The sequence below is a fragment of the Prosthecomicrobium pneumaticum genome (assembly GCF_014199915.1).
Classification (GTDB): domain Bacteria; phylum Pseudomonadota; class Alphaproteobacteria; order Rhizobiales; family Kaistiaceae; genus Prosthecomicrobium; species Prosthecomicrobium pneumaticum.
This window is the reverse complement of sequence record NZ_JACHOO010000003.1, coordinates 325,690-436,082: the sequence shown is the minus strand read 5'-3', so window position 1 is coordinate 436,082 and position 110,393 is coordinate 325,690. Positions and strand designations below refer to the sequence as shown.

The following is a 110,393-nucleotide window of genomic DNA, read 5'->3' as shown; positions in this document are numbered from 1 at the left end:
CCGCTCGGCTCGCTCTGCCTCTCCGCCGGCTCGTTCTGGGCGATCAACAAGCAGGCCTGGCCGGCCGACGGCCACACCCGCCTGCCGCCGCCGCTCGCCCTGCTCGAGCGCGGCCGCACCTACCGCTTCGAACTGCAGAACGTCACGCCGCGCATGCACCCGATCCACATTCACGGCCATTCCTTCACCGTGCTCGGCTCCAACAAGCGCAGCCTGCCGCCGCACATCGCCGACACCGTGCTCCTCCTGCCCAAGGAGCGGCTCGACGTCGCCTTCGTCGCCGACAATCCCGGCGCCTGGATGTTCCACTGCCACATCATCGAGCATCAGGAGACCGGCATGATGGGCTATGTCCGGGTCGCCTGAGGCCGGCCGCCGGCGCAATTCCGCGGGCCGGCTCGCCGCCCTCCTCCTCGCCCTCGCCGCCGTCCCCGCCGCCGCGGACGGGCTCGAGCATGCGCTCGGCAAGGCGCTGTTCGAGCGCAACTGGGTCGCCGCCCCCGCCTCGACGGATGCCGCCGACGGGCTCGGCCCGCTCTTCGCCGAACGGAGCTGCGCCGCCTGCCATTCGGGGCCGGCCGAGGCGGCGCGTCTCGTCGCCGGGCCGAACGGCGCGACGCATATGCGCGGCTTCATCCTGCGGCTCGGCGACGGCAATGGCGCGACCGATCCGGTCTATGGCCGGCAGATCCAGCCGCGCGCCGTGCAGGGTGTCCGCTCGGAAGGCCGCGTGACGCTGACGGCCGATGGCGCCGGCCCGATCGCGGTCGATTTCGAGCCGGCGCGCGGGCCTCTCGCGCCGGCGATCCATGTCGGGCTGCGGCAGGCGCCCTCGCTGCGCACCGCAGCGGCGATCGCCGCGGTCGACGAGGCGGCGATCCGCGCCCATGCCGACCCGCACGACCGCGACGGCGACGGCATCGCCGGCCGGGTACGCGAGACCGCCGACGGCCGCGCCGGCCGGTTCGGCTGGAAGGCGGCCTTCGCCGATCTCGACGGACAGATCGCCGACGCCTTCGCCTTCGACATGGGCCTGTCGAGCCCCCGCGCGCCGCTGCCGCACGGCGACTGCACGGCGGCCGAGCCCGATTGCCTCGCCGCCCCGACCGGGGAGAGCGCCGCCTTCGACGGGCGGGAGATCTCGGCCGAGATGCTGCGCCTCGTCTCGGCCTATGTCGCCGGGCTGAAGCCACCCGCGCCGAGGCCGGACGCGGCCGGCGCGGCGCTCTTCGCGTCGACCGGCTGCAGCGCCTGTCACGTGCCGGCGATGCCGTCGAAGGACGGTCCGGTTCTCATCTACTCCGACCTCCTGCTCCACCACCTCGGCGCTGGTCTCAATGACGGCGTAGGCGAACCGGGCGCCGCCGCCGCGGAATGGCGCACGGCCCCGCTCATCGCCCTCTCGGCGCGTCTCGCCGGCGGTGGCCGTCTGCTGCACGACGGTCGGGCGGCCGACGCCGATGCGGCAATCCGCGCCCATGGCGGCGAAGCCGAAGCGGCCCGTTCGCGCTATCTAGACCTCTCCGCGGCCGACCGCGCCGCGCTCGCCCGCTTCGTGGAGGGCCTGTGATGCGCCGTCTCGCCCTTGCCGCCGTCCTCGTCCTCGCCGCCCTGCCGGCGCGCGCGCAGGAGGGCGGACCGCCGCCCCCGCCGCCCGACGCGGCGGCGCTGCGCGCGGTCGCGGCGCGGGCCGTCGACGGCTACATCCTGCCCGGCTATGCGGCGCTCGACGCGGCGGCGAAGGAGGCGGCGCGGACGATCGGCGCGGAATGCACCGCACCCTCGGCCGACCAGCCCGCGGTCTTCGCGGCGACCTTCCGCGACCTTCTCGCCGCCTGGGCGGCCGTCGACTTCCTGCGCTTCGGACCGATGGCGGAGAACGGCCGGCTGGAGCGCTTCGCCTTCTGGCCCGACCCGCACGGCACCGGCACGCGGCAGCTCCGCCGCATGCTCGCCGATCCCGATCCGGCGCTGCTCGCGCCCGGCGCGCTCGCCCGCCAGAGCGCGGCCGTGCAGGGCCTGCCGGCGCTCGAAGGCCTGCTCTTCGCGGGCGACGGACCGATCGGCGGGACGGAGCCGAAGGCGCGTTTCCGCTGCGATCTCGCGGTCGCCGTCGCCGGCAATCTCGAGACGATCGCCGCCGAGGCCGTCGCCGGCTGGCAGGGACCGGACGGCTTCGCCGCCGTGATGACCGCGCCGGGGCCGGACAACCGGGTCTATCGCGATCCGCTCGAGCCGGTGACCGAGATCCTGAAGGCGGTCCTGCTCGGCCTCGAACAGGTGCGCGACCAGCGGCTCACCCCGGCGCTCGGCGCCGACGCCGCATCCGCCAAGCCGTCCCGTGCGCCCTATGGCCGCTCGGGCGCGACGCTCGCCTATCTCGCCGCCTCGACCGCGGCGATCGACCGGCTGGCGCAGCAATCCGGCCTGCTCGGCCTCGCCCCGCCGGCCTGGAAGACGCTGCCGAACGCAGCGCATTTCGAAACCGGCAATGTCGTCGAGGTGTTCGAGACGGCGCCGGCGCTCGATACGGCGCTGACCGAGCCGAAGGCACGCGGCAAGCTCGAATACGCCCGCGTGGTGCTCAAGGGGCTCGAGGAACTCTATCAGGTGCAGTTCGCAGGGGCGGCGGGTCTCTCGCCGGGGTTCAATGCGCTCGATGGCGATTGACCGCCGCCGCCTGCTCGGCCTCGGCGCCGGTGCGCTCGCCGGCCTCGTCGCGCCGGCCCGTTTCGCGCAGGCCGCGGTGAAGGCCGAGGGCGGCGCGGTGTTCGTCACCGCCGCGGCGGTCGGCCCCGACGCCTACGCCGCCCTTCTGGTCTCCGAGGACGGGACGATCCTCGCCACCATCCCGCTCGAGGCACGGGCGCACGACGTGGCGATCGACCCCGAACGCCGCCGCGTCGTCGTGTTCGCCCGCCGTCCCGGCCGTTTCGCGGTCGTCATCGACCTCGCGGCGCACGCGCCGGTCTCCGTGATCGTGCCGCCCGCCGAACGGCACTTCTTCGGCCACGGCGTCTTCTCGCCGGACGGAAGGCTGCTCTACGCGACGGAGAACGATTTTTCCGGCGGCGGGGCGCGCGGCGTCGTCGCCGTCTACGACGCCTCGGGCGGCTTCGCCCGGCTCGGCGAGTTCGCCACGCACGGCGTCGACGCGCACGAGGTCATCCTCGCCCCCGATGGCCGCACGCTCGTCGTGGCGAATGGCGGCATCGTCACCCACCCGGACTACGGCCGCGAAAAGATCGATCTCGAGGCGATGAACTCGTCGCTGGTGCGGATCGACCGGGAAACCGGCGATCTCGTCCATCAGACCCGGCTCGACCGGTCGCTGCAGCGGCTCTCGATCCGTCATGCGGTGCACGATGCCGAGGGTGCGCTGTGGTTCGGCTGCCAGTGGGAGGGCGACCCCTACGAGCCGCCGCTGCTCGTCGGCCGGCTCGACCCATCCGGCGCCGCGACGCTGCTGCCGATGGCGGACGAGGATCTCGTCGGCGCCCGCAACTATATCGGTGGGCTCGCCGCGAGCCGCGACGGACGGCTGATCGCGGCCTCGGCGCCGCGCGGCGGGGCGATCCTCCTCTTCGACGCGGCGACCGGCACCTATCTCCGCGCGGCGCCGCTCGCCGATGGCTGCGGCGTCGCCGGGGCGACGGCAAGCGCCTTCCTCGCCTCGTCGGGCGGCGGCGCATTGCTGCGGATCGACGCGGCCGAGGATGTCGACGCCGGGCGCGCTCCGGTGAAATTCGACAATCACATGCAGCGCGTCTGACGCCGGCCCGGCTTGTCAGGCTCGCCGGGCTGGCGATAGGGTCTGCGCCGTCGCCCGTCCGGGCGACGTTCCATGACAGACAGAACAACCCGCCCGGCGGGAGGGAGGCGACGATGCCCGAAGCGACGTCCATTGAAATGCGCCAGGTCGGCCGTACCGGCTTCATGCTGCCGTCCTTCGGCCTCGGCACCGCGACCCTCGGCGGCGCCCCGGAAGCGATTCCCGAGGCCGAGGCGCGCGGCATCGTCGAGGCGGCCTGGTCGGCCGGCATCCGCTATGTCGACACCGCGCCCTTCTACGGCCACGGCAAGGCGGAGCGCGTCGTCGGCGACGTGCTGCGCGGCAAGGAGGGCTGGCTGCTCTCGACCAAGGCCGGCCGCGTGCTCGTTCCGCGCCACACGCCCTGGGACCCGAACGGCCAGTGGAAGGAGCCGCTGCCCTTCGACCCGGTCTACGACTATTCCTATGACGGCATCATGCGGTCCTTCGAGGCGAGCCTGCACCGTCTCGGGCTCGACCACATCGACGTGCTGCTGATGCACGACATCGGCCCGGTCACCCATGGCGAGGAAGGGAACGCCCGCCATTTCAAGATCGCCATGGACGGCGGCTACAAGGCGATGGCCGAGCTGCGTTCGTCGGGCGCCGTCAAGGCGATCGGCCTCGGCGTCAACGAATGGGAAGTGATCGCGGAGGCGCTCAAGCACGGAGAGTGGGACATCTCGCTGCTCGCCGGGCGCTACACGCTCCTCGAGCAGGATCCGCTCCACACGCTCTTCCCCGCGGCCGAGAAGATGGGCATGACGATCATCGTCGGCGGCCCGTTCAACTCCGGCGTGCTGGTCGGCCGCGACAGCTGGAACTATTCCCGCGCGCCGCAGGCGGTGCTCGACCGGGCGAAGGCGCTCGGCCGCGTCTGCGACGCGCACAACGTGCCGCTGCCGGCGGCGGCGCTCGCCTTCCCGCTCGCCCACCCGCTCGTCACGAGCATCATCCCGGGGCCGCGCACCGTCGCCGAGTTCGAGCAGGTGCTCGGCTGGTGGAACACGCCGGTGCCCGTCGGCCTGTGGTCGGATCTCAAGGCCGAAGGCCTCGTCGACGCGGCGGCCCCCGTTCCCGCCGCCTGAGCCCCCGAGCGGGCGCTGTGATCGCCTTCACAGCGCCCTCTTTCCGCCCCGAGGCCGCCGCACTATTCTCTCCGCCAGGAGGCGCATCGCCTCCCCCGGCTATCTGGGGACGGAGGGAAATCCCATGCTGAAGAACATCGTCGTTGTGGGTGTGCTCGCGCTCGGTGTCGCGGGCTGCAGCACGGCGCAGAAGGATCGCGCCGCGGCCGGCGCGCTGATCGGCGGCATCTCGGGCACCGTCGTCGGCGCCGCGGTCTCCGGCAATGTCGGCGGCGCGCTGATCGGCGGCGGCGTCGGTGCGGCGGCCGGCGCGGCGATCGGCGCCGCAACGGCGCACTGATCGACGGAAATCGCCTGCGCTCTGCAGGTGCACCGAACGGGCGGGGAACCTAATCCGCAGAGCCGTGTTGTCGGCACGTCGCCTCAGGCGATCGCGGTTAGGAGCCCCAGGGGGGCCTCACAGGAGGGAATGATGAAGAAGTTCGCAATCGTCGCGGCTGCTCTCGTCGCCGGTGGCCTGCTCGCCGGCTGCACCGGCTCGCGCACCGGAGACGGCGCGCTGATCGGTGGTGCCACGGGCGCGGCCGTCGGTGCGGTCGCGACCGGCAGCACCGGTGGCGCGCTGGTCGGCGCGGGCGTGGGTGCCGTCGCGGGCGCCATCATCGCCGACTCGACCGGCCGCTGCTACTACCGCAATCGCTACGGCGAGCGCGTTTACACCCGCTGCCGCTGAGCGCCGGGAGACTTTGGAAAACGGCCGGTGCCTCGCACCGGCCGTTTTCTTTTGGGCGGGCCCGACGCTGCGCAGGCCGTCGTGTGCGGGCGCACCGGCCACTCCGGTCTATGGCGCCAGCCGGAGATAACGCGAGGGGTGGAGGTCGGTGAGGGTCGCGTGCCAGCCCTCGAGCTGCGGCGCGACGAGCGCGAGCGCGGAGTAGCGCAGGAGCGGAATCACCGGCGCCTCGTTTGCCACGGCTTCGGCGGCCCGGCGGATCCGCTGCGCCCGCTGCTGCGGATCGCCGGTCCGCGCGGCAAGGCCGAGCAGCTGGCGGAAGGCCGTGCTCTTCCAGTGGCTGACGTTGACCGCTTCGTCATCGGGCCGCAGCGCATCGAGCATCGCGACGCCGTCCGGTTCCGCGGCGATCCAGCCGGTCCGCGCCACCTCATAAGGCTCGCCCGCGGCGAGCCGTTCGAAATGGCGGCGGTTCGCCTCGCTCTCGACCTTCGCGTCGACGCCGATCGTGCGCCATTGCGCCGCTACGGCGGCCGCCGTCTCCTCGTGCGCCTTGCCGGTACCGACGCGGATGGTGACGGCGAGCGGCTTCCCCGGGCCGAAGCCCGCGGCGGCGAGCAGAGTACGGGCCCGCTGGCGCCGCGCGGCGATCGGAGCCTCGGGTCCGGAACCGGGCGCGAGGCCGGGCGGCAGGAAATCCTCGGCCGGCAGCATGCCTCCCTGCCAGACATCGGCGGCGAGCGCCGGCCGGTCGATCGCGAGCGACAGGGCCCGCCTCACCCGCACATCCGAGAGGGGCGGCCGACGCGTGTCGAAGGCGTAGTAATAGGTGCCGAGATAGGGCGAGACGCGGAGCGCCGCGCCGAAGCGCGCGCGGGTCGCGGCGAAATCCTCGACGGGCGCATCGGCGCAGAGCTCGACCTCCCCCGCCGCGAAGGCCTCGCCGCAGGCCTCGCCGGTCTCGAAGAACCGATAGGTCACGCCGCGCGGCCCGACCGTGTCCGCCGCCCGATAGCGCGGATTGCGGACGAGCTGGAGCGCGCCGTCCTTGCCCTTTCCGGCGAGGCGGAACGGGCCGTTCGAGACGAGCTTGCCCGGCTCCCAGGAGGCCGCGCCGAGCTTCTTCAGGGCCGCGGCATCGACCGGCATCGCCGCCGGCGCGGCGAGCCGCATCGGCAGGGTGGGCGTCGGCCGCTCGAGCACGATTTCGAGCGTCGTCTCGTCCAGCGCCGTGACGCCGAGCGTATCGGGCTTCGCCGTGCCGCGCCGCACCGCATCGGCATTGCGGATGACGAGGAGCGGACCGGCCCCGGCCGAATCCGTATCCGCTGCGAACAGCCGTCTGAAGCCGGCGACGAAATCGGCCGCCTGCAGCCGGTCATTGTTCGACCATCGCAGGCCATCGCGGAGCGTGAAAGTGTAGGTGAGCCCGTCGGGCGAGACCGTCCATTCCGAGGCGGCGCCCGGAACGGCGCGGCCGAGCGCGTCGAACGTCGTCAGGCCTTCGAACAGATCGGACAGGATGGCCGTCTCGACGAAACTCGACGCTTTCTGGGGGTCGAATGTCGCGGGCTCCGCCGTCACGCCGCGGCGGATGAGCGGTCCCTCCTCCGCGGCGAGGGCCGGCGTCGCCATGGCGAGCGCGGCGACGAGGGCGAGGAACGCGGCGGAACGCATGGAGGGCAACTCCTGACGGGGGCGGGTGTCGGGCCGGAGGGCGTCGCGAACCGAGATCAGACCATCGCGACGATCGCCGCCCCCGTCGCCGCGGCGAGGCGGCACGGGTCGACTTCGAAGACGGCCTTCGGCGTGCCGGCCGCCGCCCAGACCGTCTGATGGGTGAGAAGGTCGCGATCGATGAAGGTCGGCAAGGCACGGGAGTGACCGAAGGGCGGGATGCCGCCGATCGCAAAGCCCGTCTCGGCCCGCACGAAGGCGGCGTCGGGCCGGACGATCGGCTCCCCGAGCAGAGCGGAAGCGACCTTCTCGTCGACCCGGTTGGCGCCGGAGACGAGCAGAAGCACCGGCCGGCCGCTCTCGGCACCGCGGAAGACGAGCGATTTGACGATCCGGCCGACGACGCAGCCGCAAGCGCGCGCCGCATCCTCGGCCGAGCGCGTCTCGGCCGGCATGACGACGGGTTCGACGACGAGGCCGAGCGCCTCGGCGGCCTTGCGCACCCGCCCGAGGGCATCGCTCTTCTCGCTCATCGGCCGGCCTCCGGATTGGGGAGTGACGCCGGCCCATGGTCCGGCAGGGGTGCATGTTGCATCGGAATTTGATAAACGAAATGCAAATCTTCGCTCTGTCGCCGCCCGAAGGAGATTTCCATGACGGAGACGCCGGACCGCGCCGGACCCTCGAATGTCCGCAAGCTCAACGAGGCGATCCGCAAGGTCCGCGTCGCCGAGACCGAGCGCAGCGACGTGGTGGTCGAATTGCGCGAGACCGAGCGGGCCCGGCTCGACATGCTGGCCGACGAGTTGCGCGGCGTGTTCGCCGAGGTGCCGGCCGAGGACGAGCAGTTCCTGTTCGAGATGGCGCAGGGCATGCAGCCGCGCCTGTGGATCGACGTGACGAGCTTCGTGATGATGGCGCGCGACCGGCGCACCTATCGCTTCGTCAAGGACACGCGGCTCGGCCGTACCGTGATCCTCGAGACCGCCCATCTCGACGACATGGCCGACTGCGTGACGCAATACATCGCCGAGCGGGTGATCGAGCGCGAACGGGCGATCGAGGGCGACTGGCTGGTCAAGCGGATCGCCCGGGCCGAGGAAGCGCCGAAGCCGCGCCGCACGCTCGACCTGCACGCCACGCAGCCCGCCCCGGCGCCCGCGCCGCGGGCGGCGACCGCGGCCCTCCTGGCGGCCTTTCTCGGCGGTGCGCTGATCGGCATTCTCGGCCTCTTCGCCTATGCCTGGATGCGGGTCTGAGGCCACCTGAACCCGCGCCTCACGCGACCCGCCGCTCGCGCACCGTGCCGATAGCGGCGCCCTCGTCGCCATAGCCGCGCTCGACCTGCAGGCAGCGCCAGGCACCCGGCTCCCCCTCGATCCGGAACAGATTGTAGCGCGCCGCCGGCTTCTCGCCGCCCGGCGCATTGGATGCGGAGGGCACGCCGACGACGGGGATCGGCCCGTCCGGCCCGTCGATGCGCACGAAGGTGTCGAGATGGGTATGGCCGTGCAGGACCAGCTCGGCGCCGTGCTGCCGCAGCATCGCCCGCACCCGGCCCGAGCCGATCAGGCGCTTGTGCCAGGCGGTGGCGTCCTTGAAGGGCGGATGATGGATCAGCACGACGCGGAACAGGCCTTCGGCGCGCAGCCGGGCGAGCGCTTCCCCCGCGAGATCGAGCTCGGTCGGCGGCACCGTGCCGGTCGCCATCAGCGGCGCGGAGGCCTGCGCGGTCGAAAGGCAGACGAGCCCCACGGGTCCCCGGCGGCGCACGAAGGGGAAGGTGACGCGCTCGTGCAGCGCGCCCTCGTCTCCGAGCAGATAGGGCCGCCAGGCGCGACAGGCCGCCTTGAGGGCGCCCGGCACATAGGCGTCGTGATTGCCCGGCACCACGCTCACGTGATGCGGCGGACCGAGCGCCTCGAGCCAGAGGGCGGCGGCAGCGATCTCCTGAGGCAGCGCGATGTTGACGAGATCGCCGGTCACGGCGACATGGTCGGGCGCCTGACCGCGCATGTCCTCGATCAGGTCGGCGAGGATCGGGCCGGCGAGCGCCTTGATGCGGTTGCGCTGCCAGTTGACGTAGCCGAAGAAGCGCTTGGAGGCGAGTTCGAGGGTCTTCGGCTTCGGCAGCGGCCCGAGATGCGGGTCCGAGAGATGGGCGAGCTGGAACATCGGCGACGGGGTTAGCCGACCGGGCCGGCGCGGTAAAGCGGAAGGCGGCGCGGCGCGACGCCCCCGCTGCGGAAAGATTGGGCAGGCCGATCCGGCCCGCCCGGCCCGATCAGAGCCGGCCCTCGATCGCGTCGCGGAAAAGGATTTCGTAGTCCTTCGCCGTCACCGCGACCGGATTGCCGCCGGTCGAGGGATCGTGCTCCGCCATCCGCGCCGCCTCGGGCAGAACGTCGAGATCGACGCCGATCTCCTTCAGCGTCGAGGGGATGCCGAGATCGGAGCGCAGCCGCAGCACCCAGTCGATCACGGCCGGCGCTCCGGAGCCCGGCAGGTCGAGATAGCGGGCGAGCGCGGAAAGCTTGTCGCCGATCGCCGGCGCATTGAAGGCGAGCACATAGGGCATCACCACCGCGTTGGTGAGCCCGTGATGCGTGCCCCGCAGGCTCGAACAGGGATGGCTCATCGCGTGCATCGCGCCGAGCCCCTTCTGGAAGGCGACCGCGCCCATCGAGGAGGCGACGAGCATGAAGGCGCGCGCCTCGACCGCGCGGCCGTCCTTCACCGCGACCGGCAGCCATTCCTTGACGAGGCGCATCGCCTCGAGCGCGATGCCCTGGCTCATCGGATGGAAGAACGGGCTCGAATAGGCCTCGAGCGCATGGGAGAGCGCGTCCATGCCGGTCCAGGCGGTGATCTTCGCCGGCAGGTCGAGCATCAGCTCGGGGTCGGAAATGACCACTTTCGGCAGCATCAGCGGATGGAAGATGATCTTCTTCGTATGGTCGGCCGGATCGGTGATCACCGCGGCGCGGCCGACCTCGGAGCCCGTGCCGGCCGTCGTCGGCACGGCGACGATCGGCGCGATGCCGGCGGGATCGGCGCGCGTCCACCAGTCCTCGCGATCCTCGAAGTCCCAGACCGGCCGGGTCTGGCCGCTCATGAAGGCGATCGTCTTGCCGACATCCATAGCGGAGCCGCCGCCGAAGGCGATCACGCCGTCATGGCCGCCGGCGCGATAGGCGGCGAGCCCGTCCTCGAGATTGGCGAGCGTCGGATTGCCGTCGACCTTCGAGAACACCGCCGTCGCGACGCCTGAGCCGGCGAGGATGGCGAGCGCCTTCCCGACGATCGGCAGGGCGGCGAGGCCCGGATCGGTGACGAAGAGCGGCTTCGCGATGCCGGCGCTCGCGAGTGCCTCCGGCAGCATCGCGATGCGCCCCGGGCCGAAACGGACGGCGGTCGGGTAGGACCAGTTGGCGGTCAGGGAAGGATAGCGGTCGAGCATGATCGGTCCTGTTCTCTCCGTCTTCGGCGCCGCCGCCGTCAGACGGTGCTCGTCTTGAGGTGAAAGCTCTTCGGCCGGGTGAGGTGCTCGTAGCCGACGCGCGACAGCGAGGCGCCGCGCCCGGTCTGCTTCACCCCGGTCCAGGCAAGGCCCGGATCGACATAGTCGCAGCGGTTCATGAACACCGTGCCGGTCTCGATCGCATCGCCGATCCGCTCCGCCGCCGCGACATCCTCGGTCCATATCGCCGCGGTCAGGCCATAGGGGCTGTCGTTCATCAGCCGGACCGCCTCCTCGTCCGAATGGACCTTCATGATACCGAGCGCCGGGCCGAAGGTCTCCTCGGTCATCAGCCGCATCGAATGATCGACCCCGACGAGCACCTGCGGTGCCAGATAGGGCGTGCCCGCCCTCGCCTGCGGGAAGCGGGCCGCGTCGATCAGCGGCGTCGCGCCCGCGCGCACGGCCTCCTCGACCTGGTCGCGGACGAAATCCGCCGCCGAGGCGCGCACCAGCGGCCCGAGCGTGGTCTCCGGGTCGGTCGGATCGCCGAGCCGGTAGCCGTAGACCGTCTCGACAACGCCGGCGACGAAATCGTCATAGACCGCGGCGTCGACATAGACCCGCTCCATGGCGCAGCAGCACTGGCCGGAATTGAAGAAGCCGCCGTCGACGATGTTCTCGATCGCATAGGCAAGGTCGGCGTCGGCGCGGACATAGGCGGGATCCTTGCCGCCGAGCTCGAGCGTCGTCGCGGGGAAGTTCGGCGCGCGGGCGACCGCGGCCATCACCGCCCGCCCGCCGGCGACGGAGCCGGTGAAGCCGACCTGATCGACGAGGCCGGAGGCGATCGCCGTCTCGGTGGTGGCGTGGTCCATGTGGAGATACTGGAACACCCCGTCCGGCAGACCGGCTCTGGCGAAAGCCGACGCGAAATGCTCGCCGACCAGCGCGGTCTGGCTCGAATGCTTCATCACCACCGCATTGCCGGCGATGACGGCGGGCAGGACGGCATTGAGGGCCGTCATATAGGGATAGTTCCAGGCCGGCAGGTTGAGGCAGACGCCGAGCGGCTCGCGCTTCAGATAGCGCCTGAAGCCCTCGCGCGGGCTCGGCACGACATCGGCGAGCGCTTCTTCCGCGATCGCGATCATGTAGCGGGCGCGCTCCTCGAAGCCGCGCATCTCGCCCTGCGCATAGCGGGCGGGCCGGCCCATCTGCCAGGTGATCAGCTCGCCCACCTTCTCCTTCTCCGCGAGCATGGCATCGACGAAGGCGGTTGCGACGACGAGCCGCTCGGCGAGCGGCACGGAGCGCCAGTCGCGCTGCGCGGCACGGGCCCGTTCGAGCGTGGCGATCGCCTCGGCGGGGCCGGCGAGCGGCCGCTCGGCATAGACGGAGCCGTCGACCGGCGTGACGATTCGGAGCACGGGCGCGTTCATGATCTCCCTTTCAGCAGGCGAGCGCGGACATGGCCGGCGCGCGATGTCGAGAATGAGGCGGGGAGTGCCACCGGCGTCCCGGTGGCGCAACGGTTTCGCACCTTCTCCCCGATCGACACAGGGCGTCCGTCAATACCGTTCGAAGCCGCGCTGCAGCTCCCAATCGGTGATGCGGCGGTCATATTCGAACTGCTCCCAGCGGGCGGTGTGCAGATAATGGTCGACGACATCGTCGCCGAGCGCGGCGCGCAGCGGGGCGGAGGCATCGAGCGCGGCGATCGCGTCGCGCAGCGTCTTCGGGATCTCCTTGAGCGCCGCGCCGCCATAGGCGTCGCCGACGAAGGCCGGCTCGAGCGGCAGCGCCCCTTCGATGCCGTGCAACCCCGCCGCGAGCAGCGCCGCGAAGGCGAGATAAGGGTTCAGATCGGCGCCGCCGATCCGGCATTCGGTGCGGATCGCCTTGCCCTCGCCGACGACGCGATAGCCGGCGGTGCGGTTGTCCATCGACCAGATCGCCTTGGTGGGGGCGAACGTGCCGGCCTGGAAGCGCTTGTAGGAATTGATGTAGGGCGCGAGGAAGAGGGTGAGATCGGAGGAGAGTGCGAGCTGGCCCGCGAGATAGGCGCGCATCAGCGCCGACATGCCGTCCGGATCGGCCGCATCGCGGAAGAGCGCCGTCTCGCCCGCCTCATCCCACAGCGAGGAATGGATGTGGCAGGACGAGCCGGCGAGGTCGTAGCGCCATTTCGCCATGAAGGTGATCGCGCGGCCCTGCAGATGGGCGATCTCCTTCATCGCATTCTTGATGAAGACGTGCCGGTCGGCCATGTCGAGCGCCTCGGCATAGCGCACGTTCAGCTCTTCCTGGCCGGGCCCCCACTCGCCCTTCGAGTTCTCGACCGGAATGCCGGCGGCGGCGAGGCCGTTGCGCATCGCCCTGAGCAGCGGCTCGTTCTTCGTCGTCTGGAAGACGTTGTAGTCCTCGATATAGGTGCCCATCGTCTTCAGCTGCCGCCAATGCTTGGCGTCGGCCGATTCATAGGTCTCGTCGAAGGCGTAGAATTCGAGCTCCGAGGCGAAATAGGCCTTCATGCCGCGTTCGGCGAGCCGCTTCAGCTGCCGCTTGAGGACCGTGCGCGGCGCGTGCGGCAATTCCTCGCCGTGATGGTCGCAGACATCGGCGAGGACGAGCGCGGTGCCCTCGAGCCACGGCACGCGGCGCAGGGTGGCGAGATCGGGCTTCAGCACGAAATCGCCATAGCCTTTCGCCCAGCTCGCCGCCGCATAGCCCGGCACCGGCTCCATGTCGATGTCGACGGTCAGCAGGTAGTTGCAGGCGTGCGTCTCCTCGAGCGCGCCGTCGAGGAAGAAGCGCCCGGTGAAGCGCTTGCCGACCAGCCGGCCCTGCATGTCGGGAAAGCACACCACGACGGTGTCGATCGCACCGCCGTCGACGGCGCGGGCCAGATCCTCGAGCGTCAGACCACCCTTCATGGGTCACTCCCCGTGCCGCCTGGTTCGTGCCGGGCGGGCTTCCTGTCGTCGTCGGGCGGAGGGAGGGCGACGCCCTCCCTCCCGTCGTCCTCAGCCGTAGCGATAGGGCGCACCGGCCTTGCGCATGGTCTCGGCGTAATTCTTCAGGATGTCGACCACCTTCTTGTTGCGCTCGCCGGTCGCGGCGATCTCGTCCCAGAACTTGAGCGCCTCGTCCTCGACCGTCTTCCACTCCGCCTCGGGAATGGTGGTCAGTTCGAGCTTGCCGCCGGTCGTCCGGTAGTGCGCCTCACCCCACCAGTACCAGTGCTGCCGGTAATAGTGCGAGCTGTCCATGGCGAGATTGAACAGCGTCTTCAGATGCTCGGGCAGCGCATTCCACTTCTCGGTGTTGGCGAAATAGGAGCCGGCCCAGGCGCCATTGATGTTGTTGGTGAGGTAGTACTTGTTCACGTCGGCCCAGCCGACCGTATAAGCCTCGGTCGCGCCGCACCAGGCGACGCCGTCGAGTTCGCCGGTCTGGATCGCTACCTCGATGTCTTCCCAGGGCAGCGTCACCGGCACGACGCCGAAGCGGGTCAGGAAGCGTCCGCCGGTCGGGAAGGTAAAGACGCGCAGGCCCTTCAGATCCGCGACGCTGCGGATCGGCTTCGTGGTGACGAAGTTGCAAGGGTCCCAGGCGCCGGCCGACAGCCAGGTGACACCCTGGACCTCGCCATAGGCCTCCTGCCAGATCTCCTTCAGGCCATACCAGTTCCACAGCACCGGCACGTCGAGCGAATAACGCGAGGCGAAAGGGAAATACGCGCCGAAGATCGCCACATCGACCGGCGAAGCCATCGAATCGTCGTCGCTCTGCGCCGCGTCGATCGTGCCGGACTGGACGGCGCGAAACAGCTCGCCCTGCGGCACGAGCTGGTCGGCCGTGAACAGCTCGATCGTCATCTCGCCGTTCGCCGCCTTGTTGAAGGCGTCGATCGACGGCTTGATGACGTGTTCGGCGAGCGCCGGGCCGGCATAGGTCTGCAGCCGCCAGGTGATCGGCGACTGCGCCTTGACATAGGGCGCGGCGAGCGTCGTCGCACCCGCCGCGGTGGCGGTGACGAGGCCGGCGGACTTCAGGAACTCACGCTTGTTCAGCTTCTTCGAGGGGCCGTCGCTGTTCATCTTCCCTGTCTCCTTTGTTGTCGTCGCCTCGGCGGGATGCGGAGGCCCCGTCCCGCCGGTAGAAAAAATGGAAGTAACTCGACGCTCGAGGTCTCCTCTGGTGGCTCACCGGCCGGAATAGAGATGCGGCAGCCAGAGCGCGATCTGCGGAAAGATCATCAGAATGACAATGGTGAGAACCATCAGCAGGGCGAAAGGAACGATCGACCGATAGATGTCGCCCAGCGTGATCTCGGGCGGCGCCAGCGCGCGCATCAGGAAGAGGTTATAGCCGAAGGGCGGGGTGATGTAGGCGATCTGGCAGGTGATCGTGTAGAGGATGCCGAACCAGATCGCATCGAAGCCGAGCTGCCGGACGAGCGGGATGTAGAGCGGCGCGACGATGACGAGCATCGCCGTATCGTCGAGGAACATCCCCATCACGATGAAGGAGAGCAGCATCAGCACGAGGATCGTCCAGGGCGACAGATCCCAGCTGTTCAGAAGCAGATTGCCGATCGCCTTGACCGCGCCGAGCCCGTCATAGACGGAGGAAAAGCAGAGCGCGCCGAGAATGATCCAGAGGAACATGCAGCTGATCGTCAGCGTGTTCCGGGTCGAGATTTCGAGCACCTTCCACGTCAGCCGCCGCTCGACCGCCGCAGCGAGCGTGGCGAGCAGCGCGCCGACCGCCGAGCTCTCGACAAGGCTCGTCACGCCGGTGAGGAACAGCCCCATCATGACGCCGAACACGGCGAGCGGCAGCAGCCCCTCGCGCAGCAGCGAGAGCCTCTGCCGCCAGCTGATCTGCGCCTGTTCTTCGGCTGAGAGCGCCGGACCGAGGGCCGGATTGATGCGACAGCGTATGTAGATATAGAGGGCGAACAAGCCCGCCATGAGCAGGCCCGGCAGGATACCGGCGAGCCACAATTGCAGCACGGGCTGGCGGGCGATCATCGCATAGAGAACGAGGACGACGCTCGGAGGAATGAGGATGCCGAGCGAGGAGCCGCCCTGGATCACGCCGGTGATCAGCACCTTGTCGTAGCGGCGGCGCAGCAGTTCCGGCAGCGCCACGGTGGCGCCGATCGCCATGCCGGCGACCGACAGGCCGTTCATGCAGGAAATCACCACCATCAGGCCGATCGTGCCGAGCGCCAGGCCGCCGCGCACCGGCCCGAACCAGACATGGAACATCCGGTAGAGATTGCCGGCGATGCCCGATTCCGACAGCACATAGCCCATGAAGACGAAGAAGGGCACGGTGATCAGCGGATACCAGTTGAGCACCTGGAAGGTGGCGTTGAACGGCATCTCGAAGGCGCCGTCGCCCCACAGCCAGAGCGCGGCGATCGTGCCGACGAAGCCGATCACGCCGAAGACACGCTGCCCGGTCGCGAGCAGCAGCATCATCGTCGCGAACATGAAGAGCGTTATGAGCTCCGAACTCATGCGAAGGGCCTCCCCCGCGCGATCGCGAGATCCTTGAAGAAGCTGGCGATCGCCTGCAGGAGCATGAGCAGCACGCCGATCGTCATGACGAGCTTGATCGGCCAGAGCGGCGGCGCCCAGGCGGTGTAGTTCTTCTGCCCGAAGGTGAAGGCGTAATGCGTGCTCGAAATGCCGCCGGCGAGGAGCACAACGAGGAAGGCGATGACGAAGAGGATGGTGATCGCATCGGTCACGGCACGCCGGCGCGCCGACAGCCGGTCGTAGAAGAGATCCATCCGGACATGCGCGCCCTGCTGGAAGGAATAGGCGCCGCCGAGCAGGTAATAGGCCGAGAGCACGAATTGCGAGGCTTCGAGTGCCCAGTTGACCGGCACGCCGAGCACGACGCGCGACAATGTCGACCACAGCAGGATCGCCGCGAGCACGAAGAACAGCCCCATCGCGAAGCGGCCGACCGCCAGATTGATCCGGTCGACGGCGCGCACGAAGGCCTTGATCGGTTCAGGCATGCCGCTCGCTCCGGTTCTGCATCGCCGCCTCCGGCATGACGAAGACCTCGATCGCCCGCGCGAGCCGGTCGGCCCAGGCCTCGACGCCCGCCGCATCGGCGACGAGGTCGTTGCGGACCTCGATCATGACGTGCGGAATGCCGCGCAGGAGACCGTGCCGGCGGATCGTGTAGTCGACATGGTCCTTCGCCGAGTAAGGCTCGTTGTCGCCGACGACGAGCGCGGGATCGGCGGCGAGCGCGACGCGCATCGGATCGGCGAGGCGGCGGTCCTCGGTCGTGATCAGGCCGACATGCCAGGGCCGTGCGACGCCGCGGAACACCGGCGTGAAGGAGTGCACCGTGACGAGCGCGGTCGGCCGCCCGGCCTCGAGCCGCCCGGTCACGAGCGCCTCCACCGCGGCGTGGAAGGGCGTCCAGCAGCCGGCGATGCGCGCGGCGCGCGCCGCCTCGGAGAGGCCGGCATTGCCGGGGATCGGCGTCGTCTCGGAAAGGGTGCTGATCGCGTCCGGCCTGTCCGGATCGCGGTTGCAGTCGACCACCAGACGGGAATATCGCTGCAGCACCGCGTCGCCCGAGAAATGCGCGGCGAGACGGCGCGTCATCGCCGCGGCGCCGGGGTCCCAGGCGATGTGCGCGCGCAGCGCCTCGGCCGGCAGGCCGAGATCGCCGAGCGACGCCGGCAGCCGGTTCGAGGCATGTTCGCAGACGAAGACATAAGCGCCGCCGGTCCCGTCGATCCGCTCGACGGGCGACGCCTCACCCTCGGCCAGAAGTCCAGACGTCACGTCCGATTTCCCCGCATTCCCGCGGCGCCGATCGCTTTCCGATCTTGTGCGCCGCTCTGGAATAGACGTTACAATAAGCGCCGAGGCCGTCAATTCTGAAATGACGGCATCACACGCATACCGATTGGGCAGGAGGCATGGATGACGAGCGGGACGGCCTCGGTCGCGGACAGCCTTCGCCGCGCGCTCGACCGGATGACACCGAACGAGCGGCGCGCGGCGCATCGTCTGCTTGCCGATTATCCGCTCGCCGGGCTCGACACGACCGCCCGCTTCGGCGAGGCGGCGGGCGTCTCCGCCCCGACCGTCCTGCGCATGGTGGCGAAGCTCGGTTTCCCGAGCTATGGCGCCTTCCAGGATGCGCTGAAGGCGGAACTCGCCGCGCGGGCCGCGCCGCCGCTCACCAAGGGGCTCGCCGGCGCGGCGGCCGGCGACGACCTGCTCGCGGCCTTTACCGCGGCGGCCGCCGCCAATCTGGCCGAGACGATGGCCAATCTGCCGCGCGCCGAATTCGCCGCCGCGGCGCATCTCCTCGCCGATCCGCGGCGGCCGCTGCACCTGCTCGGGGGCCGCTTCACGGACCCGCTCGCCGAATATATGGCCGCGCATCTGCGCGTGCTGCGGCCGCAGGTCCGCCGCATGACCGGCCAGCCGGAGGCCTGGCGCGACCGGCTGCTCGATGTCGGCCGCCGCGACGTGCTGTTGATCTTCGACATCCGCCGCTATTCGCGCGACCTCCTCGCCCTCGCCGAGCGGGCGGCGGAGCGCGGCGCATCGATCGTGCTGATGACCGACCAGTGGCTGTCGCCGATCTCCAAGGTCGCGAAACACGTGCTGCCGGCGCATGTCGTCGTGCCCTCGGTGTGGGATTCCTCCGCGGCGCTGATGGCGGTCGCCGAGGCGCTCGTCGCCGCCGTGGTGGCGGAGCGCGGCGAAGCGGCCCGCGACCGCCTCGCCGCGCTCGAGCGGCTGCGCGGCGAGGCGTAGAGGGCACTTCAACCCGAGGAAGTCCATCACCCCGACCCTCTCCCGCGGGGCGGGAGAGGAGGTCCAACGGGTGCGCCTCGCCCCCTAGGCGGGCCGCCTCTGCTCCAGAGAGGGGCCGGCCGGCCCCTCTCCCGCCCCGCGGGAGAGGGCTTCGCATCTTAGCGAGCGAAGCGAGGTTAGATGCGAAGGGTGAGGGTGCTCTTCTTCAGCCGACCGAAGAAAAGCCCTCACCCCCGCCCTCTCCCCACTCGGCTCGGCTGTTGCCGAGCCGAGCGCGGAAAAGGCGAAGTCGGCAACAGCCGACTTCGCCGGCGGGAGAGGGCGGGCCCGGCCGTGGTTCTTGCGGAAGAGGGGGCAACAGCGCGCGGGAAGGTAACCGGTGGCGTGGCCCTACCCCTCCTCCGCCGCCCTTCGCCACGCCGCCGCATAGGCGGACAGGTCGATCGGCAGGGGCGCGACCGGGGCGGGGTCGTCGAGCGGGGGCGGTGCCGCCCGCGGGCCGGCGGCGAGCAGGGCGGCGCCCTCCGTGGTGCCGGTCGCGTCGGGCCGGGCGATCACCGGCCGGCCGGTCAGGCGGGCGAGCGCGGCGAGGTAGACGGCGTTCCGCGAGACCGGCCCCTCGACGATCGAAGGTCCGTCCGCCCCGGTGAGCGCAAGACAGGTCGTCGAGACGAGCGCGGAGTAGAGGCTCGCCGCGGCGATCCGCTCGCCCGCCGACAGCGTCGCCGGATCGACCGTCCAGCGGCCCTCGCCGAGGCCGAACGGCCCGGTCCGGCCGGCGAATGACGGCAGCGCCATGATGCCGGCCGCAACGACGCGGGCGATCTCGGCCGGCGTCGGCTCGCCCCGCAGGCCGCCGGTCAGAATGTCGTATTCGCGCCCCGCCATATAGCGCGCCGAGGGCACGGGGCGGCCGAAGGCATCGGTGTTGGCGAGGCAGTCGCGCGCCGGGTCGAGCCCCTCGATCGAGCCGCCGACCGCGAAATGAATCAGCCATGTGCCGGAGGAGAGCACCGCGAAGGGCGGCCGTCGGGCGACGATGTGCGGCAGCAGGCTGGCATTCGAATCGTGGATGCCGGCGACGACGCGGCAGCCGCGCGGCAGGCCGAGCCGGTCGGCGAGCTCCGGGCGGATCGGCCCGGCGGTATCGGAGGGATGGACGAGCGGCGGGATCCGCCGCGCCCAGCCGCGATCGACGGCGAGACGCGAGAAGCCGCCCGCCCGCGGGTTCCACAGGTCGGTGTGGCAACCGAGCGAGGTCGGCTCGCAGACCAGCGCCCCGCAGAGCCGCCAGACCCAGTATTGCGGATAGAGAAGGATCGCGCTCGCCCGGTCGAAGGCGGCGGGAAAGGTCTCCTCGAGCCAGTAGAGCTGCCGGCCGACATTGAGCCCGGCCGGAAGGTCTGGCGAAAAGGTCTCCCAGAAGTCGCCGCGCAGGCTCCGATAGGCCTGCGCGACCGCATCGGGACCCGGATGCTCGTAATCGAGGATGGGCAGGACCAGCCCCTCGGCGTCGAGGAGCGCGACCGCCGCCCCATGCGTCGTCGTCGAGATCACCTCGATCGTCGCGTTTCGGGCGAAGGCGGCGAGCCCGTCGAACAGGAAGGCGGCGAGGCGCTCGACGTCATAATGCGGATAGACGTCGCCGCGCACGACCGTGTTCGGTGTCGCGATGCGATCGACGAGCGCGCCGCTCTCCCGGTCGACAAGGGCGAGCTTCGCATTGGTCTTGCCGATGTCGAGGACGGCGACGGCGCTCCGCGGCACGGCGCGCCTCAGCCTCTTCCGGCGGTCGACGGGGCGACGATCGGCATCACGTCTCCAGAGATCGAACGGCCCTTCGTGCCCTCTGCCGCTTCGCGGTAGAAAGCCGCTTCCACCCCCTCTCCCGCCGCGCGGGAGAGGGTCGGGGTGAGGGTCTTCTCTTCCGTCGACGAAGGAGAACACCCTCACCCTTCGCATCTAGGTTCGCTTCGCTCACCAAGAGGCGAAGCCCTCTCCCGCGCGCGGGAGAGGGGGCGGCACGGACTGTGCAGAACTGCGGCCGACCACCGGTCGGGCGGAAGAGCGCAGCGGATGAGGCCCCTCTCCCGCTCGCGGTAGAAGGCCGTTTCCACCCCCTCTCCCGCTGCGCGGCAGAGGGTCGGGGTGAGGGTCTTCTCTTCCGCCGACGAAGCGGAACACCCTCACCCTTCGCATCCAGGTTCGCTTCGCTCACCAAGAGGCGAAGCCCTCTCCCGCGAGCGGGAGAGGGGAACTGCTCTTGCCCCCGCAGGCGGGAGAGGGGAAACGGGCTCAGAAGTCGAAATTGCCGATGTTTTCCTTCGTGAAGACGAAGGGCGCGCCGAGCAGGATTTCCGAGCCGTTGATCACCTGCAGCTCGCCGAGCTTGCCGGCCTTGACGGAGGTGGCGCCGGGCTCGAGCGTGCCGTCGGCGACGGCGCGCAGCACGTACATCGCCGCATAGCCGAGATCGACCGGGTTCCACAGCACGACCGACTTGACGCAGTCCTTCTCGACATAGGGCTTCATGGCGTTCGGCGTCGCAAGGCCGACGACCGCGATCGAGCCGCACTTGCCGGCCTGGGTCACCGCTTCGGCCGAGGCCGGGGTGGCGACCGAGGTCATGCCGAGAATGCCCTTCAGCTCGTCGCCATACTTGTTGATCAGCGTCGTCGCCTGGTTGAAGGACAGCACATTGTCCTCCTGCGCCTCGACCGTCTCGAGCCACTTCAGGTTCGGATGGCACTTGGCGGCATAGGCCCCCATCTCGGCGATCCAGCGCGCCTGGTTCGGCGTGGTGAAGGTCGAGGTGACGATGGCGAACGAAGCGTCCTCGCCGGACTCCTTGGCGAGCGAATCGATCATCGCCTTGGCGATGCCGTTGAACTCGGCCTGGTTGACGAACCACTGGCGGGCGTCGGGCTGAGAGTTGGCGTCGTAGCCGACGACGTTGATGCCGGCGGCGAGCGCCTTCTTGAGCACCGGGGCGATCGCCACCGGATCGTTGGCGGCGAACAGGATGCCGTCGACGCCCGAGGTGATGTAGTTGTCGATGAACGAGATCTGCTGGTCGATATTGGCCTGGGTCGGGCCGTCTGTCTTCGCCGTCACATTGCCGAGCTCGGCCGCGGCGTCGGCGATGCCCTTCGAGGTGGCGTTGAAATAGCCGATGCCGATCAGCTTCGGCACATCGACGACATTGAGCGGCTTGCCCTTGCGGTCCGGCGCATTGGTCGGGCTGCCGCCGTCATAGGGCTTCGACGCGACCGCGGCCGGCGTGCCGTCGCAGGCGAGCGGATTGGTCGGCAGGTCGTCGCCGCCGGTCCAGGCCGACTGCGCATAGGCCGCGCCGCTCATCAGGCCGAGGCCGAGGGCGAAAGCGAGTGTCTTCTTCAGCATGGTCTTCTCCTCCACGTCTTCGTCGCGTTGCCGTTCCCCCGGCGCCGCCCGCCTCCCGCGGGCGTCGCCGTCTGCTCAGCCGTCCTCCCGGCTGAAGAGATTGCTCGCGAGAATCGCGAGGATGAGCACGAGGCCGATGACGACGATCGTGCCGTCGCCCTTGACGCCGGCGAGCGCGAGCCCGTTCTTCAGCGCCTGGATGAGCACGAGGCCGATCGCCGTGCCGATGATGGTGCCGCGGCCGCCGAAGATCGACGTGCCGCCGAGTACCACGGCGGTGATCACATCGAGCTCGACCCCGGTGCCCATGTCGGAGCGGGTGGTCGAGACGCGCGACACGAAGATCACGGCGGCGAGCCCGGCGACGAGGCCGGAGGCGGTGTAGATGGCGATCTTGACCCGGTCGACCGGCACGCCGGAGAAGCGCGCCGCGGTCTCGTTGGCGCCGATCGCATAGGTCGCCCGGCCGAAGGCGGTCATGCCGAGCACGACACCGGCGACGAGGGTCAGGAGGCCGAGGATCCACAGCTGGGTCGGCACGCCGGCGAGGTCGCCCTGGCCGAGCACGAAGAACCAGTCGGGATAGCCGCGCACCGAGCGGGCCTGGCTGATGCCTTCGGCGAGGCCGCGATAGAGCGCGAGGGTGGCGAGCGTGGCGATCAGCGGCGGCACCCGGAAACGGGTGATGATCAGCCCGTTGACGAGGCCGGCGACGCCGCCGACGAGCACCGCGAGCCCCATGGCGAGGGGCAGCGGCAGGCCGAGATTCTGCCAGAACACGCCGAGCAGGATGGCGCACAGCCCGAGGATCGAGCCGACCGAGAGATCGATGCCGCCGGTCACGATGACGAAGGTCATGGCGAGCGCGACGAGGCCGATCTCGGTCATCAGCCGGCCCTGATTGAGCAGGTTGGCGATCGTGAAGAAGCGGTCCGACTGGCCGGCGAGCACGAAGAGCGCGGCGACGAGCAGGACGAAGAGGATCGCCTCGTGACGCAGGAACGGGCGGAGCGCTGCGGTCATGCTCGCCTCCTCAGCGGATCCGGTGGCGCCGCGCCATGTCGGCGAGCACGGTGGCGAGGATCAGCAGACCCTGCACGGCGCGCAGCCAGTAGGCGGAGACATTCAAGAAGATGAGCGAGGAGCCGATCGCCGCGAAGAGGATCGCCGCGAGCGTCGAGCCGATCACCGTGCCGGTGCCGCCGAGGATCGACACGCCGCCGACGACGGACGCGGTGATCACGGTCAGTTCGAGATTGGGCGGCACGGTCGACTGGATGACCTGCAGCTGGGTGGCGAAGAGCACGGCGGCGATGCCGACGAAGAAGCCGTGGATCGCGAAGACGGCGACGATCGAGCGCTCGATACGGATGCCGGAGGCGCGCGCGGCTTCCGGATTGCCGCCGATCGCATAGATGGTGCGGCCGAAGCCGGAATTGCGCATCCACCAGGCGGCGGCGATGGTCAGCACGACCATGAACCAGACCGGCGCCGGTACGCCGAAGAGCCGCGCCTGCGCGATCGCATAGCCCTCCGGCAGACCCGTGATCCAGGCGCCGGCGGTGACCGAGATGAGGCCGCCCTTCAGGATCGACAGCATGCCGAGCGTGACGACGATCGAGGGGATGCGGGCATAGGCGACGAGCGCGCCGACCCCGGCATTGACGAGGATGCCGACGACGACCGGCGCCGCCCAGGCCACCCAGATCGGATAGCCGCCGACGGCGAGCGTCCCGGACAGCACGGCGAGCACGCCGATCAGCGAGCCGACCGCGACGTCGATATTGCCGGAGATGATCACCATCGACATGCCGATCGCGGCGACCGCGATATAGGCGTTGCCGGCGAAGATCGATGTCAGGTTCGATTGCGACATGAAGCGGGGATTGTAGAGCCCGACGACGATCATCAGCGCGACGATCGCGGCGAGGATGATCAGCTCCTGGCCGTAGCCCGAGACGAGCCGGCGGAGCGCCGAGCTGCGGGCGGGAACAGGGGCCGCCGCCGCGCTCATGCCGCGGCCTCGCCGCCGGCGGAGCCGGTCATCGCCGCGCCGACCACTTTCGGATCGGCGCCGTCGCGATCGAAGCGCGCGACGATCCGGCCGCCGCTCATGACGAGGACGCGGTCGCTCATGCCGAGCACCTCCGGCAGTTCGCTCGAGATCATCAGGATGGCGAGGCCCTGGCCGGCGAGCCGGCTCATCAGGGCGTGGATCTCGGCCTTGGCGCCGACATCGATGCCGCGCGTCGGCTCGTCCATGATCAGGACGCGCGGCTCGGTCGCCACCCATTTGGCGAGCACGACCTTCTGCTGGTTGCCGCCGGAGAGCTGGCGGACGCGCTGCTCGATGCCGCGGGCGCGCACGCCGAAGCGGGCGAAGAGGTCGTGGGCGAGCGATTTCTCGCGCGCCGTGTCGATGAACCCGCCCCTGGCGATGCGGCCGAGAATGGCGAGCGAGAGGTTCTCGCGGATCGTCTGCGGCCGGACGAGACCCTGCTGGCCGCGGTCCTCCGGCACATAGGCGATGCCGAGATCGCGCGCCTGGCCGGGACTGGTGATCGCGACGGGCTTGCCGTCGAGCAGAATCTCGCCCGCGGTCGCCGGGGTGATGCCGAAGATCGTCAGCGCCGTCTCGGTGCGCCCGGAGCCGACCAGACCGGCGATGCCGAGAATCTCGCCGGCGTGCAGCGTGAAGGAGATGTCGGTGACGACGTCGCGATAGGACAGGCCCCGGACCTCGAGCACCGGCGCCCCGATCGGCACATCGGTCTTCGGGAAGAGCTGGTCGATCGAGCGGCCGACCATCATCTCGACGAGGCCCGCCTCGGTGATCGCGGCGGTGTCGCGCGTGCCGACATAGGCGCCGTCGCGCAGCACCGTGACGCGGTTCGAGAGCGCGAAGATCTCCGCCATGCGGTGGCTGACATAGACGATCGCCACGCCGCGGTCGCGCAGCCGGCGGACGACGTCGAGCAGGCGCCGCGCATCCGCGTCCGACAGCGCGGCGGTCGGCTCGTCCATGACGAGCACCCGGGCGTTCTGCGACAGCGCCTTGGCGATCTCGACGCGCTGCCGGTTGGCGACCGAGAGCGAGCCGATCCGCCGGTCGACGTCCAGATCGGGGCTGTCGAGCTCGTCGAGCAGGCGGCGTGCCTCGGCGCGCATGCGGCCCCAGTCGATCGTGCCGAGCCGGGTGCGCGGCGCATGGCCGAGGAAGATGTTTTCGGCGACGGTCAGATCGGGGAAGAGCAGCAATTCCTGGTGCACGACCGCGACGCCGGCGGCGGCCGCATCGCGCGGCGAGGCGAAGTGGACCCGATCGCCCGCCACGCGCATCTCGCCGGCATCGGGCCGGTGGATGCCGGCGATCACCTTGATCAGCGTCGACTTGCCGGCGCCGTTCTCTCCGAGCAGGGCGTGCACCTCGCCGGGGCGGACGTCGAAGGAGACGCCCTTCAGCGCCTGCACGCCGCCGAAGGACTTGGCGATATCGGAAAGGGCGAGGATCGGCTCGGTCATTCCCCTCCCCTCAGCCCGTTGCGGCCAGACGCTGCTCGGAGCGTTCGTCGGCACGCTCCTCCGCATCGACCACGTCGACCGTGACGCCGGCGTCCTCGAGCATCGCGATCGCGTCCGCCGGCGCGGATCGGTCGGTGATCACCCGGTCGAGCTCGGCGAGCGGGCAGAGGATCAGACTGCCGCGCGGCTCGAATTTCGAGCCGTCGACCAGCGCGATCACCTCGTCGGCCTGTTTCAGCATCTTCTGCTCGGCCTTGATCAGCGTCGGGTCGCCCTCGATCAGGCCCTGCGGCCGGATGGCGTGCGCGCCGAGCAGGAACTTCGTCGCGTAGAAATGCTCGATCGCGGTATCGGACTCGTAGGGGCTGACGATCATCCGCTGCTTGCGATGGACGTCGCCGCCCGGCAGCACGACCCGGCACGCGCTGTTGGCGATCAGATAGAGCGCGAGATCGAGCGAATTGGTGAGCACGTCGAGCGAGCGGTCGGCAAAGAAGGGCCCGAGGCAATAGGTCGTGGTGCCGCCATTGACGATCACCGGCTCGCCGTCGGCGACGAGTTCGGCGGCGCGCCGGGCGATCGCCCGCTTGGCGGCGAGATGGACGAAGCGGGTCGCCTCGAAGGCCGGGGTGGCGAGCGGATCGAGCCGCTCCTGCGGCCGCGTGAGCGCGCCGGCACCGCCGCGCACCTTGCGGATGCGGCCCTCGATATCGAGCGTGTTGATGTCGCGCCGGATCGTCGCCTCGGAGGCGCCGGTGAGCTCGACGAGCCGCCCGATCGTCGCGACCGGCCGGCGGGCGATCTCGCCGAGGATGATCCTGTGCCGCTCGATCTCGTGCATGAAACCCCTCCCGCAGCGGATCATCCAAGCTTTGCCGCGGGTGTCAATCACAATCGGTCAAAGTCGATCGTTTTGCATCGCAGTATTGCGCTGCAATAGACCGCACGCCGCAAGGATGCGATGCAATATGACGGACTGTGATCTGAAATGATTGACAGCCGAGGGGTCGCCTGACACAGGATGACGTGCTGCGGTCGGCGCGCTCCGCCGTCCGGGCCGTCGTCGAAGCTGCGCCCCCGCTTTTCAGCCGTCGAGACCGATCATGTCACCCGCCACCCTCATCGAGAACCGCTGGGACGATGCGAAGGCCGCCGCGATGAGCGAGGCCGGGCGCCTGCTCTACCGCTCGAACCTCCTCGGCGCCGACAAGCGGATCACCAATTTCGGCGGCGGCAACACCTCCGCGAAGATCGCGGAGACCGATCCGCTCACCGGCGAGCCGGTCACGGTGCTCTGGGTCAAGGGATCGGGCGGCGATCTCGGCTCGATGAAGCAGGACGGCTTCGCGACGCTCTATCAGGCGAAGCTCGACGCGCTCCCCCGGCTCTATCGCGGCGTCGCACACGAGGACGAGATGGTCGGCCTCCTGCCGCACTGCACCTTCGGCCTCAATCCGCGCGCCGCCTCGATCGACACGCCGCTGCACGCCTATCTGCCCTATCGCCATGTCGACCACATGCATCCGGACGCGGTGATCGCGATCGCCGCGGCGGCGAATTCGGAGGCGCTGACGGCGGCGATCTATGGCGGGGAGATCGGTTGGCTGCCCTGGAAGCGGCCGGGCTTCGAGCTCGGCCTGTGGCTGTCGCGCTTCGCGCGTGAGAACCCGGCCGCCAAGGGCGTCGTGCTCGGCGGCCACGGGCTCTTCACCTGGGGCGACACCGCGAAGGACTGCTACGAGACGACGCTCCGCATCATCAACCGCGCGATCGCCTGGTTCGCCGAGGAGACGGCGGGGAAGCCGGTCTTCGGCGGCGTCGCCCACGCCCCGCTCGATGCGAGCCGCCGCCGCGCCGTCGCGGCGCGGCTGATGCCGGCGATCCGCGCCCTGATCGCATCGGACGAGAAGAAGGTCGGCCATTTCGACGACAGCGGCCCGGTGCTCGAATTCGTCGGCGGGCGCGACCTCGAGGCCCTCGCCGCGCTCGGCACGTCCTGTCCCGACCATTTCCTGCGCACCAAGATCCGGCCGCTGGTGGTTCCCTTCGATCCGGCGGCCGACGATCCCGACGCGGCGCTCGCCGGTCTGCCGGAAGCGATCGCCGCCTATCGCGCCGACTACGCCGCCTATTACGAGCGCTGCCGCCATCCCGACAGCCCGGCGATGCGCGACCCCAATCCGGTCGTCTATCTGGTCCCGGGCATCGGCATGATCACCTTTGCCCGCGACAAGGCGACCGCGCGCATTGCCGGCGAGTTCTATGTCAACGCCATCAACGTGATGCGCGGCGCCTCGACCGTCTCGACCTATGTCGGCCTCGACGAACAGGAAGCGTTCGACATCGAATACTGGCTGCTCGAGGAGGCGAAGCTTCGGCGCATGCCGAAGCCGAGAAGCCTCGCCGGCCGGATCGCCTATGTCACCGGCGGCGCCGGCGGCATCGGCTCGGCGATCGCGACCCGGCTTCTCTCGGAAGGCGCCGCCGTCGTGCTCGCCGACATCGACCGGGCGGCGCTCGAAGCGGCGGTGGCGCAGCTCGGCGCCGGTTACGGCGCCGACATGGTGCGCGGCGTCGTCGCCGACGTCACCGACGAGGCGGCCGTGATCGCCTCCTTCGCGGCGGCGATGGTGGAGTATGGCGGGCTCGACATCCTCGTCTCGAATGCCGGCATCTCGTCCGCCGCGCCCTTCGAGGAGACGACGCTCGAGACCTGGAACCGCAACATGGCGATCCTCGGCACGGGCTATTTCCTCGCCTCGCGCGAGGCCTTCCGCATCCTGAAGCGGCAGGGGCTCGGCGGCGCGATCGTCTTCATCGCCTCGAAGAACGGCCTCGCGGCCTCGGCCGGCGCCTCGGCCTATTGTGCGGCGAAGGCGGCGGAGATCCACCTCGCCCGCTGCCTGGCGCTCGAAGGCGCGCCGGACGGCATCCGGGTCAACACGGTCAATCCCGATGCGGTGCTGCGCGGCTCGAAGATCTGGCAGGGCGAATGGCGCCAGCAGCGCGCCGCCTCGAACCGGATCCGCGAGGACGAGCTCGAAGAGTTCTACCGCAACCGCTCGCTCCTGAAGCGCAGCGTCTTCCCCGAGGACATCGCGGAAGCGGTCTATTTCCTCGTCGCCGATCTCTCCGCCAAATCGACCGGCAACATCATCAATGTCGACGCCGGCAACGCCGCGAGCTTCAGCCGGTAGCAGCGGGCCGAAGGGCTCGGCCGGTCGAGGCCGGCGGAACCGCCCGCCCGCTCCTCCCGTTCTCCTCCGAGATGCCGAGGAGACCCACAATGACGAAGCCGGAAGATCCCGCCCACCCGCAGAACACCGACGTCACCCGCGCCGACCCGACACAGCCGAGCGAAGAGGCGAAGGCGCGCCGCTTCCTGGACCGCGCGGCGACCGGCCGTGAACCCGACGGACCGCCCCCCGATGACGGGGCCTTGAGCGCGGACGAGACGAAGGCCTATGCCGCGGAGCGGGCCGCCAGCGCGGCGATCGCCGTGAAGCCGAGCGGCTGACCCTTCACTCGTCGCCGTCGCCGAGATCGACCGGCCAGCCGACATAGACCGCCGAGACGACCGGCTTCGCCGAGACGAGGAGGGCGTCGTCCGAGGACAGTTCGCGATCGCCCATCAGCGGGTCGAAGCGGCTGTCCTCGTTGGCCGCATCGGGCAGCGCGAACATGACGGAGACGACGCATCCGTCCGGCTTCGGCGCCAGGGCTCCCTCCGTGAAGGAGGCGGCGCCGCCATAATCCCAGCCGAAGCCGAGCACCGTGAAGGGCGCACCGTTGATCGCCCGCAGATCGGACAGCGTCATGCCGATCCGGATGCCGTACGGCGCCTCCCAGGCGGAAGGCGCCTCGATGCTGATCGTCGGACCCTTGCGGGCCTCCTCGTCGGCCCATTGTATGGTGAGTTTCGCCGCCGGATCGTCCGGGAACACGGTGGTGCCGTCATAGCTGCTGCCCTCGGGACCCGGCAGGGCGCCGAACACGACATTGTCGGCGCCGAAGGCGGCCGCGACATCGGCCTCCGTGGCATCGGCCGCGAAGGGGCCGGTGCAGTCGATCCGGCCCGCCTGACCGGCGAGAGCCGGCGCGGCGGCGAGCCCCGCCAGAACGAAGATCACCGCTTTCAGAGTCGTCGTCGCCTTCAGAGCCATGGCCTTCCCCTGCCCGCTGACGGACCGCGGCGCCGATGCTAGCGCGGCGCCGGCCGGCCGCAAGCCGCCGCAGCGGGCCGCAAGGTCGCAGCGGGCGATCGCGTCCGGAGCGCTCAGTCCCGGTCGACCCGGCCGCGCATCGCCTTGACCGCGCCGCGCTTCGACTTGCCCTCGAGCCGACGCTCCTTCGAGGCCTTGGTCGGCCTGGTCGCCCGGCGCGGCTTGGGGGGCACCTCCGCCTCGCGGATCAGCGCGGCGAGCCGCTCGCGCGCGTCGGCCCGGTTGCGCTCCTGATCGCGGAAGCGCTCGGCGGAGATGACGAGCACGCCCTCGGCGGTCAGCCGGCGCCCGGCGAGCTTCATCAGCCGCACCGCGACGGCATCGGGGAGGGCGCGCGAGCGGCGCACGTCGAAGCGGAGCTGCACCGCGGAGGAGACCTTGTTGACGTTCTGGCCGCCCGGTCCGGACGCCCGCACGAAGCTCTCTTCCAGTTCGCTCTCGTCGATCTCGATGGCGTCGCTGACCCGCATCCTTCGCCTCCTCGCGCGCTCTTACCACGCGGTGCCGGCCGCGGCGACGCGCGCTTGCCAGCGCGGCGGCCCCACCCTAGCTTCCCTCCCTCTTCGAAGCGGAGGCTCCCCAAAATGGCTCATCCCCTTTTCTCGCCCGGCAAGGTCGCGGTGATCACCGGCGGCGCGGCGGGCATCGGTCTCGCGGCGGCGGAGAAGTATCTCTCCTTCGGCATGAAGGTGGCGATCGCCGATCTGCGTCCGGAGGCGCTCGACCGCGCCGTCGCGACGCTCGGCGGCAAGGGCGAGGTGCTCGCCCTCCCCTGCAATGTCGCGGACCGCGGCGCCGTCGAGGCCCTCAAGACGGCCGTCTATGACCGGTTCGGCGCGGTGCACGTGCTGATGAACAATGCCGGAACCGGCCCGGGCGGGCCGGCGCTCGGCGATCTCGCCGGCTGGGAGAAGGTGATCGGCACCAATCTCTGGGGCGTCGTCCACGGTGTACAGGTCTTCGTGCCCGAGATGCTCGCGCGCGGCGAGGCGGGGCTCGTCATCAACACCGGCTCGAAGCAGGGCATCACCACCCCGCCGGGCGACACCGCCTACAATGTCTCGAAAGCCGGCGTGAAGGTGCTGACCGAAGCGCTGGCGCACGAGCTGCGCAACACGGAAGGCGGCCGCATCGCCGCGCATCTGCTGATCCCGGGCTTCGTCTTCACCGGCCTCACCGCCGGCGGCCGCACCGAGAAGCCGGCCGGCGCCTGGACGCCCGAAGAGACGATCGACTTCATGCTCGCCTCGATCGAGCGGGGCGATTTCTACATCCTCTGCCCGGACAACGAGGTCGACCGGCCGCTCGACGAGAAGCGGATCCTCTGGGCGGCCGGCGACATCGTCGAGAACCGGCCGCCGCTGTCGCGCTGGCACCCGGATTTTGCCGAGGCGTTCAAGAAGAGCCTCGGCTGAGAAGAAAACACCCGCCGGCGCGGCCGGCGGGTTTTTCCGCGCGCAGCGCTTGGGAGCTCTACTCCGCGGCCGCGGCGACGAGCTCCGGCGAAACCGTGTACTGCGCCCCGGTCGAGGCCGCGATGTCGTCGAGCGACACGCCGGGGGCGAGTTCGATCAGCTGCGGCGGACGGGCGCCCGTGCGGTCGATGTCGAACACCGCCTTGTCGGTGATCAGCAGGTCGACGACGCCGGCGCCGGTGAGCGGCAGGGTGCAGGCCGGCAGGAACTTCTTCTCGCCGTCCTTCGCATTGTGCTCCATGACGACGACGACGCGCTTGACGCCGGCGACGAGATCCATCGCCCCGCCCATCCCCTTCACCATCTTGCCGGGGATCATCCAGTTGGCGAGATCGCCCTTCTCCGACACCTGCATGGCGCCGAGGATCGAGAGGTCGATATGGCCGCCGCGGATCATCGCGAACGAGTCGGCCGAGGAAAAGTAGCTCGTCTTGTCGAGTTCGGTGATCGTCTGCTTGCCGGCATTGATGAGGTCGGGATCCTCCTCACCCTCGAAGGGGAAGGGTCCCATGCCGAGCATGCCGTTCTCGCTCTGCAGCGTCACCTCCATTCCGGCCGGGATGAAATTGGCGACCAGCGTCGGGATGCCGATGCCGAGATTGACGTAGAAGCCGTCCTTCAGCTCCTTGGCGGCGCGGGCGGCGAGATCGTCGCGGCTCCAGGGCATGATCAGACCTCCTCGCCGGCGAAGGCCTCGGCCGGCCGCTTGCGCACGGTGCGCTGCTCGATCCTCTTGTCGTAACCGCTCGCCGCGACGACACGCTGGACGAAGATGCCGGGGGTGTGGACGGCATCGGGATCGATCGCGCCCGGCGCAACGAGATGCTCGACCTCGGCGACCGTCACCTTGCCGGCCGTCGCCATCATCGGATTGAAGTTGCGCGCCGTCTTGCGGAAGACGAGATTGCCCTCCGTATCGCCCCTATAGGCCTTGACGATCGACAGGTCGGCGGTGAGGCCGCGCTCCATCACATAGAGAGCGCCGTCGAATTCGCGCACTTCCTTGCCCTCGGCGACCAGCGTGCCGACGCCGGTCTTCGTAAAGAAGGCCGGAATGCCGGCGCCGCCGGCCCGGATCCGCTCGGCGAGCGTGCCCTGCGGGTTGAATTCGAGCTCCAGCGCGCCGGACAGATATTGCTGGGCGAAGAGCTTGTTCTCGCCGACATAGGACGAGACCATCTTGCGGATCTGGCCGCGCTCGAGCAGGCGGCCGAGGCCGATGCCGTCGACGCCGCAATTGTTCGAGATGACCGTGAGGTCCCTCACGCCCGAGGCGGCGATCGCGTCGATCAGATCCTCGGGGATGCCGCACAGGCCGAAGCCGCCCGACATGATCGTCATGCCGTCGAAGAGCAGGCCCTCGAGCGCTGCGGCGGCATCGGAACAGACTTTGCGCATCACGCATTCCCTCCACCAATCGTTGTCACGATAGCGCGGCCGGACGCGATGCGGCAGAGGGATTTTGCGCCGCAGCGACGCGAGGACGCCGCCGGGGGCGGCGCCCGGCGGCGGTTGGTGCCGCGGGCCTCAGGCGAGGTCGATCGCCCGGCCTTCCTTGATGCTCTGCTCGGCGGCGAGCACGATCCTGAGGCTGTCGACCGCGGCGTCCATCGAATCGGACAGATCGATGTCCTCGAGGATCGCCTTCAGGAAATAGGCCTGCTCGCGATCGCAGAGGTCCTGATGGCCCGGCTCCTCCGACATGCTCATGATCTCGTCCTTCCGGGTGAAGTGACGGGTCTGCGGGTCGACGGCGGCGTAGTGAACCTTCAGCGCATCGGTCTTCGTATGCTGATCGATGTCGGCGGAATCGGAGAGCTTGGCGGTCTTGTCGTCCTCGCCGTCTCCCTGCTGCGCGACGATCGAAACGGAGCCGTTCGGCCCGACGACGTCCTTCACGAAATAGGCGATCTCGCTCATCATCGGGCCCCAGCCGGCCTCGTACCAACCGACCGAGCCGTCGTCGAAGGTGACGTGGAGATGGCCGTAATTCTGCTGCGCGGCCTCGGCCCACAGCTTGGCGCCGATGCCGTGCACGCGGACCGGTTTGGCGCCGGTCAGCTGGCACATCACATCGACATAGTGCACGCCGCAATCGACGATCGGGATCAGCGAGTCGATCAGGTTCTTGTGCCAGAACCAGGCCGGCCCGCTCGACTGCTGGTTGAGATTCATGCGCATGACGAGCGGCTTGCCGAGCGTCTTGCCGACCTCGATGAACTTGATCCAGGAGGGGTGGACGCGCAGGATATAGCCGAGCACCAGCTTCCTGTTGTGGGCGCGGGCGGCGGCGACGACGGCCTCGGCATCCTCGATATTGGTCGCGATCGGCTTCTCCATGAAGACGTGCGCGCCGGCCTCGATCGCCTTGATGGCATATTCGGCATGGCTGTTCGGCCATGAATTGATCGAGACCGCGTCGGGCTTCGCGGTCGCGAGCGCCTCGTCATAGTCCTCGAACAGCGGATAGCCCGCGAGTTCCTCCGGGACCGGCTTCGACTTGATGCTGCGGCTCATCAGGCCGACGATCTCGAAGCCGGGATTGCGGTGATAGGCGCTCGCATGCGAGGCGCCCATATTGCCGAGACCCACCACCAGAACCTTGACCGGATCGGCCATCGCACCCTCCCTCTTTCCTGCTTCTTGCACGACGACGGGCGGCGCGCGGCCGCCCGTCCTTCACGCGGGGCCGCCGATCAGCGGTCGGCGGGAACCGCCTGATCGAACATGTGCGCGGTGATCGCCGCGACATCGACCGCCTTGAACGGATCGGACAGCGTATAGCCATCGGCGTCGGCCTTCACCTTCGCCTTGTCGAAATCGTTCGCCGGCCCGATGAACTCGTTGGTCACGACATCCTCGGCCTTGATCGGCTGGTCGATCTGCTTCAGCTCGTGGATCTTGTCGAAGAAGGTCTGCCACGCCGCGATGTCGTGCCAGCCCCAGCCGCCGCGCTTGTCCATGTCGCCGCGGAAGACGTTGATCTGCTGCAGGATCGACGTGGTGCCGAGCTCCGGCCCGAGATTGCTGGCGAGCGTCGGGAACTGCTCGAACACCGCCTCCACCGCGGCGCGCGGGTTCTGATAGCCGAATTCGAGGCCCATCGCCCAGCCGCGCAGATATTTCTCGAGGAAGGCCTTCTTGTCGGGATCCTCGGTGTCGGCGGCGCGCACCACGAAAGTGTTGGCGAAGAGCGGCGACTTCTGCACGCCGAGCCAGTATTCGAAGTCGAGCCCGCTCGCGATCCACTCGGCGCGCAGCCCTTCCCAGCCGAGCGCGGCATCGCCCTGCCCGGCCTTCAGCGCCGTCGCCCAGGTCGGCCAGCCGGCCTCGACATACTTCACCTTGGTGATGTCGACGCCCTGCACGCCGAGCATCGGATCGACGATCGACTGCCAGGCGGCGGAGCCGAGCAGCACGGTCTTGCCTTCGAGCTTCTTCAGATCGTTGAAGCCCTCGCCCTTCCTGAAGGCGATCGAGAAGGTGTCCCGCGCGCCCATATGGAAGGCGGACTTCAGCTTCATGCCGTTCTTGAGGCCGAAGGAGAACACGCCCGGCGAGGGGAAGCCCATATCGGCCTGGCCGACATCGACGAACTTCACGGTCGCCGTGCCGTCGGAGGGGCCGGGCTGCATGTCGACGTTGAGATCGCCGAAATAGCCCATCTTCTTGCCGGCCCAGAACGGAAAGTCGTCGAGCACCTCGAGCGACCCGCGCGGCGAAATCCAGGTGAACTTCTCATAGGGGGTCGCCTGCGCCCTGAGGCCGGAGCCGCCGAGCACGGTCGCCGTCACGACACCGCTCGCGCTCACCTGCAGGAAGGTGCGGCGGCTCATCCCCAATCCCGTCTTACTCCCGATCATGACCCTACCCTCTGTTGGTTGTTGTCGGTCGAACGTCCCTGTCGTCCGCCTTGCCCGGCGCCGGTCGAAGCGCCGGTCAGGCCTCCCAGCTCGCCCATTTCTTCCCGATCAGGAAGAAGATCACGTAGATCAGGATGCCGAGCACGGAGAGGAGCAGCACCACCGCAAAGAATTGCGGCATCTGGATCATCGAGGAATAGCTCGTCAGCCGGTTGCCGAGGCCGAAGCCGCCGCCGACCATCTCGGCGCCCACCGCGGTGAGCAGGCCGAAGATTGCGCCGATCATCAGCCCGACGAGGATCATCGGCAGCGCCATCGGGGCGCGGATCTTCCAGAAGATCTGCAGCGTCGAGGCGCCATAGGAGCGGGCGAGCGCGATCTTGCCGGCATCGACGCGACGGAAGCCCGTCGCCGCATTGATCATCACCATCGGTCCGGCGGCGAGCGCCACCGCGATGATGCGCGGTGTATAGCCGAAGCCGAAGCGCAGGATGAGGAGCGGCACGAGCGCCAGCATCGGCGTCGTGACGAGCACCAGGATATAGGGTGCGACGATCTTCTCGACGAAGGGGAACTGGGTGACCACCGCCGCCATCACGAGGCCGACCACCGCGCCGATGGCGAAGCCGGAGAGGAGCTCGACGAGCGTGTAGCCGAGATGCGGCGCGATCAGGTGGAACTCGGTGACGAGCGCCACCGCGATCGAGGAGGGCAGCGGCATGACGTATTCCGGCACCGCATAGATCCGCAGCAGCAGCTCGCAGCCGCCGACGATCAGCACGGCGACGAGCAGGATCGCCGCCACCTCGCGGGCCGACTTGATGCCGACGCCGCCGGAGAAGGCGGCGAGATTGGTCAGGTCCACCGACTGGCCGTCGCCGGACTTCGACTTCGAGAATTGCGGGATCGTGTCGGATTGGCTCACGGCGGATCCTCAGGAGGCGGCGCGGTCGAGCGCGGCGGAAGGCGGCGCGGCGGGCTTGGGCGCGGAGAGGCTCTTCCGCTCGCCGACGATCTCGAGCTTGATCGTCGTCATCAGGTCGAACACCTCGCGCGTCGTCATGATCTCGATCGAGCGCGGCCGCGGGAAGGGCACGGGATGGATGCTCGCCACCCGGCCGGGCCGCGGCGACATCACCACCACGCGGTCCGAGAGGAAAACCGCCTCCTCGATCGAATGGGTGATCAGCACGATCGTCGTCGGCGTCTCCATCCAGATCTCCTCGACGAGCCGGTTCATCTCCTCGCGGGTAAAGGAATCGAGCGCGCCGAACGGCTCGTCCATCAGGAGCACCGAAGGCTTGAAGGAGAGCGCGCGGACGAGCGCGGCGCGCTGCTGCATGCCGCCCGAGAGTTCGCGGGGCATTTTCGCACCGAAACCGTCGAGCCCGACCCGGTGCATCAGATGATCGACCCAGGCGCGATCCGGCTTGCCGCCCTTGATCTCGAAGGGAAAGGCGATGTTCGAATCGAGATTGCGCCAGGGCAGGAGATTGGCGTCCTGGAAGACCATGCCGATCTCGGGATTGGGGCCGGTGATCGGCTTGCCGTCGAGCCGAACCTCGCCGGCCGTGAGCCCGTGCAGGCCCGACATCGACCACAGGAGCGTGGTCTTGCCGCAGCCGGACGGCCCGACGATCGAGACGATCTCGCGCGCGCGGACGTCGAGATTGCAGCGGTCGATGGCGACGAGATCGCCGGAAGCGGTGCGGTAGATCTTGGTGGCCTGACGGACCGTCAGCTTGGCATTCGGGTCGTCCACCGCGTCCATCCCGTCCCCTCGTCATGGTCGCCCGCGGGCGCGCTCGTCCCGGTTGGCTCCGGGCCGCCGCAGAGACTGTAACTATCCTACATCGCTGTCAAGCGACCGAAATATAGGCAGAGCTTGGATTCCTTTTTGGCAAGGATGCGAAAGAATTCCGATGGTGGAGCGCAACTTGAAAGTTATGAAAGTTTCCGTCATTCTGACCGTCCAGACCGGCCCCGGCCGCTGAAGGCCGCGGCGCGCCGCGCGCCCGACCGCGGCCGCAGCGAACGCCGGCGACCAGCAAGGGACCGCGACGCTCCGATGCTCGACAACGCCCCCGACACCCGGACGGCACCACCGGCCGCCATCGAGGCTACCGCCTGGCTCGCTTCGTTCGCGGATGCGCTCGAGGCGCGCGACATCGGCGCCGTCACAGCGCTCTTCGCCGAGGACTGCTACTGGCGCGACCTCGTCGCCTTCACCTGGAACGTCAAGACGATGGAGGGCCGGCCGGCGATCGCGGCGATGCTCGCCGAGACGCTCGACCGCACCGCGCCGGCCCGCTTCCGCATCGCGCGCACGGAGGCGAAGTTCGGCACCGAATACGGCGTGTGGTTCACCTTCGAGACCGCGGTGGCGCGCGGCGAGGGCATAGCCCGCTTCGCGGATGGGCTCTGCCGGACGCTGCTCACCACCATGACCGAGCTGAAGGGCTTCGAGGAACAGCGGCGGGAGAGCCGGCCGCTCGGCGTCGTCCACCGCGCCGACCCGAACCGGGAGACCTGGAGCGAGCGGCGGGCGCGCGAGGCGGCGGCGCTCGGCAGCGAGACGCAGCCCTATTGCCTGATCGTCGGCGGCGGCCAGGGCGGCATCATGCTCGCCGCCCGCCTCAAACAGCTCGGCGTGCCGGCGCTCATCGTCGAGAAGAACGCCCGCCCCGGCGATTCCTGGCGCAACCGCTACCGCTCGCTCGTGCTGCACGATCCGGTCTGGTACGACCACCTGCCCTACCTTCCCTTCCCCGAGCACTGGCCGGTGTTCACGCCCAAGGACCAGATGGGCGACTGGCTCGAAATGTATGTGAAGGTGATGGACCTGCCCTATTGGGGCGGCACGGAATGCGTCTCCGCCGCCTATGACGCGGCGGACGAGGCCTGGACGGTGACGCTGCGCCGCGACGGCGCGACGGTGACGCTGAAGCCGAAGCAGCTCGTGCTCGCGACCGGCGCCTATGGGCCGCCGCGGATGATCGACCTCCCGGGCGCCGATCGGTTCGCGGGCGAGATCCTGCATTCGAGCCGCTATTCGGACGGAAGGCTCTATGCCGGCAAGAAGGTCGTGGTGATCGGCGCGGCGAGCTCGGGCCACGACGTCTCCGTCGATCTCTGGGAGGCCGGAGCCGACGTGACGATGGTACAGCGCTCGCCGACCACGGTGGTGCGTTCCGAGACACTGGTGGAGATGGCCTTCGACATCTATTCGGAGGCGGCGGTCGAGAGGGGGATCGGCGTCGAGGAGGCGGACATGATCGCCGCCGCCACCCCGTTCGCGCTGCAGCCGGAGGGGCAGAAAGCGCTCTACGACCGCATCCGCGCGCATGACGCCGACTATTATGCAAGGCTCGAACAATCCGGCTTCGCGATCGATTTCGGGCCGGACGAGACCGGCCTGATGATGAAGGCCTATCGCACCGGCTCGGGCTATTACGTCGATGTCGGCGCCACCGCACTGATCCTCGACGGCTCGATCAAGGTGAAGAGCGGCGTGCCGATCGAGACGCTGACGCCGGCCGGCATCCGCTTCGCCGACGGGACGGAGATCGAGGCCGACGCCATCATCCTGTCGACCGGCTTCCAGTCGATGCACGAGAATGCGGCGATCCTGATCTCGCGCGAGGTGGCGGACAAGGTCGGCCCGTGCTGGGGCATCGGCTCCGGCGTGCGCGGCGATCCCGGCCCCTGGGAAGGCGAAATCCGCAATCTCTACAAGCCGACCGCGCAGCAGGGCCTGTGGTTCCACGGCGGCAATCTCGCTCTCTCGCGCTTCTATTCGAAGTTCCTCGCGCTGCAATTGAAGGCGCGGATGGAAGGGATCGCGACGCCGGTCTATGGCGGGCCGGCCGTATCCGCCTGAGCACGCTCCGGGCGCCGAGGACGGGGCCGACGGCTCCGCCGGGCAGCGTTTGCCGTCGCGGCGGAAATCGGGGAGAACAGGGCGTCGCAACGCACGAGACGCCATGGCCGAACGCCCCGAGACGAGCCCCGCTCCGCCGCCGCCCGCCGGCGCGCATGCGATCTCGATCGGGCTGAGCGCCGTCATCGTCGCGGTGACGGGGGGGGATCCGAAAGTGCTCGCGGTGCGCCGCCATGCGCTCGACGGCCTGCCCTCCGGCCCGCTGGAGCCGGAACACCGAACGCTCGAGGCGGGCCTGCGCGCCTGGGTCGAGCGGCAGACCCACCAGACGCTCGGCCATGTCGAGCAGCTCTACACCTTCGGCGACCGCGACCGGCGCGAGACGGGCCCCGCCGGCCGGCGCTCGCTCTCGGTCGCCTATCTCGCGCTGGTGCGGGAGGCGCGTCCGGCGGGCGATGCGGACGCCGCATGGCAGGGCTGGTACCGCTATTTCCCCTGGGAGGACCGGCGCGACGGACCGCCCGCCGTGCTCGATCGTCTCGCCGGCGCGCTCCGCCTCTGGGCCGGCGCGGCGCCCGATGCGCGCGCTGCCGAGATGCGGCGCGAGCGGCTGTCGCTCGCCTTCGGCTTCGGCCCGCAGATCGGTGCCGCCTGGAACGAGGAGCGCGTGCTCGAACGCTACGAGCTGCTCTATGAGGCGGGGCTGGTGCCCGAGGCCCTGCGCGAGGGCGCGCCCGAACGCGGCGGCGAGACCGTGCCCGGTGTCGAGATGGCGGCCGACCACCGGCGCATGCTGGCGCTCGGCATCGCGCGGCTGCGCGGCAAGATCAAATACCGCCCGGTGGTGTTCGAACTGATGCCGCCGGCCTTCACCCTGCTGCAGTTGCAGCGGACGGTCGAGGCGCTGTCCGGCATCCGGCTGCACAAGCAGAATTTCCGCCGCCTCGTCGAGCAGCAGCGCCTCGTCGAGGAGACCGGCGACACGACGGCCGAGACCGGCGGCCGGCCGGCGCGGCTCGTCCGCTTCCGCCGCGAGGTGCTGCTCGAACGCCCGGCGCCGGGCGTGCGGCTGCCGGCCTCCTCCCGCGGCCGGTGAGCCGCCGGTTCGCGGATCCCGGCAGCGCGCGCCTCCTTCCCGTGGCGCCGCTTCCTCTCTATGGTGCGGATGCGAACGAGAGAGGAGTCTCCTCATGGCCACGCGCGGCTTCTTCGGGCGGCGGACGCCGCCGGAACTGGCGGACCGGATCCCCCCCGGCCAGTATCTCGAGGAAGGTTTTCCCGTCCTCTCCGCCGGACCGACGCCGCATGTCCGCACCGAGGACTGGTCGTTCACGCTGAAGGTCGGGCCGCGGCCGGTGAAGCGCTGGAACTGGGACGAGTTCAACGCCCTGCCGATCGGCAAGATGACGCGCGACATCCATTGCGTGACGAAATGGACGAAGCTCAACACGGCCTGGGAGGGCGTGCTCGTCGACGACATCCTCGCCGATGCCGGCATCGAGCCGCCGACCGGCTACACGCTCGCCCATGCCTATGACGGCTATGACACCAATGTGCCGACCGCCGATCTCGTCGGCGGCAAGGCGATGGTGGCGCTGCGCTACGAGGGGGCGCCGCTGACCGCCGATCACGGCGGGCCGGCGCGGCTGCTGGTGCCGCACCTCTATTTCTGGAAATCGGCCAAATGGCTGAACGGGCTGCAGTTCACCGAGCGCGACGAGGGCGGCTTCTGGGAGCTGCGCGGCTATCACATGTATGGCGACCCCTGGAAGGAGCAGCGCTTCACCGGTGACTGAGCCGCTCGCAATGCCCCTGCGCCGCCGCCTCGACTGGCAGGCGGCGACCGTCCGGCGGGTCGAGACGAAGACGCCGACGGTGAAGAGCTTCTTTCTCGAACCGGCCGAGCCCTTCGCCTATCGCGCCGGCCAGCACGTCGACGTCCGGCTCACCGCGCCGGACGGCTACAGCACCGAACGGTCCTATTCGATCGCCTCGGCGCCCGAAACGGCGCCGCTCGTCGAACTGACGGTCGAGCTTCTGGAAGGCGGCGAGGTGTCGCCCTTCTTCCACGAGGTCGTCGAGCCGGGCGACACGCTCGAAATCCGCGGCCCGATCGGCGGCCATTTCGTCTGGCGCGTCGCCGAAGGTGGCCCGGTTCTGCTCGTCGGCGGCGGCTCGGGCGTCGTGCCGCTGATGGGCATGGCCCGTCACCGCGCGGCGCAGCGGGCTGACGTGCCGATGCTGCTCTTCTTCTCGGCCCGGCACTGGGACGAGGTGATCTTCCGCGACGAGCTGCTCGATCTCGAAGCGCGCGGCGACGGCTTCTCGCTCGCGCTCGCCCTCACCCGCGAGCCGGCGCGGCGCGAGGCCGATTTCGGCCGCCGCATCGACGGCGCGGCGGCGATGGCCGCGCTCGCCCGGCTGCCGGCGCCGCCGCGCGTCGCCTATGTCTGCGGCTCGAACCCCTTCGTCGAGGCGGCGACGGCGGCGCTGATGGAGGCGGGCATCCCCGCCCCGGTCATCCGCACGGAACGCTATGGCGGCTGAGCCGACGCGCCCAGCGCGACGCCTCAGAACTCGCGCTTGACGAGCAGCCGGTCGAGCGACAGCGGCCCGCCGCCATAACCGGCGAAGACGAGGGTCGCGACCGTCCAGATCGCCGACAGCATGTTCGCCTTGTCCTGCACCTGGGCGAGGAAGCCGGCGCCGCCATCGGCGAGGCGGGCGAGGCCGGCGGGCGTGAAGAGCGTCTGACCCGCCGCGCCGAGCGCCTCGATGCCGGCCGGCGTCAGGAAGGCGTCGCCATAGGGATGGGTGACGTGGAACCAGTAGGTGATGGCGAGCATCACCGCATTGGCGAGCGCGATCGGACGGGTGAACAGGCCGAGCGCGATGGCGATGCCGCCGAAGAACTGCATGGCGGCGAGGAGCGGCGACCAGAGCCAGCCGGGATGGAAGCCGATGCTCTCGACGAAACCGGTCTGGGCGAGCGGCGCGACGATCTTCGGCCAGCCTTCGAGAGCGAGCGCACCGCCGACGACGAGGCGCAGCGCCAGCCAGGAGGCGGGCTGCGCGAAGCCGGCATAGAGCCGGCCGAGCGGCGGAATGAAGAGACGGGGGCGGGATTCGGCGAGATCGAGATGGCTCATGATGCGGCTCCTGTTCGGGGGACGCCGATCGTTAGGGCTTGCCGCGGCGCGGCGCCTTGCGCTGCCGCAAACTCATGTTGCATCCATATCGATGATATCCCATCTAATGGGCTGTCATCCTTCCAGGCCCGGATCCCATGTCGCCGCCCGAAGCCACCGAAACCGAAAGGGCGCTCCAGGCCGGCTTCGGAGCGCTGGTCGCCCAGACCGCAAGGCTCTGGCGCCGCGCCGTCGACCGCGAGCTGCAGCCCTTCGGCCTCACCGAGGCGACCTGGCTGCCGCTGCTGCGGCTGTCGCGCGCCGCCCGCCCGATGCGCCAGAAGGATCTCGCCGCCTCGCTGTCGCTCGACGGTTCTTCGGTCGTCCGGCTGATCGACGCGCTCGCCGCCGCCGGCCTCGTCGAACGCCGCGAGGACGAGGAGGACCGCCGCGCCAGGACGATCGTGCTGACGGCGGCGGGCCGCGAAACCGTCGCGCCGGTGGAAGCCGTGGCGGCGCGCGTCCGCCGCACGCTGCTCGCCGACATCCCCGACGAAGACCTCGCCGCGGCCGCCCGGACGCTCGAGCGGATCAACCGCGTTCTCGAGCGGGGCGAGGAGGAGGCGGCATGAACCAGCACGTCTCGCCGGCGCTCGCGATCGACGCGCCGGTGCCGCCGCGGCCGCCCGTGCCGCTCTGGCTGCTCGCGCTGTTCGTCTTCAGCGGCACGGTGGCGATGCACATCTTCGTGCCGGCCCTGCCCGCCGCCGGCGCGGCGCTCGCCGCCTCGCCCGCCGCGATGCAGATGACGGTGAGCCTCTACATTCTCGGGCTCGCCTTCGGCCAGCTGATCTACGGCCCGATCGCCGACCGCTTCGGGCGCCGCCCCGCGCTGATCGGCGGGCTGGTGCTCTACGCCCTCGCCGGCGGCTCGGCGCTTCTGGCAACGAGCGTCGAGGCGCTCGTCGCGGCGCGGCTGTTCCAGGCGCTCGGCGGCTGCGCCGGGCTCGTCATCAGCCGCGCCGTGGTGCGCGACACCTCCGCGCCGACCGATGCGGCGCGGCGCCTCGCGCTCATGAATCTGATGGTGATGGTCGGTCCCGGCGTCGCCCCGGTGCTCGGCGGATTCCTTTCGGCGACGGTCGGCTGGCGCTCGATCTTCCTCGTCACGGCGCTGTTCGGCCTCGTCAACCTCGCCCTCGCCTGGGGCCTGCTGCCGGAGACCGGCATCGCCGGGCCGCGGCGCGCCCGCGGCGCGCTGATGCGGGATTATCTCGGCCTGTTGCGCTCGCCCGCCTTTCTCGGCTTCGCCGTCGGCGGCAGCTGCGCGACCACGTCGATGTATGCCTTCGTTGCCGCCGCACCCTTCATCTTCGTGCATCAGCTCGGCCGGCCGGACTACGAGGTCGGCCTCTATCTCGCGGGGATGATGCTCGGCGTCTGGTTCGGCAGCGTCGCGGCGAGCCGGCTGATCGGCCGCATTCCGCTCGGCCGCCTCGCCGTGGCCGCGAACGCGGCGAGCGTCGTCGCCGCCTTCGTCTTCCTCGCCGCGGCGCTCGCCGGCGCGCTTTCCGTGCCGCTGGTGCTCGGCGCGATGATCGTCTTCAATATCGGTGTCGGGATCTCCGCGCCGGTCGCGCTCGCGCAGGCCGTGAGTGTCGTCGATCCGCGCATCGTCGGCTCCGCCTCCGGCCTCTACGGGGCGGCGCAGATGGCGATCGGCGCGCTCTGCGCCGCGCTCGCCGGGCTCGGCGCCGATCCCGCGCTCGCCGCGGCCGCCGTGCTCGCCGCGGCCGGCCTGATCGCGCAGGCCGGCTTCTGGCTGGCGCTCCGGCGCCGGCCGGGCGAAGCCGCCGGCGCTTGACAGGGGCGGGCGGCCTCCCTCTCATCCGCGGGCCGGACATTCCGGACAGGGAGAGAACCATGCTCAAGAACATCGATCCGCTGCTCAACGCGGACGTCCTCTATGCCCTGCGCGCCATGGGCCATGGCGACGAGCTCGCCGTCGTCGACGCCAATTTCCCGGGCGAGACGATCGCCCGCCGGTCGACGCTCGGCCGTCTCTTGCGCATCGACACGCGCACGACGGGCGAGGCGGTCCGCGCCGTGCTCTCGGTCATGCCGCTCGACAGTTTCGTCGAGGATGCCGCCTGCCGCATGGAAGTGGTCGGCGATCCGACCCGGCTCGAGCCGGTGCAGGCGGAGGCGCAGGCGGTGATCGACGCGGCGGAGGGCAAGTCCTGGCCGCTCGTCGGGGTCGAGCGCTTCGCCTTCTACGAGCGGGCGCAGCGCGCCTTCTGCATCATCCAGACCAACGAGCCGCGCTTCTACGGCTGCATCATCCTGAAGAAGGGCGTGTTCCCGCCTCCCGGGGCCTGAACGGGCGCCGGCGGATCCGGGGGTGTCCTGAGAGCCCGGACCGTCGCCCGGCGGGCTCACACGGCTCCCCCACCGCGCCGGCCCTCTCTCTTACGAGCGTTCAAGCATGCCGCCAACGGGCCTGAGCCGTCCGGCGCCGCGGCCGTGACCGTGCACGTATTTTTTTGGTGAGTTCGCTGATCCGAGCGATCGCAGAGGCCGTATCGGACGATCAGGGCTACTCTTCGTTCGCCATAAAATGAGAGGACCCGCAGCGGTGCTGCGGGTCCTCCCTCGCGACGGGTTGGGGGGCCGGGGGGCTTGGTCTCCCGTCACGATCTCAATCGAACCATCAAACTCCCCGCCGAGCAGTCGGTTCCACGGGCATCCGTACTTTCTGCCGGTTTTTTTCCGGCGCCGGTTTCCGCCGTCGCCGCGGGGAGTCACGATATCACAACACGGATATCGCGCTCGGGTGGCGGGGGAGGTCGATCACGTTTCCGGGAGCGCAGCAGGCGCCCCTCCTCTTTGCCGGCAAACCCGCTAGCTTCCTGCCGCGTCGCCCGTCTTTCCGCCCCTCCTCCCGCTCTCCACCCTCCGGGGCCATGTCCGCACCTGCCGCACCGTCCGCAGACTTCGATCCCGGCGCGCTCCGTCAGCGTTTCCTCGCGGCTGCCGCGTTGGTCGCGGTAACGTTCGGGACGGTCGCCCTCGCCACCGGACCAGCCCTCTCCCTCGGGCCGTCTCATCACGCGGCAGCCGCCGTGGTCTTCCTCACGGTGATCGTCGTCGCCGCAGGCCGCATCGGCCTCGACCATCGCCATGCGGCGCTCGGTCTCGCCAACGAAGTCACGCTGCTGCGGGCCGGACTGACGGCGCTGGTCGCCGGCGCGACCGTCGATGCGGCGCTCGACGGCGTCTCGGAGCCGCTCGCCTGGTGGGTTGCGCTCCTCGCCGGGGTCGCGCTGTTGCTCGATGGGGCCGATGGCTGGCTCGCACGCCGGCAGGGCCTCGCCTCGGCCTTCGGGGCGCGCTTCGACATGGAGGTCGACGCGCTCCTCATCCTCATCCTGTCGGCGTTCGCCCCGCTCGCCGGCAAGGCCGGCTGGTGGATGCTTCTCGCGGGCCTGCTGCGCTATCTCTTCGTCGCCGCCGCCTTCGTCTTTCCCTGGATGGCCGCGCCGCTGCCGCCCTCCTTCCGGCGCAAGCTCGTCTGCGTCGTGCAGGCCGGAACGCTGGTGGCGATCGCCGCCCCGTCCTTCCCGGCACCGGCGAGCGCGGGCCTCGCCGCCGCCTCCCTCGCGCTGCTCGTGTGGTCCTTCGCCGTCGACACGCTCTGGCTCGCCGGTCGCCGGGGCGGACGGTGAGCCTCGACCCGGCCGAGGCGCTCGGTGTCGCCCGCTCGCTCGCCCTCTATTACGGCCAGCCCTGGAAGCGCCGCGCGATGCGCCGCTTCTATGCCGGGCTGATCCGGCCGGGCGATCTCGTCTTCGACATCGGCGCCCATGTCGGCAGCCGCAGCCGCATCTTCCGGAGCCTCGGCGCCCGCGTCGTCGCGCTCGAACCGAACCCGACTCTCGCCGGCTTCCTCGCCCGCACGCTGCCTTCGGAGGGCATCGTGCTGCGCGCCGAAGCGGTCGGCGCGACCCCGGGGATGCTCACCCTCGCCATCTCCCGCCGCCATCCGACCGTCTCGTCGGGTGCGCCGGACTGGGTCGCCGCCGCCGGCCGCAGCGCCGGCTTCCGCGCCGTCGCCTGGGACCGGGCGGTGGACGTGCCGGTGACGACACTCGACCGGCTGATCGCGGAATACGGCACGCCCTCCTTCGTCAAGATCGACGTGGAAGGCATGGAGCCGGCGATCCTCGCCGGCCTGTCGCGGCCCGTCGCCGCGCTCTCATTCGAATATCTGCCGGCCGTCGCCGGGCCGGCGCTCGCCGCGATCGACCGGCTCGGCACGCTGGGCCCCTATCTCTTCAACCGCGTCGAAGGTGAGCGCCAGCGTTTTGCTACGCCGGGTTGGGTGAGCGCCGCGACGATGCGCGCCACCCTCGCCGCACTGCCGGCCGACGCCCGCTCGGGCGATATCTATGCCCGGCCGGCGCAGGACGGCGGCGCATGAGCGCGACCGCCGCCCCGGGAGGGCCGCGCCGACGCGCCTGGACGGCCGGGCTCGCTCTCCTGCTCGTCCTTCTCCCGCTGCTGTTGCCCGACCGCACCGAACGCCTGACGGCGCAGACCGTTCTTCGCCTGCCGCTCGAGCTGCCGCTTCTTCTGCTCCTGCTCACCCTGCCGCTCGGCCGGCTTCGGCGGCCGCTCGCCGTGCTGCTCGGCCTCGCGTTCGCCCTCGTGCTGATGCTGAAACTCGCCGACATGGCGGTCGCCGAAGCGCTCGGCCGGGCGTTCGACCCGGTGCTCGACAGCGCGCTCTTCCCGCCCGCCTATGAGCTGCTCGTCGGCGCGGTCGGCCGGCCGGCGGCGATCGCGGCGGCGATCGCGGCGCTCGCGGCGGTCGCCATCCTTCCGGCGATCCTCGTCCTCGCGCTGCAGCGGCTCGCCGCGCTCGCCGGGCGGCGGCGGGGGCCGCTCGCCGGGGTCGCGGTCCTCCTCCTCGTCGCCTGGGGGGCGCTGCGGCTCGCCGGCCTGCCGATCGCCGCGGCCGACGCCGCCCCTTATGCCGCCCGCCATGTCGCGGGCGCGGTCGCGAGCCTCGGCGACCGTGCCGCCTTCGAGGCCGAGGCCGCGGTCGATCCGTTCGCCGGCCTCGCCCCGGACCGGCTGCTCGCCCGCCTCGCCGGCAAGGACGTGCTCCTCGTCTTCGTCGAATCCTATGGCCGCAGCGCGATCGAGGATCCGCGCTATGCCCCGGCGGTCGATGCCGTGCTGCGCCAGGCCGAGGCGACGCTCGCCGGCGCCGGCTTCTCCGCCCGCAGCGCCTACCTTCGCTCGCCCACCGTCGGCGGCCAGAGCTGGCTCGCGCACGGGACGCTGCTCTCGGGCGTGCGGATCGACAACCAGCGCCGCTATCTCGCCCTCGTTGGCTCGCAACGCGCCACCCTCGTCGGGGATTTCCGCCGCGCCGGCTGGCGCGCCGTCGCGGTCATGCCGGCGATCGCCCGCGCCTGGCCGGAGGGGGCCTTCTTCGGCTACGACCGGCTCTATGACGCCGGCACGCTCGGCTATCGCGGCCTCCCCTTCAACTGGGTGACGATGCCCGACCAGTTCACGCTCGCCGCCTTCGATCGCGCCGAGCGGACGAAAGGACCGCGTCCACCGGTCTTCGCCGAGATGGCGCTGATCTCGAGCCATGCACCCTGGACGCCGATCCCTTCGCTCGTCCCCTGGCAGGCGGTCGGCGACGGGTCCGTCTTCGACGATCAGGCGAAGGCGGGCGATGCGCCGGAGATCGTCTGGCGCGACCCCGAACGGGTCCGCCTGCAATACCGGCTGTCGATCGAGTATTCCCTTTCGACACTCGCCTCCTATGTCGCCGCGAAGGGCGATCCGAATCTCGTCCTCCTGGTACTCGGCGACCATCAGCCGGCGCCGCTCGTCACCGGTGCCGATGCGAGCCGCGACGTCCCGGTCCATCTGATCGCCGCCGATCCGTCCGTACTAGCGACCGCCGCCCGCTGGGGCTGGGGCGCCGGGCTGCTGCCCGATCCGGCGCGTCCCGCCGAGCCGATGGAGGGCATGCGGGCGCGTCTCCTCGGCGGCTTCTCGGCCTCGGAGGATGCGCCCGAATCCGCTCGCGCGCCGGCCGCCCCGGGGTTATAGCGGGACGACAGAGGAGAGGGCCGACATGCTCAAGATCTGGGGTCGCACCAACTCGACCAATGTGAAGAAGGCGCTCTGGGCCGCCGAGGAACTCGGCCTCGCCTATGAGCGGATCGAGGCCGGCGGCGTGCACGGCGTGGTCGACACGCCGGAATACCGCGCCCTCAATCCGAACGGCCTCGTGCCGGCGATCGAGGATGACGGCCTCGTGCTGTGGGAATCGAACACCATCGTCCGCTATCTGGCGGCGAAGCACGACGATGGCGGGCTCTACCCGTCCGATCCCGCCGGCCGGGCCGTGGCCGAGAAGTGGATGGACTGGGCGACCTCCTCGGTCGCCGGGCCGTTCCGCGACGTGTTCTGGAACATGGTCCGCACCCCGCCCGAGAAGCGCGACATGGCCGCGGTCGAGCGCGGCATCGAGCGCCTGAGCGGCCTGTTCGCCATGCCCGACGCGGCGCTCGCGGACGCTCCCTATCTCGGCGGCGACCGCTTCACGGTCGGCGACATCCCGCTCGGCTGCTTCGCCTATGCCTGGTTCGAGATGCCGATCGCCCGGCCCGACCTGCCGAACCTCGAAGCCTGGTACCGCCGCCTCGCCGAGCGCCCGGCCTATCGCGCGGCGGTGATGATCCCGCTCACCTGAGCCGGCCACCCTCGGACAGCCACGAGATCGTCGCGGCCGGGTCGACGACGGGGCGCGTCAACGCCGCCCCTCGTCGCGCAGATCGCGCCAGTCGATCCCTCCAAGCGTCATGTGCTCGCGCAGCTTGAGAAGCTCCTGAAAGGCTTCCTCCGGGCTCATCTCCTCGATGGCCTTTTCGGCCGGCGCCTCTTTCGGCGCGGGTGTCAGCCGCGCGATCGGCTTGCCGTCGCGCGTGATCGTGACTTCCTCGCCGGCCTCGACCCTGTCGAGAAGGTCGGCGAGCTTCGATAAGGCCTCGGCGGCGCCGATGGTGACCATGGCTGCATCTCCCTCGCCCGTCCCCCGAGCTTAGAGCGAACCGCCCGGACTGCAAGTTCCGGCGTCCCCGGGCCTTCAAATCGCCCGCGATCCGTTCTACATTTGTGCCCATGATCAAGCGGAAGAACGAGCAGGGCTTCGGCGAGGCGCCGCAGCCCTCCCTTGAGGGTGCGCCGCTGTCCGGCGGCATCGCCGACTGGGCGATCGAGATCGCGCGCGAGGCGGCCGACCAGCAGCCGCTCGAGCCGCCGCCGACCCGCGCGCCGCGCGCCCGGCCGGAGGGCCTGCCGCCCAGGGGGCCGTCGAAAACGACCGCGCCGAAAAAGGCCGGTGGGAAGAAAAGTAAGGCCGCCGCTGCGCCGGCCGAGACCGGGGAGCGCGGCCATCGCTCGGCGCGCGGCACCTCGATCGGCCGCGCCGCCACCGCCACCGAGCGCGCCGCATCGGGCCTCAATCCGGTGGCCGGCCTGTCGGTGTCGCTCGAGGACGCCGCCTCACTGCCCTCCTCCGCCGTCACGGCTACGGTCGCCGCCCTCTCCGACCTGATCGAGAAGGGTCGGCCGGAATTCCGCGACAAGACCTGGATGCCGCACCGGCCGCCGCGGCCGGAGAAATCGGAGGGCGGCATTCCCTTCGAGCTCGTCTCGCCCTTCGAGCCGCGCGGCGACCAGCCGACCGCGATCAGCGAACTCGTCGCCGGCGTCGCGGCGAAAGAACGCGACCAGGTGCTCCTCGGCGTTACCGGCTCCGGCAAGACCTTCACCATGGCGCAGGTCATCGCCCACACCGGCCGCCCGGCGCTCATCCTCGCGCCGAACAAGACGCTGGCCGCACAGCTCTATGGCGAGTTCAAGTCGTTCTTTCCGAACAACGCCGTCGAGTATTTCGTCTCCTATTACGATTACTATCAGCCGGAGGCCTACGTCCCGCGCACCGACACCTATATCGAGAAGGAATCGTCGATCAACGAGCAGATCGACCGGATGCGCCATTCGGCGACCCGGTCGCTGCTCGAACGCGACGACGTGATCATCGTCGCCTCGGTCTCCTGCATCTACGGTATCGGCTCGGTCGAGACCTATACGGCGATGACCTTCGCGATCAGCCGCGGCGAGCGGCTCGATCAGCGCCAGCTGCTCGCCGACCTCGTCGCCCTGCAATACAAACGGTCGGACGCGAATTTCGTCCGCGGCACCTTCCGTGTGCGCGGCGATACGGTCGAGATCTTCCCGGCCCATCTGGAAGACCGCGCCTGGCGGATCTCGCTGTTCGGCGACGAGGTCGAGAGCATCACCGAGTTCGACCCGCTGACCGGCCACAAGACGGCCGAGCTGAAGCTCGTCAAGGTCTACGCCAATTCGCATTATGTCACGCCGAAGCCGACGCTCGCCCAGGCGACCAAGTCGATCCGCGAGGAGCTGAGGTTCCGCCTCGCCGAGCTCGAGAAGGCCGGCCGGCTGCTCGAAGCGCAGCGGCTCGAGCAGCGCACCCGCTTCGATCTCGAGATGATGGAGGCGACCGGCTCCTGCGCCGGCATCGAGAACTATTCGCGCTATCTGACCGGCCGCAAGCCGGGCGAGCCGCCGCCCACCCTCTTCGAATACCTGCCCGACGAGGCGCTCGTCTTCGTCGACGAGAGCCATGTGACGATCGGCCAGATCGGCGGCATGTATCGCGGCGACTTCCGCCGCAAGGCGACGCTCGCCGAATACGGCTTCCGCCTGCCCTCCTGCATGGACAACCGGCCGCTCCGCTTCGAGGAATGGGACGCGATGCGGCCGCAGAGCGTCTATGTCTCGGCGACGCCGGGCGGCTGGGAGATGGAGCAGACCGGCGGCGTGTTCGTCGAGCAGGTCATCCGCCCGACCGGCCTGGTCGACCCGGTGGTCGAGGTGCGGCCGGCCAAGGCCCAGGTCGACGACCTGCTCGGCGAGGTGCGCGAGGTGGCCCGGCGCGGCTATCGCGCCCTCGTCACGACGCTCACCAAGCGGATGGCCGAGGACCTCACGGAATATCTGCACGAGAACGGCGTGCGCGTGCGCTACATGCATTCCGACGTCGAGACCCTCGAGCGGATCGAGATCATCCGCGATCTGCGGCTCGGCGCCTTCGACGTGCTGATCGGCATCAACCTGCTGCGCGAGGGCCTCGACATCCCGGAATGCGCGCTCGTCGCCATTCTCGACGCCGACAAGGAGGGGTTTCTCCGCTCCGAGACCTCGCTCATCCAGACGATCGGCCGCGCGGCGCGCAATGTCGACGGCCGCGTCGTGCTCTATGCCGACACGATCACCGGCTCGATGGAGCGGGCGATGGCGGAGACCGAGCGCCGCCGCGAGAAGCAGATGGCCTACAATGCCGAGCACGGCATCACGCCGGAGAGCGTCAAGAAGCAGATCGGCGACATCCTCGCCTCCGTCTATGAGGGCGATCACGTCACGGTCGATTCCGGCCTCGCCGACACCGCGCTGGTCGGCCACAATCTGAAGGCCCATATCGACGATCTCGAGCGGCGGATGCGCGAGGCGGCGCTCAACCTCGAATTCGAGGAGGCGGCACGGCTGCGCGACGAGGTCAAGCGGCTGAAGGAGACCGAGCTCGCCGTCGCCGACGATCCGCTCGCCCGCCAGTCCGCGATCGACGAGCGCACCGGCGGCTATCAGGGGACGCGCAAATACGGCGCCCGGGCCAATCTGCCGCCCGAGAGCGAGGACGACCGCCGCCGCCGGCGCGAGGGGCGCGGCTTCGACCGCGACCGTTCGGAGCTGATGACCGAAGCGCCGCCGCCCTCGCGCGCCCGCAAGAACGGGCTCGACGAGATGACGGTCGGCCGCACGGAAGTGCCGGACATGCCGAAGAGCCGGGCGCGCAAGCCCGATCTCGATCACATGGGACCGGGCACCGATCTCGAAGTGCCGCTCGGCCCCGACGAGGCGCCGCCGGCGCGGCCCGATCCGATGACGGCGAACTGGCGGCAGCGCGGCCGCTCGACCGGCGGCCGGCCCGGCCAGCCGGCCAATCGCAGCCGGGGGAAGCGGTGATGGCGACGATCCGGATCGGTGTCGGCGGCTGGACCTACGAACCCTGGCGGGACAATTTCTACCCGAAGGGGCTGAAACATGCCGGCGAGCTCGCCTATGCCGGCGAGCATCTGACGGCGATCGAGGTGAACGGCACCTATTACGGCAGCCAGAAGCCGGAGAGCTTCCGCAAATGGCGGGAGGAAACGCCGGACGGCTTCGTCTTCACCGTCAAGGGTCCGCGCTTCGCCACCAATCGCCGCGTGCTCGCCGAAGCCGGCGAGTCGATCGGCCGCTTCGTCGGCGGCGGCGTGACCGAGCTGAAGGAGAAGCTCGGCGCGATCAACTGGCAGTTCCTGCCGACGAAGAAGTTCGACGCCGAGGACTTCGAAGCCTTCCTCGCTCTGCTGCCGAAGGAGGCGGACGGCATCGCGCTCCGCCATGTCGTGGAACTGCGGCACGAGAGCTTCCGCGATCCGGCGGCGATCGCCCTGCTCGCGAAATACGGCGTCGCGCAGGTGATCGCCGAGTCGGACGAGCACCCGCAGATCGCCGACATCACGGCGCCCTTCGTCTATCTCCGCCTGCAGCGGAGCCGCGCCGAGGAGCCGGCCGGCTATCCGGAGGCCGAACTCGACGCCTGGGCGGAGCGGCTGAGGACCTATCGCGACGGCGGCCTGCCGGCCGATCTCGAGACTGTCACCGAGACGCCGCCCGAGAAGCGGCCGCGCGACGTCTTCGCCTTCGTGATCAGCGGCGCCAAGGAGCGCAACCCGGCCGCCGCCATGGCCCTGATCGAACGGGTGAAATAGGCGGCGCGGCCGCGCCGCGCCGGCCGGCGGCACGATCGCCGCTTCGCGAGGCCGCCGACGCGCCCCGCACGCTCGTCCTCTCCGGCGTCACTCGTCCCTTCGGACCCGGTTGGCCGCGAGCCGCCGGCTTCGTTTCGTGGCGAAGCATTGACAGGTGTTATGCTCAGTCTTAGCATAAGTCGTGTCCGGGCAGCAGCCCGGTTTTCTTTTGCGCCGATTATGCTCAAGCCGAGCATAAGGAGGATGCGATGCTCGACGCCCGTCTCGTCCCGGATTCCGCGTTTGCCGGCCTGCCTCTGCCGCATCTCTATGCACGCGTCAGCGGCCATGTGCCGGCCTTCGAATGGCCGGCGATCGCCGCGGACGTGGCGGCCATCGAGCGGCTGAAGCGCGAACGGAACGCCGTCATCCTCGGCCACAACTATCAGGCGCCGGAAGTCTTCAACACGGTCGCGGACATTGTCGGCGACAGCCTCGCCCTCGCCCGCGAGGCGGTGAAGGTGGACGCCGACGTGATCGTGCTCGCCGGGGTGCATTTCATGGCGGAGACGGCGAAGCTGCTCAGCCCCGACAAGACGGTGCTGATCCCCGACGCGGAGGCGGGCTGCTCGCTCGCCGAATCGATCACCCCCGCCGACATCCGGCTGCTGCGCCAGCGCTATCCCGGCGTGCCGGTCGTCACCTATGTGAACACCTCGGCCGCGGTGAAGGCGGAGAGCGATTATTGCTGCACCTCCGGCAATGCCGTGAAGGTGGTCCGCCACGTCGCGCGCGAATGGGGCGTCGACCGTATCCTGATGCTGCCCGACGAATATCTGGCGCAGAACGTCCAGCGCGAGGTGCCGGAGATCGAGCTGATCGCCTGGAAGGGCCATTGCGAGGTGCACGAGCGCTTCACCCCGCAGGACATCCGCGACCTGCGCGAGAGCCATCCCGGCGTCGTCGTGCTCGCCCATCCGGAATGCCCGCCGGAGGTGGTGGCCGAGGCCGATTTCGCCGGCTCGACCGCCGCAATGGCCGATTATGTCGACGCCGAGCGGCCCGGCCGGGTGGTGCTGATCACCGAATGCTCGATGGCGGACAATGTCTCGGTCGCCCATCCGGAGATCGAGTTCGTACGGCCCTGCAATCTCTGCCCGCACATGCGGCGGATCACCCTGCCGAAGATCCGCACCGCGCTCGAGACGATGAGCCGCGCCGTCGAGATCGACCCGGCGGTCGCCGATCGCGCCCGCGCCGCGGTCGAGCGCATGCTCGCCATCCGCTAGAGGATCGCCGCCATGGAGACGCGCACGACCGACGGCGTCCTCGTTGTCGGCGGCGGGGTCGCGGGGCTGTCGACCGCGCTGAGGCTCGCGCCCCTGCCCGTCACCCTCCTCGCCCGGCTGCCGCTCGGCGAGGAGGCGGCGACCGCCTGGGCGCAGGGCGGCATCGCCGCCGCGATCGGCGCCGACGATCGGCCCGATCATCATGCGGCCGACACGATCGCCGCCGGCGCCGGCCTCACCGAGCCGGCGATCGCGGCCCGCGTCGCCGCAGCGGCGCCGGCGCAGATCGCCTGGCTCGACCGGCTCGGCACCCCCTTCGACCGGACGGCGGACGGCGCGATCGCGCTCGGCCTCGAAGCGGCGCACGGGCGCCGCCGGATCGTCCATGCGCGCGGCGATGCGACCGGCCGTGCAGTGCTCGAAACGCTCGCCGCCGCGGTGCGGCGGACGCCGTCGATCACGCTCGCCGAGGGGCTGCGCGTCGTCTCTCTGCGGCGCGACGAGACGGGGCGCATCGTGGGGCTCGTCGCCGTCGACCGGGACGGAAGGCCCGTCACGCTCCGCGGCCGCGCCGTCGTGCTCGCGACCGGCGGGCTCGGCGGGCTCTATGCCGCGACGACCAATCCGCTCGGTGCGGTCGGCTCCGGCCTCGCGCTCGCGGCGCGCGCCGGCGCGAAGCTCCGCGACCTCGAATTCGTGCAGTTCCACCCGACCGCGATTGCCGCCGGCGCCGATCCGATGCCGCTCGCGACCGAGGCGCTGCGCGGCGAGGGCGCCGTGCTCGTCGATGGCCGCGGCACCCGCTTCATGGCCGATGTGCCCGGCCGGGAGCTCGCGCCGCGCGATGTCGTCGCCCGGGCGATCTTCGCCGAGCGGGCGGCCGGCCGCGCCGTCTTCCTCGATGCCCGCATGCCGGGACTCGAAGCGCGCTTCCCCGGCGTCGTCGCGCTCTGCCGCGCCGCCGGGCTCGACCCGGTCACGGCACCGATCCCGGTCCGGCCGGCGGCGCACTACCACATGGGCGGCGTCGCGGTCGACGCGGCCGGCCGTTCGAGCCTCGAAGGCCTGTGGGCGGCCGGCGAGGTCGCGGCGACGGGCCTGCACGGCGCCAACCGGCTCGCCAGCAACTCGCTCGTCGAGGCGCTCGCCTTTGCGGAATGGATCGCCGCCGACATCACCGGCACCGCGCCGACCCGGTCCGCCGCGCTGATTCCGACCGAGTCGCCGCTTTCCGCACCGCTCCGGGCCGATGCGGCCGTGCGAGCGATGATGGACGCCGCGGTCGGCGTGGTGCGCGACGCGGACGGCCTCATCGGCGCGGTCCGGGCGCTCGACCGGGCCGCCGGGACGGGCGGCGACGCGGCGCTCGCCGGCCTCCTCGTCGCCGCTGCCGCGCTCGCCCGCGAAGAGAGCCGCGGCGGTCACTTCCGGCGCGACTTTCCGGCGCCGGCCGAAGCCGCCGCCCATTCCGAAACGACGCTCGCGGCGACCCGCCGCTTCGTCGAAACGATCAGGGAGACGCCCGCGCGGAAGCGGGTGGCATGACGACATGACGCTCGCCCCCCTCCCCCGGCTCATCGTCGAGCCGCTCGTCCGTGCGGCGCTCATCGAGGATCTCGGCCGCGCCGGCGACATCACCACCGAGGCCGTGGTGCCGGCCGACGCCCGCTTCTCGGCGGTGATCGCGAGCCGGCAGAGCGGCGTCGTCGCGGGCACGGACGTCGCCGCGCTCGCCTTCGGCCTCGTCGATCCGGCGCTCCGGGTGATGATCGAACGCGGCGACGGCAGCCCGGTCGCGCCGGGCGACGTGGTGCTCCGGCTCGAAGGGCCGGCGCGCGCCATTCTCACCGCCGAGCGGGTGGCGCTCAATTTCGCGAGCCGGCTGTCGGGGATCGCGAGCGCCACCGCGACGCTCGTCGCCGCGGCCCGGGCGCACGGCCGTGCGCAGGTCGTCTGCACCCGCAAGACGACGCCGGGCATGCGGGCGCTCGAGAAGCACGCCGTGCGGGCCGGCGGCGGCGCGAATCACCGCTTCGGCCTCGACGATGCCGTGCTGATCAAGGACAACCACATCGCCGTCGCGGGCGGGGTGGCGACCGCGATCGCGCGGGCGAAGGCCGGCGTCGGCCATCTCGTCAAGATCGAGGTCGAGGTCGACACGCTCGATCAGCTCGACGAGGCACTGGCGGCCGGGGTCGATGCGGTGCTCCTCGACAATATGGACCCGCGGACCCTCGCCCGCGCCGTCGCGATCGTCGGCGGACGCGCGATCACCGAGGCGTCCGGCCGCATCTCGGCCGAGACGATCGGCGCCGTCGCGGCCTCCGGCGTCGATCTCATTTCGGTCGGCTGGATCACCCACAGCGCCGCCATCCTCGATCTGGGTCTCGACGCGGCGACGGCGTGAGACGATTGATCGATCCGTCTGAAAATCGGCCCCCTCGCCGCCCGTCCTTCCCTGGAAGCGCTCCAATCGCTTGACGTGCGCCGGCTTAAGCCGGACCATTTCCCCCAGCCGGCGTCGGGCTCGATCCCGATCAAGAAAAACGAGAGCGCCGGCGGAGGGAACAATGACGGAATCGATCAAGCTCTATCGGAGCGGATTCGGGCATGTCTCGCTCCTCAACGTCGCGAGCGACTTCGTCACGCACGCCCATGCCGAAGCGCACATCGTGGTCTGGCTCGAGGGGGCGACCGGCGAGATGACGATCGATCGCGAGACGGTGCGGCTCGGGCCGCGGCTCGCTGCCGGCATCAACCCCTTCGCGCCGCACAGCCATGCGCTCGCCCAGGACGGACGGCCGGGCCTCTTCCTCGCCTTCTACATCGATCCGCTCTGGCTCCGGCGGCGGCGCGGCCTCTGCGGCGCCGCGCCGATCTTCATCGAGCCGACGATCGCGCTCGAACCCTGGCTCGCCGGCGCGGCGGAGACCCTCTTCGACACGCTGCGCGACAGCGACGGCACCGACGACCTCACCGCCTATGAGACGGAACGCTTCATCGACAGCGTGCTCGACGCCGCCGATGCGGCGCGCGGCGGGGCGATGCCGGCGGTGCGCGGCACGGCGACGCTCGACTACCGGGTCAGGAAGGCGATCGAGCTGATGCGGGCGAATGTCGCCGAGCGGATCTCCTTCGACCAGATCGCCCGCGCCGTCGGCCTGTCGCGGCCGCATTTCTTCGCCCTCTTCCGCGAACAGATGAACGTCACGCCGAACGTGTTCTGGAACACGCTGCGGATGGAGGAGGCGGTGCGCCGGCTCGACAGCGAAGAGTCGCTGATCTCGGTCGCCTGCGATCTCGGCTTCACATCGCCCGGCAATTTCTCGCGTTTCTTCCGGGATCACGTCGGCGTGCCGCCGACCGTCTATCGCTCGGCGGTGCGGGCCGCCTGAGGACGGCGATTTTCAGACGCATCGATCAGTCGGGAAGACCGATTGATAAGCGCCCGCCCGCCGCCGCCCTAGTCTCGAGACCGAGGACAAGCAAGCGGAGGGCACCATGCCGAAGATCACCGTTTCGAGCGTCATCGACGCGCCCGTCGACGCCGTCTGGGCGCGCATCCGCGATTTCAACGCCCTGCCGAGCTGGCATCCGCGGATGGTCGAGAGCGAGATCGAGGACGGCCTGCCGTCCGACCAGATCGGCTGCGTGCGGAAGTTCAAGATCGTTTCGGGCGCCACCGTCCGCGAGCGGCTGGTCGCCTTCTCCGACGCCGACCGCTCGGTCACCTATGCGATCATCGAAACGCCGCAGCCGATCTCGAACCACGAGGCGACGCTGACCTTGAGGCGGGTGACGGACGGCGACCGGACCTTCGCGGAATGGACCGCCGAGTTCGACGCCCCGGCCGAGGAGGCCGACAAGGTCGCGGCCGGCATGGGGCAGAACGTGTTCCAGGGCGGTTTCGACGCCTTGAAGGCGCATTTCGCGAAAACCTGAGGAGGCGGCGATGGCCCTGACGGTTCGCACCTTCCCCGACACCGGCGCGGCCGCCGCGGCGCTCGCCGCCGCCGGCAGCCGCTATCTCGGTGGCGGCACCCTCGTCGTCCGGCAGGCGAACGAGGGCGACCTCTCCTTCTCGACCTTCGTGCGCTCGACCGACCCGGCGCTGAAGGCCATCGCGGTGGAGGACGGCCGCGTCCGGCTCGGCGCCGGCGTCACCATGGCGGCGATCGCCGCCCATCCGGCGCTCGCCTTCCTCGCCCCGGCGGCGAAGGCGGTCGGCGGCCCCGCGATCCGCAACATGGCGACGGTCGGCGGCAATCTCTTCGCGCCCTCGCCCTATGGCGATCTCGCGACCGCCCTGCTCGCGCTCGACGCGACCGTGACGGTCGGCGGCGCGGCGGTGCCGATCGACCTCTTCCTCGCCGGACGCGAGCGGCACGCCGCCGAGATCGTCGAGGCGGTCGCCTTCGCGGTGCCGGCGGCCGGCGCGTTCCGCTTCCGCAAGGCGAGCCGGGTCAAGCCGAAGGGCGCCGCGGTGGTGACCGTGGCGGCCCTGGTCGCGACGGAAGGCGGCACCGTCACGGCGGCGCGGATCGCGCTCGGCGCGATGGCCGACCGGCCGGTGCGGGCGGAGGCCGCGGAGGCGGCGCTGATCGGCCGGCCGCTCACGGCCGAGGGAATCGCCGAGGCGCTCGCCGCCGCGGGCGACGGGCTCGACCCGCCGACCGACGCGATCGCCAGCGGCTGGTACCGCCGCGCGGTGCTGCCGGTCCATCTCGGCCGGCTGCTCGCCGGCTGAGCATTTCGAAGAGAGCGCGGCGAACGCGCCGTTCGAGGGAGGAGGAAGAGATGGCGAAAGTCCCGGTTCAATTCACGCTCAATGGCAGCGAGAAGGCCGAATTCGTCGAGAGCGGCGCGACGCTGCTCGACGTGCTGCGCGACAAGATCGGCGACACCTCGCCGAAGGCGGGCTGCCGCCAGGGCACCTGCGGCTCCTGCTCGGTGATCGTCGACGGCGAGCTGCGGCTCTCCTGCCTGACGCTCGCCGAGACCTGCGAGGGCGCCTCGATCGTCACCACCGCCGGCCTCGCCGAGGGCGGCGTGCTGCATCCGCTGCAGCGGGCCTTCATGGACGCCTTCGCGACACAATGCGGCTTCTGCACGCCCGGCATGATCATGGCGGCGAAGGCGCTGCTCGACCGCAATCCGGACCCGAGCCGGGACGAGGTGGTCGAGGCGATCGCCGGCAATATCTGCCGCTGCACCGGCTACGAGCCGATCATCGAGGCGGTGCTTTCCGCCGCCCGGTCCAACTCGATCAGCGCGGCGTGAGGATAGGGCGATGAGGGAAACGCATCCGTTCCGTCATCCTCGCGAAGGCGAGGATCCATCAAGCCGGACCGTCCTCTGTTGCATGGATCCCCGCCTTCGCGGGGATGACGGCGCGGCCGCCGCCGGACCTCGCCGAGCGGTCGCCGGGAGGTCGTGATCATGGAACTGCGCAAGACCTATTTCGCCGACGAGCGCAAGGACGACCTGCACGAGATCGGCCAGCCGCGGCCGCGTTCCGACGCGCTCGGCCACGTCACGGGCAAGACCGCCTTCTTCGCCGACCGCAGCTTTCCGGGCATGCTGCACCTCAAGATGGTGCGCAGCCCGCACCACCACGCCCGCATCCGCTCGATCGACACGAGCGCGGCGCAGAAGCATCCCGGTGTCGTGCGCATCCTCACCGCAAAGGACGTGCCGCACAATCTCTACACCATCCTGATCCTGATCCAGGTCGGCCCCGAGGACGAGCACGTGCTCGCGGAGGACAAGGTGCGCTGGAAGGGCGAGGCCGTGGTCGCCGTGCTCGCCGAGACCGAGCGCGCCGCGCAGGAAGCCGCGGCGAAGGTCGAGGTCGATTACGAGGTGCTCGACCCCGTTCTGTCGATCGATGCGGCGCTCGCCCCCGGCGCGCCGATCGTCAACGAGCATCACGGCCGCAACTACTATCTCTATGACAGCGGCGAGGCCCGCAAGGTCCGCTTCGGCGATGTCGAGGCCGGCTTCGCCGCCGCCGACCACATCCTCGAACAGAGCTATGCCTCCGCGCCGATCGAACACGCGCCGACCGAGACGACCGGCTGCATCGTCGTGCCGGAAGGGAGCGGCCGCTTCACCTGCTACACCAACACGCAGGCGATGTTCTTCACGCTCGACAACACCTCGATCATCCTGCAGATGCCCGGCCAGCAATTGCACATGGTCGGCGGCACGGTTGGCGGCGGCTTCGGCGGCAAGGTCGACGTGATCGTCGAGCCGATCGCCATTCTCGGCGCCAAGCTCACCGGGCGGCCGGTCTCCTTCGTCTACAGCCGCGAGGAGGAGATGCAGATCTCCTCGCCGCGCGCCGCCGAGAAGCTCGTCATCAAGGACGGCGTGATGAAGGACGGGCGGATCGTCGCCCGCCATGTGAAGGCCTATATCGACGCCGGCGCCTATTCCCGCCACTCGCCCTACGGGGCGCAGAAATCGGCGGCGCACTTCCCCGGCCCCTATACGATCCCGAATGTCTGGGTCGACAGCCATTGCGTCTATACGAACCGCACGCCCTCCTCGGCGATGCGCGGCTTCGGCGTGACGATCGGCGATTTCGCCCTCGAGGTGCAGATGGACAAGCTCGCCCGGCTGATCGGCATGGATCCGCTCGAGTTCCGCTTCGTCAACGCCTATCGCGACGGCGACATGAAGGCCCACCGTCAGCCGACGGAAGGCGCGGCGCTCGTCGAATGCATGCAGGAGGCGGCCCGCGCGGCGAACTGGCCGATCGACGAACGGTTCATGGCGATGTCGTCGCGCACGAGGGAGGGGCTCTGATGGCGATCCGGCACGGCCGCGGCGTCGCGGCGATCAACTATCCGACCGGCATGAATCTCGGCGGCGACCCGACCCAGGCGCTCGTCCATTCGACGCCGACCGGCAATTTCATGGTCAGCCTGTCGAGCGTCGATCTCGGCCAGGGCATGAAGCAGATCATGGCGCAGATCTGCGCCGAGACGATCGGCGTGCCGACCGAGCGGGTGATCGTCGACACCGCCGACACCGATACCGGCCCGCACTGTATGGGCACCTTCGCCTCGCGCGGCACGCACCGGGCGGGCAATGCGGTCATCCAGGCGGCCCGCGAGGCGCGCCAGGTGATGCTCGAAGTGGCGGCCGAGGCGCTCGAAGTCGACGCCGGCGATCTCGAGACCGACGGCACCGGCAATATCCAGGTGAAGGGCGCGCCTTCGAAGTCGATCTCGATCTTCGACACCGCGCTGATCGCCCATTTCAAGCTCGGCCGCTCGATCTCCGGCCGCGGCATGTTCCTCGTGCCGCGCTCCTATCCGGAGGCCGCGACGGGCGCGATGAAGCCCTCGACCTGCTATGCGCACGCCTGCACCGTCGCCGATGTCGAGGTCGACGACGAGACCGGCGAGGTCACCGTGCTGTCGGTCAAGAACGTATTCGAGATCGGCCGGGCGCTCAATCCGAAGATGGTCGAGCAGCAGCTCGTCGGCGGCTCCTGGATGGGCATCAGCCACGCCCTCTACGAGACCACCGAGCCCTATTACCCGGCGCGCGAGCACGGGCCGACCGACTTCAACGAATATCTGATGCCGGGGCCGGGCGATCTCGCGAAGACCGAGGTGATCGTGCTCGAACGGCCGGCGGCCGATGGGCCCTATGGCGCCAAGGGGCCGGGCGAGATGTGTGCCAATCCGCAGATCCCGGCGATCGCCAATGCGATCTTCGACGCGGTCGGGGTGCGCATCGACACGCTGCCGATCACGCCGGAGCGGATCCTGCGGGCGCTGAAGGCGGACGGCGCGGCGGCGCATCGAGGACGATGAGCGGATCGGTCGAAGACATCGCCGCCTCGCCGGAGGCGGTCGCGGCCCGGCTCGAAGCGGCGCGCTACGTTGCCGACGAAGGCCTCGCGACCGCGATCTTCCTCGCGCTGCGGCTCGGCAAGCCGCTCCTCCTCGAGGGTGCACCGGGTGTCGGCAAGACCGAGGCGGCGAAGGTGATCGCGCAGGCGCTCGGCCGCCGTCTCGTCCGCCTGCAATGCTATGAGGGCATCGACGCGGCGCACGCGCTCTACGAATGGAACTATCCGCGCCAGCTCCTCGCGATCCGGCAGGCCGGCGAGCACGAGATCGACATCTACGATCCGCGCTTCCTGATCGCCCGGCCGCTGCTCGACGTGCTCCAGGCGCCGCAGGAGACCGTGCTGCTCGTCGACGAGATCGACCGTTCCGACCACGAATTCGAGGCGCTGCTGCTCGAATTCCTCTCCGATTTCCAGATCAGCATCCCCGAGCGCGGCACGATCCGGGCCGCGGTGCCGCCGGTGGTGCTCCTCACCTCGAACCGGACGCGCGATCTCGCCGAGGCGCTCAGGCGGCGCTGCGTCTACCATTTCATCGCCTATCCGGATGCCGCCCGCGAGGCGGCGATCATCATGCTGCGGGCGGGGGACGTCGCGGAGCGGACGGCGCGCGCGGTCGCCGCGGCGGTGCGCGAGATCCGCAGCCGGCCGCTCGCCAAGCCGCCCGGCATCGCCGAGGCGGTCGAATGGGCGAATGCCGCGACCGTGCTCGAGAAGGGCGGCAGCCCGTGGCCGGAGGCGTTCCGCCGGGCGATCGGCGTGCTGATCAAGGACGAGGACGACCGGCTCTTCCTCGGCGCCGATCTCGACGCGATCGTCGAGGAGGCGCTCGCATGAACGTTCCGCAGGGCGCCCGTCCGTTCCTCGACTTCGTCCGGCTGCTGCGCCGCTACGGCTTCGCCGTGGCGCCGGAACAGGGCACCGCCTTCATGGCGGCCGTCGCGCTGCTCGGGCCGCGCGACATGGAGGACATAAGGCAGGCGGCGCACGCCACCCTCGCCCCCGCGCCCGACCGCCGGGGCGAATTCGAGACTCTCTTCCGCAGCCACTTCCACGGCGATGTCGCCGCCCCGGTCGCCGGCGAGGACGATGAGGAGACGGCGGTCAAGGACAGCGGCGGCGAGCGCGAGGACCGCGTCGAGCTGATGCGCCGCGAGGAAGGCGGGGCGCTCTCTTCGGCGCGCGAACAGCTCTCGGTCCGCCGTTTCGCGACGGCGGCCGACGATCTCGACCGCTTCCGGCGCGGACTTGCCGCCGCCATGCCGGCGCGCCGCTCCTTCCGCAGCCGGCACGCCCGCCGGCGCGGCACGTTCGACCTGCGCCGGTCGCTGCGGGCGATCGTCGCCGCGGATGGCGACCTGCCGCGCCCGCTCTTCCGCCGCCGCGCCGTCGTGCCGCGCAAGCTCCTGCTGCTCGTCGACGTCTCCGGCTCGATGAAGCGCCATACCGAGGATTATCTCGCCGTCGCGCATGCCGCAGTACAGGCGCTCGACCGTGTCGAGGTGTTCACGCTCGGCACGCGGCTGACCCGGATCACGCCGGCGCTCGCCGTCGCCGACCGCGGCATGGCGCTCGATCGTGCCGCCGCGACGGTGGAGGACTGGGACGGCGGCACGCGGCTCGGCCCGACGCTCCTCGCCTTCCTCTCCGTGCCGCGCTTCGCCGCCTTCGCCCGCGGCGCGGCGGTCGTGCTCCTCTCCGACGCGCTCGAGCGCGGCGATCCGGCGGAACTCGCGCTCGCCACGCGGCGGCTCTCCGCCCGCGCCTTCCGCCTCTCGCTCGCCACCCCGCTCGCCGGCGATCCCCGCTACCGGCCGCAGACGGCCGCCCTTGCGGCGATCCTGCCGCTCCTCGACGATCTCGTCGACGGGGCCTCGATCGCCGCACTCACCCGTTTCATCCTCGCGCTCGGCCGAACCGCGCCCTCGGCCACAGCGGTCTGGCGGAGGGCCAGTTGATGCAGAAGGCGATCGATTCCCACTTCCATATCTGGCGGCAGGTCGACCTGCCCTGGCTCGTCGGGCCGATGGTGCCGCGCATCTTCGGGCCCTATGAGCCGATCCGCCGCGACTATCCGATCGAGGAGTTCCTCGCCGACCAGGCGGGCTCGGGCGTCGAGAAGGCGGTCTATGTCCAGACCAACTGGGCGAAGGCCGACTTCGAGAAGGAGGTCGCCTGGGTCTCGAAGACGGCGGAGGAGACCGGCTGGCCTCACGCGATCGTCGGCTATGCCGACATGACGGTCGACGACGTGCGGCCGCAGCTCGACCGGCTCGCCGCCTATCCGCTGCTGCGCGGCGTGCGCATGCAGCTCCACTGGCACGACTTCGCCGAATACCGCTTCGCCCCCTCGGCCGACCAGGTGCTCGATCCGAAGGTGCGGGCGAATGTCGCCCGGCTGAAGGAGTATGGCCTTTCCTTCGACCTGCAGCTCTTCCCGGCGCAGATGAAGGACGGCGCGACGCTCGTGGGCGAGAACCCCGACATCCCCTTCATCCTCACCCATACCGGCATGCTGCTCGACCTCTCGCCGGAGGAGACCGAGCTCTGGGAGGAGGGTCTCGGCCATCTGGCGCCGTTCCCGAACCTGACCGCGAAGCTCTCCGGCCTCGGCACCTTCATCCACCGCAACAGCCCGGACCTGATCGGCCATGTCGTCGACCGCGGCATCGCCCTGCTCGGCGCCGACCGGCTGATGTTCGGCTCCAACTTCCCGATCGAGAAGCTGTGGACGCGCCATGCCGATCTGATCGGCGCGCACCGCGCCGCGGTGGCGAAGCATGGGGCCGAGGCCGAGGCGGCGATCTTCTGGGAGACGGCGGCGCGGGTCTACCGGCCGGTCTGACGGACCCGGAGCGCCCGAGGGTCCCCGCTCGCGCAATTCCGGCTCAGTGGCCGGAATTGCGCAGGAATTCGGCGAGGCGGGCGCTGCGGGCGGCACCGAAGATCTCGGAGGGCGGCCCCTCCTCGGCGATCCGGCCCTTCTCCATGAAGACGATGCGGTCCGACACCTCGCGGGCGAAGCGCATCTCGTGCGTGACGATGAGGAGGGTCGCGCCGTCCGCGGCAATCCGCCGGATGACGGAGAGGACCTCCTGGACCAGTTCCGGGTCGAGCGCCGAGGTGATCTCGTCGAGGAGCACGAGCTTCGGGTTCATGGCGAGCGCGCGGGCGATCGCGACGCGCTGCTGCTGGCCGCCGGACAGCTGGCTCGGCACATTGTCGAGCCGGTTGCCGAGCCCGACCCGGTTGAGCCAGTCGGCGGCGAGCGTGCGCGCCTCGTCCTTCGCCATGCGGCGCACCTTGCGCAGGCCGAGCATGACATTGCCGAGCGCCGAGAGGTGCGGGAAGAGATTGAAGCTCTGGAACACCATGCCGGTCATGGCGCGCTGGCGCGACAGTTCGGCATCGCGCAGCCGGCGCCGCCGGCCGCCCGCCTCACCATAGCCGATCGTCTCGCCGTCGAGCACGATGGCGCCGCCCTGGAACTCCTCGAGCAGGTTGACGCAGCGCAGCAAGGTCGTCTTGCCCGAGCCCGACGAGCCGATGATCGTCACCACTTCGCTCGGTCGGACCGCGAGATCGACGCCCTTCAGCACCTCGACATCGCCGAAGCTCTTCTTGAGACCCCTGATCTCGAGCAGCGGGCGGGCGGCGGCATCCGACATCAGCGTGTCCCCAGACGGCGTTCGATGGTGCGGCCGATCGTGTCGAGCACGACGTTGACGAGGAGATAGGCGAGGCCGGCGAAGACGTAGAACTGGATCGTCATGAAGTTCCGGCCGATCACTTCCTGGGTGCGCAGCAGCAGTTCGCCGACGCCGATCATCGACAGGAGGCTCGACCCCTTGATCAGCTCGACGCCGGTATTGATCCAGGGCGGCAGCGCCATGCGCACCGCCTGGGGCAGGAGCACATGGGCGAGGAGCTGCGGAAAGGTGAGGCCGATCGCCCTTCCGGCTTCCGCCTGGCCCGGCGGGATCGCCTGCAGCGCACCGCGCAGCAATTCGCCGATGTGGGCCCCGGCGAAGAGCGCGAGAGCGAGCACGCCCGCCTGCGTCGCGCTGAGCGACAGGCCGAGCACGGCCGGGATGTAGAAGGCGGCGAGGATGAGCACCAGCACCGGCGTGCCGCGCATCACGTCGACATAGACGACGAAGGGCAGCCGCGCGAGCTTCGGGGCGAAGACGAGGCTGATGCCGACCACCGCGCCGACGAGCGTGCCGAGCACGATCGCCGCGACCGAAATGCCGATCGTCAGCAGGAAGCCGTCGAAGAGCGGCCAGCGGGCGATCCAGAGCTGCGCGAGAAAGGCGTCCATCGGCCGCTCAGAACTTCGGGAAGCGCCGCTCGAGGCGGCGAAGGAGGAAGGCGATGGTGAAGCAGGCGGCGATGTAGAGCCCGCTCGCCACCGTCCAGGTCTCGACGACCCGGAAGGTGTCGACGTTGATCTTGCGCGCCTCGAAGGTCAGTTCGGGGATGGCGATCGCCGCGGCGATCGAGGAATCCTTGAACATGCCGATGAAGGTGTTGCCGAGCGAGGGCAGGACGTTGCGCAGCATCACCGGCGCGACGACATGGAGATTGGTCTGCAGCCGGGTGAGGCCGATCGCCCGCGCCGCCTCGACGATGCCCTTCGGCACGGAGAGGAGGCCGGCCCGGAACACCTCGGTCAGATAGGCGCCGGAATAGAGCGCCAGAGACGCGATGAAGCTCTCGTATTTGTCGAGCCGGATACCGGCGGACGGCAGCGCGAAATAGGCGAGCAGGACGAGAACGAGAAGCGGGGTATTGCGGATGATGAGCACGTAGAACCCGCTCACCATCCGCAGCAGGCGCAACTTCGAGACGCTCGCGAAGGCGGAAAGAATGCCGAGGAGGCAGCCGATCGCCACCGCCGCGACGGCGAGGCCGAGGCCGATGGCGAGCCCCGACAACAGCTTGTCGAAGCTCGCCCAGACGGCGCCGAAATGCAGCGCGTAGTTCACGCGGCCTCGCCGGTCGGCTCTAGCGCAGCTCGGCCGGGAAGCCGATCGTCGGCTCCGCCGGCGAGGTGCCGAACCACTTCTCGTAGGCCGCCTTGTAGACCGGGAACTGGGTGCCGGTCATCGCTTCGCGGAGCGCCACATTGACGAAGTTCAGCCAGTCCGGGTCGCCCTGCTTGACGATGCAGCCATAGCTCTGCGGGTTCCAGCTGTAGCCGGAGTCGACGTAACGATCCGGGTTCTGCTTCATGTAATAGAGGAGCGACGAGGAATCGGTGGCCGCCGCATCGGCGCGGCCGGAGTTGAGCGCCTGATACATGAGATCGACGCTCTCGAACTGGTCGACGGTCGCCTCGGGGAGCGCGGCGTGGACCATGTCCTCGGCGAAGACGTTCTGCAGCACGGAGACGGTGACGGCGCTGCCGGCGGCCTTCATCGCCTCGTAGTTCGCGTATTTGCCGCCCTTCACCAGCATCAGGCTGACGCCCTCGCGGTAATAGGGGATGGTGAAGGCGACCTGCTGCGCACGCGCCGCCGTGATCGTCACGAACTGGCAGGTGATGTCGACCTTGTCGGTGACGATGTTCGGGATGCGAGCGTCCGACGCCTGGTTGACGAACTCGATCTTGGTGGGATCGTCGAACAGGCCGGCGGCGACGATCTTCGCCATCTCGATGTCGAAGCCGACGAGCTCGTTCGATTCGTCGCGGAAATGCCAGGGCGGGTTGGTGCTGCCGGTGCCGACGATCAGCTTGCCGCGGCTCAGCACCTCCTGCAGCTTGCCCTCGGCCGAGGCGGTCCCGGCGAAGGCGACGGCGAGCGACAGGGCCCCGAAGCCCGCGGCGATGGTCTTGGCAATGTTGCGCATTTTCCCCTCTGTGCTGCACGGATCCGCGCGCTGCGGCCGTCCCTGATCGTCGGCCTCTGCCCATCCGACGGTCAGGTCGGGGCGTGCCTGTTTCTTGAGCCTCCTCCGCCGGCGGCTCCGTTTCAAGGCGAGGATGTTTCGCCCTGCGGAAAAAGTGCCGGCGGCGGCGTTCAGAGGATGCCGCGCGCCCTGAGCACGCGGGCGGCGTCCTCGACGGCGTCGAGCGTCGCGTCGATCACCGCGTCGTCATGGGTCGACGACAGGAACCAGGCGCCGCGTTCGAGCGCCCGCACGCCCCGCTCGAGCAGTGCGGTGGTGAAGGCGACATAGGCCTTCTTGTCGGAGCGGGCGAGGTCGCGATAGTTCCGCGCCGGGGCGTCGAGCCCGAAAGCGACGTGGAAGATCGCCGGATAGCCGGTGACCACCGCCCGCACCCCGGCCGCCTCGAAGCGGGCGCGCATGCCCTCCATCAGCCGGGCCCCCGCCCGTTCGATGCCGGCATAGAGATCGGGCGTCAGCGCGCGGAGCGTCGCGACCGTCGCGGCCATGGAGAGGAGCTGGGCGTTGTAGGTGCCGCCGTGCACGACGCCGCCGGTCGCGACGAGATCGAGAATGTCGGCCCGGCCGGCCACCGCCGCGACGGGAAAGCCGTTGGCGATCGCCTTGCCGAAGGTGGCGAGATCGGGCGTGACGCCGAAATGGCCTTGCGCCCCGCCGGCGCCGAGCCGGAAGCCGGTGATCACCTCGTCGAAGATCAGCACCGTGCCGGCCGCCGAACAGGCGGCGCGGACGCCCTCGAGATAGCCATCGGCCGGGCGGATGGCGCCCGCATTGCACATCGTCGCCTCCATGATCACGGCGGCGACATCCCCCTGGGCGAGCCGGGCCTCGACGAGGGCGAGGTCGTTCCAGGGCAGCACCTCGATGCCATAGGCCGCCTCGCCGAGCTGGCCGCGGCTGCCCGAGACCGGGACCGGATGATCGGCCGGGCCGGCCGCGTCGGGCGGCGGCGCGGTCGACCACAGCACATTGTCGAACCAGCCGTGATAATGGCCTTCGAACTTCAGCACGACGCGCCGGCCGGTGGCGGCGCGGGCGAGCCGGATCGCCGCCTGATCGGCCTCGGAGCCGGAGGACGCGAAGCGGATCCGCTCGGCGCAGGGCACGAACTCGCAGACGAGCCGCGCCGCCTCCGTCTCGAGATCGGACTGGCCGCCGAAGAGGATGCCCCTCTCCATCGCGGCGGAGACCGCGTCCACCACCCCCTGCGGCCGGTGGCCGAGGATCATCGGCCCCATGCCGAGATAGTAGTCGATCAACCGGTTGCCATCGACGTCGAAGAGATAGGGCCCGTCGGCACGCTCGAAGACGAGCGGCGTCGGGGCGATGTTCATCCGGAAATTGCTGTTGACGCCGCCGGCGATGACCGCCGCATTGTCCCGGATGCGGCGGGCGGATTCCGCGAACGACAGGGGGGCCGGCGTCTCGGCGGTGGCGGATGGGGCGGTCACGGGGCCTCTCTCCCTTGCATCTCTCGGCCGCAAGGAGGCCAGAGCCGGCGTTTCATGTAAACACGGCCTTGTTTCGCGAGGCGGAAAAACGCAAAGCTGCCTGCGGGTGGCGAGGGGAAGCCGATGGATGCGGACGAGCGTTATATCGTCGGGCCGGTGATGAAGGCGCTGAAGGTGCTCGACGCGATCGCCGAGAAGGGCCATCCCGTCTCGCTGACCACGGTCGCGGCCGAACTCGGCCTGCCGAAGACCAGCACCTTCCGCTATCTGCGGACGCTGAGCGCCGCCGGCTTCGCGAGCTACGACCCGGCGAGCGACCGCTATGCGGTGGGCACCCGGTTCCGGGCGCTCGCAACCGCCGACAAGAGCATCCAGCGCCTGCGCGCCCTCGCTCTACCCGCGCTCGCCGCGCTCAATCGCGAATTCAACGAGACGATCAATCTCGCGGTGATCGCCGACCACCAGGTCGCCTATATCGACATTCTCGAATCGACCCGGGCACTGCGCATGCAGGCGCGGGTCGGTAGCCGCGATCCGCTCCATTCCACCGCGCTCGGCAAGGCGATGCTCGCCCACCTGCCGGTCGAGGAGCGCGGCGCCCTCCTGTCGCACGCCTTGGCGCAGAGGACGCTGCGGACGATCACCGAATTGCGGGTGATCGAACGGCAATTGCAGGAGGTGGCGCGCACCGGCGTGGCGATCGAGATCGGCGAGAACGAGGAGGGCACGATGTGCATCGGCGTCGCCATCCTCGACGAAGGGCGGCGTCCGCTCGCCGCGATCAGCCTGTCGGCGCCGGAGCGGCGGATCACCGATCCCTTGCGCGAGCGCGTCGTCGCCCGGCTGAAGGAGGCCGCGGCGGCGATCTCGGAAGGGCTGCTGCAGCCCTGACCGCGGGCGAGACGGGACGGCTCGAGCCTGCGCGATCAATCGCTGTGGCGCGGTGCGATCAGCCGGTGGAGCGGCCGGCGGACCCGGGCCGGCAGGGCGAAATAGGTCTCGACGAGGGCCGGCCGCAGCAATCCGTGCCAAAAGGCGAGATAGAGCCGGCCGCGCAGCGTGAGGGGCACGGCGATATCCCGGATCGGCGTCGCATCGGCCGTCCAGGCGCGCTTGTGCGGGCCGTCCGGGGCGAGCAGGTCGGCGACCGCGACACCACGCTCGATCAGCGTCTTCAGCACCTCCTCGCGGTGGATCCGGCCGGGGCTGAAGCCGTCGAAGCGCGGATCGCGGGCGGTCAGATAGGCGTAATAGCGGCCGCGATGGACGAAGCCCCATTCGAGCGCCAGCGCCATCTCCCCGGCGTGCAGCCCGCTCGCCAGGATCGCGATGCGGCCCGCGGCGCCGGCTTCTGCAACGCGGCCGACAAAGGCCCGGAAGCCCGGATCGGCGAAGGCGGTGGAGGTGAGGCCCTCGGCCGCCAACCGGGCGCTGCGGCCGGCAAAGCTCGCATCGAGCATAGCCGGCAGCGCCTCGGCGGCAAAGACGCGCTGGTCGAGCGGCCCGAGCGCGGCGGCCCGGTTGCGGGCGTTGCGGACATTCTTGCGGATACGGGCCGGCAGGCCGCGCCGGAACGCCTCGAAACCGCGTTCCGGATGGAGCGCAACGGCCCGCGCGGCTTCCGGCCGGCCGACGGGGAAGCCGCGCCTCGCGAGCGCCGGCCGCTCCGGCGCATCGGCGCGCAGCTTGCGCAGGAGGAGCCCGTCGATGCCATGCCCGCGCAGAGCGGCGAGCACGGCATCGACCACCGCATGGGCATCCTCGCCCGCATCGACCAGCAGGCCGCCATATTGACCGAAGGGCGCGCCGAGATCGACCGCGAGCACCAGCGGCCCGCAGCGCAGCCGCTTGAGCGGGGCGACCGCGACGAGCCGTCCGGCGCGACGGAGCGCGACGACGAGGAAGGTCGTTCCGGCGGCCGCGAAATGGCGCGCCGCCTCGATCGACCAGGCGGCCGACTGGAAGAAGGCCGGATGTTCGCTCCGCGCCTCGAGGGACCGCCAGTCCGCCGCGAGCGCCTCGATCCCGTCGAGCGTGTCGAGGAGGCTGACGGCGAGAGCATCGGAGCCGGCCGCTGCCGCAGCGACGGCGCACCGCGCGGCGCCGCCCGCCGCGAAGCCATCGGCCGTCATTGAGGACGATCGCGCCGTCGTCATCCGCTCGCCATTCGGGTCGGGGGTCGGAAGTGCGGCGAGTTTCGCATCATCGGCAGCCCGTCGCGCCCCTTATCGGAAGAAACCCGCGGTCATGGTAAACCATCCGCCGCTCGGGGCGCACCGCGCACGACGAGACGGGTTGCCGCGGCCGCCGCGAAATGCCACTCCTCGCGCGGGAAACGTCTCAATCTTCCTCGGTTCGGCCGCTTCATCAACGAGTAGGCGAGGGTGAAAATGACCAAGCAGGCGGATATCGCCGTCATCGGCATGGCGGTCATGGGCCGCAATCTGGCGCTCAACATGGCCGAGAAGGGCTTCACCGTCGCGATCTACAACCGCACGGTCGAGCGCGTCGACGAGGTGATCGCGGAGGCGGGTCCGCTCGCCGAACGGCTGATCCCCTGCCGCGCACTCGAACATCTGCGCGATCTCGTCAAGCCGGCGCGGCCGATCCTGATGATGGTGAAGGCCGGCCCCGCCGTCGACGAGACGATCGAGACGCTGGCGCCGCATCTCGACGCCGGCGACATCCTGATCGACGCCGGCAACGCCAATTTCCGCGACACGGTGCGGCGCGAGAAGCATGTCCGCAGCCTCGGCCTGCAATTCCTCGGCATCGGCGTCTCGGGCGGCGAGGAGGGGGCGCGGCACGGCCCCTCGATCATGTCGGGCGGCGCGCGCGAGGCCTATGACCGGATCGCCCCGGTGCTCACCGCGATCTCGGCGCGTTTCCAGGGCACGCCCTGCTCGGCCTATATGGGTCCCGACGGCGCCGGCCATTTCGTCAAGACGATCCACAACGGCATCGAATATGCCGACATGCAGATGATCGCCGAGATCTACGGCCTGCTGCGCTACGGCCACGGCCTCGCGCCCGCGGCGATCGCCGACGTGTTCGAGCGCTGGTCGTCCGGCCCGCTCGACAGCTATCTGATCGAGATCACCGCCCGGGCACTTCGCGCCACCGATGCCGAGACCGGCGGCCCGCTCGTCGACGTGATCGTCGATTCGGCCGGTCAGAAGGGCACCGGCCGCTGGTCGGCGATCGAGGCGCTCGATCTCGGCGTGCCGGCTTCGGCGATCGTCGCCGCGGTCGACGCGCGCGGCATCTCGGCGCTGCGGGCGCTGCGGGCAAAGATCGTCGCGCGCTTCGGGGCCGAGCCGGCCTCGCGCGGAACGGCGACCGACGCGGTGATCGCGGACTACGAGAAGGCGCTGATCGGCGGCAAGATCCTCGCCTATGCGCAGGGCTTCTCCGTGCTCAACGCCGCCTCGGCCGAGCACAAATGGAACCTGCCGCTCGCCGAGGTGGCGCGGATCTGGCGCGCCGGCTGCATCATCCGCTCGGCCTTCCTCGACCGGATCGCGGCGGCCTATGACCGCACCGCCGATCTCGAGACGATCCTGCTCGACCCCGGCCTCTCCGACCTGATGGCGGACTGCCTGCCGGCGATGCGCAAGGTGGTCGGCGAGGCGGCGCTCGAAGGCCGGCCTCTGCCGGCGCTCTCGGCGGGGCTCGCCTATCTGCACGCGCTCGCCCAGGCCCGCACGACCGCGGACCTCACCCAGGCGCAGCGCGACATCTTCGGCGCGCACGGCTTCGAGCGCACCGACAAGCCCGGCAGTTTCCACGGCGCGTGGTAGGATCGCGCCGCGTTTTTGGGTCGCACACCGCCTCTCGGTCGGCGGGCCGCGTCGTTCGGATTGGGGGATGGCCACGCGGTCATCCTCTTCGTCCTCCTCGCGAAGGCGAGGATCCATCAAGCCAAACCGTCCTCTGCTAGGGATCCTCGCCTTCGCGAGGATGACAGGCGGAGCGGCGCGGTGAAACGACCAAACGTCTGGACAAAAGAGCGCCCGCCGGCCCCGGGGATGGCGGCCGGCGGGCGCCGCGCGGCGGGTTCGGAGGGGCCGGATGCGGACGGTCGCAGGGAACGTCGGACAGCGCACGCACGCCCCGGCCGGGCGAGCCCGCCGGCGGGAACCCGCGCGAGGAGGGAAGGAAGGGGCTCCTTTCCGATCGGCGGAGCCCGCGGTATAGAACCTCAGCATAAGTTGAGGTCAAGAGGCTTCCGATGGCCGATGAAGGTGGCGGTCCGTCCCGGTTCCTGAGCGTCGGCGAGGTGGCGCGGCGGGCCGGCGTCGCGGTGTCGGCGCTGCATTTCTACGAGACCAAGGGGCTGATCCAGAGCCTGCGGAGCGCCGGCAACCAGCGGCGCTATCCGCGCGGCGTGCTGCGGCGGGTGGCCGTGATCAAGGTGGCGCAGCGCGCCGGCGTGCCGCTCGCCGAGATCGCGACCGCGCTCGCCGCCCTGCCCGACGGGCGCGCGCCCACGGCGGCCGACTGGGCGGCGATGTCGGCGCGCTGGAAGGCCGATCTCGAGGCGCGGATCGAGCGGCTCGGCCGGTTGCGCGACCAGCTCTCGCTCTGCATCGGCTGCGGCTGCCTGTCGCTCGACACCTGCCCCTTGCGCAACGCCGACGACCGGCTCGGCGCGGCCGGCCCCGGCGCCCGGCTGCTCGATCCCGGCTGAGGATCGCGTTTTGCCCTTTTCCGCGCCGCCGGACCGGGCTAATTCATCGTATGAAAAGAGATCATCCGGAGGGAGGATTCCATGCCGAGTTTCACCACGCCCTATAAGGGCGTCTTCCCGGTCGCGCCGACCGTTTTCGACGACCGTGGCGCGCTCGATCTCGAGGGCCAGAAGCGGGCCATCGACTGCATGATCGATGGCGGCTCGAACGGGCTGTGCATCCTCGCCAATTTTTCCGAACAGTTCGTGCTGACCGACGAGGAGCGCGAGCGGGTGATGGTCACGGTGCTCGACCATGTCGCCGGCCGCGTGCCGGTGATCGTCACCACCTCGCATTTCGGCACGCAGGTCTGTGCCGAGCGGAGCCGCCGGGCGCAAGAGGCCGGTGCGGCGATGGTGATGATCATGCCGCCCTATCACGGCGCCACCTTCCGGGTGCCCGAAAGGGCGATCTACGAGTTCTTCCGCACCATATCGGACGCGATCTCGATCCCGATCATGATCCAGGATGCGCCGGTCGCCGGCACGCCGCTGTCGCCCGCCTTCCTCGCCCGGATGGCGCGCGAGATCGAGAACGTCGCCTATTTCAAGATCGAGGTCGCGGAAGCCGCCTCGAAGCTGCGCACCCTGCTCGAAGAGGGCGGCGAGGCGATCGTCGGCCCCTGGGACGGCGAGGAGGCGATCACGCTGATGGCCGATCTGGACGCCGGCGCGACCGGCTCGATGACCGGCGGCGGCTATCCGGACGGCATCCGCCAGATCATCGACCCCTATCTCGCGGGTGACCGCGATGCGGCGATCGAGGCCTATGCGCGCTGGCTGCCGCTGATCAATTACGAGAACCGGCAATGCGGCCTGCGGGCGGCGAAGATCCTGATGAAGGAGGGCGGCGTGATCGCCTCCGAGGCGGTGCGCGCGCCGCTCGCCCCGGTCCATCCCGCCACCCGCGCCGGGCTGATCGAGATCGCCAGACGGCTCGATCCGGTGGTGCTGCGCTGGGGCAGGTGAGCCGGCGCGACGAGGGGCGCCGCCCGTGCGGCGCTCCGCGGCCCGCTCACCGGCCCGGCGGACGGGCCGCCGCATAGAAGCCCGCCGCGTCGGCCGCGAAGGCGGCCCGCGCGGCGGGATCGAAATAGAACATGTGGCCGCCGCGATAGACATGGAGCGCGGTCCGGTCCGGCGCTCCGATCGGCGGCAGGCGGTCGAGAAGGTAGCGGCTCACCGCATAGGGCGTGACGACATCGCTGCGGCCATGCGCGACGAGGACGCGGAGCGCCGGGTTGAGGGCGAGCAGCGCGCGCAGATCATCGATCGCGCTCGCCCCGCCGAGACTGCGCGAATCGCCCCAGTTCCAAGACCGGAAGGCGTCGCGGCTCAGCAGCGTGAAGCTCATGTCGGTCCTGAAGCCGAGCGTGTCGCGGGCATAGGCGACGAAGAGGCCGCCGAGGCCCCGCGTATAGCCGTCGAGGATCGGATCGGGGCCACGGTCGGCGGCCGATTCGGGAAAGGGATCGGGCTCGGCGACCGCGGCGTCATAGGGGCTGAAGATCGCCGACGCCGCCCCGCCCCGCTTGCCATAGGCGTCGCCGATGAAGCCGCGCGTGCGGGCGACCGTCTCGACCGGCAGGCCGGTGAACGCGGCGATGCGGCGATAGAAGGTCTCGGCTGCTTCGCCCTGCGGCGGCGGGCCGGCGAGCGTCGTCAGATAGTCGCCGAAGGCGAAGCGCTCGGCGGAAGCGAGCGCCTCATCGCTGAAGCGGCCGCTGCGATCGAGTTCGGCGGCGGCGAGCGAGGGCAGTTGCAGCGCCGCGCCGAAGGGAAAGCGCGTCGCGCCGAAATTCAACGCGCCCTCGAGGAAGGGCGACAGCATCACGAGGCCGTCGACGAGAACCCCCTGGTCGCGCTGCAGGACGCTCGCGACCTCGACGCTGCGGAAACCGCCATAGCTCTCGCCGAGCAGATATTTCGGCGAGGCCATGCGGCCGTTCTTCGCCAGATAGAGGGCGATCACCTTGGCGATGGTCTGCGCATCCGCATCGACGCCCCAGAAATCGCTCGCCTTATCCGGATTGGCGGCGCGGCTCCAGCCGGTGCCGACCGGATCGATCATCACGAGATCGGTGAAGCGGAGCCAGGTGTCGGGATTGTCGACCAGAAGGCCGCTCGCATTGGGACCGGAGAACTCGGCGGCCTTCGGGCCGACAACGCCGAGATGGAGATAGGCCGAGGCGGCACCCGGCCCGCCATTGAAGACGAAGGTGACCGGCCGGCTCCCCGCTTCCGAGCCGTCCCGCGTATAGGCGAAATAGACGATCTTCGCCGAGGGCGCGCCGGTCTGGTCGAACAGGTCGAACGCGCCCGCGGTCGCGTGATAGGCGAACGAATCGGCGCCGCGTTCCATCCGGTGTTCGGTGACCGAATCCGCCGGCAGGAGAGAAAGCACGCCCGGTCCGGACGCCGCCTCGTTGCGCGACCCCTCCCCCCGTTGCTGCGCGAATGCCGGCTCCAAGGCCGGCGCCGCCGCAGCGAGCGCGACGAAGCCGGCGAGGAGCAGGCGACGGAGATTGAGCGAGATCGGCATGCGGGTTCCATCCTCGTGTCGGCGGGCCCGCTTCCGGCCTCGCTCACGGCCTATATAGGCCGGCGGTTCAGCGCGCCGAGGCCGCCTCGTCCGGCCGGAGCGTCAGCACGGCAACGCCCGAACCCGTGACCGCGACCGTGTGTTCGAACTGCGCGGAAAGGGAGCCGTCGCGGGTGACCACCGTCCAGCCGTCGGCCTCGGTCCGGACGCTCCGCCGGCCGCGATTGAGCATCGGCTCGATCGTGAAGACCATGCCTTCGCGCAGCGTCAGCCCGGTGCCGGGTTTGCCGAAATGCAGCACCTGCGGTTCCTCGTGCATCATCCGGCCGATGCCGTGGCCGCAATAGTCGTGCACCACCGAATAGCCGTTCCGCCTCGCGTGCCGCTCGATCGCGAAGCCGATGTCGCCGAGCCGCGCGCCCGGACGCACCGCGCGGATGCCCATCCACATGGCCTCGTAGGTCGTCTCGACGAGATGACGCGCCACCGGGTTCACCGCACCGACAAGATACGTCTTGCTCGAATCGGCGATGTAGCCGTTCTTTTCGAGCGTGATGTCGAGGTTGACGATGTCGCCCTCCGCGAGCACCGTCGCCGCGGACGGGATGCCGTGGCAGACGACCGCGTTGACCGAGGCGTTGAGCACGAAGCCGTAGCCATACTGGCCCTTGCTCGCCGGCCGGGCTTCGAGATCGTCGACGATGAAGCGCTCGACCCGGTCGTTGATCTCGAGCGTCGACAGCCCGGCGAGCGGCATGCGGTCGAGCATCGCGAAGACCGAGGCGAGCAGCCGGCCGGACTCCGCCATCAGCGCCAGTTCGTGCGGCTGTTTGGTCATGCCTCGCCCAGAGCGAGCGGCCCGGCGCTGACGCCGGCGGCGCCATATTCGCGCGCGACGATCTCGGAGAAGGTCAGGCCCGGATTGGTCTCGCTGAGCATGCCGAGCCTGATCCAGTAGGCGGCCTGCGCGTTGATCGAACGGAACGAGACCTTGCTCGCCCGGCGCAGCTGGTCGTGCAGTTCCTCATCGATGCTGACGATGCCCATGAGCGGTCCTCATATACGTTTCGTATATGATCCATATAGGATCTAGAGCGGACCGCCAAGCGGGGGCGATAGGGTGCCGAAGCGGTCGCGCCAGGCGGGCTGTGCGCCCGGCCGATCGAGGGCGGTCGCGGCGTGGACGCCGCGGGCGATCGCCCGGGCGAGGCAATCCGCGGCGGCGAGGCACAGTTCGGCGAGGCCGAACACCGGATCGGCGAGCGGCCGGCGGCCTGTGGCGGCGGAGAAGACGACATCGCCGTCGAGCGGCGCGTGCGCCGGCCGGAGCGCCCGGGCGAACCCGTCATGCGCCGCGATCGCGAGGCGCTTCGCCTGCGCCTTCGTCAGCACCGCATCCGTCGCGACGAGGGCGATCGTGGTGTTGGCGCCCGGCCCGCCCTTGAAACGCGGGGCGAGTGCCGCGGCCGGGATCGCCGCCGGCCAGCCGAGCCCGCCGAACTCAGCTCCCCGCTCATAGGGCGCGGCCCAGAAATGCGGCCCGCCGCCGATCACCGCCGAACCGACGGCATTGACCGCCACCACAGCCCCGACACGGACGCCGTCGCCGAGCACGGCGCTCGCAGAGCCGAGCCCGCCCTTGAGATCGAGCGTCGTCGCGCCGAAGCCGGCGCCGGCCGTGCCGAGCGCGAAGGCGAGCCCGGCCGCCTCGACCGCCGCGGCGCCGAGCGCCCGGTAGGGTGGCGCGCCGCCCTCCCCGCGCGCCCAGGGCTTGTCGCCGCCGTTCAGCAGATCGAAGAGGATCGCCTGCGGCACGATCGGCACCCGCGCCGGCCCGACCGCGAAGCCGCGGCCGCGCGCCGCGAGCGCCGCCATCGCGCCGCCCGCCGCATCGAGGCCGAAGGCGGAGCCGCCGGAGAGCAGGATCGCGTCGACCCGCTCGACGGTCATTTCCGGTTCGAGGAGGCCGGTATCGCGCAGGCCCGGCGCGCCGCCGAGCACGGCGATCGAGGCGACCGCCGGCTCTTCGAACACGACGGCGGTGACGCCGGTCGCCCCCTGCCGGTCCTCCGCCGAACCGACGAGAACGCCCGGCACATCCGTGACGAGATTGCGCAGCGGCGCCTCGGCGACATCCATCGTCCTTCTCCTCTGCCCATCGGCCGGCCACCGTCGCGGCCGCCTCCCGACGCTATCAGCGCCCGCCCTGCCGGGCGAGCAGGCGGCGCTTGACAAGAGGGGCCGGCGATGCGCTCGAAGAGGCATGCCGCAGACCATTCTCACCATCGCCACGCGCGGACAGGGCCTCTACGAGTTCACCGAGGAGGCGGCCGCCTTCGTCCGCCGCTCGGGCTGCGAGACCGGCCTTCTCACCCTTTTCGTGCGCCACACCTCGGCCTCGCTGATCGTCCAGGAGAACGCCGATCCGGATGTGCGGACCGATCTCGAGGCCTTCTTCCGCCGGCTCGTGCCGCCGGCCGACGATCCGGCGATGGACTATCTCGTGCACCGGCTCGAAGGGCCGGACGACATGCCGGCGCACATCAAGGCGGCCCTCACGCAGACCTCGCTCGCCGTGCCGATCGGCGGCGGCCGGCTGCTCCTTGGCACCTGGCAGGGCCTCTATCTCTTCGAGCACCGCGACCGACCGCACCGGCGCGAGGTGGTCCTCCATATCGGCGCCTGAGGGGGCCGTTCAGCCGGCCGGCAGGGGCCGCATCCGTGTCGTGTCGTCGCCGCGATGGAAGGCGACGGCGAGGCGGAAGCTGTTGGCGATGCGCTCGGCCATGGCGATGACGCCGGCCGCCGCTTCCGCCGAGAGTTCGGCCCGTGCGGTCTCGCGGAAGAGGCCGAGCCAGCGCTCGAAATGCGCGTCTGACAGTTCGCCCGCGAGCCGCAGATGCGGCGGCATCGGCCGACCGCCATAGCGCCCGGTGCGCAGCAGCACCGAGGACCAGAAGGCGCACATCTTGTCGAGATGGTCGGGCCAGCCGCCCTCGCCGATCTGCCGCGCGAAGATCGGCCCGAGCAGCGCATCCTCGGCGACCCGGCCGTAGAAGCCGTGTACCAGCGCCTGGATACCCGCCTCGTCGATCGGCACCGGCGGGGCGGCCGGCGCGGCCGGGGCCGCGCGGACCGAGAGGCGGTCGTCCATGGCATTCTCCCTCGCGCCGCCGAGCGCGGCCGATGCGGGGCAATATGGGGGCGGCGAGACGGATTGCGAACCGGTGCGCATCATCGCCTCCCCGCACGCGGATCGGCCGGCAGGGCGTCGTCCTCATCGAGCAGGACGCGCTCGGCCGCGCCGTCGAGATCGTCGTACTGGCCGCTCTTCAGCGCCCAGAGGAAGGCGACGAGCGCCAGCCCGCCGAGGAAGAGCGCGACGGGGATGAGGTAAGCGAGGGTCGTCATCGCGCGGTCACCGGGGCGGAGAGGGTGTTTCGCCGTGGCGCGGGGGCCACCGGGGCCGCCGCTTCTCCCGGGCCGCCGGCGAGACGCAGCGCATTGCCGATGACGAGGAGCGACGAGGCCGACATGGCGATCGCCGCGACGAGCGGCGTGACATGGCCGAGAATGGCGATCGGCACCGCGATCACATTGTAGACGATGGCGAGGGCCAGATTCTGCCGGATCAGCCGGCCGGCCCGCCGCGCGATCGCCCGGGCGACCGGCACCGCGGCGAGGCTGTCGCGCAGGAAGACGAAATCCGCCGCGTTGCGGCCGATATCGGCGGCGGTCGCCGGCGCCATCGAGACATGGGCGGCGCCGAGCGCGGGGGCATCGTTGAGCCCGTCGCCCACCATCAGAACCTTGCGGCCCCCGGCGGCCATGGCGGCGAGGCGAGCGACCTTGTCGCCCGGCATCAACCGTGCAGCGACATCGGCGATGCCGAGCGCGGCGGCAACCGCGCGGCAGGCCGGCTCGGCATCGCCCGACAGCATCGTGACCGGGCCGACGGTGCGGGCGAGCGTCGCGACCGCCTCGCGCGCGCCGGGACGGAGCGCATCGGCGAAGTGGAAGCGGGCGCGCACCACGCCGTCCTCGGCGAGCACGGTTCCGTCTTCCCCTTCCGCGGCCTCCGTCGGCGCCGCCCAGGCGGCGCGTCCGAGCCGCCAGAGGCGTCCGTCCATGCGGCCCTCGAGACCGAGCCCGGGATGTTCGGCGACCGTCTCGAAGACGGGCGTGGCGACGCCGCGCGGCGCGGCCTCGGCGATCGCCTCGGACAGGGGATGGCGCGAATGGGCGGCGAGCGCGGAGGCGATGGCGTGGAGTTCCGGCGCGAGCGCCTCGGCGCCGACGAGGCGCGGCCGGCCGAGCGTCAGCGTTCCGGTCTTGTCGAACACCACGGCATCCGCCTCGGCGAGGCGTTCGAGACCGGCACCGTCCTTCACCATGACGCCATTCTCGAACAGGCGGCGCGCGGCCACCACCTGGACGATCGGCACGGCGAGGCCGAGCGCGCAGGGGCAGGTGATGATCAGCACCGCGATGGCGACGGTGATCGCCTTGTGCCAGTCGCCGTCGACCGCCATCCAGCCGAGAAAGGTCACGAAGGCCGTCAGATGCACGACGGGGGCATAGAGCGCCGAGACCCGCTCGGCGATGCGGCGATAGCGGGCGCGCCCGCCTTCCGCCGCCTCCATCATCCGCACCATCTCGGCGAGGAAGGAGGCCGAGGCCGGCCGCTCCGCCTCGAGCGTCAGCGGCCCGGAGAGGTTCAGCGTACCGGCCCGCACCGCCGCGCCCGGCTCGACCGGCTGCGGACGGCTCTCGCCGGTGACGAGCGCGCAGTCGAGATCGGAGGTGCCGGCGATAACCCGCGCATCGACCGGGATGCGCTCGCCCGCCGCGATCAGCAGCCGCATGCCGGGCTCGATCGTCTCGACCGGGCGATAGTCGCGGCCGCCATCGGCGGCGAGCACGACGGCGCCGCGCGGCATCAGCCGCGACAGGCCGCGCACCGCGGCGCGCGCCCGGTCGCGCATGACGTGATCGAGCGTGCGGCCGATCAGGAGGAAGAAGAGCAACGAGACGGAAGCGTCGAAATAGGCGTGCGCCCCGTGCGTCAGCGTCTCGTAGAGGCTCATCGCATAGGCGAGCGAGACGCCGATGGCGATCGGCACGTCCATGTTCATGCGGCCGTGCCGCAGCGCGTTGAAGGCCGAGCGGTAATAGATGCGGCCGGCGAAGACGAGCGCCGGCAGGGCGATCAGTGCCGAGATCCAGTGGAACAGATCGCGCGTCGCCCCTTCCGCGCCGGACCACACCGAGACCGAGAGGAGCATCACATTGCCGGCCGCGAAGCCCGCCACCGCGACGGCCCGCAGCAGTTCGGAGAGGGTGCGATCGCGGCCCGCCTCGTCCTCGAAGAGATGCGGCGGATAGCCGATCGCGGCGAGCGCGGCAGCGACGGGCGGCGGCGCGAGCCCTTCCCGCCAGCGCACGGCGACCCGCCGCGTCGAGAGATTGACGCGCGCGCCGGTGACGCCCTCGACCCGGCGCAGCGCCGTCTCGACCGCATGGATGCAGGCGCCGCAATGGACGTCCGGCACGGCGAGCTCGACCTGGCGCTCGCCATTGCCGAGCGAGCGGCTGGCGAGGAGCAGTTCCTCGCCCTCGGGCAGAGTGGCGGAGGGGGTGCCGAGCACCTCCGCCCCGGGTGCGCAGCAGCTCATTGCTTCCGCCCCCCGGCGACGCGACCGTCCTCGACAAGGATGCGGCGGGTGTCGCGATAGGGGCGTTCGAGCCCGGCATCGGCCTCGATCTCGAGGATCCACAGCCCGTCGCGCGGCACGAAATCGGCCGCCACGCCATGGCCGCCGACGACCGGGACGAGCGGCACCGCGACGTCCTCGCTCGCATAGGACGGGCGGCGGAAGCTCGCCGTCGCGCCGGCGAGCGTGACCGGCGCGCCATGCGCATCGCTGAGGACGTAGCGGACCGCCCCGCCCTCGATCTCGAGCCGGCCCTTCCAGCCGAGCGCCGCCTGCGCCCGCGCCTCGGCGGTGTTCTCGTTGAAGTGCTGGCCGGCGACATAGGAATTCTCGACGACGAAGCCGGTCCAGCTGCGGTTCGCCATCACCGCCATCGTCACATTGACGGCGATGACGACGCCGAAGAAGCCGAGCATGATCGCCAGCATGTGGCGGCCGGTGAAGGGACGGTCGGGGCTCATCGGCGGCTCTCCGGCGCCTCGAAGGAGGCGACATAGCTGTCGGTTTCAAAGGAGGACTTGTCGGCGACGACGAAGCGGAAGCTCTCGGCCGCGCCCGCGCCCGCGATCGCCTCCGCCGGCTGGCGGACATAGACCTTGAGCGTCTTCAGCCGGTCCGGCTCGACCGCGACCGAGAAGGAGCGGCCCTCTTCCGCCTCGACGCCGAGCGCCGACATCGTCGCGCCCTCGAGCCCCTCGAGCGTCACGACGAGGGTGCGCGGCTCGGGGATCTTGTTGAGGAGCTTGACGGTGTAGCCGTTGCGGATCGAGCCGTCGGAAAGCAGCACATATTGCGGATTGCGGTCGTGCAGCACGTTGACCTCGAGCCGGTCGCGCGTGAGCAGCGCATAGAGCAGGCCGACACCGACCAGCGACCAGACCGCGAAATAGACGAAGGTACGCGGCCGGAAGAGTTTCTTGAGGTGGAAGTGGGCGAGGCCGGGCAGCAGGCGCCCGTCATTGGCGCGCACCCGCGCCGGGTCGATCGCCGTCGCGCCGCCCGCCGTCGCCACCGCCATGTTCGCGTTGTAGTCGGCGAGCGTCGCATAGGAGATCAGGCCGCGCTCGCGGCCGATCTTGTCCATCACACTGTCGCAGGCGTCGATGCACAGCGCGCAGGTGATGCATTCGAGCTGCTGGCCCTCGCGGATGTCGATGCCCATCGGGCAGACGGCGACGCAGGCATTGCAATCGACGCAATCGCCGACCGGCTGGCCCGCCGCGGCGGCCTTCTTGGCGTGGCGGGACCGCGGCTCGCCGCGCCAGTCGTTATAGGTGACGGTGAGCGAGCTCTCGTCGAGCATCGCCGCCTGGATGCGCGGCCAGGGGCACATATAGGTGCAGACCTGCTCGCGCATCAGACCGCCGAAGACATAGGTGGTGGCAGTGAGCACGGCGACGGTGATGTAGGCGACGGGCGCGGCCTCGCCGGTCGCGAAATCCCGCACCAGCGCGGGGGCGTCGGCGAAATAGAAGATCCAGGCGCCGCCGGTCGCCACCGCGATGACCAGCCAGGTGGCGTGCTTCGCGACCCTGAGCGAAAGCTTGCGCGCGCTCATCGGCGCCTGATCGAGCCTGATGCGGGCGTTGCGGTCGCCCTCGAAGAAGCGCTCGACGGCGAGGAAGAGGTCGACCCATACGGTCTGCGGGCAGGTATAGCCGCACCAGGCGCGTCCGACCGTCGAGGTGACGAGGAACAGGCCGAAGCCCGCCATGACGAGCAGGCCGGCGACGATGAAGAATTCCTGCGGCCAGATCTCGATGAAGAAGAAATAGAAGCGGCGGTTGGCGAGATCGACGAGCACCGCCTGATCCGGCGCATAGGGACCGCGGTCCCACCGCAGCCACGGCGTCAGATAATAGATGCCGAGGGTCACCAGCATGACCAGCCACTTGAAGCGGCGGAAGGAGCCGCTGACGGCCTTCGGGAAGATCTTCTTGCGCGGGGCGTAGAGCGGCTGTCTGCGGGTGGCGGCGTTGACCGCCGTCGCATCGAGCGTCTCCACATCCGTCTGATCGAGCAGGGCCGTCATGTCGCCTCGTCGTCGCCGCGGACATGCCGTCCGCCACTCGAAAGAGGCCTACCCGGCCGGCGCCGCGGTGACGTTGATCCACGTCAAGCGAACGGCCGGCCGGGCACCGTCGTGCCCGGCCGGCCGCCTCCGCCCGGTGTTCGGTCGGCGCAGGTGGGGCGCCTATTCGCCGCCGCCGAGCGAATAGACATAGACGGCGAGTTCCTTGACCGCGGTGTCGCCGAGCCGCGCCGTCCAGGCCGGCATGACGCCGTGATGCGGCGCGCGGATCTGCGCCGCGATCGCCGCCTCGCCGGAACCGTAGAGCCAGATCGCATCGGTGAGGTTCGGCGCGCCGAACTCCCGATTGCCCTTGCCGTCGGCGCCGTGACAGGACGCGCAGTTGGCCGCGAACACGGCGGCGCCGGCCGCGGCGGCTTCCGCATTCGAGGGCGTGCCCGACAGCGAGGCGACATGGGCCGCCGCCTGGCGGATCTGCGCCGTGTCGAGGATGGCCCCGAAGGCCGGCATCTCGGAGATCCGCGTCGCATCGTCGGCGGCGAAGCGGACACCGTGGCTGATCGTCTTGTAGATGTCCTCCGGCTTGCCGCCCCACAGCCATTCGTCGTCGTTGAGGTTCGGATAGCCCGGCGAGCCGGTGGCGCCCGAGCCGTGGCACTGGACGCAGTTCACCTTGAAGGCTGCGGCGCCCGCGGCCGTCGCGAATTCGCGCAGCTTGTCGTCGGCGAGGATCTCGCTCACCGATTTCTGCGACACCGCCGCGACATAGTCGCCCTTCGCCGCCTCGGCGGCATCGAGCGCGGCGCGGATGTCGCCGCGGCTCGAATAGCCGAGCACGCCCCGGGTGGCCGAACTGATCATCGGCCAGGCCGGATAGGCGATCGTGTAGCCGAGCGCCCAGATGATGGTGGCGTAAAAGGTCCACACCCACCAGCGCGGCAGTGGATTGTTCAGCTCCTTGATGCCGTCCCACTCGTGACCGGTGGTCGCGACACCGCTGACGTCGTCGATCTCTTTTTCGCTCATCTCAATCGTCTTCGAGAGGGATGCGGGCAGCCTGGTCGGCCTGCTTCCGGCCACCCGGCCGGTAGACGAAGACGACCGCACCGATGAAGAACAGCGCCATGGCGAGCAGACCCCAGGAGTCCGCGAAGTGGCGCATCGCCGTATAGGTTTCCATGACGCCTCCTAGCGGTAGCCCGCGGCTTCGTCGTAGGTGGAGAAATCGACCAGCGTGCCGAGCACCTGGAGATAGGCGACGAGCGCGTCCATCTCGGTGAGCGCCGCCGGGTTGCCGTCGAAATCGCCGAGCTTCGCCTTCGGGTAGCGGGCCTCGAGGCCGGCGGTCTCGGCATTCGGATCGGCCTGCGCCTTCAGATCCGCAGCGGCATTGTCGATCATCTCCTGCGTATAGGGGACGCCGACCCGCGTACTGGCGACGAGATGGGCGGAGATGCCCTTCGCCTCGAGCGGCGTGTCCTCGAGGAAGGCGTAGCTCGGCATGACCGATTCCGGCACCACCGAGCGCGGCTCGACGAGATGCTGGACGTGCCAGGCGTTCGAGTAGCGGTCGCCGACACGGGCGAGGTCCGGCCCCGTCCGCTTCGAGCCCCACTGGAACGGATGGTCGTACATCGACTCCGCGGCGAGGCTGTAATGGCCGTAGCGCTCGACCTCGTCGCGGAAGGGGCGGATCATCTGCGAATGGCAGACATAGCAGCCCTCGCGGATGTAGATGTTGCGGCCGGCGAGCTCGAGCGGCGAATAGGGCCGCATGCCTTCGACCTTCTCGATCGTGTTCTGCAGGTAGAAGAGCGGCGCGATCTCGACGATGCCGCCGATCGTCACCACCAGCAGCGAACCGGCGAGCAGCAGCGTGGCGTTCCGCTCGAGGAGCGCGTGCTTGTCCATCAAGGCCATGGTCTGTCTTCCTATTCGGCGGCCTGCGGGGTGGGCATGGCGCCGCCGATCCGCTCTTCGTCGCGCTGATGGCCGAGAATGGTCATCGCGATGTTGAAGGCCATGATCAGCGCGCCGGCGAGATAGAGCGCCCCGCCGATCGCCCGCATCACGTAATAGGGATGCATTGCGGCGACGGTTTCGGCGAAGGAATAGACGAGGAAGCCTTGCTCATCGTATTCGCGCCACATCAGGCCCTGCATGATACCCGACACCCACATGACGGCCGCGTAGACGACGATGCCGAGCATGGCGAGCCAGAAATGCCAGGAGACCATCCGGATCGAATACAGCCGTTCACGACCCCACAGCTTCGGCACCATGTGGTAGATCGCGGCGAAGGAGATCAGGCCGACCCAGCCGAGCGCCCCGGAATGAACATGGCCGATCGTCCAGTCGGTGTAGTGGCTGAGCGAGTTGACCGCCTTGATCGACATCATCGGCCCTTCGAAGGTCGACATGCCGTAGAAGGCGATGGCCGCGACCATCATGCGGATGATCGGATCGGTGCGCAGCTTGTCCCAGGCACCCGAGAGCGTCATCAGGCCGTTGATCATGCCGCCCCAGGACGGCATCCACAGCATGATCGAGAACACCATGCCGAGCGTCTGCGCCCAGTCGGGCAGCGCGGTGTAGTGCAGATGGTGCGGCCCGGCCCAGATATAGAGGAAGATCAGCGCCCAGAAATGGATGATCGACAGCCGGTAGGAATAGACCGGCCGGTTCGCCTGCTTCGGCACGAAGTAATACATCATGCCGAGGAAGCCGGCGGTCAGGAAAAAGCCGACGGCGTTGTGGCCGTACCACCATTGCGTGAGGGCATCCTGAACGCCCGAGAACGCCGAATAGCTGTGCGAACCGAGCAGCGACACCGGCATCGACAGGTTGTTCACGACGTGCAGCATGGCAATCGTGACGATGAAGGCGAGGTAGAACCAGTTGGCGACGTAGATGTGGGGTTCGCGCCGCTTCAGGATCGTGCCGAGGAAGACGAGCAGATAGGCGACCCAGACGATCGTCAGCCAGAGGTCGACATACCATTCCGGCTCGGCATATTCCCGGCCCTCGGTGATGCCGAGCAGATAGCCGGTCGCCGCCATGACGATGAAGAGCTGATAGCCCCAGAACACGAACCAGGCGAGATTGCCGCCGAACAGCCGCGCCCGGCTGGTGCGCTGCACGACATAGAAGGAGGTCGCGATCAGCGCATTGCCGCCGAAGGCGAAGATCACCGCCGAGGTGTGCAGCGGCCGCATGCGGCCGAAATTGAACCACGGCTCGATGTTGAAATCGGGGAAGGCGAGCTGCAGGGCCACCACGACGCCGACGAGCAGGCCGACCACGCCCCAGAACATCGTCGCGATCGAACCGTAGCGGATCGGCTCGTCGAGATAGGCGTTCGGATCGACGGGGGCGGCCGGCTCGAAGCTCGTCCGCCGCAACAGCACGACGAGCGACGCCGTCAGCACGAAGGCCAGCACCGCCATGTGCTGGCGAAACGCATGGTCGACGCCGAACGCCGTCCCCAGCAAGGCGAGGAAGGCGAAAAAGCCCACCGCGACGATTTCTGGCCCGTATCTCATCAGTTCTGTCCCTGCCACGCTCGAGCCGGCCCGCCGAGGGGCGGTTCCGGCCCTTCAGCGAGGCCATGGCAGGGGTGCCGCCGCCTTGATCCACATCAAGCGGGCGCTCCGCCGAAGGGCGAAGGGCGGCCGGCGGATCGCCCGCCGCCTCTCGTTTCGGCGGCAAAGGACCTCAGCGGGGCGGGCGGTGCGCCGTCAGGAAATCGAGGATCAGCGCGTTGAAGGCCTCCGGCCGCTCGATCGGCGCCATGTGGCCTGCGCCTTCGATGAGCGCGAAGCGGGCGCCGGGGATGCGCGCCGCGATGTCCCGGCCCGTGTCGACACCCAGGAACGGGTCGGCATCGGCGGCGACGACCAGCGCCGGCAGGTCCAGCCCGGCGAGTCCCGGCCGCAGATCGACGCCATAGGCGGAACGGAAGGCGCGGCCGAGCGCCGCCTGGTCCATCGCCGCCCGCCAGCCGATGAACGCCTCGACCGCCTCGGGATGGGCAGCGGCATAGGCGGGATGCCAGATCGCATCGGCCTGCTCCTTCGCGAAACGGAGCGGCCCGAGCGTCGCGGCGCGGGCGAGCATCGCCTCGGTGCCCGCCTGCCCTTCCGCCGAGGAAGAGACAGAGGCGCAGGCGATCACGGCGGCGGCGATCCGTTGCGGCGCGCGAAGGGCGAGCGCGGCGAGGATCATGCCACCGAGCGAGAAGCCGACCGCCGCGACCCGCGCGATGCCGAGCGCTTCGAGGAGCGCCGCCATGTCCGCCGCATAGAGATCGATCGAGTAGGGCGCGTCCGGCTTGTCGGTCGCGCCCATGCCGCGCAGGTCCGGCGCGATCACCCGGAAGCCGGCCGCGACGAGCGCCGGCACCTGCGCCCGCCAGAGCGAGGCGTCCCAGCCGAGACCGTGAATGAGGAGCACGGGCGGCGCCTCCGCCGGCCCCTCGATCCGCACGTGCTGCACGATGCCGTTCGCCTCGATCGAGGGCATGGAACCTCCTGCTCAGAATCGCCGCACGCTGCCGCGAGTTTCAACACGGTTTCGGATTATCGGCAAAATATCGTTTCGTAGAAAGTCGGGATTTCGCTCTCGGGCCGTGGCACGCCGCTTGCTCATCAGCGGATGGTTCTCCACCGACGTGCCACGAAAGGCTCCGCGATGACCGATCCGACCGGCCCCTCCCGCAAGACGGGCTCGTTCCTCTCCGCTCCGGCCCTCCATCTCGACCGCCGGTCGCTCATGAAGACCGGCGGAGCGCTCGCCGGTCTGTTCTTCGCGCCCGGCGCCCTGACGCTCGGCGGCGCGACACGGGCCTACGCCGCCGACCAGTTCATCCACCAGCTCGGCTGGATCAAGTCGATCCAGTTCGGCGGCCATTTCGCGGCGATCGAGAAGGGCTATTTCGCCGAGGAGGGCATCGACGCGGTGTTCGAGGCGGGCGGCCCCGGCATGGACGGCGCGGCGCTGGTCGCCTCCGGCCAGGTGATGACGAGCGACGGCGACGTCGAGTCGACCGTGCGCAACCGGATCAACGGCATTCCGGTCAAGGCCTTCGCGGCGATCATGCAGAAGGCGCCGGGCGCGATCATGTCGCTCGCCTCGAAGCCGATCAAGACGCTCGCCGACTTCCCCGGCAAGACGATCGCCCTGCCGAACGCCACCCGGCCGCAGATGGACGCGCTGATGACCGCCGCCGGTCTCGATCCGGCCTCCGTCAACTACGTCCCCGTCGGCACCGATCCCGGCATTCTCGCCGCCGGCCAGGTCGACGGCTATTACGGCTGGGCGACCAATCAGGGCGTGATGCTGAAGACGCGCGGCGTCGACATCGAGGTCGCCTACATGAACGATCTCGGCCTGCCGGGCTATGCCGGCGTGCTCTATGCCACCGACGAGTCGATCGACACCAAGGCGGACCTGATCGTCCGCTGGCTGAAGGCCGAGATCAAGGGCTGGCAGTGGTTCCTCGACAATCCCGAGGAGATGGCGAAGCTGATGGTCGACAAATACGGCCAGCGCGGCCTCGACCTCGCCGCGCAGACGGCGGAAGCCGGCGTCTACAAGGACTTCATCCCGGTCGGCGACGCCGCGAAGAACGGCCTTCTCTGGATCGAGCCGGACGTCTTCGCGAAGGGCATCGAGTTCTCGATCAAGGCCGGCGACCTCAAGGAAGGCCAGGTTAAGGTCGAGGACGTCGTCACCCAGACGCTGATCGCCAAGGCGCACGGCAAGGCCTGATCCGCGCCGCGCGACTTCGTGACATGATGGCCCGCCGCCGGGGAGGCGGCGGGTCGTCCACCGCGAATACGGCCCGCCGCAACGCGCGCGTCGGGCGCTGGGAGACTTCATGAGCGAGATCGTCATCGACCGGGTCGGCAAGGCCTTCGAGATCGACGGCAAGAGCGTTCCGGCGCTCGTCGACGTGTCGCTGCGCTTCGAGGCGGGCGGCTTCTATGCCCTGATCGGCCCGTCGGGCTGCGGCAAGTCCACGCTGCTGCGGCTGATCGCCGACATCCTCGCCCCCACCGACGGCGTCATCACGATCGGCGGCCAGCCGCCCGGCGTCGCGCGCCGCCAGCACGAGATCGGCTTCGTCTTCCAGGAGGCGAGCCTGCTCCCCTGGCGCAGCGTCATCGACAACATCGAACTGCCGCTCGAGATCGCCGGCGGCCCGGTCGGCGACCGGCCGCGGCCCGAGAGCCTCGTGCGCCTCGTCGGCCTGTCGGGCTTCGAGAATGCCAAGCCCGCCCAACTCTCGGGCGGCATGCAGCAGCGCGTCTCGATCGCCCGGGCGCTCGCCCTGCGGCCGAAGGTGCTGCTGCTCGACGAGCCGTTCGGCGCGCTCGACGAGATCACCCGCCAGCGCATGAACCTCGAATTGCTGCGCATCTGGCAGGAGACCGGCACCACCGCCGTGCTCGTCACCCACACGATCGGCGAGGCCGTGTTCATGGCCGATGCCGTGCACGTGCTCGCGGCGCGGCCCGGCCGCCTCGTCGACACCATCGAGGTCGACCTGCCGCGGCCGCGGCGGCTGGCCCTCATGCAGACGCCGGAGTTCAACCGGCTCGAGAACAGGGTCCGCGCCGCGCTGTTCGGCGACGAGCTGGCGGAGACCGCGGATGGCTGAGGCCGCCGCGCCGCCGGGGGGGCGCGGCCGCCCTCCCCGCCTCGCCGGCATCCTCGCGCCGCTCGCCGTCTTCGCCGTGCTCGTCGCGCTGATGGAGGGGCTGAAGCGGGCCGGCGTCCTGCCGGTCACCGTGCCGGCGCCGAGCGAGATCGCCGCCGCCTTCGGCCGCGCCCATGGCGACCTCTTCTACCACATGGCGCCGACCGTGCTCTCGGCAGCGGCGGGCTTCGTCCTCGCCACCCTGGTCGCGCTCGCCCTCGCCGCGCTCGCCGTCGGCTGGCGGCCGGCCGAGCGGCCGGTGATGACGCTCGCGATCGTCATCGATTCGATCCCGCTCATCGCCCTCACCCCGATCCTGATGGTCTGGGTCGGCAACGGCCTGCCGGCGCGGATCATCATCGGCACCATCGCCGCGCTCTTCCCGCTCCTCGTCGGCACGGTCCAGGGTCTGAAGGCGGTCGACCGCAACGTCTCCGAACTCTTCCACATCCTCGCCGCGACGCGCTGGCAGCGGCTCCGCAAGCTCGCCTTCCCGACCGCGCTGCCCTTCCTCTTCGCCGCGCTCAAGATCGCCGCGCCGCTCTCGGTCCTCGGCGCGCTGCTCGCCGAATGGGTGAGCGCCGATCGCGGCCTCGGCATCATGATGATCTACGCGCTGTTCTCCTTCGACGTGCCGCTCACCTGGCTCACCATCCTCGCGGTCTGCGTCGTCGCCACCCTCGCCTACGGCCTCGTCGCGCTCGCCGAGAAACTGGTGCTCGGCGAGCGCGCGACCTCGATCGTCGGGGGCCGCTGATGACCTTCTCGATGCGGATGCTCGGCCCGGCGCTGAAGAGCCTCGTCATGCCGGCCGCGATCGCGCTCGTGCTCGTCGCGCTCTGGAAGGCGGTGGTCGTCGTCTTCGCGATGCCCGCCTATCTGCTGCCGCCGCCCGAGGCGGCGCTCGGCGCCTTCGAGAAGGACGCGGCGAAGATCGGCCTCGCGGTCTTCCATACGGTGCGCAACGCCGCCGCCGGCCTCCTCGTCGCCTTCGTGCTCGCCATCCTGCTCGCCGCGCTGTTCGTCTCCTCCCAGGCGGTCACCCGCGCCGTGCTGCCGATCGTCATCATGCTGCGCACCGCGCCGGTGCTCGCCATCGCGCCGATCCTGATCATGATCTTCGGGCGCGGCATCGGCACGGCGATCGTCGTCGTCGTCATCGTCTCCTTCTTCCCGATCATGGTGAACGCCATGCGCGGCTTCTCCTCGACGAAGCGGAGCGCGCTCGAACTGATGCACGTGCTCGGCGCCGGGCCGGTGAAGACCTTCGTCAAGGTGCGGCTGCCCTTCGCGCTGCCCTTCATCTTCACCGGGCTCCGGAGCGCCGCGACGAGCGCGCTGCTCGCCGCCATGCTCGCCGAATGGCTGAGCGGCGCGCCGGGACTCGGCACGCTGATCCTCGACGCCGCCTCGTACCGCAAGACGCCGCTGCTCTGGGCGGCGGTCGTCGTCAGCATGGTGATGGCCTTCGCCGTCTTCGCGCTGACCTCCGCGGCGGAGCGGCGTTTCACGTCCTGGCGCACCTGAAGGACCGCATGACCGCCCCCTCGCTCTCGCTCGCCGGCAAGGCGTTCCTCGTCACCGGCCCGGCCAAAGGCATGGGCGCCGCGATCACCCGGGCGATCGCGGCCGCCGGCGGCGACCTCGTCCTGATCGGTCGCGACATGGCGCCGATCGAGGCGCTCGCCGCGGAACTGGCCGCGCTCGGCCGCACCGTGCTGCCGCTCTCCGCCGACGTGACGAAGGAGGACGAGGTCGCCGCCGCGGTCGCGCGGGCGGATGCGGCCCTCCCCTCGCTCTACGGCGCGGTCAATGTCGCGGGCACCACCGGCCCGGCCGGCAAGACGCTGTGGGAGCACACGCTCGAGGATTTCCGCGACGTGTTCGACGTCAACGTGCTCGGCACCTTCCTCGTCATGAAGCACGTCCTGCCGGCGCTGATCGCCCGAAGGGCCGGCAGCCTCGTCAACATCGGCGGCACGTTCGGCTTCAAGGGCGTGCGGAAATCCTCGCTCTACGGCGCCACCAAATGGACGCTGCGCGGGATCACCAAATCCGCCGCGCTCGAGGCGGGATCGGCCGGCGTGCGGGTCAACATGGTGTCGCCCGGAGGCGTCGACGGGCCGCGGCTGACGCGCCAGCTCGGCGAGGAAGCCGAGCGCGAGGGCATCAGCTATGAGGAGCGCTATGCGCGCTTCGCCTCCGGCACGGCGCTCGGCCGGATGTCGACGGCTGAAGATGTCGCGGCAGCGGTCGTCTTCCTGCTCTCGGATGCGGCGCGCAACATCACCGGCCAGGATCTGCTCGTCGACGGCGGCACGATCGTCTGATCGCCGTCCAAGGAGAGGGAGGCGCCCGCGCGTCGCGGGCGCCGTCGTTCAGAGCGCCGCCCAGCCGCCGTCGACGGGGAGGTCGACGCCGGTGATCTGGCGCGACACGTCGCTCGCCAGGAACAGGCAGGCATTGGCGACGTCCCGATCGGTCGAGACCCGCTTCAGCGCATAGTCCTCGGCGTGGCGGCGGGCCGCCTCCTCCTCGCTGATGCCGAGGCGGGCGGCCATCTCGCGGCACACCTTTTCGCGGAAGCGGGGGCCGTCGACCATGCCCGGCGCGACGCAGTTGACGTTGATGTTGTGCGGCCCGAGTTCGAGCGCGAAGCTCTTCGTCAGGCCGCGCAAGCCCCATTTCGAGGCCGAGTAGGACACCCGGCCGGCGCGGCCGCGCATGCCGAACGTGCCGCCGACATTGACGACCTTGCCCGAGCGCTGCGCCATCATGGCCGGTGCGCAGGCGCGGATCATGTTGAAGCTGCCCGTCATGTTGACGTCGACGATGTCGCGGAACTCGTCCGCGCTCGTCTGCGCCCCCGTCTTGCCGATCGGCCCTGTGCCGCCCGCGACATTGACGAGCACGTCGACCGCGCCGCCATAGGCGGCACGGGCCTGCGCAACGGCCGCCTCGCAGGCGGCCTCGTCGGTGACGTCGCAGGCGACGACGATGGCGGAACCGCCACCGGCGCGGATGTCCTCCGCCACCGGCGCGATCGCCCCCGTGTCACGGCCGAGCAGCACGAGGCGTCCGCCCTCCGCGGCGAAGGCCCGGCTGATCGCCGCGCCCATGCCCTTGGCCGGGCCGGTGATCAGGACGACCTTGCCGCCCAGTCCGAGATCCATCACGCTCAGGCCTTCGGCTTGCGCAGATAGGCCATGCCCTTGTCGTAGAAGGCGGCCATATAGGGGCCGTTCTCGAGCGGCTCGTATTGCGCGGTCTCGCCCGGCTTCATGATCGCCTCGATCGGCGCGATGGTGACGTCGTAGCCCGGATTGGCGAAGAAGGGGATCGAATAGCGCGGCTTCAGCGCCCGGTTGACGACGCGATGCGGCGTCGAGCGGAAGCGGCCATTCGTCCAGCGCATCATCACGTCGCCGATATTGATGACGTAGCAGCCCCTGATCGGCGGCGCGGCGATCCAGACGCCGTCCTTCCTCTGCACTTCGAGACCACCCGTCTCGTCCTGCATCAGGAGGGTGAAGGCGCCGGTATCGCAATGCTCGCCGGCGCCGATCTCGATGTCCTCCTCGCGCAGCGACGCCGGCGGCCGGTAATGCAGGAGCGAGAGCTGGACGACGGGACGGTTGTAGAACGGCTCGAAATAGTCCTCCGGCAGGCCGAGCGCATCGGCGAACGCCGCGCGCAGATGCTGCGAAAGCCCCATCACAGCGTCGAAATAGGCCTCGACGGTCGGCTTGAAGCCGTCGAGCCCCTCCGGCCAGCGGTTCGGCAGATGGAGCGGCTTGCCGGCCTTCACATCCGCATCGTCCCAGGGCAGGTCGAGCATGAAGCGATAGGTCTCGATCGCGCCGCCGACCGTGCCGCCCTCCGCCTCGAGCTTCGAGGGGACATAGCCGCGCCAGTGCTCGAGCGTCGCCGCCGACTTCATCCGCTCGGCGAAGGACTGGCGATAGAAGGTCTCGGATGCCGCGAAGGTCTCGTCGATGAGGGCCTGCGGAATGCCGTGATTGGCGAGGTAGAAGAAGCCGATCCGCTCGCAGGCCTCGCCGATCTTGGCGGCGACGGCGGCGCGCTCCTCCGGCCCGCCGGTGAGGAAGGGGCCGAAATCGATCACGGGAATGTCGGCGACATCGACCGACTGCGCCTTCTCATAGGCCTTGGGCAGGCCCTCGACACTCATCATGCCGGTCATGCCGCTCATCATGGCATGGTCTCCCTCTCGTCGTGGCCGGGCGCTGCGGCCCGGGAAGCGTGGTGAAGGGCTTGGCGGGCGAGCTCGGCGAGCGTGGCGCGGACCGCGCGCAGCTGCGTCTCGAGCGCCATGGAGGGCTGGTCGTAGGGCGTGCCCGGCGCACGCTCGGGCGCGTTCGCCTGCCGCTTCATCCACACGATCTGCTCCGGCAGATAGGGCAGATGGAGGAAGCCGCAGGGGACGGTGACCGGGGCGCCTTCGAGCGCGCCGAGATAGGTGTAGAGCGTCAGATTGCAGAGATGGGTGCCGGCATGGAAGGAGAGCCGGGCGGGCACGCCCTCCGCCTCGATCGCCGCCACCACCGCCTCGCCGTCCCACGTCGCACGGCGGGCGACGGGGCCATCGGCCGCGAAGGCTCGGCCGCCCGAGGGCTGCGCGCCCTCATTGTCGGCTATGCCGAAATGCGCCGCGTTGACGCCGAGCGTCTCGACCCGCAGCACCGGCGCGCCGAGCGCGAGGCCCAGAGCGAGCACGAAGACCGGCCGGTGTTCGGCGACGAGGGCCGGCAGCAGCATCGGCAGTCCCGCGAAGGAGACCGGCGTCGCCCGCGTGACGATGCGGATGCCCGAGAATTCGAGCCCCTCAATGTGCGAGAGGACGATTTCGGCGGGATTGCTCGGCAGGCCGGCGAAGGGTTGCGAGCCGGTGACGAGGCCGACCGGCCCGCTCATCGCGCCGTCCGCGGCATCGAAGCCCGCGCCCCTGTCATCGCCATCGTCCCTCCTTCGGGTCGACCGCGAGTGTAGCGCCGGCCGGCGCGAGCGGGCTGCGCAAAATCAGGGCATCGCTGCCCGAATTGTCAACAATCCTATCAAGTTTCTACGATTCAGAATTCATAGAAAATCACTCGCCCGCCGCGACCGTCTCGATCCGGTCCATCCGCGCCAGAACCGCCTCGGCCGTATCGGCGATGTGCTCGGCGAGCACCGCGCCGGCCCGCGCCGCATCGCGCGCCAGGGCGGCCTCGATCAGCTGCTCGTGCTGCCGGGAAAGGCCGATCTGCACCACCGGATCCCGCCCGGCGGCGCGCCGGTAGCGATCGAACTGATCGTGCAGCACGGCGCAGAAATGCAGTGTCCAGGGCGACGGGCAGGCGGCGATGAGCGCCGCATGATAGGCGCGGTGGCGCGCCTCCCACTCCTCCGGAACCGCCGGCTCCTCGGGCGCCGCCTCCTGCCGGCCGAGCCGCCGCAGCCGATGATGGGCGAGCACGACGCCCTCCTCCCAGGCCTCGTCGCCCGACCGCACGGCGGCCTCGATCGCGCTCCGCTCCAGTTCGATGCGCAGCCGCGCGATGTCCTTGAAGTCCGCCCGCGACAGCGGCGGCACGCGGAAGCCGCGATTGACCTCCTGCAGGACGAGCCGATCGGCGGCGAGCCGCGACAGCGCCTCGCGCAGCGGGCTCGTGCCGAGCCCGTAACGGGCCTGCAGCTCGATGAAGCGCAGCCGCGCCCCGGCCGCGAGCTCGCCGCTGATGATGTCGGCGCGCAGCAGCTTGAAGGCCTCGGCCGAGCTCGCATCCTCCGCGCCACCGGCGGCGGCCGGCACGGGCCTTGCAGCGACGACCGCGGATCGGCGCTTCTGTGGAAAATCCTTCGGCTTCGGATTCTTCATGCGCTTTTCGACAAAGAAGGTTAGACGGACCGCCGGCTACTATCGCATGCCGGACCCCGGTCCGGCCAGCAGAGTTGAGGATTGGCACCGAGCATGACGGAAGTGGATACGGTGATTGCCGGCGGCACGATCGTCGAGGAGAACGGCCGCACCACGGCTGCGATCGCCATCGACGGCGGCCGCATCGTCGCGGTCGGAGCCGACCACCTGATGCCGCCGGCGCGCCGCCGGATCGCCGCGGACGGGCTCGTCGTCATGCCCGGCGCGATCGACGTGCACGTCCATTTCCGCGAGCCCGGCATGACGCACAAGGAGGATTGGGCGACCGGCAGCGCGGCGGCTGCGGTCGGCGGCGTCACCACCGTCTTCGACATGCCGAACACCGATCCGCCGACCGACACGGTCGAGCATTTCGAGATGAAGCGGGCCCTCGCGGAGGAGAAGTCGCTCGTCGATTTCGGCCTCTATGGCCTCTTCGGCGAGCACAATCTCGACCGCTTCGACGCGCTCGCTGAAGCCGGCGCGATCGGCTTCAAGCTCTTCCTCGGCAATACGACCGGTGACCTGCCCTGCCCGTCCGACGGCGCGGTGCTCGAAGGATTCGAGATCCTCGCCCGGCTCGGCCTGCGCTGCTCCATCCACGCCGAAAACTCGCCGATCCTCTTCTGGCGCCAGAACAGGCTGAAGGCCGCCGGCCGCGACGACCCGCTCGCCCATCTCGCCGCCCGCACCGACGTGGTCGCCCTCGAGGCGCTCAACCGCGCCGCGACGCTCGCCGACTGGACCGGGGCGCGCATCCACATCGTGCACGAGAGCACGGCGAAGAGCCTTCCCTTCATCCGTTTCTGGAAGGAGCGCGGCGTCGACATCACGGTCGAGACGCTGCCGCAATATCTCTATCTCTCGGCCGAGATGATGCTCCAGCCGGGCGGCGAGGTGCTGCGCATGAACCCGCCGATCCGCGAGGCGGCGCAGCAACAGCCGCTCTGGGACGCGCTCGCCGACGGCACGATCGACATGATCGCCACCGACCATGCGCCGCACGCGGTCGAGGAGAAGTTCGGCGCCCGGATATGGGACCTCGCCTGCGGCTTCCCCGGTGTCGAGACCGTCGTGCCCTTGATGCTCGACGCTGCGGCGGCCGGCCGCCTGCCGCTCGAACGGGTCGCGGCGATCCTCTCGGCCGCGCCAGCCCGTGCCTTCGGCCTCTATGGTCGCAAGGGCGTGATCCGGCCCGGCGCCGACGCTGACCTGATCCTCGTCGATCTCGCCGCCGAGCGCACGCTCTCGGCCGCGAGCCTCCATTCGCGCGGCAAGGTCAGCGCCTATGAGGGCCGACGGGTGCGCGGCGTGCCGAAAATGACCTTCGTGCGCGGCACCCTCGTCGCCGAGAACGGCGAACCGGTCGGCAAGCCCGGCACGGGCCGGATGGTCCGTCCGGCAATGCCGACGCCACGGCCGCGCAATACCGCGACGACGATGGCGGCGGTCCTCGAGCCGGGCCAGAGGCCCTGGTAGAGCGGGAGGCGGCGATGCTGCAGATCGGCCTGATCGGCTGCGGCGCCATCGGCGCCTTCCATGCCCGCATCGTCGCCGAACGGCGGGACGCGCGGCTCGCGGCGGTCTGTGACGTCCTTCCCGCCGCAGCGACCGCCCTTGCCGCCCGGCACGGCGCGTTGGCCTTCGGGGACGCGGCGCGGATGTTCGAGACGACGCCGCTCGACGCGGTGATCATTGCGAGCCCCGAAAGCGTCCATGTCGAGCACGCCCGGCTCGCCGCCGCGGCCGGCGTGCCGATGCTGATCGAGAAGCCGGTGGCGCCCGATCCCGCCGGCATCGCGGCGATCGCAGCCGCCGCGCGAAGCGCGGGCGTCGCGGTGATGGCGGGCCATGTCGAGCGCTTCGAGATCGGCTCGGCCCAACTGAAGGCCGCGGTGGACGAGGGCGTCTGCGGCCGGGTCGTGACGATCGCCGCCCGGCGCCAGTTCACATCGGCCGAGACCCACCGCTTCGCCGGCAAATCATCGACGCTGAAGATCCTCGGCGTGCACGATTTCGATCTCCTCTCCTGGGTGCACCCGGTGCCGGTCGTCGCGGTCCATGCCGTTGCAGGCCGCGGCCGGGTCTTCGACGAGACCGGCCTCGACGATCACGTCGTGACGACGCTGCTCTTCGCGGACGGCGCGGCCGGCCTCGTCGAGAGCGGCTGGACCCTGCCGCTCGACTATGCCCGCTTCTCGACGCCGCGCGGCTGGTCACCGGCCGGCAACAACCGGCTCGACGTGTTCGGCGCGGGCGGCTTCGTCTCGAACGACATGGGGCTCAGGACGCAGCAATTGATTGCCTTCGACGCGGTCGACGGCTTCCGGGCTGCCGGCATCCGCCACCAGCCCGAGCTCTATGGCCGGATCACCGGTGCGCTCGCCGCCGAGGTCGATGCCTTCCTCGCCATGGTCGCCGATGGAACGCCGCCGCTGGTCGGGCTCGACGACGCGCGACGCGCCGTGACGCTCACCGCCGCGGCGGAGGAATCGCTCGCGACCGGCCTGCCCGTCCGCCCGGCGGGCTGAGGCGGATGCCGCTCTATTCCGGCCCGATCGTCGACGCGCACCACCACTTCTGGCGTCATCGGCCGGGCGCCCGGCCCTGGCTCGATCGCGAGCCGGAGCTCGCGCGGGATTTCGGCCCGGCCGAGCACGCCGCCGCACTCGCCGGTATCGCCGTCGCGGCGACGGTCTGGATCGAGGCGCTCGCCGCCGATCCGCTCGCCGAAGCCGCGGAGGCGCAGGCGGTCGCGGCCGACATGCCCCGCTTCTGCACGGCGATCGTCGCCCATGCGCCGCTCGACGCGCCCGATCTCGACCGCCGGCTCGACGCGCTCGAGGCGGCGGCGCCCAACCTCGCCGGCATCCGCGATATCGTCGCGGTGCGGCCGGACGGCTCCGGCTTCGCGCGGGCGCCCGACCTCTTGCGCCGGCCGGCCTTCCAGACCGGCCTCGCGACGCTCGCCGCCCGCGGCCTCGTCTTCGATCTGATGCTCGAGCCGCACCAGGTGGCGGACGCGCTCGCCGCCGTCGATCGCGTGCCCGATCTCGCCGTGGCGATCGAGCACGCCGGCAGCCCGGACCTCGCGACGCCGGAGGGCACCGTTCTGTGGCGGGAGGCGATGCGCCGGGCCGCCCTGCGGCCGAATGTCAGCGTCAAGCTCTCGGCGCTGCACTGCCGCATGCCGGGCTGGACCGACGCCGCGCTCGCCGGGCCGATCCGCTTCCTCGTCGACACCTTCGGCCCGGAGCGGCTCGCCTTCGCGACCGACTTCCCGGTGCACGACCGCCACTGCCCGGCGGCGCGCGGCCTCGACACCGTCCGCCTCGCGCTCGCCGACCTCTCCGGGACCGAGCAGCGCGCCATCTTCCACGACACCGCGCGGCGGCTCTACGACATCTGAAGAGACGGCCGGAACGCGTTCATTCGGCGGCGAAGGATCGCAGCGGCGCCATATGGCAACCGCAGCCATAGAAGTGCCGCACGGCGCGCTTGCGGGCCGCGCGGGCGGCATCGTCGGGCGGCGCGGCGGCCCAGGCGGCGCGCGCCTCGGCGATCAGCTCCGCCTCCAGCGCGCCGCGATCGACCGAGACGCAGGCGCCGTCTTCCACCACGGTGCGCCCGCCCACCACGACCTGACGGATGAAGCGCCGGGTCGCACGGGTGAGCAGCGGCACGATCGGATCCACCGTCGGATCGAGCAGGTCCGGCGCCATGCGGCCATAGTCGAGCACGATCAGGTCGGCCGGCGCCCCGACGGCGAGACGCCCGCCGCCATCGCCGACAATGGTCCGACGACCATCGACGAACGCCGCCTCGAAGAGCCGCTCGGGCGTCAGCACGTCGTCGAGGCCGAACCCGCGGTGATGCAGCCAGACGAGCCGCATCTCGCGCAGGATGTCGTCGTCATCGTCGAGCGGCTGGGCGTCGAGCCCGACGCCGAAGCGGACGCCGGCGGACAGGAAGGTCGGCACCGGCGGGATGCCCGAGCGGAGCCGCAGATTGGACGAGGTGTTGACCGACACCACGACGCCGCGCTCGGCGAGCAGCGCGCAATCCGCGGCGTCGAGATGGACGCCGTGCGCCACCGAGAGGCGCGGCGACAGCATGCCGACCTCGTCGAGAAAGCGGACGATGCCCTGCGGATAGGTCGCGTCCGCCCATTCGCGCTGATAGCGCGTCTCGAGCAGGTGCATGTGGACGCGGCGGCCGGTGCGGGCGGAGGCGGCGGCGATCGCGGCCATGGCGTCGTCCGAGACCCATTGCGGCCCGACCGGGCAGTATTGCACCCGGAAGGTTCCGTGCTCGAAGACGGCCATCGCCTCGACCTCGGCGAGATAGTCCTCGACCGGCCGGCGCGGGGCCGCCGCGGCCGCCTCGAGGCCGGGCCGGATCAGCGGGTCGGCCGCCTCGAGGAAGGGCGCGGCATCGCCATAGACGAGCGGATTGCGGTCCATGAAGGGCGCGGCGAAGGCGACATGGATGCCGACATCCCGCGCGGCGCGCGACACGGCCTCCGCCTCGTCGAGCGCCGCGTCCGCGTCCTGCGTGCCGTGACTGTGATTGGTCGCGGCGATGCCCCCCTCCGCCATCCGGGCGAAGGCGACCGCGGCCCGGCGATAGGCGTCGAGCTTCGGCTCGCGGCCGAGCGTCGGGATCCAGGCTTCGAGCGCGTCGTCGACGGCGCCGAAAGCGAGGGTCCTGAGGCCGCGGCCGTGATCGTGCGCATTGGCGCCCGCGGGCAGGGCGAGCGTGCCGGCCGGAGCCTCGTCGACCGGCTCGATCGCCGCGATGCGACCGTCCGCGATGGCGATCGCCACCGGACCGGTCGGCGCGGTCCTGCCGGGCTCGCCGAGCAGGGCGGAGACGGCGATCACGGCGTCGGGACGGGCGGGCATCGGTCTTCTCCGGAGCAGAACGCATCGATTATTGCGGCGCACCATCGCACCGTCAAATGCGCGGAGAGTTTTCGACAGTTCGGACCATTGGCGACAATAGACGTCCGCTGCACCGATCCGACCGGAACCCGCGGCGCCCGCAGGGCTCCCGCCGCGCCGAATAAAAAAGAGGCGGCCGAAGCCGCCTCATCAGTCGCCGTCTTGGGGACGGTTTGAAAGCGTTGGCAACAGGTTCAGGTGAGCGGGATCACTTGTTCCAGCTCTTCACCAGCTCGTCATAATTGACGGTGATCGGCTTTTCCTTCTCGTTCTCGATCGCCAGCTGCGGCGCGAGGTTGCCCTTCGCCACGGCATCGGCGTTCCAGTAGGCGAGGTCGTGCTCTTCGGCGAGCTTCGGCCCGATATCGCCCTGGACGCCCGAGCGCTCGAGACGGGCGAGCACCTTCTCCTGCTCGGCACAGAGCGAGTCCATCGCCTCCTGCGCGGTCTTGGCGCCAGAGGACGCATCACCGATCGCCTGCCACCAGAGCTGCGCGAGCTTCGGATAGTCCGGCACGTTGGTGCCGGTCGGCGACCACTGGACGCGGGCGGGCGAGCGGTAGAACTCGATCAGGCCGCCGAGCTTCGGCGCACGATCCGTGAAGCTCTGATGGCGGATGGTCGATTCGCGGATCAGCGTCAGGCCGACATGGCTCTTCTTCACGTCGACCGTCTTCGAGGTGACGAACTGGGCGTAGAGCCAGGCCGCCTTGGCGCGATCGTCCGGCGTCGACTTCAGCAGCGTCCAGGAGCCGACGTCCTGATAGCCGAGCTTCATGCCGTCCTTCCAGTAGACGCCGTGCGGCGACGGCGCGAAACGCCACTTCGGCGTGCCGTCGGCATTCACCACCGGCAGCCCGTCCTTCACCATGTCGGCGGTGAAGGCCGTGTACATGAACATCTGCTGGGCGATCTCGCCCTGCGCGGGAACCGGACCGGATTCCGAGAAGGTCATGCCCTGCGCGGCGGCGGGGGCGTAGGCCTTCAGCCAGTCGAGATATTTCTGGATCGAGTAGACCGCGGCAGGGCCGTTGGTGTCGCCGCCGCGGGCGACGCAGGAGCCGACCGGACGCGAATTCTCGTCGACCTTGATGCCCCATTCGTCGACCGGCTTGCCGTTCGGCAGGCCGCGATCGCCATTGCCGGCCATCGACAGCCAGGCGTCGGTGAAGCGCCAACCGAGCGACGGGTCCTTCTTGCCATAGTCCATATGGCCGTAGACCTTCTTGCCGTCGATTTCCCGGCCGGTGAAGAACTCGGCAATGTCCTCATAGGCCGACCAGTTGACCGGCACGCCGAGGTCGTAGCCATACTTGGCCTTGAAGTCCGCCTTGTTCTTCTCGTCGTTGAACCAGTCATAACGGAACCAGTAGAGATTGGCGAACTGCTGGTCCGGAAGCTGATAGAGCTTGCCGTCCGGCGCCGTGGTGAACTTGGTGCCGATGAAGTCGGCGAGGTCGAGGCCCGGATTGGTGACGTCCTTGCCCTCGTTCGCCATCCAGTCGGTCAGCGCGCGCGCCTGCTGATAGCGCCAGTGCGTGCCGATCAGATCGGAATCGTTCACATAGGCGTCGTAGATGTTCTCCTTCGACTGCATCTGCGTCTGGAGCTTCTCGACGACATCGCCCTCGCCGATCAGATCGTGCGTGATCTTGATGCCGGTGATCGCCGTGAAGGCCGGCGCCAGCACCTTCGATTCATATTCGTGCGTGGTGATCGTCTCGGAGACGACCTTGATCTCCATGCCGGCGAAGGGCTTCGCCGCATCGATGAACCACTGCATCTCCTTTTCCTGGTCGGCGCGCGACAGCGTCGACAGGTCGCCGATCTCCTTGTCGAGGAAGGCCTTCGCCTCCTCCATCCCCGCAAAGGCCTGCCCCGCTCCGCAGAGCAGCGCGAGGATGCTCGTCGTCGCCAATACTGTCCGTCTCATCGGTTCCCTCCCTAGGACCATCATTCGAACGTCCGAAGCGCAACCGCCCTCCTCGGCGGCCATGCCCGAGCCCTGTCTAGACGAAGCGGAAAACGCCGATCGCGTAGACCGCCGACAGGGCGAGTGCCCACCACAGGCCGGGCCCGACGAGACCGAGCCAGCCGAGATGGATGAAGGCGCTGCCGAGCAGCGTGACGAAGAGACGATCGCCGCGCGTCGTCTCGAAGCGGAGAATGCCGACCCGCGGCGCGCCGCCGGGCGCGGCGTATTCCCAGACCGCCATCAGGGCGATCAGGAGCGCGATCGTGAGGAAAAAGAGCGCGGTCGCGAACGACCAGGCCATCCAGCCGCCGGGCACGAGCGGCGCCGTCCAGTCGATGACGCCGTCGCTGCGCGGCAGCATCGCGGCGACGGCGGCCACGGCCGCGGCATAGAGGACGAGCACGGCGAAGGCGGCGACCGGCCAGCGGCGGCGCGAGGCGACGCTCATCACACCCTCCCCAGGGCGAAGCCCTTGGCGATGTAGTTGCGGACGAACCAGATCACCAGCGCGCCGGGGATGATGGTGAGGACGCCGGCCGCGGCGAGCACGCCCCAGTCGAGCCCCGAGGCCGACACGGTCCGCGTCATGGTGGCTGCGATCGGCTTCGCATCCGTCGTCGTCAGGGTGCGCGCGATCAGCAACTCGACCCAGGAGAACATGAAGCAGAAGAAGGCGGCGACGCCGATGCCGCTCGCGATCAGCGGCATGAAGATGCGCAGGAAGAAGCGCGGAAAGCTGTAGCCGTCGATATAGGCGGTCTCGTCGATCTCCTTCGGCACGCCCGACATGAAGCCTTCGAGAATCCAGACGGCGAGCGGCACGTTGAAGAGGCAGTGCGCGATCGCCACCGCGATATGGGTGTCGATCAGCCCGAAGGCCGAATAGAGCTGGAAGAAGGGCAGCGCGAACACCGCCGGCGGCGCCATCCGGTTCGTCAACAGCCAGAAGAACAGATGCTTGTCGCCGAGGAACCGATAGCGGGAAAAGGCATAGGCCGCCGGCAGCGCCACCGAGACGGAGATCACCGTGTTCAAGACAACATAGATGATCGAGTTGATATAGCCGGAATACCAGGCCGGGTCGGTGAAGATCACCATGTAATTGCGCAGCGTCGGCTGCTGCGGCCAGAGCGAGAAGGCGCCGAGGATCTCCTGATTGGACTTGAAGCTCATATTGACGAGCCAGTAGATCGGCAGGAGCAGGAAGAGGATATAGAGCGTCGGCACCAGCCAGGCGCCGCGCGGCCGCTGCCGGCGCAGCGCGGCGGCCGGCCGCGTCGCGGCGGCGGTGGGGGCGCCGCCGGCGAGGGGCGGCCGGGCGGGAGGATCGGCGGTCATGTCGCGCGCGTCCGCCATTCTACCGCTCCACGCCGCGGTTGGTCATCACGGTGTAGAACACCCAGGACAACAGAAGGATGATCAGGAAGTAGACGAGCGACATCGCCGCCGCCGGACCAAGGTCGAACTGGCCGACAGCCATCTTGACGAGGTCGATCGACAGGAAGGTCGTCGAATTTCCGGGGCCGCCGCCGGTGACGACGAAAGGCTCGGTGTAGATCATGAAGGAATCCATGAAGCGCAGCAGCACGGCGATGAGCAGGACGCGGTTCATCTTGGGTAATTGGATGTAGCGGAAGACGGCCCAGCGCGAGGCCCCGTCGATGCGTGCCGCCTGGTAATAGGCGTCGGGGATCGAGACGAGGCCGGCATAGCAGAGCAGCACGACGAGGCTCGTCCAGTGCCAGACATCCATCAGCACGACGGTGATCCAGGCGTCGATCGGATCGCTCACATAATTGTAGTCGATGCCGATCGCCTCGAGCGTGTGGCCGAGCAGGCCGATATCGACGCGGCCGAACACCTGCCAGATCGTGCCGACGACATTCCAGGGCACCAGCAACGGCAGCGCCATCAGGACGAGGCAGACCGAAACGCCGATGCCCTTGCGGGGCATGTTGAGGGCGATGAAGATGCCGAGCGGGACCTCGATCGCCAGAATGACGAGGGAAAAGACGAGGTTGCGCCCCATCGCCTCCCAGAACCGGTCCGAGGCGAGCAGTTCCTCGAACCACTCCGTTCCGGCCCAGAAGAACTCGTTATTGCCGAAAGTGTCCTGTACCGAATAGTTGACGACCGTCATCAGCGGCACGACGGCCGAGAAGGCGACGAGCACGAGAACCGGCAGGACCATGAACCAGGCGCGGTTGTTCCAGCTCTTCTCCATGATCAGCTCCCGAGCTCCACGCGCCAGGCGTCGACATAGAGATTGATGCCGGCCGGCTCGAAGCGGACGCGCGGCTCGGCCGGCACATCCTCGTCCTCGCCGATCAGCGCGGCGATCGGCCGACCCTCGAGGGTCGCGCGCACCACCTTGTGGCGGCCGACATCCTCCACCTTCGAGACGGCGACCGGCAGCCCCTCGCGGCCGACCCGGACGAATTCCGGCCGGATGCCGAGCTCGATCCGGCCTTCGACCGGCCCCGGCGCGCCGGGCAGCGCGATCTCCGCCGCGCCGATCCGCGCCCGCGCGCCGTCGAGCGCGACGGGCAGGACGTTCATCCCCGGCGAGCCGATGAAATAGCCGACAAAGGTGTGTTTCGGCCGGGCAAACAACTCGTCCGGCGTGCCGATCTGGACGATCTCGCCCTCATACATCACCACCACCGTATCGGCGAAGGTGAGCGCCTCGGTCTGGTCGTGCGTGACATAGACCATGGTGTGGCCGAAGCGCTTGTGCAGCAGCTTCAGCTGCGAGCGCAGGAGCCACTTCATGTGCGGATCGATGACGGTGAGCGGCTCGTCGAACAGGATGGCGGCGACGTCGTTGCGGACGAGGCCACGGCCGAGCGAGATCTTCTGCTTCTGATCGGCGGTGAGGCCGTGCGCCTTGCGGTGCGCCCGGTCCTCGAGATCGATCAGCGCGAGCGTCTCGCGCACCCGGCGGTCGACCTCCGCCTCGGGCAGACGGCGGTTGCGCAAGGGGAAGGCGAGATTGTCGTAGACGGTCATCGTGTCGTAGACGACCGGGAACTGGAACACCTGAGCGATGTTGCGCGCCTCGGTCGACAGGCCCGTCACGTCCCGGCCGTCGAAGAGCAGCCGGCCCGAAGACGGCGTGACGAGGCCGGACATGATGTTGAGGAGCGTGGTCTTGCCGCAGCCGGACGGCCCGAGCAGCGCATAGGCGCCGCCGTCCTCGAAGGTGTGGTGCACGGATTTGAGCGCGTAGTCCGCCGGACGCTTCGGGTCGGGGCCGTAGGCGTGACGGATGTTTTCGAGGCCGATCGCTGCCATCGCCCGCTCCTCAAGCCGCCCGAAGGGTCGGCAGAACCGCCCGTCCGGCGCCGTCGAACATCATCAGATGGCGGGCATCGACATGGACGACGACCGCCGTGTCCGGCTCGAGATCGTGGATGCCGGGCGCCAGCATGACGAAGCGGGCATCGGCGAAGGCGAGGTGGACGAAGGTCTCCGAGCCGGTGATCTCGGCGACCGTCACCTTGGCGCGGATCGGGATGGCGCCCGGCGTCTGCGCGGCGAGCGCCAGATGGTGCGGCTGGAAAGCGACGGTGTAGGTCCCGTCGGCGACCGCGGCGAGATGGGCGGGCACCGGCATGACGGGCGCCCCGTCGAGCAGGAAGGCGCCGCCGGCCTTCTCGAGCGAAATGGTGTTGAGCGGTGGGTCGGCGAAGGTGCGCGCCGTGACGAGATCGAGCGGCCGGCGGAACACCTCCGTCGTCGGGCCGAACTGGGTGATCCGCCCCTCCGACAGGGTCGCGGTGTTGCCGCCGAGCAGCAGCGCCTCCTGCGGCTCGGTCGTCGCATAGACGAAGATGGCGCCCGATTGGGCGAAGATGCGCGGCAGCTCCTCGCGCAGTTCCTCGCGCAGCTTGTAGTCGAGATTGGCGAGCGGCTCATCGAGCAGCACGAGCCCGGCCTTCTTGACGATCGCACGGGCGAGCGCGGTGCGCTGCTGCTGGCCGCCGGAAAGGGCGAGCGGGGTGCGCTCGAGATACGGCCCGAGGCGAAGCAGGTCCGCGGCGCGCCGCACCTCGCGGTCGATCGTCGCCGCATCGGCCCGCGCGACCCGCAGCGGCGAGGCGATGTTCTCGTAGACCGTGAGCGTCGGATAATTGATGAACTGCTGGTAGACCATCGCGACGTTGCGCTTCTGCACCGCCACGCCGGTCACGTCCCGCCCCTCGACATGGATCGAGCCGGCAGTCGGCTGGTCGAGCCCGGCCATCAGCCGCATCAGCGAGGTCTTGCCCGAGAGCGTCGGGCCGAGCAGCACGTTGAGCGTGCCCGGACGAAGCGCGAGCGAGACGTCGCGGATATGATCCACGCGCCCGACCCGCTTCGTGACGTTGCGCAACTCCAGCATACCCCTCCTCCCAGGGATGGCGTGAACGAGAGAGACGGCCTATTCGGCGGCCGCGCTCCGCTTCCCCGCCCGATCGAGCATGAATTCATCGAGCGCCGCGGCCTCCTGCCGCGACAGGCGAAGGCCCCTCTTGGTGCGCCGCCACAACACGTCCTCCGCGCGGCGGGCCCATTCCTTGGCCATCAGCCAGTGTATCTCCTTTTCATAGAGGTCGAGGCCGAAAAGCCGGCCGAGATCGGCCGTGCCGCGCGCATCGCCGAGCAGAGCGTGCGCCTGCGTGCCGTAGAGGCGGACGAGCCGCGCCGCATGGGCGGGCGCGAGAAAGGGATAGGCCGCCTCGAGCTTCGCCACCTCGGCGGCGAAGCCGTCATGGGCGAAATCGCCGCCCGGCAGCGGCGCCGTCGCCGTCCAGGCCGGGCCGCGGCGGCCGATGAAGCCCTCGATCCGCTCGAGCATGTGCTCGGCGAGGCGGCGATAGGTGGTGATCTTGCCGCCGAACACCGTGACGAGCGGCGCCTCGCCGTCGCCGCCCTCGGCCTTCAGGATATAGTCGCGCGTCGCCTCCTGCGCCTTCGAGGCGCCGTCATCATAGAGCGGCCGCACCCCGGAATAGCTCCAGACGATATCCTCGCGCCGCACCGGCTCCTTGAAATACTCGCTCGCCGCGGCGCAGAGATAGTCGATCTCGCCCTCGGTGATCCGCACATCACCCGGATCGCCCGAAAAATCCTGATCGGTGGTGCCGATCAGGGTGAAATCTTCTTCGTAGGGAATGGCGAAGATGATCCGGCGGTCGCGGTTCTGGAAGAAATAGGCGCGCGGGTCGTCGAACTTGCGGCGGATGACGATGTGGCTGCCCTGGACGAGGCGGACATTGTGCGCGTCGTTGCGGCCGAGCGGCCCGGCGAGCACGCCGTCCACCCAGGGTCCGGCGGCGTTGACGAGGAGCCGCGCCCGCACCGTCTGCGTCGCCCGCGTCGCGCGGTCCTCGACGGTCACCGACCAGGTGCCGTCGGCTTCGCGCTGCGCGCGGGTCACTTTCGTGCGGGTTCGGATCACCGCCCCGCGCGCCGCCGCATCGCGCGCGTTCAGCACCACCAGCCGGGCATCGTCCACCCAGCAATCGGAATATTCGAAGGCGCGCGAGAACAGCGGCTTCAGCGGCCGGCTCGCCGGATCGGCATGCATGTCGAGCGTGCGGGTCGGCGGCAAGAGGCGGCGGCCGCCGATGTGATCGTAGAGGAAGAGGCCGAGGCGGACGAGCCAGGCCGGCCGGATGCCCTTCGCGTGCGGCAGGACGAAACGCAGGGGGCGGATGATGTGCGGCGCGTTCCGCCACAGCACCTCGCGTTCCATCAGCGCCTCGCGCACCAGGCGGAACTCGTAATATTCGAGATAGCGCAGGCCGCCATGGATCAGCTTGGTCGACCAGGACGAGGTGCCGCTGGCGAGATCGTTCATCTCGGCGAGAAAGACGGAAAAACCGCGCCCGACCGCGTCCCGCGCGATGCCGCATCCATTGATGCCGCCGCCGACGATGAAAACGTCGAACAGGACGCCGTCGCTCAACCACCCCTCCCCGACTTTCGCATCGCAGCATTTTTAGCTGCGATTGAAGCCCGATCAGCATATTTCGAACGCGAATCGAATGTCAAACGAAAGCTGACAGCGGCATGCACTGAGGCCGACGGGGCGCTCGGTGCCGGGGTCCAGGTGCTCGGGGCTAGGAACGAACTTCGACTGTCGGCCACCGGGCACCGCCCCTACCACCCGTCATGCCGGCCTCCGTGCCGGCATCCATAATCGTGACGTGCGCGCTGTGAGACGGGGCCTCTCCACCCGTCATCCCGGCGGAAGCCGGGACCCATCGAGCCGCGCGACGGCCGGCCCAATGAGGACCCGGCCCGGGCTCTGCGCGATGGGTCCCGGGTCTCGGCGCTGCCTCGCG

108 protein-coding genes (1 of these 108 running past the window's edge) are annotated in these 110,393 nt (G+C 70.0%); 50 read left to right on the top strand and 58 right to left on the bottom strand.

What is annotated here, in order from left to right; all coding sequences use genetic code 11:
• From GGQ63_RS09180 to GGQ63_RS09150, 7 genes are all read left to right on the top strand, one after another.
• Window positions 1-366, top strand: the 3' portion of a protein-coding gene (locus GGQ63_RS09180) for a multicopper oxidase domain-containing protein (RefSeq protein WP_183854922.1). 1,089 nt of this gene lie to the left of the window's left edge; only the last 366 of its 1,455 coding nucleotides appear in the window; the start codon falls outside the window, past its left edge; the stop codon is at window positions 364-366.
• Entirely contained in the window at window positions 350-1,570 is a 1,221-nt protein-coding gene (locus GGQ63_RS09175; protein WP_183854919.1) for a di-heme oxidoredictase family protein, read from the top strand. The genes GGQ63_RS09180 and GGQ63_RS09175 overlap by 17 nt, the downstream gene beginning before the upstream one ends.
• On the top strand, window positions 1,570-2,670 hold the full coding sequence (locus GGQ63_RS09170; RefSeq protein ID WP_183854917.1) for an imelysin family protein: 1,101 nt from the start codon (window positions 1,570-1,572) through the stop codon (window positions 2,668-2,670). The genes GGQ63_RS09175 and GGQ63_RS09170 overlap by 1 nt, the downstream gene beginning before the upstream one ends.
• Window positions 2,660-3,772, top strand: a complete 1,113-nt coding sequence (locus tag GGQ63_RS09165) for a DUF1513 domain-containing protein (protein ID WP_183854915.1) — start codon at window positions 2,660-2,662, stop codon at window positions 3,770-3,772. The genes GGQ63_RS09170 and GGQ63_RS09165 overlap by 11 nt, the downstream gene beginning before the upstream one ends.
• A gap of 113 nt (window positions 3,773-3,885) precedes the next feature.
• Window positions 3,886-4,899 carry an aldo/keto reductase gene (locus GGQ63_RS09160; protein ID WP_183854912.1) on the top strand — a complete coding sequence of 338 codons (1,014 nt, stop codon included), beginning with the start codon at window positions 3,886-3,888 and terminating at the stop codon, window positions 4,897-4,899.
• Window positions 4,900-5,023: 124 nt separating this feature from the next.
• Window positions 5,024-5,239, top strand: coding sequence for a hypothetical protein (locus GGQ63_RS09155; protein ID WP_183854910.1), 216 nt, complete (start codon window positions 5,024-5,026; stop codon window positions 5,237-5,239).
• Between the two features lie 132 nt (window positions 5,240-5,371).
• A complete protein-coding gene (locus GGQ63_RS09150) occupies window positions 5,372-5,632 on the top strand; it encodes a glycine zipper domain-containing protein (RefSeq protein WP_183854907.1) in 261 nt (86 codons plus the stop codon).
• A 108-nt stretch (window positions 5,633-5,740) separates the two neighbouring features.
• On the opposite strand, the gene GGQ63_RS09145 is transcribed toward GGQ63_RS09150, so the two are convergent.
• The gene (locus GGQ63_RS09145; RefSeq protein ID WP_183854905.1) at window positions 5,741-7,309 is read right to left on the bottom strand and encodes a peptide ABC transporter substrate-binding protein; all 1,569 of its coding nucleotides are present in this window, start codon (window positions 7,307-7,309) and stop codon (window positions 5,741-5,743) included.
• Window positions 7,310-7,365: 56 nt separating this feature from the next.
• Window positions 7,366-7,842 carry a YbaK/EbsC family protein gene (locus GGQ63_RS09140; protein WP_183854903.1) on the bottom strand — a complete coding sequence of 159 codons (477 nt, stop codon included), beginning with the start codon at window positions 7,840-7,842 and terminating at the stop codon, window positions 7,366-7,368.
• A 120-nt stretch (window positions 7,843-7,962) separates the two neighbouring features.
• Here GGQ63_RS09140 and GGQ63_RS09135 point away from each other — a divergent pair, with 120 nt between their 5' ends.
• Entirely contained in the window at window positions 7,963-8,568 is a 606-nt protein-coding gene (locus GGQ63_RS09135; RefSeq protein WP_183854901.1) for a hypothetical protein, read from the top strand.
• Window positions 8,569-8,587: 19 nt separating this feature from the next.
• Here GGQ63_RS09135 and GGQ63_RS09130 read toward each other — a convergent pair whose 3' ends face one another.
• The 8 genes from GGQ63_RS09130 to GGQ63_RS09095 all read right to left on the bottom strand — a co-directional run bounded on the left by GGQ63_RS09130 (window position 8,588) and on the right by GGQ63_RS09095 (window position 17,599).
• Window positions 8,588-9,484 (bottom strand): metallophosphoesterase family protein, encoded by an 897-nt coding sequence (locus GGQ63_RS09130; RefSeq protein WP_183854899.1) that lies wholly within the window; start codon window positions 9,482-9,484, stop codon window positions 8,588-8,590.
• Window positions 9,485-9,593: 109 nt separating this feature from the next.
• Window positions 9,594-10,769: an iron-containing alcohol dehydrogenase gene (locus GGQ63_RS09125; RefSeq protein WP_183854897.1), complete on the bottom strand. Its 1,176-nt coding sequence runs from the start codon at window positions 10,767-10,769 to the stop codon at window positions 9,594-9,596.
• 38 nt (window positions 10,770-10,807) lie between these two features.
• Window positions 10,808-12,211 (bottom strand): aldehyde dehydrogenase family protein, encoded by a 1,404-nt coding sequence (locus GGQ63_RS09120; protein WP_183854895.1) that lies wholly within the window; start codon window positions 12,209-12,211, stop codon window positions 10,808-10,810.
• A gap of 129 nt (window positions 12,212-12,340) precedes the next feature.
• On the bottom strand, window positions 12,341-13,705 hold the full coding sequence (locus tag GGQ63_RS09115) for a glutamine synthetase family protein (RefSeq protein WP_183854893.1): 1,365 nt from the start codon (window positions 13,703-13,705) through the stop codon (window positions 12,341-12,343).
• A 90-nt stretch (window positions 13,706-13,795) separates the two neighbouring features.
• A complete protein-coding gene (locus GGQ63_RS09110; protein ID WP_183854891.1) occupies window positions 13,796-14,872 on the bottom strand; it encodes a TRAP transporter substrate-binding protein in 1,077 nt (358 codons plus the stop codon).
• Between the two features lie 105 nt (window positions 14,873-14,977).
• Entirely contained in the window at window positions 14,978-16,303 is a 1,326-nt protein-coding gene (locus tag GGQ63_RS09105; RefSeq protein WP_183854889.1) for a TRAP transporter large permease, read from the bottom strand.
• Complete coding sequence (locus tag GGQ63_RS09100; RefSeq protein ID WP_183854886.1) at window positions 16,300-16,812, bottom strand: TRAP transporter small permease subunit; 513 nt, start codon at window positions 16,810-16,812, stop codon at window positions 16,300-16,302. The genes GGQ63_RS09105 and GGQ63_RS09100 overlap by 4 nt, the downstream gene beginning before the upstream one ends.
• Entirely contained in the window at window positions 16,805-17,599 is a 795-nt protein-coding gene (locus GGQ63_RS09095; protein ID WP_183854884.1) for an N-formylglutamate amidohydrolase, read from the bottom strand. Before GGQ63_RS09095 ends, GGQ63_RS09100 begins: the two co-directional genes overlap by 8 nt.
• Before the next feature lie 141 nt (window positions 17,600-17,740).
• On the opposite strand from GGQ63_RS09095, the gene GGQ63_RS09090 reads away from it, so the two are divergent.
• Window positions 17,741-18,586 (top strand): MurR/RpiR family transcriptional regulator, encoded by an 846-nt coding sequence (locus GGQ63_RS09090; RefSeq protein WP_183854882.1) that lies wholly within the window; start codon window positions 17,741-17,743, stop codon window positions 18,584-18,586.
• A gap of 390 nt (window positions 18,587-18,976) precedes the next feature.
• Here GGQ63_RS09090 and GGQ63_RS09085 read toward each other — a convergent pair whose 3' ends face one another.
• From GGQ63_RS09085 to GGQ63_RS09060, 6 genes are all read right to left on the bottom strand, one after another.
• On the bottom strand, window positions 18,977-20,353 hold the full coding sequence (locus GGQ63_RS09085; RefSeq protein WP_183854880.1) for an FGGY family carbohydrate kinase: 1,377 nt from the start codon (window positions 20,351-20,353) through the stop codon (window positions 18,977-18,979).
• A 528-nt stretch (window positions 20,354-20,881) separates the two neighbouring features.
• Window positions 20,882-21,988, bottom strand: coding sequence for an autoinducer 2 ABC transporter substrate-binding protein (locus GGQ63_RS09080; RefSeq protein WP_183854878.1), 1,107 nt, complete (start codon window positions 21,986-21,988; stop codon window positions 20,882-20,884).
• A gap of 75 nt (window positions 21,989-22,063) precedes the next feature.
• Complete coding sequence (locus tag GGQ63_RS09075; RefSeq protein WP_183854876.1) at window positions 22,064-23,011, bottom strand: ABC transporter permease; 948 nt, start codon at window positions 23,009-23,011, stop codon at window positions 22,064-22,066.
• A gap of 10 nt (window positions 23,012-23,021) precedes the next feature.
• Window positions 23,022-24,002, bottom strand: a complete 981-nt coding sequence (locus GGQ63_RS09070; protein ID WP_183854874.1) for an ABC transporter permease — start codon at window positions 24,000-24,002, stop codon at window positions 23,022-23,024.
• Window positions 23,999-25,510 (bottom strand): sugar ABC transporter ATP-binding protein, encoded by a 1,512-nt coding sequence (locus tag GGQ63_RS09065; RefSeq protein WP_183854872.1) that lies wholly within the window; start codon window positions 25,508-25,510, stop codon window positions 23,999-24,001. Before GGQ63_RS09065 ends, GGQ63_RS09070 begins: the two co-directional genes overlap by 4 nt.
• Window positions 25,511-25,520: 10 nt before the next feature.
• Window positions 25,521-26,351 (bottom strand): DeoR/GlpR family DNA-binding transcription regulator, encoded by an 831-nt coding sequence (locus GGQ63_RS09060; protein WP_183854870.1) that lies wholly within the window; start codon window positions 26,349-26,351, stop codon window positions 25,521-25,523.
• Window positions 26,352-26,613: 262 nt separating this feature from the next.
• Between GGQ63_RS09060 and GGQ63_RS09055 the strand changes: the two genes are divergently transcribed.
• Together GGQ63_RS09055 and GGQ63_RS09050 are read left to right on the top strand one after the other, a co-directional pair.
• Window positions 26,614-28,707, top strand: a complete 2,094-nt coding sequence (locus GGQ63_RS09055) for a bifunctional rhamnulose-1-phosphate aldolase/short-chain dehydrogenase (protein WP_183854868.1) — start codon at window positions 26,614-26,616, stop codon at window positions 28,705-28,707.
• A gap of 89 nt (window positions 28,708-28,796) precedes the next feature.
• Window positions 28,797-29,027: a hypothetical protein gene (locus GGQ63_RS09050; protein ID WP_183854866.1), complete on the top strand. Its 231-nt coding sequence runs from the start codon at window positions 28,797-28,799 to the stop codon at window positions 29,025-29,027.
• Window positions 29,028-29,031: 4 nt separating this feature from the next.
• On the opposite strand, the gene GGQ63_RS09045 is transcribed toward GGQ63_RS09050, so the two are convergent.
• Together GGQ63_RS09045 and arfB are read right to left on the bottom strand one after the other, a co-directional pair.
• Entirely contained in the window at window positions 29,032-29,673 is a 642-nt protein-coding gene (locus GGQ63_RS09045) for a hypothetical protein (protein WP_183854864.1), read from the bottom strand.
• A gap of 113 nt (window positions 29,674-29,786) precedes the next feature.
• Entirely contained in the window at window positions 29,787-30,203 is a 417-nt protein-coding gene (gene arfB, locus GGQ63_RS09040; protein WP_183854862.1) for an alternative ribosome rescue aminoacyl-tRNA hydrolase ArfB, read from the bottom strand.
• Between the two features lie 114 nt (window positions 30,204-30,317).
• On the opposite strand from arfB, the gene GGQ63_RS09035 reads away from it, so the two are divergent.
• A complete protein-coding gene (locus GGQ63_RS09035; RefSeq protein WP_183854860.1) occupies window positions 30,318-31,148 on the top strand; it encodes an SDR family NAD(P)-dependent oxidoreductase in 831 nt (276 codons plus the stop codon).
• A gap of 58 nt (window positions 31,149-31,206) precedes the next feature.
• Here GGQ63_RS09035 and GGQ63_RS09030 read toward each other — a convergent pair whose 3' ends face one another.
• From GGQ63_RS09030 to GGQ63_RS09005, 6 genes are all read right to left on the bottom strand, one after another.
• Window positions 31,207-31,875 carry a 3-oxoacid CoA-transferase subunit B gene (locus GGQ63_RS09030; RefSeq protein ID WP_183854858.1) on the bottom strand — a complete coding sequence of 223 codons (669 nt, stop codon included), beginning with the start codon at window positions 31,873-31,875 and terminating at the stop codon, window positions 31,207-31,209.
• Window positions 31,876-31,877: 2 nt separating this feature from the next.
• Window positions 31,878-32,606: a CoA transferase subunit A gene (locus GGQ63_RS09025; RefSeq protein WP_183854856.1), complete on the bottom strand. Its 729-nt coding sequence runs from the start codon at window positions 32,604-32,606 to the stop codon at window positions 31,878-31,880.
• A 129-nt stretch (window positions 32,607-32,735) separates the two neighbouring features.
• A complete protein-coding gene (locus tag GGQ63_RS09020) occupies window positions 32,736-33,827 on the bottom strand; it encodes a Gfo/Idh/MocA family protein (protein ID WP_183854854.1) in 1,092 nt (363 codons plus the stop codon).
• Window positions 33,828-33,904: 77 nt separating this feature from the next.
• Window positions 33,905-35,044, bottom strand: coding sequence for an ABC transporter substrate-binding protein (locus GGQ63_RS09015; protein ID WP_246429693.1), 1,140 nt, complete (start codon window positions 35,042-35,044; stop codon window positions 33,905-33,907).
• A 103-nt stretch (window positions 35,045-35,147) separates the two neighbouring features.
• The gene (locus GGQ63_RS09010; protein WP_183854850.1) at window positions 35,148-35,996 is read right to left on the bottom strand and encodes an ABC transporter permease subunit; all 849 of its coding nucleotides are present in this window, start codon (window positions 35,994-35,996) and stop codon (window positions 35,148-35,150) included.
• 9 nt (window positions 35,997-36,005) lie between these two features.
• A complete protein-coding gene (locus GGQ63_RS09005) occupies window positions 36,006-36,842 on the bottom strand; it encodes an ABC transporter ATP-binding protein (RefSeq protein WP_183854848.1) in 837 nt (278 codons plus the stop codon).
• Window positions 36,843-37,139: 297 nt separating this feature from the next.
• Here GGQ63_RS09005 and GGQ63_RS09000 point away from each other — a divergent pair, with 297 nt between their 5' ends.
• The 4 genes from GGQ63_RS09000 to GGQ63_RS08985 all read left to right on the top strand — a co-directional run bounded on the left by GGQ63_RS09000 (window position 37,140) and on the right by GGQ63_RS08985 (window position 41,498).
• Window positions 37,140-38,951 carry an NAD(P)/FAD-dependent oxidoreductase gene (locus GGQ63_RS09000; RefSeq protein WP_183854846.1) on the top strand — a complete coding sequence of 604 codons (1,812 nt, stop codon included), beginning with the start codon at window positions 37,140-37,142 and terminating at the stop codon, window positions 38,949-38,951.
• A 103-nt stretch (window positions 38,952-39,054) separates the two neighbouring features.
• Entirely contained in the window at window positions 39,055-40,047 is a 993-nt protein-coding gene (locus GGQ63_RS08995) for an NUDIX hydrolase (protein ID WP_183854844.1), read from the top strand.
• 94 nt (window positions 40,048-40,141) lie between these two features.
• The gene (locus tag GGQ63_RS08990) at window positions 40,142-40,747 is read left to right on the top strand and encodes a sulfite oxidase-like oxidoreductase (protein ID WP_183854842.1); all 606 of its coding nucleotides are present in this window, start codon (window positions 40,142-40,144) and stop codon (window positions 40,745-40,747) included.
• Between the two features lie 10 nt (window positions 40,748-40,757).
• Window positions 40,758-41,498, top strand: a complete 741-nt coding sequence (locus GGQ63_RS08985; RefSeq protein ID WP_183855413.1) for an FAD-binding oxidoreductase — start codon at window positions 40,758-40,760, stop codon at window positions 41,496-41,498.
• 23 nt (window positions 41,499-41,521) lie between these two features.
• Here GGQ63_RS08985 and GGQ63_RS08980 read toward each other — a convergent pair whose 3' ends face one another.
• Entirely contained in the window at window positions 41,522-42,100 is a 579-nt protein-coding gene (locus GGQ63_RS08980) for a DoxX family protein (RefSeq protein WP_183854840.1), read from the bottom strand.
• A gap of 137 nt (window positions 42,101-42,237) precedes the next feature.
• Between GGQ63_RS08980 and GGQ63_RS08975 the strand changes: the two genes are divergently transcribed.
• The 7 genes from GGQ63_RS08975 (at window position 42,238) to GGQ63_RS08945 (ending at window position 48,860) form a co-directional block, all read left to right on the top strand.
• Entirely contained in the window at window positions 42,238-42,711 is a 474-nt protein-coding gene (locus GGQ63_RS08975) for a MarR family winged helix-turn-helix transcriptional regulator (protein WP_183854838.1), read from the top strand.
• Window positions 42,708-43,943: a Bcr/CflA family efflux MFS transporter gene (locus tag GGQ63_RS08970; RefSeq protein ID WP_183854836.1), complete on the top strand. Its 1,236-nt coding sequence runs from the start codon at window positions 42,708-42,710 to the stop codon at window positions 43,941-43,943. The genes GGQ63_RS08975 and GGQ63_RS08970 overlap by 4 nt, the downstream gene beginning before the upstream one ends.
• A 59-nt stretch (window positions 43,944-44,002) precedes the next feature.
• Entirely contained in the window at window positions 44,003-44,458 is a 456-nt protein-coding gene (locus GGQ63_RS08965; RefSeq protein WP_183854834.1) for an RbsD/FucU family protein, read from the top strand.
• A 743-nt stretch (window positions 44,459-45,201) separates the two neighbouring features.
• Window positions 45,202-45,804 carry a CDP-alcohol phosphatidyltransferase family protein gene (locus GGQ63_RS08960; RefSeq protein WP_183854832.1) on the top strand — a complete coding sequence of 201 codons (603 nt, stop codon included), beginning with the start codon at window positions 45,202-45,204 and terminating at the stop codon, window positions 45,802-45,804.
• Complete coding sequence (locus tag GGQ63_RS08955; protein ID WP_343061120.1) at window positions 45,801-46,559, top strand: FkbM family methyltransferase; 759 nt, start codon at window positions 45,801-45,803, stop codon at window positions 46,557-46,559. The genes GGQ63_RS08960 and GGQ63_RS08955 overlap by 4 nt, the downstream gene beginning before the upstream one ends.
• Window positions 46,556-48,214, top strand: coding sequence for an alkaline phosphatase family protein (locus GGQ63_RS08950; protein ID WP_183854830.1), 1,659 nt, complete (start codon window positions 46,556-46,558; stop codon window positions 48,212-48,214). Before GGQ63_RS08955 ends, GGQ63_RS08950 begins: the two co-directional genes overlap by 4 nt.
• 25 nt (window positions 48,215-48,239) lie before the next feature.
• Window positions 48,240-48,860: a glutathione S-transferase family protein gene (locus GGQ63_RS08945; protein ID WP_183854828.1), complete on the top strand. Its 621-nt coding sequence runs from the start codon at window positions 48,240-48,242 to the stop codon at window positions 48,858-48,860.
• A gap of 57 nt (window positions 48,861-48,917) precedes the next feature.
• Here the strand turns inward: GGQ63_RS08945 and GGQ63_RS08940 are convergent, their stop codons facing one another.
• Window positions 48,918-49,178 (bottom strand): type II toxin-antitoxin system Phd/YefM family antitoxin, encoded by a 261-nt coding sequence (locus GGQ63_RS08940; RefSeq protein ID WP_183854826.1) that lies wholly within the window; start codon window positions 49,176-49,178, stop codon window positions 48,918-48,920.
• Window positions 49,179-49,288: 110 nt separating this feature from the next.
• On the opposite strand from GGQ63_RS08940, the gene uvrB reads away from it, so the two are divergent.
• The 14 genes from uvrB to GGQ63_RS08870 all read left to right on the top strand — a co-directional run bounded on the left by uvrB (window position 49,289) and on the right by GGQ63_RS08870 (window position 64,990).
• Window positions 49,289-52,219, top strand: coding sequence for an excinuclease ABC subunit UvrB (gene uvrB / locus GGQ63_RS08935; RefSeq protein ID WP_183854824.1), 2,931 nt, complete (start codon window positions 49,289-49,291; stop codon window positions 52,217-52,219).
• Window positions 52,219-53,010, top strand: coding sequence for a DUF72 domain-containing protein (locus GGQ63_RS08930; protein WP_183854822.1), 792 nt, complete (start codon window positions 52,219-52,221; stop codon window positions 53,008-53,010). The genes uvrB and GGQ63_RS08930 overlap by 1 nt, the downstream gene beginning before the upstream one ends.
• Window positions 53,011-53,258: 248 nt before the next feature.
• Window positions 53,259-54,278, top strand: coding sequence for a quinolinate synthase NadA (nadA, locus tag GGQ63_RS08925; protein ID WP_183854820.1), 1,020 nt, complete (start codon window positions 53,259-53,261; stop codon window positions 54,276-54,278).
• A gap of 12 nt (window positions 54,279-54,290) precedes the next feature.
• Window positions 54,291-55,823, top strand: coding sequence for an L-aspartate oxidase (locus GGQ63_RS08920; RefSeq protein ID WP_183854818.1), 1,533 nt, complete (start codon window positions 54,291-54,293; stop codon window positions 55,821-55,823).
• Between the two features lie 4 nt (window positions 55,824-55,827).
• Window positions 55,828-56,685 carry a carboxylating nicotinate-nucleotide diphosphorylase gene (gene nadC, locus GGQ63_RS08915; RefSeq protein WP_183854816.1) on the top strand — a complete coding sequence of 286 codons (858 nt, stop codon included), beginning with the start codon at window positions 55,828-55,830 and terminating at the stop codon, window positions 56,683-56,685.
• Between the two features lie 163 nt (window positions 56,686-56,848).
• Window positions 56,849-57,673, top strand: coding sequence for a helix-turn-helix domain-containing protein (locus GGQ63_RS08910; RefSeq protein ID WP_183854815.1), 825 nt, complete (start codon window positions 56,849-56,851; stop codon window positions 57,671-57,673).
• A gap of 106 nt (window positions 57,674-57,779) precedes the next feature.
• Window positions 57,780-58,220 (top strand): SRPBCC family protein, encoded by a 441-nt coding sequence (locus GGQ63_RS08905; RefSeq protein ID WP_183854812.1) that lies wholly within the window; start codon window positions 57,780-57,782, stop codon window positions 58,218-58,220.
• Between the two features lie 10 nt (window positions 58,221-58,230).
• Window positions 58,231-59,025: an FAD binding domain-containing protein gene (locus tag GGQ63_RS08900; RefSeq protein ID WP_183854810.1), complete on the top strand. Its 795-nt coding sequence runs from the start codon at window positions 58,231-58,233 to the stop codon at window positions 59,023-59,025.
• Between the two features lie 50 nt (window positions 59,026-59,075).
• Window positions 59,076-59,558, top strand: coding sequence for a (2Fe-2S)-binding protein (locus GGQ63_RS08895; protein WP_183854808.1), 483 nt, complete (start codon window positions 59,076-59,078; stop codon window positions 59,556-59,558).
• Between the two features lie 159 nt (window positions 59,559-59,717).
• Complete coding sequence (locus tag GGQ63_RS22215) at window positions 59,718-61,088, top strand: xanthine dehydrogenase family protein molybdopterin-binding subunit (protein WP_183854806.1); 1,371 nt, start codon at window positions 59,718-59,720, stop codon at window positions 61,086-61,088.
• Window positions 61,088-62,107, top strand: coding sequence for a xanthine dehydrogenase family protein molybdopterin-binding subunit (locus tag GGQ63_RS22210; RefSeq protein ID WP_183854803.1), 1,020 nt, complete (start codon window positions 61,088-61,090; stop codon window positions 62,105-62,107). The genes GGQ63_RS22215 and GGQ63_RS22210 overlap by 1 nt, the downstream gene beginning before the upstream one ends.
• A complete protein-coding gene (locus tag GGQ63_RS08880; RefSeq protein WP_183854801.1) occupies window positions 62,104-62,982 on the top strand; it encodes an AAA family ATPase in 879 nt (292 codons plus the stop codon). Before GGQ63_RS22210 ends, GGQ63_RS08880 begins: the two co-directional genes overlap by 4 nt.
• Window positions 62,979-64,103, top strand: coding sequence for a VWA domain-containing protein (locus tag GGQ63_RS08875; RefSeq protein WP_183854799.1), 1,125 nt, complete (start codon window positions 62,979-62,981; stop codon window positions 64,101-64,103). The genes GGQ63_RS08880 and GGQ63_RS08875 overlap by 4 nt, the downstream gene beginning before the upstream one ends.
• Window positions 64,103-64,990 carry an amidohydrolase family protein gene (locus GGQ63_RS08870; protein WP_183854797.1) on the top strand — a complete coding sequence of 296 codons (888 nt, stop codon included), beginning with the start codon at window positions 64,103-64,105 and terminating at the stop codon, window positions 64,988-64,990. Before GGQ63_RS08875 ends, GGQ63_RS08870 begins: the two co-directional genes overlap by 1 nt.
• Window positions 64,991-65,033: 43 nt before the next feature.
• On the opposite strand, the gene GGQ63_RS08865 is transcribed toward GGQ63_RS08870, so the two are convergent.
• The 5 genes from GGQ63_RS08865 to GGQ63_RS08845 form a co-directional block, all read right to left on the bottom strand.
• Complete coding sequence (locus GGQ63_RS08865) at window positions 65,034-65,813, bottom strand: amino acid ABC transporter ATP-binding protein (RefSeq protein WP_183854795.1); 780 nt, start codon at window positions 65,811-65,813, stop codon at window positions 65,034-65,036.
• Window positions 65,813-66,466, bottom strand: a complete 654-nt coding sequence (locus GGQ63_RS08860) for an amino acid ABC transporter permease (RefSeq protein WP_183854793.1) — start codon at window positions 66,464-66,466, stop codon at window positions 65,813-65,815. Before GGQ63_RS08860 ends, GGQ63_RS08865 begins: the two co-directional genes overlap by 1 nt.
• 7 nt (window positions 66,467-66,473) lie before the next feature.
• Window positions 66,474-67,133, bottom strand: a complete 660-nt coding sequence (locus GGQ63_RS08855; protein WP_183854791.1) for an ABC transporter permease subunit — start codon at window positions 67,131-67,133, stop codon at window positions 66,474-66,476.
• Window positions 67,134-67,152: 19 nt separating this feature from the next.
• On the bottom strand, window positions 67,153-67,998 hold the full coding sequence (locus tag GGQ63_RS08850) for a transporter substrate-binding protein (RefSeq protein WP_183854789.1): 846 nt from the start codon (window positions 67,996-67,998) through the stop codon (window positions 67,153-67,155).
• Window positions 67,999-68,168: 170 nt separating this feature from the next.
• Window positions 68,169-69,509: an aspartate aminotransferase family protein gene (locus GGQ63_RS08845; RefSeq protein WP_343061119.1), complete on the bottom strand. Its 1,341-nt coding sequence runs from the start codon at window positions 69,507-69,509 to the stop codon at window positions 68,169-68,171.
• 123 nt (window positions 69,510-69,632) lie between these two features.
• Here GGQ63_RS08845 and GGQ63_RS08840 point away from each other — a divergent pair, with 123 nt between their 5' ends.
• Window positions 69,633-70,400, top strand: coding sequence for an IclR family transcriptional regulator (locus tag GGQ63_RS08840; RefSeq protein WP_183854787.1), 768 nt, complete (start codon window positions 69,633-69,635; stop codon window positions 70,398-70,400).
• Between the two features lie 35 nt (window positions 70,401-70,435).
• Here GGQ63_RS08840 and GGQ63_RS08835 read toward each other — a convergent pair whose 3' ends face one another.
• On the bottom strand, window positions 70,436-71,641 hold the full coding sequence (locus GGQ63_RS08835) for a GNAT family N-acetyltransferase (RefSeq protein ID WP_183854785.1): 1,206 nt from the start codon (window positions 71,639-71,641) through the stop codon (window positions 70,436-70,438).
• Between the two features lie 258 nt (window positions 71,642-71,899).
• Between GGQ63_RS08835 and gndA the strand changes: the two genes are divergently transcribed.
• The 3 genes from gndA to GGQ63_RS08820 all read left to right on the top strand — a co-directional run bounded on the left by gndA (window position 71,900) and on the right by GGQ63_RS08820 (window position 75,207).
• Window positions 71,900-73,309, top strand: coding sequence for an NADP-dependent phosphogluconate dehydrogenase (gene gndA, locus GGQ63_RS08830; RefSeq protein ID WP_183854783.1), 1,410 nt, complete (start codon window positions 71,900-71,902; stop codon window positions 73,307-73,309).
• A gap of 431 nt (window positions 73,310-73,740) precedes the next feature.
• Window positions 73,741-74,199 (top strand): redox-sensitive transcriptional activator SoxR, encoded by a 459-nt coding sequence (gene soxR, locus GGQ63_RS08825; protein WP_183854781.1) that lies wholly within the window; start codon window positions 73,741-73,743, stop codon window positions 74,197-74,199.
• Window positions 74,200-74,280: 81 nt separating this feature from the next.
• The gene (locus GGQ63_RS08820) at window positions 74,281-75,207 is read left to right on the top strand and encodes a dihydrodipicolinate synthase family protein (protein WP_183854779.1); all 927 of its coding nucleotides are present in this window, start codon (window positions 74,281-74,283) and stop codon (window positions 75,205-75,207) included.
• 46 nt (window positions 75,208-75,253) lie between these two features.
• Here the strand turns inward: GGQ63_RS08820 and GGQ63_RS08815 are convergent, their stop codons facing one another.
• From GGQ63_RS08815 to GGQ63_RS08800, 4 genes are all read right to left on the bottom strand, one after another.
• A complete protein-coding gene (locus GGQ63_RS08815; protein WP_183854777.1) occupies window positions 75,254-76,780 on the bottom strand; it encodes a S10 family peptidase in 1,527 nt (508 codons plus the stop codon).
• Between the two features lie 67 nt (window positions 76,781-76,847).
• Window positions 76,848-77,618, bottom strand: coding sequence for a type I methionyl aminopeptidase (gene map / locus GGQ63_RS08810; RefSeq protein ID WP_183854775.1), 771 nt, complete (start codon window positions 77,616-77,618; stop codon window positions 76,848-76,850).
• On the bottom strand, window positions 77,615-77,827 hold the full coding sequence (locus GGQ63_RS08805; RefSeq protein ID WP_183854773.1) for a ParD-like family protein: 213 nt from the start codon (window positions 77,825-77,827) through the stop codon (window positions 77,615-77,617). The genes map and GGQ63_RS08805 overlap by 4 nt, the downstream gene beginning before the upstream one ends.
• A gap of 42 nt (window positions 77,828-77,869) precedes the next feature.
• Window positions 77,870-78,898: a P1 family peptidase gene (locus GGQ63_RS08800; RefSeq protein WP_183855407.1), complete on the bottom strand. Its 1,029-nt coding sequence runs from the start codon at window positions 78,896-78,898 to the stop codon at window positions 77,870-77,872.
• Window positions 78,899-79,043: 145 nt separating this feature from the next.
• Between GGQ63_RS08800 and GGQ63_RS08795 the strand changes: the two genes are divergently transcribed.
• Window positions 79,044-79,466: a secondary thiamine-phosphate synthase enzyme YjbQ gene (locus GGQ63_RS08795; RefSeq protein WP_183854771.1), complete on the top strand. Its 423-nt coding sequence runs from the start codon at window positions 79,044-79,046 to the stop codon at window positions 79,464-79,466.
• Between the two features lie 9 nt (window positions 79,467-79,475).
• On the opposite strand, the gene GGQ63_RS08790 is transcribed toward GGQ63_RS08795, so the two are convergent.
• From GGQ63_RS08790 to GGQ63_RS08745, 10 genes are all read right to left on the bottom strand, one after another.
• Window positions 79,476-79,934, bottom strand: coding sequence for a group III truncated hemoglobin (locus GGQ63_RS08790; RefSeq protein ID WP_183854769.1), 459 nt, complete (start codon window positions 79,932-79,934; stop codon window positions 79,476-79,478).
• 80 nt (window positions 79,935-80,014) lie between these two features.
• Window positions 80,015-80,191 carry a cbb3-type cytochrome oxidase assembly protein CcoS gene (gene ccoS, locus GGQ63_RS08785; RefSeq protein WP_183854767.1) on the bottom strand — a complete coding sequence of 59 codons (177 nt, stop codon included), beginning with the start codon at window positions 80,189-80,191 and terminating at the stop codon, window positions 80,015-80,017.
• Window positions 80,188-82,455 carry a heavy metal translocating P-type ATPase gene (locus GGQ63_RS08780; protein ID WP_183854765.1) on the bottom strand — a complete coding sequence of 756 codons (2,268 nt, stop codon included), beginning with the start codon at window positions 82,453-82,455 and terminating at the stop codon, window positions 80,188-80,190. Before GGQ63_RS08780 ends, ccoS begins: the two co-directional genes overlap by 4 nt.
• The gene (locus GGQ63_RS08775) at window positions 82,452-82,955 is read right to left on the bottom strand and encodes a FixH family protein (protein ID WP_183854763.1); all 504 of its coding nucleotides are present in this window, start codon (window positions 82,953-82,955) and stop codon (window positions 82,452-82,454) included. Before GGQ63_RS08775 ends, GGQ63_RS08780 begins: the two co-directional genes overlap by 4 nt.
• The gene (ccoG, locus tag GGQ63_RS08770; protein WP_183854760.1) at window positions 82,952-84,526 is read right to left on the bottom strand and encodes a cytochrome c oxidase accessory protein CcoG; all 1,575 of its coding nucleotides are present in this window, start codon (window positions 84,524-84,526) and stop codon (window positions 82,952-82,954) included. The genes GGQ63_RS08775 and ccoG overlap by 4 nt, the downstream gene beginning before the upstream one ends.
• A gap of 162 nt (window positions 84,527-84,688) precedes the next feature.
• Window positions 84,689-85,552, bottom strand: a complete 864-nt coding sequence (gene ccoP / locus GGQ63_RS08765) for a cytochrome-c oxidase, cbb3-type subunit III (RefSeq protein WP_183854758.1) — start codon at window positions 85,550-85,552, stop codon at window positions 84,689-84,691.
• A gap of 1 nt (window position 85,553) precedes the next feature.
• The gene (locus tag GGQ63_RS08760) at window positions 85,554-85,706 is read right to left on the bottom strand and encodes a cbb3-type cytochrome c oxidase subunit 3 (RefSeq protein ID WP_183854756.1); all 153 of its coding nucleotides are present in this window, start codon (window positions 85,704-85,706) and stop codon (window positions 85,554-85,556) included.
• 8 nt (window positions 85,707-85,714) lie between these two features.
• Entirely contained in the window at window positions 85,715-86,446 is a 732-nt protein-coding gene (gene ccoO, locus GGQ63_RS08755; RefSeq protein WP_183854754.1) for a cytochrome-c oxidase, cbb3-type subunit II, read from the bottom strand.
• Between the two features lie 11 nt (window positions 86,447-86,457).
• The gene (gene ccoN, locus GGQ63_RS08750; RefSeq protein ID WP_183854752.1) at window positions 86,458-88,068 is read right to left on the bottom strand and encodes a cytochrome-c oxidase, cbb3-type subunit I; all 1,611 of its coding nucleotides are present in this window, start codon (window positions 88,066-88,068) and stop codon (window positions 86,458-86,460) included.
• A gap of 172 nt (window positions 88,069-88,240) precedes the next feature.
• Window positions 88,241-89,047 carry an alpha/beta fold hydrolase gene (locus GGQ63_RS08745; RefSeq protein ID WP_183854749.1) on the bottom strand — a complete coding sequence of 269 codons (807 nt, stop codon included), beginning with the start codon at window positions 89,045-89,047 and terminating at the stop codon, window positions 88,241-88,243.
• Between the two features lie 168 nt (window positions 89,048-89,215).
• Here GGQ63_RS08745 and GGQ63_RS08740 point away from each other — a divergent pair, with 168 nt between their 5' ends.
• From GGQ63_RS08740 to GGQ63_RS08720, 5 genes are all read left to right on the top strand, one after another.
• Window positions 89,216-90,295 carry an ABC transporter substrate-binding protein gene (locus tag GGQ63_RS08740; protein WP_183854747.1) on the top strand — a complete coding sequence of 360 codons (1,080 nt, stop codon included), beginning with the start codon at window positions 89,216-89,218 and terminating at the stop codon, window positions 90,293-90,295.
• Window positions 90,296-90,404: 109 nt separating this feature from the next.
• Window positions 90,405-91,187: an ABC transporter ATP-binding protein gene (locus GGQ63_RS08735; protein ID WP_183854745.1), complete on the top strand. Its 783-nt coding sequence runs from the start codon at window positions 90,405-90,407 to the stop codon at window positions 91,185-91,187.
• Entirely contained in the window at window positions 91,180-91,983 is an 804-nt protein-coding gene (locus GGQ63_RS08730; protein ID WP_183854743.1) for an ABC transporter permease, read from the top strand. The genes GGQ63_RS08735 and GGQ63_RS08730 overlap by 8 nt, the downstream gene beginning before the upstream one ends.
• Window positions 91,983-92,753, top strand: coding sequence for an ABC transporter permease (locus tag GGQ63_RS08725; protein WP_183854741.1), 771 nt, complete (start codon window positions 91,983-91,985; stop codon window positions 92,751-92,753). The genes GGQ63_RS08730 and GGQ63_RS08725 overlap by 1 nt, the downstream gene beginning before the upstream one ends.
• A gap of 8 nt (window positions 92,754-92,761) precedes the next feature.
• Window positions 92,762-93,556 carry an SDR family NAD(P)-dependent oxidoreductase gene (locus GGQ63_RS08720; protein WP_183854739.1) on the top strand — a complete coding sequence of 265 codons (795 nt, stop codon included), beginning with the start codon at window positions 92,762-92,764 and terminating at the stop codon, window positions 93,554-93,556.
• 48 nt (window positions 93,557-93,604) lie between these two features.
• Here the strand turns inward: GGQ63_RS08720 and GGQ63_RS08715 are convergent, their stop codons facing one another.
• From GGQ63_RS08715 to GGQ63_RS08700, 4 genes are all read right to left on the bottom strand, one after another.
• A complete protein-coding gene (locus GGQ63_RS08715) occupies window positions 93,605-94,399 on the bottom strand; it encodes an SDR family NAD(P)-dependent oxidoreductase (RefSeq protein WP_183854737.1) in 795 nt (264 codons plus the stop codon).
• A 5-nt stretch (window positions 94,400-94,404) separates the two neighbouring features.
• Window positions 94,405-95,442, bottom strand: a complete 1,038-nt coding sequence (locus GGQ63_RS08710; protein ID WP_183854735.1) for an isopenicillin N synthase family dioxygenase — start codon at window positions 95,440-95,442, stop codon at window positions 94,405-94,407.
• The gene (locus tag GGQ63_RS08705) at window positions 95,439-96,161 is read right to left on the bottom strand and encodes a pyroglutamyl-peptidase I (protein ID WP_183854733.1); all 723 of its coding nucleotides are present in this window, start codon (window positions 96,159-96,161) and stop codon (window positions 95,439-95,441) included. The genes GGQ63_RS08710 and GGQ63_RS08705 overlap by 4 nt, the downstream gene beginning before the upstream one ends.
• Before the next feature lie 172 nt (window positions 96,162-96,333).
• Complete coding sequence (locus GGQ63_RS08700; RefSeq protein WP_183854731.1) at window positions 96,334-97,104, bottom strand: GntR family transcriptional regulator; 771 nt, start codon at window positions 97,102-97,104, stop codon at window positions 96,334-96,336.
• Window positions 97,105-97,197: 93 nt separating this feature from the next.
• Between GGQ63_RS08700 and GGQ63_RS08695 the strand changes: the two genes are divergently transcribed.
• From GGQ63_RS08695 to GGQ63_RS08685, 3 genes are read left to right on the top strand one after another with little or no spacing between them, the layout of a single operon-like run.
• Complete coding sequence (locus GGQ63_RS08695; protein WP_183854729.1) at window positions 97,198-98,622, top strand: dihydroorotase; 1,425 nt, start codon at window positions 97,198-97,200, stop codon at window positions 98,620-98,622.
• Between the two features lie 14 nt (window positions 98,623-98,636).
• Window positions 98,637-99,674, top strand: a complete 1,038-nt coding sequence (locus GGQ63_RS08690; protein WP_183854727.1) for a Gfo/Idh/MocA family protein — start codon at window positions 98,637-98,639, stop codon at window positions 99,672-99,674.
• A 5-nt stretch (window positions 99,675-99,679) separates the two neighbouring features.
• Window positions 99,680-100,552, top strand: a complete 873-nt coding sequence (locus GGQ63_RS08685; protein ID WP_183854725.1) for an amidohydrolase family protein — start codon at window positions 99,680-99,682, stop codon at window positions 100,550-100,552.
• Between the two features lie 19 nt (window positions 100,553-100,571).
• On the opposite strand, the gene GGQ63_RS08680 is transcribed toward GGQ63_RS08685, so the two are convergent.
• From GGQ63_RS08680 to glpD, 8 genes are all read right to left on the bottom strand, one after another.
• Window positions 100,572-102,047, bottom strand: coding sequence for an amidohydrolase family protein (locus tag GGQ63_RS08680; protein WP_183854723.1), 1,476 nt, complete (start codon window positions 102,045-102,047; stop codon window positions 100,572-100,574).
• Between the two features lie 247 nt (window positions 102,048-102,294).
• Window positions 102,295-104,019 carry an ABC transporter substrate-binding protein gene (locus GGQ63_RS08675; protein ID WP_183854721.1) on the bottom strand — a complete coding sequence of 575 codons (1,725 nt, stop codon included), beginning with the start codon at window positions 104,017-104,019 and terminating at the stop codon, window positions 102,295-102,297.
• Window positions 104,020-104,095: 76 nt separating this feature from the next.
• A complete protein-coding gene (locus tag GGQ63_RS08670; protein ID WP_183854719.1) occupies window positions 104,096-104,509 on the bottom strand; it encodes a DUF2160 domain-containing protein in 414 nt (137 codons plus the stop codon).
• A complete protein-coding gene (locus GGQ63_RS08665; protein WP_246429691.1) occupies window positions 104,509-105,417 on the bottom strand; it encodes a carbohydrate ABC transporter permease in 909 nt (302 codons plus the stop codon). The genes GGQ63_RS08670 and GGQ63_RS08665 overlap by 1 nt, the downstream gene beginning before the upstream one ends.
• Window position 105,418: 1 nt before the next feature.
• Window positions 105,419-106,285, bottom strand: a complete 867-nt coding sequence (locus GGQ63_RS08660; protein ID WP_183854717.1) for a carbohydrate ABC transporter permease — start codon at window positions 106,283-106,285, stop codon at window positions 105,419-105,421.
• 2 nt (window positions 106,286-106,287) lie between these two features.
• Window positions 106,288-107,355, bottom strand: a complete 1,068-nt coding sequence (locus GGQ63_RS08655; RefSeq protein ID WP_183854715.1) for an ABC transporter ATP-binding protein — start codon at window positions 107,353-107,355, stop codon at window positions 106,288-106,290.
• A 10-nt stretch (window positions 107,356-107,365) separates the two neighbouring features.
• Entirely contained in the window at window positions 107,366-108,445 is a 1,080-nt protein-coding gene (locus tag GGQ63_RS08650; RefSeq protein WP_183854713.1) for an ABC transporter ATP-binding protein, read from the bottom strand.
• 39 nt (window positions 108,446-108,484) lie between these two features.
• Complete coding sequence (glpD, locus tag GGQ63_RS08645) at window positions 108,485-110,014, bottom strand: glycerol-3-phosphate dehydrogenase (RefSeq protein WP_183854711.1); 1,530 nt, start codon at window positions 110,012-110,014, stop codon at window positions 108,485-108,487.
• Window positions 110,015-110,393 lie beyond the last annotated feature (379 nt).

What these genes read in the sequence shown, in the direction of transcription:
- GGQ63_RS08705 (WP_183854733.1), bottom strand. Translation starts at nt 96,161, where the DNA reads ATGAGCGGGCCGGTCGGCCTCGTCACCGGCTCGCAACCCTTCGCCGGC.
- GGQ63_RS08675 (WP_183854721.1), bottom strand. Translation starts at nt 104,019, where the DNA reads ATGAGACGGACAGTATTGGCGACGACGAGCATCCTCGCGCTGCTCTGC.
- GGQ63_RS08880 (WP_183854801.1), top strand. Translation starts at nt 62,104, where the DNA reads ATGAGCGGATCGGTCGAAGACATCGCCGCCTCGCCGGAGGCGGTCGCG.
- map (WP_183854775.1), bottom strand. Translation starts at nt 77,618, where the DNA reads ATGACCAAACAGCCGCACGAACTGGCGCTGATGGCGGAGTCCGGCCGG.
- GGQ63_RS08720 (WP_183854739.1), top strand. Translation starts at nt 92,762, where the DNA reads ATGACCGCCCCCTCGCTCTCGCTCGCCGGCAAGGCGTTCCTCGTCACC.
- GGQ63_RS08860 (WP_183854793.1), bottom strand. Translation starts at nt 66,466, where the DNA reads ATGGACGCCTTTCTCGCGCAGCTCTGGATCGCCCGCTGGCCGCTCTTC.
- GGQ63_RS08715 (WP_183854737.1), bottom strand. Translation starts at nt 94,399, where the DNA reads ATGGATCTCGGACTGGGCGGCAAGGTCGTCCTGATCACCGGCCCGGCC.
- nadC (WP_183854816.1), top strand. Translation starts at nt 55,828, where the DNA reads ATGACGCTCGCCCCCCTCCCCCGGCTCATCGTCGAGCCGCTCGTCCGT.
- GGQ63_RS08805 (WP_183854773.1), bottom strand. Translation starts at nt 77,827, where the DNA reads ATGGGCATCGTCAGCATCGATGAGGAACTGCACGACCAGCTGCGCCGG.
- GGQ63_RS08875 (WP_183854799.1), top strand. Translation starts at nt 62,979, where the DNA reads ATGAACGTTCCGCAGGGCGCCCGTCCGTTCCTCGACTTCGTCCGGCTG.
- GGQ63_RS09035 (WP_183854860.1), top strand. Translation starts at nt 30,318, where the DNA reads ATGGCTCATCCCCTTTTCTCGCCCGGCAAGGTCGCGGTGATCACCGGC.
- GGQ63_RS08865 (WP_183854795.1), bottom strand. Translation starts at nt 65,813, where the DNA reads ATGTCGGATGCCGCCGCCCGCCCGCTGCTCGAGATCAGGGGTCTCAAG.
- GGQ63_RS08665 (WP_246429691.1), bottom strand. Translation starts at nt 105,417, where the DNA reads ATGGCGGACGCGCGCGACATGACCGCCGATCCTCCCGCCCGGCCGCCC.
- GGQ63_RS09060 (WP_183854870.1), bottom strand. Translation starts at nt 26,351, where the DNA reads ATGCACGAGATCGAGCGGCACAGGATCATCCTCGGCGAGATCGCCCGC.
- GGQ63_RS08850 (WP_183854789.1), bottom strand. Translation starts at nt 67,998, where the DNA reads ATGCGCAACATTGCCAAGACCATCGCCGCGGGCTTCGGGGCCCTGTCG.
- gndA (WP_183854783.1), top strand. Translation starts at nt 71,900, where the DNA reads ATGACCAAGCAGGCGGATATCGCCGTCATCGGCATGGCGGTCATGGGC.
- GGQ63_RS08740 (WP_183854747.1), top strand. Translation starts at nt 89,216, where the DNA reads ATGACCGATCCGACCGGCCCCTCCCGCAAGACGGGCTCGTTCCTCTCC.
- GGQ63_RS08795 (WP_183854771.1), top strand. Translation starts at nt 79,044, where the DNA reads ATGCCGCAGACCATTCTCACCATCGCCACGCGCGGACAGGGCCTCTAC.
- GGQ63_RS09030 (WP_183854858.1), bottom strand. Translation starts at nt 31,875, where the DNA reads ATGCCCTGGAGCCGCGACGATCTCGCCGCCCGCGCCGCCAAGGAGCTG.
- GGQ63_RS09130 (WP_183854899.1), bottom strand. Translation starts at nt 9,484, where the DNA reads ATGTTCCAGCTCGCCCATCTCTCGGACCCGCATCTCGGGCCGCTGCCG.
- GGQ63_RS08710 (WP_183854735.1), bottom strand. Translation starts at nt 95,442, where the DNA reads ATGATGAGCGGCATGACCGGCATGATGAGTGTCGAGGGCCTGCCCAAG.
- GGQ63_RS09015 (WP_246429693.1), bottom strand. Translation starts at nt 35,044, where the DNA reads ATGAGCCGCCGCACCTTCCTGCAGGTGAGCGCGAGCGGTGTCGTGACG.
- GGQ63_RS09110 (WP_183854891.1), bottom strand. Translation starts at nt 14,872, where the DNA reads ATGAACAGCGACGGCCCCTCGAAGAAGCTGAACAAGCGTGAGTTCCTG.
- GGQ63_RS08970 (WP_183854836.1), top strand. Translation starts at nt 42,708, where the DNA reads ATGAACCAGCACGTCTCGCCGGCGCTCGCGATCGACGCGCCGGTGCCG.
- GGQ63_RS09145 (WP_183854905.1), bottom strand. Translation starts at nt 7,309, where the DNA reads ATGCGTTCCGCCGCGTTCCTCGCCCTCGTCGCCGCGCTCGCCATGGCG.
- GGQ63_RS09090 (WP_183854882.1), top strand. Translation starts at nt 17,741, where the DNA reads ATGACGAGCGGGACGGCCTCGGTCGCGGACAGCCTTCGCCGCGCGCTC.
- GGQ63_RS09020 (WP_183854854.1), bottom strand. Translation starts at nt 33,827, where the DNA reads ATGGCCGATCCGGTCAAGGTTCTGGTGGTGGGTCTCGGCAATATGGGC.
- GGQ63_RS09005 (WP_183854848.1), bottom strand. Translation starts at nt 36,842, where the DNA reads ATGGACGCGGTGGACGACCCGAATGCCAAGCTGACGGTCCGTCAGGCC.
- GGQ63_RS08910 (WP_183854815.1), top strand. Translation starts at nt 56,849, where the DNA reads ATGACGGAATCGATCAAGCTCTATCGGAGCGGATTCGGGCATGTCTCG.
- GGQ63_RS08655 (WP_183854715.1), bottom strand. Translation starts at nt 107,355, where the DNA reads ATGGCAGCGATCGGCCTCGAAAACATCCGTCACGCCTACGGCCCCGAC.
- ccoS (WP_183854767.1), bottom strand. Translation starts at nt 80,191, where the DNA reads ATGACGACCCTCGCTTACCTCATCCCCGTCGCGCTCTTCCTCGGCGGG.
- GGQ63_RS09070 (WP_183854874.1), bottom strand. Translation starts at nt 24,002, where the DNA reads ATGAGCGCGGCGGCGGCCCCTGTTCCCGCCCGCAGCTCGGCGCTCCGC.
- GGQ63_RS09055 (WP_183854868.1), top strand. Translation starts at nt 26,614, where the DNA reads ATGTCACCCGCCACCCTCATCGAGAACCGCTGGGACGATGCGAAGGCC.
- uvrB (WP_183854824.1), top strand. Translation starts at nt 49,289, where the DNA reads ATGATCAAGCGGAAGAACGAGCAGGGCTTCGGCGAGGCGCCGCAGCCC.
- GGQ63_RS09105 (WP_183854889.1), bottom strand. Translation starts at nt 16,303, where the DNA reads ATGAGTTCGGAGCTCATAACGCTCTTCATGTTCGCGACGATGATGCTG.
- GGQ63_RS09150 (WP_183854907.1), top strand. Translation starts at nt 5,372, where the DNA reads ATGAAGAAGTTCGCAATCGTCGCGGCTGCTCTCGTCGCCGGTGGCCTG.
- soxR (WP_183854781.1), top strand. Translation starts at nt 73,741, where the DNA reads ATGGCCGATGAAGGTGGCGGTCCGTCCCGGTTCCTGAGCGTCGGCGAG.
- GGQ63_RS09080 (WP_183854878.1), bottom strand. Translation starts at nt 21,988, where the DNA reads ATGCTGAAGAAGACACTCGCTTTCGCCCTCGGCCTCGGCCTGATGAGC.
- GGQ63_RS08900 (WP_183854810.1), top strand. Translation starts at nt 58,231, where the DNA reads ATGGCCCTGACGGTTCGCACCTTCCCCGACACCGGCGCGGCCGCCGCG.
- GGQ63_RS08780 (WP_183854765.1), bottom strand. Translation starts at nt 82,455, where the DNA reads ATGAGCTGCTGCGCACCCGGGGCGGAGGTGCTCGGCACCCCCTCCGCC.
- GGQ63_RS08745 (WP_183854749.1), bottom strand. Translation starts at nt 89,047, where the DNA reads ATGCCCTCGATCGAGGCGAACGGCATCGTGCAGCACGTGCGGATCGAG.
- GGQ63_RS08670 (WP_183854719.1), bottom strand. Translation starts at nt 104,509, where the DNA reads ATGAGCGTCGCCTCGCGCCGCCGCTGGCCGGTCGCCGCCTTCGCCGTG.
- GGQ63_RS09125 (WP_183854897.1), bottom strand. Translation starts at nt 10,769, where the DNA reads ATGCTCGACCGCTATCCTTCCCTGACCGCCAACTGGTCCTACCCGACC.
- GGQ63_RS08975 (WP_183854838.1), top strand. Translation starts at nt 42,238, where the DNA reads ATGTCGCCGCCCGAAGCCACCGAAACCGAAAGGGCGCTCCAGGCCGGC.
- GGQ63_RS22210 (WP_183854803.1), top strand. Translation starts at nt 61,088, where the DNA reads ATGGCGATCCGGCACGGCCGCGGCGTCGCGGCGATCAACTATCCGACC.
- GGQ63_RS09065 (WP_183854872.1), bottom strand. Translation starts at nt 25,510, where the DNA reads ATGACCGAGCCGATCCTCGCCCTTTCCGATATCGCCAAGTCCTTCGGC.
- GGQ63_RS08650 (WP_183854713.1), bottom strand. Translation starts at nt 108,445, where the DNA reads ATGCTGGAGTTGCGCAACGTCACGAAGCGGGTCGGGCGCGTGGATCAT.
- GGQ63_RS08735 (WP_183854745.1), top strand. Translation starts at nt 90,405, where the DNA reads ATGAGCGAGATCGTCATCGACCGGGTCGGCAAGGCCTTCGAGATCGAC.
- GGQ63_RS08995 (WP_183854844.1), top strand. Translation starts at nt 39,055, where the DNA reads ATGGCCGAACGCCCCGAGACGAGCCCCGCTCCGCCGCCGCCCGCCGGC.
- ccoP (WP_183854758.1), bottom strand. Translation starts at nt 85,552, where the DNA reads ATGAGCGAAAAAGAGATCGACGACGTCAGCGGTGTCGCGACCACCGGT.
- ccoN (WP_183854752.1), bottom strand. Translation starts at nt 88,068, where the DNA reads ATGAGATACGGGCCAGAAATCGTCGCGGTGGGCTTTTTCGCCTTCCTC.
- GGQ63_RS08815 (WP_183854777.1), bottom strand. Translation starts at nt 76,780, where the DNA reads ATGCCGATCTCGCTCAATCTCCGTCGCCTGCTCCTCGCCGGCTTCGTC.
- GGQ63_RS08760 (WP_183854756.1), bottom strand. Translation starts at nt 85,706, where the DNA reads ATGGAAACCTATACGGCGATGCGCCACTTCGCGGACTCCTGGGGTCTG.
- GGQ63_RS08895 (WP_183854808.1), top strand. Translation starts at nt 59,076, where the DNA reads ATGGCGAAAGTCCCGGTTCAATTCACGCTCAATGGCAGCGAGAAGGCC.
- GGQ63_RS08730 (WP_183854743.1), top strand. Translation starts at nt 91,180, where the DNA reads ATGGCTGAGGCCGCCGCGCCGCCGGGGGGGCGCGGCCGCCCTCCCCGC.
- GGQ63_RS08980 (WP_183854840.1), bottom strand. Translation starts at nt 42,100, where the DNA reads ATGAGCCATCTCGATCTCGCCGAATCCCGCCCCCGTCTCTTCATTCCG.
- GGQ63_RS09025 (WP_183854856.1), bottom strand. Translation starts at nt 32,606, where the DNA reads ATGCGCAAAGTCTGTTCCGATGCCGCCGCAGCGCTCGAGGGCCTGCTC.
- GGQ63_RS09100 (WP_183854886.1), bottom strand. Translation starts at nt 16,812, where the DNA reads ATGCCTGAACCGATCAAGGCCTTCGTGCGCGCCGTCGACCGGATCAAT.
- GGQ63_RS08790 (WP_183854769.1), bottom strand. Translation starts at nt 79,934, where the DNA reads ATGGACGACCGCCTCTCGGTCCGCGCGGCCCCGGCCGCGCCGGCCGCC.
- GGQ63_RS08920 (WP_183854818.1), top strand. Translation starts at nt 54,291, where the DNA reads ATGGAGACGCGCACGACCGACGGCGTCCTCGTTGTCGGCGGCGGGGTC.
- nadA (WP_183854820.1), top strand. Translation starts at nt 53,259, where the DNA reads ATGCTCGACGCCCGTCTCGTCCCGGATTCCGCGTTTGCCGGCCTGCCT.
- GGQ63_RS09135 (WP_183854901.1), top strand. Translation starts at nt 7,963, where the DNA reads ATGACGGAGACGCCGGACCGCGCCGGACCCTCGAATGTCCGCAAGCTC.
- GGQ63_RS08985 (WP_183855413.1), top strand. Translation starts at nt 40,758, where the DNA reads ATGCCCCTGCGCCGCCGCCTCGACTGGCAGGCGGCGACCGTCCGGCGG.
- ccoO (WP_183854754.1), bottom strand. Translation starts at nt 86,446, where the DNA reads ATGGCCTTGATGGACAAGCACGCGCTCCTCGAGCGGAACGCCACGCTG.
- GGQ63_RS08685 (WP_183854725.1), top strand. Translation starts at nt 99,680, where the DNA reads ATGCCGCTCTATTCCGGCCCGATCGTCGACGCGCACCACCACTTCTGG.
- arfB (WP_183854862.1), bottom strand. Translation starts at nt 30,203, where the DNA reads ATGCGGGTCAGCGACGCCATCGAGATCGACGAGAGCGAACTGGAAGAG.
- GGQ63_RS09155 (WP_183854910.1), top strand. Translation starts at nt 5,024, where the DNA reads ATGCTGAAGAACATCGTCGTTGTGGGTGTGCTCGCGCTCGGTGTCGCG.
- GGQ63_RS09175 (WP_183854919.1), top strand. Translation starts at nt 350, where the DNA reads ATGTCCGGGTCGCCTGAGGCCGGCCGCCGGCGCAATTCCGCGGGCCGG.
- GGQ63_RS09050 (WP_183854866.1), top strand. Translation starts at nt 28,797, where the DNA reads ATGACGAAGCCGGAAGATCCCGCCCACCCGCAGAACACCGACGTCACC.
- GGQ63_RS08725 (WP_183854741.1), top strand. Translation starts at nt 91,983, where the DNA reads ATGACCTTCTCGATGCGGATGCTCGGCCCGGCGCTGAAGAGCCTCGTC.
- GGQ63_RS09140 (WP_183854903.1), bottom strand. Translation starts at nt 7,842, where the DNA reads ATGAGCGAGAAGAGCGATGCCCTCGGGCGGGTGCGCAAGGCCGCCGAG.
- GGQ63_RS08950 (WP_183854830.1), top strand. Translation starts at nt 46,556, where the DNA reads ATGAGCGCGACCGCCGCCCCGGGAGGGCCGCGCCGACGCGCCTGGACG.
- GGQ63_RS08690 (WP_183854727.1), top strand. Translation starts at nt 98,637, where the DNA reads ATGCTGCAGATCGGCCTGATCGGCTGCGGCGCCATCGGCGCCTTCCAT.
- GGQ63_RS08965 (WP_183854834.1), top strand. Translation starts at nt 44,003, where the DNA reads ATGCTCAAGAACATCGATCCGCTGCTCAACGCGGACGTCCTCTATGCC.
- GGQ63_RS09045 (WP_183854864.1), bottom strand. Translation starts at nt 29,673, where the DNA reads ATGGCTCTGAAGGCGACGACGACTCTGAAAGCGGTGATCTTCGTTCTG.
- GGQ63_RS08930 (WP_183854822.1), top strand. Translation starts at nt 52,219, where the DNA reads ATGGCGACGATCCGGATCGGTGTCGGCGGCTGGACCTACGAACCCTGG.
- GGQ63_RS08700 (WP_183854731.1), bottom strand. Translation starts at nt 97,104, where the DNA reads ATGAAGAATCCGAAGCCGAAGGATTTTCCACAGAAGCGCCGATCCGCG.
- GGQ63_RS09075 (WP_183854876.1), bottom strand. Translation starts at nt 23,011, where the DNA reads ATGACCGCAGCGCTCCGCCCGTTCCTGCGTCACGAGGCGATCCTCTTC.
- GGQ63_RS09120 (WP_183854895.1), bottom strand. Translation starts at nt 12,211, where the DNA reads ATGAACGCGCCCGTGCTCCGAATCGTCACGCCGGTCGACGGCTCCGTC.
- GGQ63_RS09000 (WP_183854846.1), top strand. Translation starts at nt 37,140, where the DNA reads ATGCTCGACAACGCCCCCGACACCCGGACGGCACCACCGGCCGCCATC.
- GGQ63_RS08820 (WP_183854779.1), top strand. Translation starts at nt 74,281, where the DNA reads ATGCCGAGTTTCACCACGCCCTATAAGGGCGTCTTCCCGGTCGCGCCG.
- GGQ63_RS08660 (WP_183854717.1), bottom strand. Translation starts at nt 106,285, where the DNA reads ATGGAGAAGAGCTGGAACAACCGCGCCTGGTTCATGGTCCTGCCGGTT.
- GGQ63_RS08775 (WP_183854763.1), bottom strand. Translation starts at nt 82,955, where the DNA reads ATGAGCCCCGACCGTCCCTTCACCGGCCGCCACATGCTGGCGATCATG.
- GGQ63_RS08945 (WP_183854828.1), top strand. Translation starts at nt 48,240, where the DNA reads ATGCTCAAGATCTGGGGTCGCACCAACTCGACCAATGTGAAGAAGGCG.
- GGQ63_RS08840 (WP_183854787.1), top strand. Translation starts at nt 69,633, where the DNA reads ATGGATGCGGACGAGCGTTATATCGTCGGGCCGGTGATGAAGGCGCTG.
- GGQ63_RS08695 (WP_183854729.1), top strand. Translation starts at nt 97,198, where the DNA reads ATGACGGAAGTGGATACGGTGATTGCCGGCGGCACGATCGTCGAGGAG.
- ccoG (WP_183854760.1), bottom strand. Translation starts at nt 84,526, where the DNA reads ATGACGGCCCTGCTCGATCAGACGGATGTGGAGACGCTCGATGCGACG.
- GGQ63_RS09165 (WP_183854915.1), top strand. Translation starts at nt 2,660, where the DNA reads ATGGCGATTGACCGCCGCCGCCTGCTCGGCCTCGGCGCCGGTGCGCTC.
- GGQ63_RS09160 (WP_183854912.1), top strand. Translation starts at nt 3,886, where the DNA reads ATGCCCGAAGCGACGTCCATTGAAATGCGCCAGGTCGGCCGTACCGGC.
- GGQ63_RS08835 (WP_183854785.1), bottom strand. Translation starts at nt 71,641, where the DNA reads ATGACGGCCGATGGCTTCGCGGCGGGCGGCGCCGCGCGGTGCGCCGTC.
- GGQ63_RS08870 (WP_183854797.1), top strand. Translation starts at nt 64,103, where the DNA reads ATGCAGAAGGCGATCGATTCCCACTTCCATATCTGGCGGCAGGTCGAC.
- GGQ63_RS08905 (WP_183854812.1), top strand. Translation starts at nt 57,780, where the DNA reads ATGCCGAAGATCACCGTTTCGAGCGTCATCGACGCGCCCGTCGACGCC.
- GGQ63_RS08680 (WP_183854723.1), bottom strand. Translation starts at nt 102,047, where the DNA reads ATGCCCGCCCGTCCCGACGCCGTGATCGCCGTCTCCGCCCTGCTCGGC.
- GGQ63_RS08940 (WP_183854826.1), bottom strand. Translation starts at nt 49,178, where the DNA reads ATGGTCACCATCGGCGCCGCCGAGGCCTTATCGAAGCTCGCCGACCTT.
- GGQ63_RS09115 (WP_183854893.1), bottom strand. Translation starts at nt 13,705, where the DNA reads ATGAAGGGTGGTCTGACGCTCGAGGATCTGGCCCGCGCCGTCGACGGC.
- GGQ63_RS08990 (WP_183854842.1), top strand. Translation starts at nt 40,142, where the DNA reads ATGGCCACGCGCGGCTTCTTCGGGCGGCGGACGCCGCCGGAACTGGCG.
- GGQ63_RS22215 (WP_183854806.1), top strand. Translation starts at nt 59,718, where the DNA reads ATGGAACTGCGCAAGACCTATTTCGCCGACGAGCGCAAGGACGACCTG.
- GGQ63_RS09170 (WP_183854917.1), top strand. Translation starts at nt 1,570, where the DNA reads ATGCGCCGTCTCGCCCTTGCCGCCGTCCTCGTCCTCGCCGCCCTGCCG.